The sequence below is a fragment of the Vibrio sp. T20 genome (assembly GCF_007858795.1).
In the GTDB taxonomy this organism is placed as follows: Bacteria; Pseudomonadota; Gammaproteobacteria; order Enterobacterales; family Vibrionaceae; genus Vibrio; species Vibrio satsumensis.
Genome location: NZ_VFEB01000078.1, coordinates 1 through 115,343, shown reverse-complemented (window position 1 = coordinate 115,343; position 115,343 = coordinate 1). Strand labels below are relative to the sequence as shown.

General features: G+C 44.3%; 91 protein-coding genes, 1 tRNA gene and 1 riboswitch (1 of these 93 running past the window's edge). Of the genes, 34 read left to right on the top strand and 58 right to left on the bottom strand.

The window, feature by feature from the left end:
- Positions 1-1,066, top strand: partial view of a multifunctional CCA addition/repair protein gene (locus tag FTW16_RS06685; protein WP_146490506.1) — the 3' portion only. Its footprint begins 251 nt before the window's first position; 1,066 of the gene's 1,317 nt are visible here — the last part of the coding sequence; its start codon lies beyond the left edge, outside the window; it ends in the stop codon at positions 1,064-1,066.
- A gap of 88 nt (positions 1,067-1,154) precedes the next feature.
- On the opposite strand, the gene FTW16_RS06680 is transcribed toward FTW16_RS06685, so the two are convergent.
- Genes FTW16_RS06680 through folB form a run of 3 tightly spaced genes read right to left on the bottom strand, consistent with a single transcriptional unit; the run spans position 1,155 to position 2,812 of the window.
- Positions 1,155-1,958 (bottom strand): undecaprenyl-diphosphate phosphatase, encoded by an 804-nt coding sequence (locus FTW16_RS06680; protein ID WP_004735967.1) that lies wholly within the window; start codon positions 1,956-1,958, stop codon positions 1,155-1,157.
- A gap of 15 nt (positions 1,959-1,973) precedes the next feature.
- Positions 1,974-2,456 (bottom strand): 2-amino-4-hydroxy-6-hydroxymethyldihydropteridine diphosphokinase, encoded by a 483-nt coding sequence (gene folK / locus FTW16_RS06675; RefSeq protein ID WP_146490505.1) that lies wholly within the window; start codon positions 2,454-2,456, stop codon positions 1,974-1,976.
- The gene (gene folB, locus FTW16_RS06670) at positions 2,453-2,812 is read right to left on the bottom strand and encodes a dihydroneopterin aldolase (RefSeq protein ID WP_146490504.1); all 360 of its coding nucleotides are present in this window, start codon (positions 2,810-2,812) and stop codon (positions 2,453-2,455) included. The genes folK and folB overlap by 4 nt, the downstream gene beginning before the upstream one ends.
- Positions 2,813-2,950: 138 nt before the next feature.
- Here folB and plsY point away from each other — a divergent pair, with 138 nt between their 5' ends.
- Positions 2,951-3,547: a glycerol-3-phosphate 1-O-acyltransferase PlsY gene (plsY, locus tag FTW16_RS06665; RefSeq protein ID WP_061019074.1), complete on the top strand. Its 597-nt coding sequence runs from the start codon at positions 2,951-2,953 to the stop codon at positions 3,545-3,547.
- Between the two features lie 57 nt (positions 3,548-3,604).
- Here the strand turns inward: plsY and FTW16_RS06660 are convergent, their stop codons facing one another.
- Together FTW16_RS06660 and tsaD are read right to left on the bottom strand one after the other, a co-directional pair.
- On the bottom strand, positions 3,605-4,420 hold the full coding sequence (locus tag FTW16_RS06660) for an alpha/beta fold hydrolase (RefSeq protein ID WP_146490503.1): 816 nt from the start codon (positions 4,418-4,420) through the stop codon (positions 3,605-3,607).
- A 106-nt stretch (positions 4,421-4,526) separates the two neighbouring features.
- Positions 4,527-5,543, bottom strand: a complete 1,017-nt coding sequence (gene tsaD, locus FTW16_RS06655; protein ID WP_019826876.1) for a tRNA (adenosine(37)-N6)-threonylcarbamoyltransferase complex transferase subunit TsaD — start codon at positions 5,541-5,543, stop codon at positions 4,527-4,529.
- Positions 5,544-5,801: 258 nt separating this feature from the next.
- Here tsaD and rpsU point away from each other — a divergent pair, with 258 nt between their 5' ends.
- The 6 genes from rpsU to FTW16_RS06625 all read left to right on the top strand — a co-directional run bounded on the left by rpsU (position 5,802) and on the right by FTW16_RS06625 (position 12,013).
- On the top strand, positions 5,802-6,017 hold the full coding sequence (gene rpsU, locus FTW16_RS06650; protein WP_004396009.1) for a 30S ribosomal protein S21: 216 nt from the start codon (positions 5,802-5,804) through the stop codon (positions 6,015-6,017).
- A gap of 25 nt (positions 6,018-6,042) precedes the next feature.
- Positions 6,043-6,486 carry a GatB/YqeY domain-containing protein gene (locus tag FTW16_RS06645; protein ID WP_017069475.1) on the top strand — a complete coding sequence of 148 codons (444 nt, stop codon included), beginning with the start codon at positions 6,043-6,045 and terminating at the stop codon, positions 6,484-6,486.
- Between the two features lie 119 nt (positions 6,487-6,605).
- Entirely contained in the window at positions 6,606-8,357 is a 1,752-nt protein-coding gene (dnaG, locus tag FTW16_RS06640; protein WP_146490502.1) for a DNA primase, read from the top strand.
- 99 nt (positions 8,358-8,456) lie between these two features.
- Positions 8,457-10,301: an RNA polymerase sigma factor RpoD gene (gene rpoD / locus FTW16_RS06635; protein WP_017061407.1), complete on the top strand. Its 1,845-nt coding sequence runs from the start codon at positions 8,457-8,459 to the stop codon at positions 10,299-10,301.
- Positions 10,302-10,464: 163 nt separating this feature from the next.
- Positions 10,465-10,540, top strand: a tRNA-Ile gene (locus FTW16_RS06630).
- Between the two features lie 204 nt (positions 10,541-10,744).
- Positions 10,745-12,013, top strand: coding sequence for an O-acetylhomoserine aminocarboxypropyltransferase/cysteine synthase family protein (locus FTW16_RS06625; RefSeq protein WP_146490501.1), 1,269 nt, complete (start codon positions 10,745-10,747; stop codon positions 12,011-12,013).
- An 84-nt stretch (positions 12,014-12,097) separates the two neighbouring features.
- Here the strand turns inward: FTW16_RS06625 and glmS are convergent, their stop codons facing one another.
- Together glmS and FTW16_RS06615 are read right to left on the bottom strand one after the other, a co-directional pair.
- Positions 12,098-13,930, bottom strand: coding sequence for a glutamine--fructose-6-phosphate transaminase (isomerizing) (glmS, locus tag FTW16_RS06620; protein WP_146490500.1), 1,833 nt, complete (start codon positions 13,928-13,930; stop codon positions 12,098-12,100).
- Positions 13,931-14,036: 106 nt separating this feature from the next.
- The gene (locus tag FTW16_RS06615; RefSeq protein ID WP_146490499.1) at positions 14,037-14,807 is read right to left on the bottom strand and encodes a DeoR/GlpR family DNA-binding transcription regulator; all 771 of its coding nucleotides are present in this window, start codon (positions 14,805-14,807) and stop codon (positions 14,037-14,039) included.
- A 429-nt stretch (positions 14,808-15,236) separates the two neighbouring features.
- Between FTW16_RS06615 and pykF the strand changes: the two genes are divergently transcribed.
- Together pykF and FTW16_RS06605 are read left to right on the top strand one after the other, a co-directional pair.
- On the top strand, positions 15,237-16,649 hold the full coding sequence (gene pykF / locus FTW16_RS06610) for a pyruvate kinase PykF (protein WP_017061403.1): 1,413 nt from the start codon (positions 15,237-15,239) through the stop codon (positions 16,647-16,649).
- Positions 16,650-16,825: 176 nt separating this feature from the next.
- Entirely contained in the window at positions 16,826-17,497 is a 672-nt protein-coding gene (locus FTW16_RS06605) for a GntR family transcriptional regulator (RefSeq protein WP_019826885.1), read from the top strand.
- 581 nt (positions 17,498-18,078) lie between these two features.
- Here the strand turns inward: FTW16_RS06605 and FTW16_RS06595 are convergent.
- The 10 genes from FTW16_RS06595 to FTW16_RS06550 all read right to left on the bottom strand — a co-directional run bounded on the left by FTW16_RS06595 (position 18,079) and on the right by FTW16_RS06550 (position 33,053).
- Positions 18,079-19,962, bottom strand: a complete 1,884-nt coding sequence (locus FTW16_RS06595; protein WP_146490498.1) for a GGDEF domain-containing protein — start codon at positions 19,960-19,962, stop codon at positions 18,079-18,081.
- A gap of 113 nt (positions 19,963-20,075) precedes the next feature.
- Positions 20,076-20,570 carry an acetolactate synthase small subunit gene (gene ilvN / locus FTW16_RS06590; protein ID WP_008219984.1) on the bottom strand — a complete coding sequence of 165 codons (495 nt, stop codon included), beginning with the start codon at positions 20,568-20,570 and terminating at the stop codon, positions 20,076-20,078.
- 1 nt (position 20,571) lies between these two features.
- Positions 20,572-22,311 carry an acetolactate synthase 3 large subunit gene (locus FTW16_RS06585; protein ID WP_146490497.1) on the bottom strand — a complete coding sequence of 580 codons (1,740 nt, stop codon included), beginning with the start codon at positions 22,309-22,311 and terminating at the stop codon, positions 20,572-20,574.
- Positions 22,312-22,770: 459 nt separating this feature from the next.
- Positions 22,771-24,579, bottom strand: a complete 1,809-nt coding sequence (locus FTW16_RS06580; RefSeq protein ID WP_146490496.1) for an AMP-dependent synthetase/ligase — start codon at positions 24,577-24,579, stop codon at positions 22,771-22,773.
- Positions 24,580-24,780: 201 nt separating this feature from the next.
- The gene (gene leuO, locus FTW16_RS06575) at positions 24,781-25,740 is read right to left on the bottom strand and encodes a transcriptional regulator LeuO (protein ID WP_060983006.1); all 960 of its coding nucleotides are present in this window, start codon (positions 25,738-25,740) and stop codon (positions 24,781-24,783) included.
- A gap of 346 nt (positions 25,741-26,086) precedes the next feature.
- Positions 26,087-27,157 carry an MJ1255/VC2487 family glycosyltransferase gene (locus tag FTW16_RS06570; RefSeq protein WP_146490495.1) on the bottom strand — a complete coding sequence of 357 codons (1,071 nt, stop codon included), beginning with the start codon at positions 27,155-27,157 and terminating at the stop codon, positions 26,087-26,089.
- A 54-nt stretch (positions 27,158-27,211) separates the two neighbouring features.
- Positions 27,212-27,736, bottom strand: coding sequence for a phosphatase PAP2 family protein (locus FTW16_RS06565; RefSeq protein ID WP_146490494.1), 525 nt, complete (start codon positions 27,734-27,736; stop codon positions 27,212-27,214).
- A gap of 216 nt (positions 27,737-27,952) precedes the next feature.
- Positions 27,953-31,060, bottom strand: a complete 3,108-nt coding sequence (locus FTW16_RS06560) for an efflux RND transporter permease subunit (RefSeq protein WP_146490493.1) — start codon at positions 31,058-31,060, stop codon at positions 27,953-27,955.
- Positions 31,057-32,394, bottom strand: coding sequence for an efflux RND transporter periplasmic adaptor subunit (locus tag FTW16_RS06555; protein WP_146490492.1), 1,338 nt, complete (start codon positions 32,392-32,394; stop codon positions 31,057-31,059). Before FTW16_RS06555 ends, FTW16_RS06560 begins: the two co-directional genes overlap by 4 nt.
- On the bottom strand, positions 32,394-33,053 hold the full coding sequence (locus FTW16_RS06550; RefSeq protein ID WP_146490491.1) for a TetR/AcrR family transcriptional regulator: 660 nt from the start codon (positions 33,051-33,053) through the stop codon (positions 32,394-32,396). The genes FTW16_RS06555 and FTW16_RS06550 overlap by 1 nt, the downstream gene beginning before the upstream one ends.
- Before the next feature lie 568 nt (positions 33,054-33,621).
- Between FTW16_RS06550 and leuA the strand changes: the two genes are divergently transcribed.
- From leuA to FTW16_RS06525, 5 genes are all read left to right on the top strand, one after another.
- Positions 33,622-35,169, top strand: a complete 1,548-nt coding sequence (leuA, locus tag FTW16_RS06545) for a 2-isopropylmalate synthase (protein WP_060983000.1) — start codon at positions 33,622-33,624, stop codon at positions 35,167-35,169.
- 96 nt (positions 35,170-35,265) lie between these two features.
- Positions 35,266-36,357, top strand: a complete 1,092-nt coding sequence (gene leuB, locus FTW16_RS06540) for a 3-isopropylmalate dehydrogenase (protein ID WP_146490490.1) — start codon at positions 35,266-35,268, stop codon at positions 36,355-36,357.
- Between the two features lie 117 nt (positions 36,358-36,474).
- Positions 36,475-37,887: a 3-isopropylmalate dehydratase large subunit gene (gene leuC / locus FTW16_RS06535; RefSeq protein WP_146490489.1), complete on the top strand. Its 1,413-nt coding sequence runs from the start codon at positions 36,475-36,477 to the stop codon at positions 37,885-37,887.
- Between the two features lie 14 nt (positions 37,888-37,901).
- Complete coding sequence (leuD, locus tag FTW16_RS06530; RefSeq protein WP_017632198.1) at positions 37,902-38,504, top strand: 3-isopropylmalate dehydratase small subunit; 603 nt, start codon at positions 37,902-37,904, stop codon at positions 38,502-38,504.
- A gap of 183 nt (positions 38,505-38,687) precedes the next feature.
- Positions 38,688-39,470 carry a DUF547 domain-containing protein gene (locus FTW16_RS06525; RefSeq protein WP_146490488.1) on the top strand — a complete coding sequence of 261 codons (783 nt, stop codon included), beginning with the start codon at positions 38,688-38,690 and terminating at the stop codon, positions 39,468-39,470.
- A gap of 97 nt (positions 39,471-39,567) precedes the next feature.
- Here FTW16_RS06525 and FTW16_RS06520 read toward each other — a convergent pair whose 3' ends face one another.
- Together FTW16_RS06520 and djlA are read right to left on the bottom strand one after the other, a co-directional pair.
- The gene (locus FTW16_RS06520) at positions 39,568-40,113 is read right to left on the bottom strand and encodes a DUF924 family protein (RefSeq protein ID WP_146490487.1); all 546 of its coding nucleotides are present in this window, start codon (positions 40,111-40,113) and stop codon (positions 39,568-39,570) included.
- Positions 40,114-40,172: 59 nt separating this feature from the next.
- Positions 40,173-41,027 carry a co-chaperone DjlA gene (gene djlA / locus FTW16_RS06515; protein WP_146490486.1) on the bottom strand — a complete coding sequence of 285 codons (855 nt, stop codon included), beginning with the start codon at positions 41,025-41,027 and terminating at the stop codon, positions 40,173-40,175.
- A 149-nt stretch (positions 41,028-41,176) separates the two neighbouring features.
- Here djlA and lptD point away from each other — a divergent pair, with 149 nt between their 5' ends.
- From lptD to FTW16_RS06485, 6 genes are all read left to right on the top strand, one after another.
- A complete protein-coding gene (gene lptD / locus FTW16_RS06510) occupies positions 41,177-43,510 on the top strand; it encodes an LPS assembly protein LptD (protein ID WP_146490485.1) in 2,334 nt (777 codons plus the stop codon).
- Positions 43,511-43,553: 43 nt separating this feature from the next.
- Positions 43,554-44,849: a peptidylprolyl isomerase SurA gene (gene surA, locus FTW16_RS06505; protein ID WP_146490484.1), complete on the top strand. Its 1,296-nt coding sequence runs from the start codon at positions 43,554-43,556 to the stop codon at positions 44,847-44,849.
- Entirely contained in the window at positions 44,839-45,828 is a 990-nt protein-coding gene (gene pdxA / locus FTW16_RS06500) for a 4-hydroxythreonine-4-phosphate dehydrogenase PdxA (RefSeq protein ID WP_061019093.1), read from the top strand. The genes surA and pdxA overlap by 11 nt, the downstream gene beginning before the upstream one ends.
- Positions 45,825-46,640, top strand: coding sequence for a 16S rRNA (adenine(1518)-N(6)/adenine(1519)-N(6))-dimethyltransferase RsmA (gene rsmA / locus FTW16_RS06495; protein WP_017632191.1), 816 nt, complete (start codon positions 45,825-45,827; stop codon positions 46,638-46,640). The genes pdxA and rsmA overlap by 4 nt, the downstream gene beginning before the upstream one ends.
- A gap of 88 nt (positions 46,641-46,728) precedes the next feature.
- The gene (gene apaG / locus FTW16_RS06490) at positions 46,729-47,109 is read left to right on the top strand and encodes a Co2+/Mg2+ efflux protein ApaG (RefSeq protein WP_004735899.1); all 381 of its coding nucleotides are present in this window, start codon (positions 46,729-46,731) and stop codon (positions 47,107-47,109) included.
- A 29-nt stretch (positions 47,110-47,138) separates the two neighbouring features.
- The gene (locus FTW16_RS06485; RefSeq protein ID WP_146490483.1) at positions 47,139-47,942 is read left to right on the top strand and encodes a symmetrical bis(5'-nucleosyl)-tetraphosphatase; all 804 of its coding nucleotides are present in this window, start codon (positions 47,139-47,141) and stop codon (positions 47,940-47,942) included.
- Between the two features lie 78 nt (positions 47,943-48,020).
- On the opposite strand, the gene folA is transcribed toward FTW16_RS06485, so the two are convergent.
- From folA to rplU, 6 genes are all read right to left on the bottom strand, one after another.
- The gene (gene folA / locus FTW16_RS06480; RefSeq protein WP_146490482.1) at positions 48,021-48,500 is read right to left on the bottom strand and encodes a type 3 dihydrofolate reductase; all 480 of its coding nucleotides are present in this window, start codon (positions 48,498-48,500) and stop codon (positions 48,021-48,023) included.
- 39 nt (positions 48,501-48,539) lie between these two features.
- Complete coding sequence (locus FTW16_RS06475) at positions 48,540-49,013, bottom strand: threonine/serine exporter family protein (RefSeq protein ID WP_017062945.1); 474 nt, start codon at positions 49,011-49,013, stop codon at positions 48,540-48,542.
- The gene (locus tag FTW16_RS06470) at positions 49,013-49,780 is read right to left on the bottom strand and encodes a threonine/serine exporter family protein (RefSeq protein WP_146490481.1); all 768 of its coding nucleotides are present in this window, start codon (positions 49,778-49,780) and stop codon (positions 49,013-49,015) included. Before FTW16_RS06470 ends, FTW16_RS06475 begins: the two co-directional genes overlap by 1 nt.
- A 165-nt stretch (positions 49,781-49,945) precedes the next feature.
- Positions 49,946-51,118: an Obg family GTPase CgtA gene (gene cgtA, locus FTW16_RS06465; RefSeq protein WP_017061377.1), complete on the bottom strand. Its 1,173-nt coding sequence runs from the start codon at positions 51,116-51,118 to the stop codon at positions 49,946-49,948.
- Between the two features lie 305 nt (positions 51,119-51,423).
- Complete coding sequence (rpmA, locus tag FTW16_RS06460; RefSeq protein ID WP_004735905.1) at positions 51,424-51,681, bottom strand: 50S ribosomal protein L27; 258 nt, start codon at positions 51,679-51,681, stop codon at positions 51,424-51,426.
- Positions 51,682-51,700: 19 nt separating this feature from the next.
- A complete protein-coding gene (rplU, locus tag FTW16_RS06455) occupies positions 51,701-52,012 on the bottom strand; it encodes a 50S ribosomal protein L21 (protein ID WP_004740823.1) in 312 nt (103 codons plus the stop codon).
- A gap of 268 nt (positions 52,013-52,280) precedes the next feature.
- On the opposite strand from rplU, the gene ispB reads away from it, so the two are divergent.
- Positions 52,281-53,252, top strand: a complete 972-nt coding sequence (gene ispB, locus FTW16_RS06450; protein WP_146490480.1) for an octaprenyl diphosphate synthase — start codon at positions 52,281-52,283, stop codon at positions 53,250-53,252.
- A 95-nt stretch (positions 53,253-53,347) separates the two neighbouring features.
- On the opposite strand, the gene FTW16_RS06445 is transcribed toward ispB, so the two are convergent.
- Together FTW16_RS06445 and mdh are read right to left on the bottom strand one after the other, a co-directional pair.
- Positions 53,348-53,539, bottom strand: coding sequence for a hypothetical protein (locus FTW16_RS06445; protein ID WP_017061375.1), 192 nt, complete (start codon positions 53,537-53,539; stop codon positions 53,348-53,350).
- 125 nt (positions 53,540-53,664) lie between these two features.
- A complete protein-coding gene (gene mdh / locus FTW16_RS06440) occupies positions 53,665-54,600 on the bottom strand; it encodes a malate dehydrogenase (RefSeq protein ID WP_009847834.1) in 936 nt (311 codons plus the stop codon).
- A gap of 332 nt (positions 54,601-54,932) precedes the next feature.
- Between mdh and argR the strand changes: the two genes are divergently transcribed.
- The 4 genes from argR (at position 54,933) to FTW16_RS06420 (ending at position 60,094) form a co-directional block, all read left to right on the top strand.
- Entirely contained in the window at positions 54,933-55,403 is a 471-nt protein-coding gene (gene argR, locus FTW16_RS06435; RefSeq protein ID WP_004740827.1) for a transcriptional regulator ArgR, read from the top strand.
- Between the two features lie 342 nt (positions 55,404-55,745).
- Positions 55,746-56,714, top strand: a complete 969-nt coding sequence (locus FTW16_RS06430) for a TAXI family TRAP transporter solute-binding subunit (protein WP_017061374.1) — start codon at positions 55,746-55,748, stop codon at positions 56,712-56,714.
- Between the two features lie 255 nt (positions 56,715-56,969).
- A complete protein-coding gene (locus FTW16_RS06425; protein ID WP_146490479.1) occupies positions 56,970-59,549 on the top strand; it encodes a TRAP transporter permease in 2,580 nt (859 codons plus the stop codon).
- 107 nt (positions 59,550-59,656) lie between these two features.
- A complete protein-coding gene (locus tag FTW16_RS06420; RefSeq protein ID WP_010434405.1) occupies positions 59,657-60,094 on the top strand; it encodes a universal stress protein in 438 nt (145 codons plus the stop codon).
- An 85-nt stretch (positions 60,095-60,179) separates the two neighbouring features.
- Here FTW16_RS06420 and FTW16_RS06415 read toward each other — a convergent pair whose 3' ends face one another.
- Together FTW16_RS06415 and FTW16_RS06410 are read right to left on the bottom strand one after the other, a co-directional pair.
- On the bottom strand, positions 60,180-61,142 hold the full coding sequence (locus FTW16_RS06415) for a D-2-hydroxyacid dehydrogenase (RefSeq protein ID WP_146490478.1): 963 nt from the start codon (positions 61,140-61,142) through the stop codon (positions 60,180-60,182).
- Between the two features lie 34 nt (positions 61,143-61,176).
- Positions 61,177-61,911: a pseudouridine synthase gene (locus FTW16_RS06410; protein ID WP_146490477.1), complete on the bottom strand. Its 735-nt coding sequence runs from the start codon at positions 61,909-61,911 to the stop codon at positions 61,177-61,179.
- A 158-nt stretch (positions 61,912-62,069) separates the two neighbouring features.
- Here FTW16_RS06410 and FTW16_RS06405 point away from each other — a divergent pair, with 158 nt between their 5' ends.
- Positions 62,070-63,347 (top strand): NRAMP family divalent metal transporter, encoded by a 1,278-nt coding sequence (locus FTW16_RS06405; RefSeq protein ID WP_146490476.1) that lies wholly within the window; start codon positions 62,070-62,072, stop codon positions 63,345-63,347.
- 111 nt (positions 63,348-63,458) lie between these two features.
- On the opposite strand, the gene rapA is transcribed toward FTW16_RS06405, so the two are convergent.
- Positions 63,459-66,368 carry an RNA polymerase-associated protein RapA gene (gene rapA, locus FTW16_RS06400; RefSeq protein WP_146490475.1) on the bottom strand — a complete coding sequence of 970 codons (2,910 nt, stop codon included), beginning with the start codon at positions 66,366-66,368 and terminating at the stop codon, positions 63,459-63,461.
- A gap of 466 nt (positions 66,369-66,834) precedes the next feature.
- On the opposite strand from rapA, the gene FTW16_RS06395 reads away from it, so the two are divergent.
- Positions 66,835-68,214: a PhoH family protein gene (locus FTW16_RS06395; RefSeq protein WP_146490474.1), complete on the top strand. Its 1,380-nt coding sequence runs from the start codon at positions 66,835-66,837 to the stop codon at positions 68,212-68,214.
- A 120-nt stretch (positions 68,215-68,334) separates the two neighbouring features.
- On the opposite strand, the gene tldD is transcribed toward FTW16_RS06395, so the two are convergent.
- The 26 genes from tldD to FTW16_RS06265 form a co-directional block, all read right to left on the bottom strand.
- The gene (gene tldD, locus FTW16_RS06390; protein ID WP_017061366.1) at positions 68,335-69,780 is read right to left on the bottom strand and encodes a metalloprotease TldD; all 1,446 of its coding nucleotides are present in this window, start codon (positions 69,778-69,780) and stop codon (positions 68,335-68,337) included.
- Between the two features lie 19 nt (positions 69,781-69,799).
- Positions 69,800-70,612 (bottom strand): carbon-nitrogen hydrolase family protein, encoded by an 813-nt coding sequence (locus FTW16_RS06385; RefSeq protein ID WP_146490473.1) that lies wholly within the window; start codon positions 70,610-70,612, stop codon positions 69,800-69,802.
- 74 nt (positions 70,613-70,686) lie between these two features.
- A complete protein-coding gene (locus tag FTW16_RS06380; RefSeq protein WP_146490472.1) occupies positions 70,687-74,559 on the bottom strand; it encodes a YhdP family protein in 3,873 nt (1,290 codons plus the stop codon).
- 10 nt (positions 74,560-74,569) lie between these two features.
- Positions 74,570-76,039 carry a ribonuclease G gene (rng, locus tag FTW16_RS06375; protein WP_017061363.1) on the bottom strand — a complete coding sequence of 490 codons (1,470 nt, stop codon included), beginning with the start codon at positions 76,037-76,039 and terminating at the stop codon, positions 74,570-74,572.
- A 20-nt stretch (positions 76,040-76,059) separates the two neighbouring features.
- Positions 76,060-76,683 (bottom strand): Maf family protein, encoded by a 624-nt coding sequence (locus tag FTW16_RS06370; protein WP_017062955.1) that lies wholly within the window; start codon positions 76,681-76,683, stop codon positions 76,060-76,062.
- Positions 76,684-76,690: 7 nt separating this feature from the next.
- Positions 76,691-77,179, bottom strand: a complete 489-nt coding sequence (mreD, locus tag FTW16_RS06365; RefSeq protein WP_004735926.1) for a rod shape-determining protein MreD — start codon at positions 77,177-77,179, stop codon at positions 76,691-76,693.
- Entirely contained in the window at positions 77,169-78,056 is an 888-nt protein-coding gene (gene mreC / locus FTW16_RS06360; RefSeq protein WP_004735927.1) for a rod shape-determining protein MreC, read from the bottom strand. The genes mreD and mreC overlap by 11 nt, the downstream gene beginning before the upstream one ends.
- A 94-nt stretch (positions 78,057-78,150) precedes the next feature.
- Positions 78,151-79,194, bottom strand: a complete 1,044-nt coding sequence (locus FTW16_RS06355) for a rod shape-determining protein (RefSeq protein ID WP_017062957.1) — start codon at positions 79,192-79,194, stop codon at positions 78,151-78,153.
- A 150-nt stretch (positions 79,195-79,344) separates the two neighbouring features.
- Positions 79,345-83,655 carry a DUF6701 domain-containing protein gene (locus FTW16_RS06350; protein WP_261383418.1) on the bottom strand — a complete coding sequence of 1,437 codons (4,311 nt, stop codon included), beginning with the start codon at positions 83,653-83,655 and terminating at the stop codon, positions 79,345-79,347.
- 2 nt (positions 83,656-83,657) lie between these two features.
- Positions 83,658-84,086, bottom strand: coding sequence for an MSHA biogenesis protein MshP (locus FTW16_RS06345; RefSeq protein WP_123322484.1), 429 nt, complete (start codon positions 84,084-84,086; stop codon positions 83,658-83,660).
- The gene (locus FTW16_RS06340; RefSeq protein ID WP_060982979.1) at positions 84,076-84,816 is read right to left on the bottom strand and encodes a prepilin-type N-terminal cleavage/methylation domain-containing protein; all 741 of its coding nucleotides are present in this window, start codon (positions 84,814-84,816) and stop codon (positions 84,076-84,078) included. The genes FTW16_RS06345 and FTW16_RS06340 overlap by 11 nt, the downstream gene beginning before the upstream one ends.
- A complete protein-coding gene (locus FTW16_RS06335; RefSeq protein WP_132935985.1) occupies positions 84,816-85,385 on the bottom strand; it encodes a prepilin-type N-terminal cleavage/methylation domain-containing protein in 570 nt (189 codons plus the stop codon). The genes FTW16_RS06340 and FTW16_RS06335 overlap by 1 nt, the downstream gene beginning before the upstream one ends.
- The gene (locus tag FTW16_RS06330) at positions 85,382-85,873 is read right to left on the bottom strand and encodes a prepilin-type N-terminal cleavage/methylation domain-containing protein (RefSeq protein WP_060982977.1); all 492 of its coding nucleotides are present in this window, start codon (positions 85,871-85,873) and stop codon (positions 85,382-85,384) included. The genes FTW16_RS06335 and FTW16_RS06330 overlap by 4 nt, the downstream gene beginning before the upstream one ends.
- Before the next feature lie 151 nt (positions 85,874-86,024).
- Positions 86,025-86,498: a type II secretion system protein gene (locus FTW16_RS06325; RefSeq protein ID WP_146490471.1), complete on the bottom strand. Its 474-nt coding sequence runs from the start codon at positions 86,496-86,498 to the stop codon at positions 86,025-86,027.
- A gap of 35 nt (positions 86,499-86,533) precedes the next feature.
- The gene (locus FTW16_RS06320; RefSeq protein WP_146490470.1) at positions 86,534-87,109 is read right to left on the bottom strand and encodes a prepilin-type N-terminal cleavage/methylation domain-containing protein; all 576 of its coding nucleotides are present in this window, start codon (positions 87,107-87,109) and stop codon (positions 86,534-86,536) included.
- Between the two features lie 79 nt (positions 87,110-87,188).
- Positions 87,189-87,644 carry an MSHA biogenesis protein MshF gene (locus FTW16_RS06315; protein ID WP_146490469.1) on the bottom strand — a complete coding sequence of 152 codons (456 nt, stop codon included), beginning with the start codon at positions 87,642-87,644 and terminating at the stop codon, positions 87,189-87,191.
- A gap of 3 nt (positions 87,645-87,647) precedes the next feature.
- A complete protein-coding gene (locus FTW16_RS06310; protein WP_048657953.1) occupies positions 87,648-88,871 on the bottom strand; it encodes a type II secretion system F family protein in 1,224 nt (407 codons plus the stop codon).
- A gap of 12 nt (positions 88,872-88,883) precedes the next feature.
- Complete coding sequence (locus FTW16_RS06305; RefSeq protein WP_048657952.1) at positions 88,884-90,608, bottom strand: GspE/PulE family protein; 1,725 nt, start codon at positions 90,606-90,608, stop codon at positions 88,884-88,886.
- Entirely contained in the window at positions 90,598-91,758 is a 1,161-nt protein-coding gene (locus FTW16_RS06300; RefSeq protein ID WP_146490468.1) for a tetratricopeptide repeat protein, read from the bottom strand. Before FTW16_RS06300 ends, FTW16_RS06305 begins: the two co-directional genes overlap by 11 nt.
- A 2-nt stretch (positions 91,759-91,760) precedes the next feature.
- The gene (locus tag FTW16_RS06295) at positions 91,761-92,600 is read right to left on the bottom strand and encodes an ExeA family protein (protein ID WP_146490467.1); all 840 of its coding nucleotides are present in this window, start codon (positions 92,598-92,600) and stop codon (positions 91,761-91,763) included.
- Positions 92,601-92,652: 52 nt separating this feature from the next.
- The gene (gene mshL / locus FTW16_RS06290; RefSeq protein ID WP_146490466.1) at positions 92,653-94,323 is read right to left on the bottom strand and encodes a pilus (MSHA type) biogenesis protein MshL; all 1,671 of its coding nucleotides are present in this window, start codon (positions 94,321-94,323) and stop codon (positions 92,653-92,655) included.
- A gap of 15 nt (positions 94,324-94,338) precedes the next feature.
- Complete coding sequence (locus FTW16_RS06285) at positions 94,339-94,674, bottom strand: MSHA biogenesis protein MshK (RefSeq protein ID WP_146490465.1); 336 nt, start codon at positions 94,672-94,674, stop codon at positions 94,339-94,341.
- Positions 94,667-95,314 (bottom strand): type 4a pilus biogenesis protein PilO, encoded by a 648-nt coding sequence (gene pilO / locus FTW16_RS06280; RefSeq protein ID WP_146490464.1) that lies wholly within the window; start codon positions 95,312-95,314, stop codon positions 94,667-94,669. The genes FTW16_RS06285 and pilO overlap by 8 nt, the downstream gene beginning before the upstream one ends.
- Positions 95,314-96,756, bottom strand: coding sequence for an MSHA biogenesis protein MshI (locus FTW16_RS06275; RefSeq protein ID WP_146490463.1), 1,443 nt, complete (start codon positions 96,754-96,756; stop codon positions 95,314-95,316). The genes pilO and FTW16_RS06275 overlap by 1 nt, the downstream gene beginning before the upstream one ends.
- A 2-nt stretch (positions 96,757-96,758) precedes the next feature.
- Positions 96,759-98,774 (bottom strand): RNase E specificity factor CsrD, encoded by a 2,016-nt coding sequence (gene csrD / locus FTW16_RS06270; protein WP_146490462.1) that lies wholly within the window; start codon positions 98,772-98,774, stop codon positions 96,759-96,761.
- A 161-nt stretch (positions 98,775-98,935) separates the two neighbouring features.
- Positions 98,936-99,493, bottom strand: a complete 558-nt coding sequence (locus tag FTW16_RS06265; protein ID WP_017061342.1) for a single-stranded DNA-binding protein — start codon at positions 99,491-99,493, stop codon at positions 98,936-98,938.
- Positions 99,494-99,771: 278 nt separating this feature from the next.
- Between FTW16_RS06265 and FTW16_RS06260 the strand changes: the two genes are divergently transcribed.
- The 4 genes from FTW16_RS06260 to FTW16_RS06245 all read left to right on the top strand — a co-directional run bounded on the left by FTW16_RS06260 (position 99,772) and on the right by FTW16_RS06245 (position 106,290).
- Positions 99,772-100,419 carry a LuxR C-terminal-related transcriptional regulator gene (locus tag FTW16_RS06260; RefSeq protein WP_060982966.1) on the top strand — a complete coding sequence of 216 codons (648 nt, stop codon included), beginning with the start codon at positions 99,772-99,774 and terminating at the stop codon, positions 100,417-100,419.
- A 157-nt stretch (positions 100,420-100,576) separates the two neighbouring features.
- A complete protein-coding gene (galU, locus tag FTW16_RS06255) occupies positions 100,577-101,449 on the top strand; it encodes a UTP--glucose-1-phosphate uridylyltransferase GalU (RefSeq protein ID WP_061019114.1) in 873 nt (290 codons plus the stop codon).
- A gap of 150 nt (positions 101,450-101,599) precedes the next feature.
- On the top strand, positions 101,600-104,431 hold the full coding sequence (gene uvrA, locus FTW16_RS06250) for an excinuclease ABC subunit UvrA (RefSeq protein ID WP_146490461.1): 2,832 nt from the start codon (positions 101,600-101,602) through the stop codon (positions 104,429-104,431).
- Positions 104,432-104,526: 95 nt separating this feature from the next.
- Positions 104,527-106,290: a PglL family O-oligosaccharyltransferase gene (locus FTW16_RS06245; protein ID WP_146490460.1), complete on the top strand. Its 1,764-nt coding sequence runs from the start codon at positions 104,527-104,529 to the stop codon at positions 106,288-106,290.
- A 101-nt stretch (positions 106,291-106,391) separates the two neighbouring features.
- Here the strand turns inward: FTW16_RS06245 and FTW16_RS06240 are convergent, their stop codons facing one another.
- On the bottom strand, positions 106,392-107,531 hold the full coding sequence (locus FTW16_RS06240) for a pyridoxal-phosphate-dependent aminotransferase family protein (RefSeq protein WP_146490459.1): 1,140 nt from the start codon (positions 107,529-107,531) through the stop codon (positions 106,392-106,394).
- 176 nt (positions 107,532-107,707) lie between these two features.
- Positions 107,708-107,885: riboswitch (Lysine riboswitch) on the top strand.
- A gap of 108 nt (positions 107,886-107,993) precedes the next feature.
- Between FTW16_RS06240 and lysC the strand changes: the two genes are divergently transcribed.
- On the top strand, positions 107,994-109,361 hold the full coding sequence (lysC, locus tag FTW16_RS06235; RefSeq protein WP_146490458.1) for a lysine-sensitive aspartokinase 3: 1,368 nt from the start codon (positions 107,994-107,996) through the stop codon (positions 109,359-109,361).
- A gap of 114 nt (positions 109,362-109,475) precedes the next feature.
- Here the strand turns inward: lysC and metH are convergent, their stop codons facing one another.
- Positions 109,476-113,153 carry a methionine synthase gene (gene metH / locus FTW16_RS06230; RefSeq protein ID WP_146490457.1) on the bottom strand — a complete coding sequence of 1,226 codons (3,678 nt, stop codon included), beginning with the start codon at positions 113,151-113,153 and terminating at the stop codon, positions 109,476-109,478.
- 169 nt (positions 113,154-113,322) lie between these two features.
- On the opposite strand from metH, the gene FTW16_RS06225 reads away from it, so the two are divergent.
- The gene (locus FTW16_RS06225) at positions 113,323-114,603 is read left to right on the top strand and encodes a cation:proton antiporter (protein ID WP_136979351.1); all 1,281 of its coding nucleotides are present in this window, start codon (positions 113,323-113,325) and stop codon (positions 114,601-114,603) included.
- Positions 114,604-115,343 lie beyond the last annotated feature (740 nt).

Sequence of the window (115,343 nt, the reverse complement as noted above, 5' to 3'; positions counted from 1 at the left end):
AGAGCACGCACTGGCTCGTACGGAGAGAAAGTCAGGTTCGGGTTATACAGGTTTCGAGTGTTACTTTGCACCAGATGTGAGTTTGGAAGAAGACCTCATGCGTCGCGATCTGACTATCAACGCTATTGCTCAAGATGATGAAGGCCAACTTTATGATCCTTACCATGGCCAGAAAGATCTCTCCGATCGTATCTTAAGACACGTATCGGACGCTTTTGTTGAAGATCCTCTTCGCGTGCTACGTGTGGCTCGCTTCGCTGCCAAGCTTCACCATCTCAACTTTACAGTTGCCCCAGAAACCATGGTGATGATGGCAACAATCGTTGAATCAGGAGAACTGGCACACCTTACAGCCGAACGAGTTTGGCAAGAGTGGCACAAATCACTCAGTACACCACACCCAGAAGTGTTCCTTTCTGTATTGAAAGAGTGTGGTGCATTGGCAATCGTATTACCTGAGATTGACGCTCTATTTGGCGTCCCTCAACCTGAGAAATGGCATCCTGAAATCGACACAGGCATTCACACTCTGATGGTTGCTCAACAAGCTGCACTATTAAGCCCATCGTTACCGGTACGCTTTGCTGCTCAAGTGCATGACTTAGGTAAAGGCGTTACACCTGAAAGTGAATGGCCAAGCCACAAAATGCATTGCCACACAGGTTTGAAAATCATTAAGAAGCTATGTGAACGAGTGAGAGTACCCAACGAATTCAGAGATCTTGCTCTGTTAGTGTGCGAGCAGCATTCTAATATCCATCGTGCTAGTGAGCTCAAACCTACAACCTTCCTTAAGGTTCTCAACAAGTTCGATGTTTGGCGTAAACCAGAACGACTCAACGACATCTTGCTTTGCTGCCAAGCTGACCACGCAGGCCGTAGAGGGTTAGAAGATCAGCCTTACCCTCAAAAGGCTCGTTTTGAAGCGGCCTATCAAGCGGCGCTTCAAGTTGAAGTAAAAGCGATCATTGCTGATGGCTTTAAAGGTAAAGATATTCGAGAAGAGCAAGAGAAGCGCAGAGCGGTGGCTATTGAAGGATCTTTATCAGAACTCACTGATAGTTAGTCGTAAGCACGCATTAAAAAACCCGCAACTAAGCGGGTTTTTCCGTTTCAATCTGTAGGACGAAACATTTGTCTTCGTAAGTCGAGCGCTACTGCATCATCAAGAAAGCAAATAGACCAAAACCTAGAATCAGGCGGTAGATAACAAACGGTGTCATACCCATACGAGAGATAAGCTTCAAGAAGAAGTGGATACAGATATAAGCACTAATGAAAGAAACCACGATTCCCGTTAGCAAAGTGCCCACATGAATTGGGTCACCACTGGTCACTAACTTCAGACCCAAATAACCACCAGCTAGAGTGATGATTGGGATAGACATCAAGAAAGAGAATCGAGCTGCTGCTTCACGTGTAAAACCAAGATACAGCGCCGCGGTAATGGTTGCGCCAGAACGAGACGTGCCCGGAATGATCGCCATTGCTTGAGCAAGACCAATAAATAACGCCTTTTTCCAACCCGCTTGGTATTCGTCATCACGCAGGCTTGAGTTCTTATCCACCCACCATAACAACAGACCAAAGATAATCGTTGTCGTTGCGATCACCCACGCGCTACGCAGATAAAGCTCAACAATATCTTTCATCAACAGACCAAAGATACACGCAGGAATCGTCGCGAGAATGATCATCCACGCTAACTTCGCTTCCTTGCTGCGATCGCCTTTAAACACTGAACCAAAGAATGCGCTCAACAAAGAGACGACTTCTTTACGGAAATAGATCACTACTGCGGCCAAAGTACCGACATGGACAGCAACATCAAAAGCCAAACCCTGATCTTCCCAGCCTAAAACCGCTGATGGAAGAATCAAGTGTGCAGAACTGGAAATAGGTAAAAACTCAGTAAAGCCTTGCACCAACGCCAACATAAACGCTTCAAAATAACTCATTACTTACCTTAAAAATTATAGTTTTATATCTACGACAGAGAGCGAGTCTAATTGCTGCATCTTCTGCCATATTTCACTGACGGTTCTTCCGTCTTGCGGGATCACTCTCGCAGGACAAAGATCATAAAGCGGTTGTGTTACAAAAGGATATTTGTAGATATCACTGCGTGGTAATTCTGGTTCGCGCTCAGAAACCACCTCTCCAAACAGCACAATATCAAGATCGAGTTTTCGGTCTTGAAGTTTGTGCGCATCTTGAGAGCGACCCCATTTAAACTCAATTGTACGCAGCTGCTGTGAAAATTCAGTCAATGAGAGTGACGTGTCGAGCTCTATCACAAAGTTATAAAACGGATGGCTATTAAAACCCACGGGCTCACAGTGATAGATTTTAGAACATTTAAGGTTAGTCCCTAACGATTGAAGCTCTGTCCATGCCACCCTTGCATGCTTATCGCGGTCTATGTTCGTGCCAACGCCAACATAGGCTATTGTCATGCTTGACCTCGTTCGATGACTACGCCAACGGCTTTTGCTTGCGGCACTGCGCCCGGTTTAGCTAAACGGATTTTAATCCAAGGTACAGAGAATTGAGTCATGATCAATTCAGCGACTTCTTCTGCCACACGCTCCACCAATAGGAATCGGCCATTCGCAATATGGTCAAGCACGGCAGTACTCACTGTCGAGTAATCCAAAGCATCAACCACATCATCACTCTTACCTGCTGGGCGGTTGTCATGAGCCATTTCAATATCAAGCACAAGTTTTTGTTTAATCTCTTGTTCCCAATCGTAAACACCGATCGTTGTAATTACTTCTAGCTGTTCAATGAAAACTTTATCCAATGCCATGACTTGTCCTTTTAGAGGTCGGATACCCATATTGGGGAAAAAAACGTATTATTTGCGTAATTCGAGATATGATATCAATTACTCTTGGATTGAGCATTATTTTCCCATCGCTAGGCTTATAACCGTTTAAGGAAAGACATGACCCCATTGGCACTAATCATGATCATTGCAGCCTATTTGCTAGGTTCAATCTCTAGTGCGGTCTTGATATGCCGAGTCTTAAGACTTCCTGATCCAAGAACGGTAGGCTCCAATAACCCTGGAGCCACCAATGTACTGCGCGTTGGCGGCAAAGGCGCAGCTGCTGCTGTCCTCCTGTGTGACATGCTGAAAGGCACCATCCCTGTCTGGCTTGGCTACTACCTCAATATCGACTCGATCATTTTAGGTGTAGTGGCGATTGCTGCTTGTCTTGGCCATATGTACCCAATATTCTTCCACTTTAAAGGTGGTAAAGGCGTCGCAACTGCACTCGGCGCTATCGCCCCAATAGGATTCGATCTAACCGGTATGATCATGGCGACTTGGTTGATTGTGGCTTTTTTGTTTCGTTACTCTTCTTTAGCGGCACTGGTTACTGTGTTGCTCGCACCTTTCTACGCTTGGTTAGTCAAACCTCAATACACACTGCCTGTAGCCATGTTGTGTTGTTTGATTGTGCTACGTCACCATCAGAATATCCGTCGCCTACTCGATGGCAGTGAGCCAAAACTCGGACAAAAAAAATCGGCTTAACCTTATATATCCGTTTGAATATACAGGTTTAAGCCGATCATTTTAAGGGTAAGAAGGTTACAGCAGGTGCTTATCTAAAAACGTCTTCAGCATTGTGTTCACAAACTCTGGTTGCTCTAACGAACTAATATGACCAGCGCCAGGAATCACCACTAATTCACTGCCCGTAATGCAATCGTGCATTAAGTATGACTCAAGTACCGGACGTGGTTTATCTTCTTGTCCTACAGCAATCAAAACAGGCAGAGCAAAGTTCTCTACCGACTCAATCATATCTCGACGTCCAAACACCATTCGACCAATTCGAGCCACTTCTTCAGCGTTCTCGCCCTCAAGAGCAGATAACTGCTGAGTAAAACCTTCCACTAAAGTTGGCGTATTGGTTTGAGCATCATTGGCAAAGAACAGTGGGACAACCGCTTCAACAATCGGTTGAGGAACCATCTTAGTTTGAGAAATGGTGTCTAGCATGCTGAAGTATTTAGCGTGCGCAACTTCTGGCTCTAAACCAACAAAGGTATCCATAAGTACCAAAGACTTGATTCGTGCAGGCGCTAACTCCGCTAACTCAGTCCCCCACATACCGCCAACTGATAAGCCAACCACTGAGAATTCTTCGATCTCTAAATGATCAAGCAGAGCCAAAACGTGCTGAGCGTAATCTTTCAAGTTACGCGTCGAAGTGGGTGCAGCCTGAGACTCACCATGAGACCAAAGCTCTGGAACAATACAGCGATACTGAGTTTTTAATGCTTCGATCTGCGGCTTCCACATTGCACTATCCCAAAGGTAGCTGTGGCCGAGTACAACAACAGGGCCTTGACCTTCATCTAGGTACGCCATCGATTGATTGTCTACTGTGAACTTGTTCATCTTCTTCCCTAATCTCTATCAGCAATTATTTATCGACATACAGTCGGTAAGCTAGGATATAAAAACGGCCGCACAAGGCGACCGTTTATCGAAACACTATAGTCAATTACGCAATTGGCTCTAGCTGGTCAATAGGCCAACGCGGTGTGGCATGAACAGACAAATCAGCCGTTTCGCCATTCTTCAAGCGCTGCATGCCCGCATAAGCGATCATCGCACCGTTATCTGTACAGAATTCTGTGCGTGGGTAGTACACCTCACCACCGATTTTCTTAGCAAGAGCTTCAAGCTCAACACGCAGTTGTTTGTTGGCACTTACACCGCCAGCAATCACTATACGTTTCATACCCGTTTCAACCAAGGCGCGCTTACACTTGATTACTAAGGTTGCGCAAACGGCTTCTTGGAAGGCATAGGCGATATCAGCGCGAGTTTGGTCATCATTATCGTTATCACGAATGGTATTCGCTGCGAACGTCTTCAGACCAGAAAAGCTCATATCTAACCCCGGACGATCGGTCATTGGGCGCGGGAACTTAAAACGACCCGGAGTGCCTTTTTCCGCCAAACGAGATAGCAGTGGACCACCAGGGTAATCTAAGCCCATCAGTTTCGCGGTTTTATCAAACGCTTCACCCGCCGCATCATCAATCGATTCACCAAGGATTCGGTATTCACCAATACCTTTCACTTCTACCATCATGGTATGCCCGCCAGAAACCAGCAGAGCCACAAATGGGAATGGTGGTGGGTTATCTTCTAGCATTGGCGCAAGAAGGTGACCTTCCATATGGTGAACAGGCACAGCAGGCACGCCCCACGCATAAGCAATACTGCGACCAATCGTTGCACCAACCAGCAGTGCACCCACTAAACCAGGGCCAGCAGTGTAAGCCACACCATCAATGTCTTTCGACGTTAGGTTCGCTTCAGCTAATGCCGCTTTAATAAGAGGAATTGTTTTTTTCACGTGGTCACGCGACGCTAGCTCAGGCACCACACCACCGTAATCGGCGTGCAACTTTACTTGGCTATATAATTGATGAGAAAGCAGCCCTTGCTCATCATCATAAATCGCGATTCCTGTTTCATCACAAGAGGTTTCAATACCAATAATGCGCATAATTTTCTCGGCACGCTTTCGTCTAAAATGGGAAATTAGCGCAATATTACCCTGCCTAAGCTCTTCAAACAAATATTGTACAGACTATAATCGACAAAGTGCTTTACAAAGCCACTGTGATCGGATTAAAATTCCGCACCATTTTTGATCAAGCTGGTTAATGGCCAAACACGAATAGAGAGTTAGCTCGATGGGTAACTTCTCTGATTTGGTACTGAGTAGCCAGCGATAATGAATAACCCCTGAGGTGAAAGGCATATGCCAATAGTTAAAGTACGTGAAAACGAACCGTTCGACGTTGCACTACGTCGTTTCAAGCGCTCTTGTGAAAAAGCAGGTATCCTTTCTGAAGTTCGCCGTCGCGAGCACTACGAAAAGCCAACTACAGTTCGCAAACGCGCTAAAGCAGCAGCTCAAAAGCGTCACGCTAAGAAGCTAGCTCGCGAAAACGCACGTCGCGTTCGCCTGTACTAATAACTTAATCCATAAGGACTGAGTTATGGCTCTTATTGAACAACTCAAAGAAGAGCAAAAATTAGCGATGAAAGCCAAGGACAAACCGCGCCTTGGCACTATCCGCTTAGCTCTTTCAGCAATTAAGCAACGTGAAGTTGACGAACGGATCACTCTGAACGACGACGACATTCTTGCTGTATTAGTTAAAATGGTTAAGCAACGTCGCGATTCTGTTGCTCAATATGAATCGGCAAATCGTCAAGATCTTGCTGACGTGGAAAAAGCAGAAATTACGGTACTTGAAGGCTTTATGCCTCAACCGCTAACTGATGAAGAAGTTATTGCACTACTTGATAGCGCAATCGCCGAAGCTCAACCAGCGGGCATGCAAGACATGGGTAAAGTAATGGCTATCTTGAAACCACAAATTCAAGGGCGTGCAGATATGGGTAAAGTTAGTGGTTTAGTTCGTTCTAAACTCGCTTAATCCCAAATCAAATTGCAACAAGCCGTGCAATCCTTCGGAACGCACGGCTTGTTTGTATCTGTAACCTATTCAAACTATTATTATCCACACTCTCAGTTAGTGCATTTTTCTAAGGTTTTATGGCAGGACACATCCCGCGTAGTTTCATCGATGATCTCCTAGCGCGTCTCGACATTGTCGACATTGTGGACGCACGCGTGAAACTTAAGAAAAAAGGCAAAAACTATGGTGCTTGTTGCCCATTCCACAACGAAAAGACCCCTTCTTTTAGCGTAAGCCAAGAAAAACAGTTTTATCACTGCTTTGGTTGTGGCGTACACGGTAATGCTATCGACTTCATTATGGAGTTCGAACGTCTCGATTTTGTTGAAGCTATTGAAGAGCTTGCCTCTTTCTTAGGCCTCGATGTTCCTAGAGAGCAGCGCAGCGGCGAGATATCAACAGCACCAAGAGCCAACAGCGAACAAAAACGTAACCTCTACGATTTGATGGGCGGCATCAGTAATTTTTACCGCTCTCAATTGAAAATATCAGCCAACAAACCTGCGATTGATTACCTAAAGAATCGTGGTCTTTCGGGCGAAATCGTCCAGAAGTTTGGCATTGGTTATGTGGCCGATGAGTGGGACTTAGTTCGTAAGAACTTTGGCCAACAGAAAGAAGCACAAGACATGCTCGTGACTGGCGGCATGTTAATCGAGAACGATAAAGGTAACCGATACGACCGATTCCGTGGACGCGTAATGTTCCCGATTCGCGATCGGCGTGGCCGTGTGATTGGTTTTGGTGGTCGCGTATTAGAAGACGGCACACCAAAATATCTGAACTCACCAGAAACGCCTATCTTCCATAAAGGTAAAGAGCTTTACGGCCTTTATGAAGTGCTGCAAGCCTACCGTGAACCGCCGCAAATACTTGTGGTTGAAGGTTATATGGATGTCGTGGCACTTGCGCAATATGGTGTCGATTACTCAGTGGCATCACTGGGCACCTCGACAACTGGTGACCACATTCAAATGCTGTTCCGTCAAACCAGTACTGTGGTTTGTTGTTACGATGGTGACCGAGCAGGTAAAGAAGCGGCATGGCGCGCACTAGAAAATGCGCTTGAGTACCTGAAAACAGGTAACACGCTTAAGTTTCTATTCTTGCCAGACGGTGAAGACCCAGACAGCTATATTAGAGAGCATGGCAAAGCCGCTTTTGAACAGCTGGTCCACAATGCGACGCCACTGTCGACCTATTTGTTCGATAACCTGATTGAAATACACAAGTTAAACTTGGGAACAACCGAAGGGAAATCAGCACTGCGTGCACACGCCAGCGCCTTGATTAATAAAATCCCTGACAGTTACTTCCAAGAATTGCTCGAAAAACTGCTCGATGAGCGAACTGGATTTGATAACCAATTGAGACGTGCGCGTGTTCATACACAGAACCCGACACCTCAACCACATAAAGAGCTGAAGCGCACTCCAATGCGTGAAGTTATCGCTTTGCTTATCCAAAATCCGAGCTATGCTGATATGGTACCGGATTTATCAAGTGTCAAAGGCTTACAGTTGCCCGGACTAAGTTTATTCGTCGAAGTACTTGATAAATGCCACGAGCATCCCCATATCAACACAGGCCAATTATTAGAGCATTGGCGACACAATAAACATGAGGCTCTTCTGTCTCGTCTCGCGAGCTGGGAAATCCCCCTCGACGAAGACAATCAAGAAGACATATTTTTAGACTCATTGGACAACATACTTGCCCAGTGCGTTGAAAAACAAATTGAAAACCTGCAGGCCAAAGCAAGAAGCGTCGGTTTATCAGCCGAAGAAAAAAGGGAGCTACTAGCTTTAATGCTAGATCTAAAAGCGTAACCCTGTTTGATTAGTCAGCATTTAATAAATTTGTTAACATAATTGGTTTGCATTTGAGAATGCAACGTCCTTCACCAGACCTGAAGTTGGATATCATCTATGGATCAAAATCCGCAGTCACAGCTAAAATTACTTGTTATTAAAGGCAAGGAACAAGGCTATCTGACCTACGCCGAAGTAAACGACCACCTACCTGCAGAAATCGTGGATTCTGAACAGGTAGAAGACATCATTCAAATGATCAACGACATGGGTATCAAGGTAGTTGAAACTGCACCTGATGCTGATGATCTAGCACTTAATGATGACGATGCCAATATAGATGAAGATGCAGCCGAAGCTGCAGCTGCTGCGCTTTCAAGCGTAGAAAGCGAAATTGGCCGTACTACTGACCCAGTTCGTATGTACATGCGTGAAATGGGTACGGTTGAACTACTGACTCGTGAAGGCGAAATCGACATTGCGAAACGTATTGAAGATGGTATCAATACAGTTCAACTATCGGTTGCTGAGTACCCAGGCACTATTCCATACATCTTGGAACAGTTTGACCGCGTACAAGCAGAAGAGATTCGCTTAACAGACCTAATCAATGGCTTTGTTGACCCAGACGACGATGGCACAGCTGCGCCAACTGCGACTCACATCGGTTCAGAACTTGCTGAAACTGATCTGGAAGACGAAGACAAAGAAGACGCTGAAGACGACGAGGAAGAGGAAGAAGAAGATACAGGTATCGATCCTGAGCTTGCTCTTGAGAAGTTCACAGCGCTTCGTACTAGCTACCAGAACCGTCAGCTAGCGATCAACGAGTACGGCCATGAAAGCCCGAAAGCAACGCTTGCAACGACAATGATGCAAGACGTATTCAAAGAGTTCCGTCTAACACCAAAACAGTTTGATTACCTAGTAAACGAACTGCGTAACTCTATGGATCGCGTACGTACTCAAGAACGCCTAATCATGCGTCAAACGGTTGAGTACGGCAAAATGCCGAAGAAATCTTTCATTGCTCTATTTACTGGTAACGAATCTAGCGAAGCATGGTTGGATGAAGTTCTTGCTTCAGACAAGCCATACGCAGAAAAGATCAAACGTAACGAGCACGACATCCGTCGCTCTATCCAAAAACTGGATATGATCGAACGTGAAACGTCTCTTACTGTTCAAAGCATCAAAGATATCAGCCGTCGTATGTCTATCGGTGAAGCGAAAGCTCGTCGTGCGAAGAAAGAGATGGTTGAAGCGAACTTACGTCTAGTAATCTCGATTGCTAAGAAGTACACAAACCGTGGTCTACAATTCCTGGATCTAATCCAAGAAGGTAACATCGGTCTGATGAAAGCGGTAGATAAGTTTGAATACCGTCGTGGTTATAAGTTCTCTACTTACGCTACTTGGTGGATCCGTCAAGCAATCACTCGTTCGATTGCCGACCAAGCTCGTACTATCCGTATTCCGGTTCACATGATCGAAACGATCAACAAACTAAACCGTATCTCTCGTCAAATGCTACAAGAGATGGGTCGTGAACCACTTCCGGAAGAACTGGCTGAACGCATGCAAATGCCTGAAGACAAGATCCGTAAAGTACTGAAAATCGCTAAAGAGCCAATATCAATGGAGACACCAATCGGTGACGACGAAGATTCGCACCTAGGTGATTTCATCGAGGATACAACGCTAGAACTACCTTTAGACTCTGCGACGGCAACAAGCCTACGCGGTGCAACTAAAGACGTTCTTGCTGGCCTAACACCTCGTGAAGCTAAAGTACTGCGTATGCGTTTCGGTATCGACATGAACACTGACCACACTCTTGAAGAAGTGGGCAAGCAGTTCGACGTAACTCGTGAACGTATCCGTCAGATCGAAGCAAAAGCACTGCGTAAACTTCGTCACCCAAGCCGCTCAGAAACTCTGCGTAGCTTCCTAGACGAGTAATCACACGCTTTAGTGTGGTTAGCTTTTAAGCATAAATAAGAAAAGGTGAGCGTTGGCTCACCTTTTTTTTATCTGTGTGATTTAAGTGGCTAAGATGTAAGCGGAATTGCCCCTTATAGTGTCTAGACACCACTGAATGCTTCCCCTATAATCTATGCCCTACGGCCCCTTAGCTCAGTGGTTAGAGCGCACGACTCATAATCGTTCGGTCCCCAGTTCAAATCTGGGAGGGGCCACCAAATTAGAAAAGCCAGAACAGTTCATGCTGCTCTGGCTTTTTGCTTTTCTAAATCTGTACAACTCACGCCCTGCACTTCCTAACCAATATCGAATCGTCCCGCATACAATTCCAATTGCCTCTCTGTGACTAAACATACTTTTCTTTTATAAAAAAATCGGCAATATGAGTGCACACAAATCATTCAATAGTTCAGGGAAGACTCATGAAAGACGAAACACTCTCGATTCACTTCGGTTACGACACTGATCCAACAACCAAATCGGTTGCCACACCTATTTATCAAACCGTCGCGTACGAATTCGATGACGCACAACACGGCGCCGATCTCTTCAACCTTGCGGTGCCAGGTAATATCTACACACGGATAATGAATCCAACCAATGACGTGTTAGAAAAACGCATGGCGGCCTTAGAAGGTGGGATTGCAGGCTTAGTCGTGAGTGCGGGCAGTGCTGCGATCAACTACGCGATTCAGACGTTGGCACAAATAGGTGACAACATTGTTTCAACGCCTCAACTTTACGGTGGTACTTACACTCTATTTGCTCACATGCTGCCAAACCAAGGAATTGAAGTTCGTTTTGCTAAAGACGACAAACCTGAAAGCTTAGCGGCACTGATCGATGAAAAAACTAAGGCGGTTTACTGTGAAAGTATTGGTAACCCAGCAGGTAATATTATCGACTTAGAGCGTGTTGCAGAACTTGCTCACGCACAAGGTGTGCCTGTAATTGTTGATAATACGGTGGCAACGCCTGTGCTGTGTAAACCTATCGATTTTGGTGCCGACATCGTGGTGCACTCACTAACCAAATACGTGGGTGGTCACGGTACAACGTTAGGTGGCGTGATTGTCGACTCAGGTAAATTCCCATGGGCACAGCACAAGGACCGCTTCCCTGTGTTTAATCAGCCAGAGCCTTCTTATCATGGCGTGGTTTATACCGAAGCCTTTGGTGAGGCTGCATTTATTGGTCGCGCTAGAACGGTTCCACTACGCAATACAGGTGCAGCACTGTCACCCATGAATGCTTTCATGTTGATGCAAGGTTTGGAGACGTTGTCGTTACGCATGGAGCGACACACAGAAAACGCATTGAAAGTAGCGGAGTACCTTCAGCAACATGAGAAAGTAAGTTGGGTGAGCTACGCTGGTTTACCAACGTCTGAGTTCTACCCGCTTGCTGAAAAATACATGCAGGGTAAACCATCGGCTATTCTGTCTTTTGGTTTGAAGGACGGTTATGAAGCAGGTGTCCGCTTCTACGACGCGCTACAAATCTTCAAGCGCTTGGTGAACATTGGTGATGCCAAGTCTCTGGCTTGTCACCCTGCTTCTACAACACACCGTCAATTAAGCGAAGCTGAACAGAAACAAGCCGGAGTATCACCAGAGATGATTCGCCTCTCAGTAGGTATTGAGCACATTGACGATATCTTGGCTGACCTAGAGCAAGCACTGAGCGCTTAGTGACGCTAAAGCTTTAAGTAACAGACATAAAGAAGCCCATCACTGGATGGGCTTCTTGTTATCTATATCTTAGCAAGTGCACGATTATTCAACGGTAACAGCTTTCGCTAGATTACGAGGTTGGTCAACGTCGGTACCTTTGATCAACGCAACATGGTAAGACAGCAGCTGCATTGGTACTGTGTAGTAGATAGATGCCGTTACTTCACTTACGTGAGGCATCTTGATAATCTTCATGTTCTCATCGCTTTCGAAACCAGCAGCTTCATCTGCAAATACATACAACAGGCCGCCACGAGCACGGACTTCTTCAACGTTTGATTTCAGCTTCTCTAGCAAGTCGTTACTTGGTGCAATAACGACAACTGGCATATCTGCATCTATAAGAGCCAAAGGACCGTGCTTAAGCTCACCAGCCGCGTATGCTTCTGCGTGGATGTAAGAGATCTCTTTCAGTTTAAGAGACGCTTCCATCGCGATTGGGTAGAACTCACCACGACCTAAAAACAGAGTATGGTGCTTATCAGCAAAGTCAGGTGCTAACGCTTCGATCTCTTTGTCAAACGCGAGTGCTTTCTCAATGTCAGCTGGCAAGTCGTGCAGTGCTTTTACGATTTCCGCTTCTTTCTCTTCATTGATACGACCTTGTAGGCGACCAATTGAAGTAACCATCATCAGCATTGCTGCTAGTTGAGTTGTGAACGCTTTCGTAGAAGCAACACCGATCTCCGTTCCTGCGCGAGTCATAAAAGCAAAGTCAGATTCACGAACCAGCGAAGAACCGGCAACGTTACAGATGGTCATTGCTGACATGTAGCCCTTCTCTTTTGCAAGACGAAGTGCAGCAAGCGTATCCGCAGTTTCACCAGACTGAGACAGAGTCACCAACAGGCTATTCGGGCGAACAACGAAGTCACGGTAACGGAACTCAGAGGCGATCTCTACGTCACAGCTTACGCCAGCTAGAGATTCAAACCAGTAGCGAGCTGCCATGCCTGAGTTATAAGAGGTACCACATGCGATGATCTGTACGTGTTCAACCTTGCTGAGGATCTCTTCCGCTTTAACACCGATTGCGTTAGTGATAACCGAAGTGTCAGAGATACGGCCTTCCATTGTGTTGATCAGCGCGGTTGGCTGTTCGAAGATCTCTTTCTGCATGAAGTGACGGTATTGACCTTTATCACCAGCATCATGTTCTGCGTTTGATTCTACGATTTCACGCTCTACACGCTCACCCGCTACATCAAATACCGTTACATCACGACGAGTAACCTCAGCAACATCACCTTCTTCTAGGTACATGAAGCGACGAGTTACACTTAGCAGTGCAAGTTGGTCTGATGCCAGGAAGTTCTCACCCACACCAAAACCAATAACGATAGGGCTACCAGAACGAGCCACAACGATACGGCTAGGATCTTTACGATCAACAACAACCGTGCCGTACGCGCCGTCTAATTGTTTTGCGGTTTTCTGTAGCGCTTCAACCAAAGAAGCTGAAGTGCGAAGTTCCCACTCAACTAAGTGAGCGATAACTTCTGTATCTGTTTGTGAAGTAAACACGTAGCCACGCTCTTGCAGCATAGCGCGCAGTGCTTCGTGGTTTTCGATAATGCCATTGTGCACAACGGCAATATCGCCAGACATGTGTGGGTGGGCGTTCGCTTCAGATGGCTCACCGTGTGTTGCCCAACGAGTGTGAGCGATACCTGTACCACCAATCACATGTTGCTCGTCTACCGCGTCAGCGAGCTCTTGTACTTTACCAAGGCGGCGGACACGAGTTAAGTTAGCTTCGGTATCAACTACAGCGACACCCGCTGAATCGTAGCCTCGGTATTCTAGGCGGCGAAGGCCTTCTACTAAAATTTCGGCTACATCACGCTGTGCTACTGCACCAACAATTCCACACATAGTTTTACTCCATCAATTTCGTTTATTCCTATTGGCAGCAAGCAAAGGCCATATCTTTATTAAGATCAATTATAGGAAGGTAAATGCATAATACTTAAATTTGTTTTTACGCTGGATCGGTCAGGATCACGCGAACATCATGTGATTCGATACTTGCTATGGATTCTTCGCCTAAGTCTGTATCTGTAATTAAGATGTCAATGTGTTCCCATGCCAGCTCTAAGTTCGGGATCTTTCGTCCCACCTTTTCCGACTCAACCATCACGATCACTTCTCGTGACACTTCAGCCATTACTTTGCTTAGGCCAACCAACTCATTAAACGTGGTTGTACCTCTATCAAGGTCGATACCATCGGCCCCGATGAATAGTTGGTCAAAATCGTAAGCGCGAAGCACCGACTCTGCGACTTTGCCTTGGAAAGAGTCCGAATGCGTATCCCAAGTGCCGCCAGTCATTAATAATGTAGGCTCGCTTTCAAGCTCATTAAGCGCATTAGCGACGTGCAATGAGTTGGTCATAACAACCAAGCCACGCTTGGCATTAAGCTGCTGAATTAGGGCACCTGTAGTACTGCCACTATCGATCACGATGCGGTTATGGTCGCGAATTAAATCTGCAGCGGCTTTTGCCAATGAAACCTTTCGAGTCGAAACTTGTTGACCCAGTTCTTCATTAACAACCTCTTTCGGTAACGAAATCGCACCACCATAACGGCGTAAAAGCTGACCGTTTTTCTCTAAAGACGCCAAGTCCTTTCTAATAGTGACCTCTGAGGTTTCGAACTTAGCGGATAATTCATCAACACTAACCTCCCCTTTTTCATTCACTAGGTTAGAAATTGCATGTCTTCTGAGCTGCGTGTTTCGTTTCGACATTTAAAAAAGACCATTAAGTTTCGATATGAAAGATATTATAGTTACAACGAAACTATTTAGTCCATTTATTTTGATCCAAAAAATTAATAAATAGCGATAAAACCTTGTCCTAAGACAATTGTTAAGCAGTGATATTGAACTCATTAGGTGGTAGAATCCGCACCCGAAAAGAAAAAAAATTACAAAACTGACTGTTATTTTTTTGCAACTTACCGCCTATATAGTGGGGTAAGTCACATAAAACCGATATTGAATCAAAATCTTTTGGTCATAAAATGACTAAAATTGATGAAAGACTTACAACTCTGAAGGACATATTGGAAGTCCCGCGCTTTTACACAACAGGCACAAAATGTTGATGTAGCGGACCAATCTTCAGAACTTAAATAAATTTCAAATTGTAACAATACTTACCGGAGAGTACCTTCCATGAAAAAGACCAAAATCGTATGTACGATTGGCCCTAAAACTGAATCTGTAGAGAAGCTAACTGAACTAGTAGATGCTGGCATGAACGTTATGCGTCTTAACTTCTCTCACGGTGATTTCGCAGAGCACGGCACTCGTATCGCGAACTTCCGTAAAGTAATGGAAAACAAAGGTGAGCAACTTGCTATCCTTCTAGATACTAAAGGTCCAGAAATCCGTACTATCAAGCTTGAAGATGGTAACGACGTAGATCTAGTAGCTGGTCAAGAGTTCACTTTCACAACTGACGCAACAGTTGTTGGTAACAAAGACGTAGTAGCAGTAACTTACCTAGGTTTCGCTAAAGACCTAACAGCGGGTAACACTATCCTTGTTGATGACGGCCTAATCGAAATGGAAGTTATCGCAACAACAGAAACTGAAGTTAAGTGTAAAGTTCTTAACAACGGTGCTCTAGGCGAAAACAAAGGTGTTAACCTTCCTGGCGTTTCTGTTCAACTTCCAGCTCTTTCTGAGAAAGACAAAGCTGACCTTAAGTTTGGTTGTGAACAAGGCGTTGATTTCGTTGCTGCTTCTTTCATCCGTAAAGAAGAAGACGTTAAAGAAATCCGTGAGCTTCTAAACGCTAACGGCGGCGAGAACATCCACATCATTTCTAAGATTGAAAACCAAGAAGGTGTAGATAACTTCGATTCAATCCTTGAAGCTTCTGACGGCATCATGGTTGCTCGTGGTGACCTAGGTGTTGAAATCCCAGCTGAAGAAGTAATCTTCGCTCAGAAGATGATGATCGAGAAGTGTAACCGTGCACGTAAGATGGTTATCACTGCAACTCAAATGCTTGACTCTATGATCAGCAACCCACGTCCAACTCGTGCAGAAGCGGGTGACGTTGCGAACGCAATCATGGATGGTACTGATGCTGTAATGCTTTCTGGTGAAACTGCTAAAGGTAAGTACCCAGTTGAAGCTGTTACTATCATGGCTCAAATCGCGAACCGTACTGATTCAGCTCTTAAAGCCGAGCTAGGTTCTCGTCTAGACAGCCCACGTCTACGCATCACTGAAGCAGTATGTAAAGGCGCTGTAGACACTGCAGAGAAGCTAGCTGCTCCTCTAATCGTTGTTGCAACTGAAGGCGGTAAGTCTGCACGTTCAGTACGTAAGTACTTCCCAACTGCAAACATCCTTGCTCTAACAACTAACGAAAAGACAGCTGCACAGCTAGTTCTTACTAAAGGTGTTAAGCCAGTTCTTGTTGACTCTATCGAGAACACAGACGCGTTCTACATCAACGGTAAAGAAATCGCTCTACAATCTGGCCTAGGTAACAAAGGCGACATCGTAGTTATGGTTTCTGGTGCTCTAGTAGCTTCTGGTACTACAAACACGGCATCTGTTCACGTTCTATAAGAATGAACCGATTCGCATAAAATATAAAAGAGGGCTTCGGCCCTCTTTTTTTATGAAACAAAATCTTGCCTAACTTTTCAGTACGCTGTATTATCATTCACAATAGAACTACGTACTGTTAACTTCCAATTGGCTCTTTCTAAGAGACGGATTAGCAGACTAGAAATCATATATAGATGAGGTTTGTAATGTCTAGTCCTACGCTCACTGACAAAGTATCAAAGATGATTCGCCAAGATATTCTTAATGGTGAGTTAACCCCAGGCCAAAAGCTCGTTGTTGCTGATCTAAAAGCACGCTACAACGTTGGCGCATCCCCTATTCGTGAAGCCTTGGTACAATTATCTTGGAGCAAATACGTAAAGCTTGAGCCACAAAAAGGCTGCTGGGTATCTCCTGTATCAAAGAAAGAACTGAATGACCTCTACGAAAGCCTTCGTGTTGTCTCTTCTGTTCTGCTTAAAAAAGCGATTTCAGCGGGTGATGAGAGCTGGGAACTAGATGTATTAACGTCTTACCATAAACTGTCGCGAGTGCAGTACGTATCTGAAGAGTTTGATTGTGTTGAGTGGGAAGAGCGCCATCAGCAGTTCCATGTTGCGTTACTTGAAGGCGCTGATTCAGAGAACATGTTTAAGTTCTTTGATGACCTAATTAACCAAGTGAAACGTTACCGCTTCCTCGCTATGTCTGCAGAAAGCGCATCTGATGATCTGTTCAATATTGATGAGCACGAAATGATCATGAAGCTAGTACTCTCTAAGAATGTAGAACAAGCGACAGAACTGCTTGATCAACACTTACTAGGTTCAATGAAACGAATTGAAGAAGTTATCGAAGCGGCATAATGCCAAGATAGATTCTCACCAAATAAAAACGGAGCCCAACGGCTCCGTTTTTTTTCCAGTACCACGACTGAACTACCACCCAAAAAACTCTTTGTGATGAGTATTGAGCAGCACAACCATAGGTAAAAAATACAATGCACTAAGCTGAAAGCCAAGAATGGCTAATGTGCCTATGGTTAACCTCACTAAAAAATCGACAAACATACCACGCCTCTTTTAACCAGACTGTATGATCCCCAAACTCTTGCTCCAGCTAACCTAATTCTACTGCTGCCTTTCAAGTTATTGATAAGGCTAGCTAACCAGCTGAATTAAGTTAACGGTGTCATCCTTTTACATCTGGTAAACACTCTATTTATTATATCGTTTCACACGATGTAATCTGAAGTAAAGTAGTTTACTTATTGTTCATTTTAGCTCAAATTTTCACCAGCATTAGACTTTAGTCTAACTGTATAGATTTTGTGACATAGGTCATTCAAAAGTGAGATTCCTAATAAAAAGAGGGGAAAGGCAAAATGAGTCGGGGAGCCGCTTGAAGAAGTTAAGCAAATAGAAAAGAGGACTAGGTAGAAGCGAACCTAAGCGACATCATCGTAGCTAGGACACATAGAGACCGTATTACGGCCAGACGATTTAGATTCGTAAAGTGCAACATCAGCACACTTATATGAACGAGTGCTGTTACTGGTTAAATCCGTAAAGCCAACACTCACCGTTACCTTAGTTCCAGCTGCTAGCTCAATCTCGATTCGTAATCGTTCCAATACGCGTTTTGCTTCCGGCAGTGAGGTGTGTGGCATCAAGAGTGCAAACTCTTCTCCTCCGACACGTGCAACAAAGTCAGTTCCACGAAGGCTATCTTGCAGAAGCTTAGCAACACTTGCAATCACACGGTCGCCTTCATCGTGGCCAAGTTCGTCATTGATTCGCTTAAAGTTATCGATATCGACTAAGGCTAAGCACGTAGTCGCTTCATTAGGATAACGCTCAACCAAGCGAGAATAGTAAGCCAACTGCTCTTCGAACTTTCGTCGGTTCCAGAGATTACTCAAAGAGTCGCGTTCACTTAAGATCCTCAAACGCACCTCAAGCTCCTTCCTTACGGAAATATCAACCAACGAAGTGATGTAGTAGCTGACTTTGCCCGAACTGTTTTTGACCACATGAACTCGCATGATCGCAGTAAAAGGAATACGTAACTTGTTCTTACACTGAACTTCCCCTTCCCATACTTCTTCTTGTTCTAAATGGCTCCAGATGGTCGAACTTGAGAGCACTTGGTCGGTATTCTCAAGCAACAACTGCAATGCATTCTGGCCAATAACTTGTTTTTTACTGTACCCAGTCATGTTCTCAAATTCGTTGTTGATCATCATTGTGCGGTGTTGCTTGTCAGAGATCATCACTGCCGACATGCCATTCAATGCGGCGCGTGCCAATTTACTCTCTAGACTTCGGCGTCGATAGTGCGTCACAATGTAAGCAAACGGGAAAGCGAAAATCAGCACCGTAATCAAAACAATGATCTCTTCATAGGCCAGATCATTCAGATCACGCTCAGCCCGATCCATCAATTGCTTGTGATTAAGTTGAATCAGTAAATGAACCTTTTGACTGTTCGCGAGCATAACCGTGTTAAAGGCAAACAAATTACCATCTTCAAAAACGTACCCTACCTGATCATTGGAGATCGCATCCCATGTCTTCGGCGCGATATTTTTCAGGTTGTAGCCTTTTCTTTCAGGAATAGAGTCTCCGAACAACTTACCGCTGTTGTTACTCGCGATGAAGTAGCCCGCGTCATTGAGAACTTCTGCTCGAAGATCGTTATCAGGTGAAAAGCTCAGACGCGACGATAAGCCCCATACATCGAGATTGATGACAAGGTAGCCTACTCTTTCGTCTGGGGTTTCTACGGGGGTAAAAACACGGATTACCGGCGAATACGGGAAGGTGACTTCACCATGCTCCGTTTCAAGCTCAATACCCCAACCGCCAATCTGTTCGGCTTCTAGTTTTTGAGCGTATTGGAAGTAGTTAGAATCTGACCTATCTTGCAGGTGTTGAGGTAGCGTCACCCTACCGGTATCAGAGGAATAATTAACCCGCACCAGTTCTTTACCTGTGATATCTAACAGATGGATTTGTGTATACCACTTCTGATTCACAAGAACAGATTGCCAGACCTCTTCAAGTAGACCTTTGGTTTGGTCTGAAGGAGAAGAAGCAAAGTTAACCAAACTCTGGCTATGACTTAGTAGCTCCATTACCGAGACTAACTGAGTCTTAAGAAGATCATAATCTCGCTTGGCATACACTAACTGATGGACGGCTTGCTTAGCCGAGTAGTCAAAGCTCTGCTGTTGTACTTCTTTGTAGCGCTGTAAATAATACAGGCATACTGCAGAAGACAATATGATAGAGATAATCAGCAATGTAATTATTGATTTTTTATTTCGCATTGCTAACTCAGATGAATGGAAGTGCAGCGCAGGATTATAGCACTCTAAAAAATTAACAAAATAAAAGCCGCTTAAAAAAGCGGCTTTTAAGTTATTTTTTAAAGACTTATCGCCTAGGCTTTCAACGCACGTTCGCCTCGTGCGATGCCAACAACACCACTTCGAGCTACTTCAAGCACTTCCGTCACTTCAGACAATGCCTGAATGAAGGCATCAAGCTTCTCACTAGTGCCGGCCATTTGAACCGTATATTGAGAAGCCGTTACATCAACGATTTGGCCACGGAAGATATCAGCCGTACGCTTCACTTCTGCACGAGCAAAGCCGCTCGCGCGTACTTTTACCATCAACAGCTCACGCTCGATATGCTCAAGCTCAGACACTTCTTGTACCTTAAGTACATCGATTAGTTTATGTAGCTGTTTCTGGATCTGCTCAAGCTGCATTTCGCTTGAGTTAGTGGTTACGTTCAGACGAGACAGCGTCGGATCATCGGTTGGAGATACGTTCAAAGACTCGATGTTGTAGCCACGCTGAGAAAACAAGCCAACCACACGAGAAAGTGCACCAGGTTGGTTTTCCATTAATAGTGAAATGATGTGTCTCATATTATGTTCTCTCCGTTTTGCTTAGCCACATGTTATCCATACCCTCGCCCTTGATCTGCATTGGGTATACGTGCTCGGTGTCATCCACACTGATATCGACAAATACCAAACGGTCTTTCATCGCCAGTGCTTTTTCCAAACCTGATTCCAGTTCATCCGGAGATGAAATACGCATACCAACGTGGCCGTAAGCCTCGGCGATAGCAGCAAAATCAGGAACAGAGTCCATATATGAGTTAGAGTGACGGCCTTGATAAACAATGTCTTGCCACTGTTTTACCATGCCTAAGAAACGGTTGTTAAGGTTAATAATCTTAACTGGGATATTATATTGCAGCGCAGTCGACAGCTCTTGGATGTTCATCTGAATACTGCCATCACCCGTTACCACAACCACTTCTTCGTCTGGCTTAGCAAACTTAACCCCCATTCCAGCAGGCAGACCAAAGCCCATCGTGCCTAAGCCACCAGAGTTAATCCAACGGCGTGGCTTGTTGAATGGGTAGTACAATGCTGCAAACATTTGGTGCTGACCTACATCCGAAGCAACGTAAGCATCACCATTAGTTACTTTATGAAGTGTTTCAATAACTTGTTGTGGTTTGATGCACTCTGAAGATTTTTCATAAGCTAGGCAATCACGATCTTGCCACTGCTTGATTTCACTCCACCAGCACTCTAGAGCTTGCGCATCGTTAGTGCCGCCCTGCTCAATCAGCAGGTTAACCATGCTTTCTAGTACTTTTTCCGCAGAACCTACGATAGGCAGATCCACTTTCACGTTTTTAGAGATCGACGATGGGTCGATATCAATATGCATGATCTTTGCGTTCGGGCAATACTTATCCAGGTTATTGGTCGTACGGTCATCAAAGCGTACACCGACACCAAAGATAAGATCAGCATTATGCATCGCCATATTAGCCTCATACAAACCATGCATACCTAGCATACCCAAAGAGTTCTTATGAGTGCCAGGGAAAGCGCCAAGCCCCATTAGGGTACTTACTACGGGTAAATTCAGTGCTTCAGCTAATTTGATTAGCTGTTTATCTGCCTCAGAAATAACCGCACCACCACCGACGTAAAGTACTGGCTTCTTCGCTTCAAGAAGGGCTTTTAGCGCCTTTTTAATCTGACCTTTATGACCCGTAACCGTTGGGTTGTACGAACGCATTTTGATCGTTTCTGGGTATTCATAAGGAAGCTTGATTTGTGGGTTTAAGATGTCTTTGGGCAGATCAATAACCACAGGACCGGGACGTCCTGTCGTTGAAATATAGAATGCTTTTTTAACGACTTCAGGGATATCTTCCGCTTTCTTAACTAAGAAGCTGTGTTTAACGATCGGGCGTGATACACCCACGATGTCACACTCTTGGAAGGCATCGTTACCAATAAGGTTATTTGGTACGTTACCAGAAATAACAATCATTGGGATTGAGTCCATGTAGGCTGTTGCAATACCAGTAACGGTATTGGTCGCACCTGGACCAGAACACACAAGTACTACACCCGGTTTACCGGTAGAACGAGTATAGCCATCTGCCATGTGGGTAGCGGCTTGTTCGTGTCGTACTAATACGTGTTTAATTTCAGCAGTTTTAGCATGCAGCGCATCGTAGATATCAAGTACAGAACCACCCGGGTAACCAAAGATTTGTTCTACACCCTCTTCAATCAGAGACTGCACCACCATCTCAGCGCCGGATAACATTGCTGTTTCAGGTTTTGTTGTCATATTGCTCTCCTCACCAGTTTCCAATCATATTTGGTGAACATGTTGGGCTGGTTTTTCATAGTCTAGGGCTTATTCGTAGCCTAATTCGAAATACTTCCACTTTTTCGGCTATGGCTGTCTGTCGTGATAACAACAAACAGTAATACGAAACAACTTTAACGCTTTATTATCATCTGGTCTAACACCTGTTATTCGGCCACTGTGCCAAAAAACCAACTATTAGCTCAAAGCATTAAATAAAACCCACCCAAGACCTAAATGATAGATTTAAAAACTGGTTACCAGACAAAAAAAAGCACTTAATATTTCGAAAGATCGCTATTTTTCGATTAACAGCGAGCTTTCTGGCGTGCGTTTTCGCACATTGTGCGTGTCATTAGATACAAAAAATCCCCCTAAAAATGCAATCACATCCGTAGGGGGATTTTTAAACAACTGAAAATTTATCTAAGCAGAAAACTACTTATCTTTTGGCTTTTCATTGTACATTTCTTCGATTTCGTCTTGATACTTATCGTTGATAACTTTACGACGCAATTTTTGAGTTGGTGTCAGCTCACCATCATCCATAGAAAATGCTTTTGGTAGCAGTTTGAATTTCTTCACTTGCTCAAACTTAGCCAGTTCTTGCTGTAGGTCATTCACACGCTTTTCTAGCATCTCGACGATTTGGTGATGCTTAACAAGCTCAACGCGATCGTGATACTTGATATTAAGCTCTTTGGCATACTCTTCTAGTGAGTCATAACAAGGAACAATCAGCGCAGAAACGAATTTGCGCGTATCAGCGATAACTGCAATCTGTTCGATAAAGTGATCTTTACCAATCGCGCCTTCCACCACTTGCGGTGCAATGTACTTACCACCAGAGGTTTTCATCAGCTCTTTGATACGATCGGTAATGAACAGGTTACCATTTTCATCAAAATGACCCGCATCACCAGTTTTCAAGAAACCGTGCTCATCGAATGTCTTAGCTGTCTCTTCTGGCATCTTGTAATAGCCACGCATCACCATTGGACCACGAACAAGAATCTCGTCCTTCGCACCAATTTTTACTTCTGCGCCCGGCATCGACATACCAATCGAATCAGGGTTAAAACAGCGGTCATCCCAACAAGATACTGTTGCTGTGGTTTCTGTCATGCCGTAACCAAGTTTTACGTTGATACCGATAGCATGGAAGAAACGACCAATCGTCTCATCAAGCTTTGCGCCACCACATGGCATAAAGTTGATGTTGCCACCTAGTAGAGCGCGCAGTTTAGATAGCACAAGCTTATCGGCTAGTGCATGGCTCTTTTTCAGAATTAACGATGGAGTACGACCTTCCTGGTGACAAACTGAAAGCTTTGCTCCCATGTTCACCGCCCAAGTAAATAGCACTTTACGAATAAATGGCGCTTTAGATACCTTCTCGTGAATCGCAGAGAAGATCTTCTCATAGAAACGTGGAACCGCACACATTACTGTTGGTTTCACATCGCTTAACGCATCACGCACTTGCATCGTGTCTTGCAGGTAGCAGTTGGTTGCGCCTTTATAGAGAACGTAGAACGTCCAAGCACGCTCAAATACGTGTGACAGAGGTAGGAAACACAGTGAGACATCGTCTTTGCTTAGGCTAAGGCGCTCATCGTGGCCTTCTAACTGGTAGCCAATATTGGTGTAATCAAGCATTACGCCTTTTGGCTGACCTGTGGTACCAGAGGTATAGATAAGAGTCAGTAAGTCGTCCATGCTTGCATCAGCAAGACGCATGTCAAGTTCAGCTTGTTGTGCTTCAACGCCACGCGCCATGAAGTCAGTCCACGATACTGCAAAGTTGTGGCCTTGAAGGTCAATGTCATCAGACATAGCAACAACCACTTCTAACTGTTCGCACTCTTCAAACAGGCTAACAGCCGCATCGAATTGAACCTGTTCGCCAACGAATAAGATCTTCACATCTGCGTTTTGGATGATGTAAGAAGACTGTGCTGCTGTGTTCGTCGGATAAATCGGCACAGTCACAAGACGCGCTTGTAAAGATGCAAAATCTGCCACTGTCCATTGAGGCATATTATTCGAATAGATACCGATCTTATCCTGAACTCTCAGTCCTTGAGCCAACAGTGCTAATGAAAGCGTATCGATTTGTTGTCCAAACTGTTCCCAGCTAATGCCTTGCCATACATTGTCTACTTTGTGCTTCAAAGCTGTACGGTTGCCGCCTTGGGCAATTTGGTCACGAAGTCTTTTTACGATATGAAAATCTAAATTGGCCATCTCTTTACCTTTGGCTTACACCTGTAAGCTTTTTTGAGCGCACAAGTGTACCTCTGATCATGGAAAAGGCAACTGATGAAGCTCAAAGTTATAAGTAATAGTACGTCTCACGCTAAGTTTTCTATCAACAAAAATAGCAGGTACAAAAAAGCCCCAAGCCAGACTCCTAGCTTAGGGCTTATAAAACATAGGGATTAGTGTCTAGTTAAGTGCCACGACTTCACCACAGATCATCATTAACTGATCTCGTAACCAAATGTGTCCTTTGTCCTTTTCACTTGATTCGTGCCAGCTTAGGAAGCCAGAAATAGCCGCATTATCGAATGGGAAATCTAGAATCTGAAGCTGCTCTTTATTTGCTGCATGCTCTACCATCCAACGAGGAGCAATCGTTACTAGTTCAGATTGACCAACAACGTAAAGAACGTTGCTCAAGCTCGTACCTTCATAGAAAGGCGTGCAATCTAGGTCACGGTAAGCTTGCTCAGAGAAGCTACGTTGACCATGGATGCGAGACAGTTTTGCGTGTTTTTCGTTAAGCAGCTCTGCCGCAGAAACTTCACCGTTGATGCGTGGGTGAGAAGCAGAAGCAACCACAACTAATTCATCTTGGAAGATTTCAGTGCTTGAGAAGCCTTGCTCATCAAAACGAGCGTAATCAATAACGAAGTCGATTTCTTGGTAGCGCATGCGCTCTGAAAGTTGACGATCGAATTCAGCATCCATGTGCAGTTTAACGCTAGGTGCTTGGTCATTGATTGTCGACATAATCTTAGGAGCAAAACGCATGTCACAAGGGCTGCAAATCGCAAGTTTGAACAGGCGAGAAGACGACTCTGGAGAGAACACAGAACTTGGTAGTTCGTTGCGTACTAACTGTAGCGCTTGGCGGATTGGACCAAACAACTGACGAGCACGTTGAGTCGGTTGAATACCACGACCTTGACGCATGAATAGTTCGTCGTTAAACATCACTTTTAGACGAGCAACAGCGTTACTTACAGCAGGCTGAGACATACCCAGATTGTGAGCTGCACGTGTAATGTTTTGTTCTTGCATAACTGCATCAAATACAGTCAAAAGATTTAAGTCAACTCCACGAAGTGTGCTTTCCATTCTGTAGCTTGCAATTGCACTCATTGCGTCTTTTTTCTCTAACATTCAAGTTGCCTCTTGTCGGTTCGACAGCGTTAAATTGGTAATGGTATGGGAATAGATAACCACTAATTCTTATATTTATCAGACCGATACTTTTCGGATTACCATTACTATTAACCAATACATCTCGAGCTACCAACAAGATTGATAAAGAATAATTTTATTTTATCTTAATGATTAAATAACACCTAAAAATCAGAAACTTATAGAGTTATAAAAAAACATAAAATGCTTCACTTATGAGTTTCATTTCGACTTATTTAGCTGTTCTATCGTTTGGTTACAATTGTTACAACTTATTGAACCTATGAATTGGTTGGCCCGTCCATTCAGAAATAACACTTATGAGTTAGGTGAGCGATGCATAACTTGGAAAATCTACCTTGCCCCAAAGTTGCTTTCTTAAGTCGTCTTGATTAGACCAATTCCCCGCTAATAGCCATTCAACGAGTGCACTTGCCACGTCAGGGTAAGTGACCACTTCAGCCTGTTTTTCACTGAGCCAAGTACGCAAGATAGCCGCATCTAAAAAGGTCATGGTTTGAGCTAATCCAAGAGCCTCTAGCGTCGCCACATTGCTCTGTTGTTCGAACTGTCCTTCGAGTGGTTTGAGAAGCAATTTTTTCCCCAAGGTTAGGGCTTCAGATGGCAATTCAAAGCCGCCATTGGCTACCACACCTGAGCACTGGTTTAGGTCGAATTGAAAGCCTGCATGACTGAGTGGTTTAAACTCAATATTTTCGACTCGGCTATGCTCAATGACATTCGGGTGGTAGCAAACAAAATTATGGGAAATGAACTTCATCAGCAGCTCTGAGATCGACTCAATCTCCTCAAACGGCAAATAGACCAACGTAAAATCTGGTGCTGTTTTGGTTTGTTCATTACCAACCAGCGTGTGAACAATAGGTGTATGAACAATAGGTGGTAAAATCGGCTGTTCAAAGTGATACCAATGCAAACCAATAGAGTGCTCGGTTGGAGCGAAATGTTGAATCACTGAATGTTCAATCCAGTTGCCCCCTTCTTTGGGTACATCATAACGAAACGCATTCTGGTGGCTTATCCCAATGCATGGCACACCTTGCCGCTTAGCCGCCCATGCAGTCACAGGCTCAAAGTCATTAATCACTAAGTCATAAGGCGTAAGATCGATCTGGTTAATCTCACGGAGAAATCGCCAGATGTTATTCTTGATGAATGTTTTGCCGTATTTAACCTGCCCCTGCTCGCTGTAAAAAGTTAAGCCGCTGCGAGTCTGATAGTTGCCAAACGCTTCCATCGAAAAGTATTTACTCGCTTCTCGACCTGAGAATAGAAAATCGACATCGATATTTTGCTGACGAAAAGCCACAGCCATTGCTCTCGCTCTCGCGATGTGACCATTCCCCGTACCTTGTACACCATATAAAATTTTCATGCATGTTCCTTTGAATTTACCACTTTAGCTCGGCAGTGATTGCCAACAAAATGATTACAGGATGAAACTGATAGCAAGGCTAGTACAAGCGATGCCCAAGGCTGCACCAATCAGTACGTCCGTTAAAAAGTGCACACCGAGCAGGATTCGAGAGCCTGCAATCGCAGTTGCCCACACCAAGCTAAAGAGGTACAAGCTCGGATAGAAATGTCCAATTAGGGTCGCCATAACAAAAGCCGCAGCGGAATGCCCTGAAGGCAGGCTGTATTTATCGGATGGCACAATATGAGAGTGAAGCAGTGAAGAGAATTCAGCTGGTCTACGGCGCTTGAGGGTATTTTTGGCCAGCCAGTAGATAGGCAGTTCGATAGCAAAAGCGGTTAAGCCCACCAAAAGAAAATCTCGACCTGTGTTGCTATCAGCCAGCAGTGCAACCAAAGCAATCAAAACATAAAGGTGTCCATCTCCAGTATGAGACACCGCTTTACTCAAGGTTGCATGTTGCCCGCTGTAACGGTTCTTTAAACAGAAAACAGAAAATGCCACATCCCAGCGGACAATAGGTTCGATGGTACGCATACGTTCTCCTTAACAATCCTTATTCAGTTAAGGCTCAAGTTATTCCCCTGAAATGACAGTTAAGTGACGTTTTTAATGAACTAAAATGAATTTTGAAGCAAATGACTCAACTAAATTGTGCATCCCAAGCTTGAGTGTGATCACACAGATACAAATAAAGCGACTCAAGGTCGCTTTATTGTTTGTTATTTCTTTAAAAACGAATAAACGAAGACTCTATAACGAGAGTGGCTCGTGCTTTTTCACCAAACCGAAATCCGCCAATATCGCGTAGGCCGCTGGGATCATAAACAGCACCAGTAAGGTCGAGGCAAATATGCCGAACACAATCGAAATAACCAATGGCTGGATAACCTGAGCCTGCAAGCTAGTTTCTGTTAGTAGCGGTAACAAACCAGCGGCTGTCGTCATTGAGGTCAAAAATACCGCACGGAAACGCTCGCGACTGGCTTTCACCACTGAGTCATGCACGCTATCTCCCTCATCGACATGGTGACGAATATACTGCACCAACAAGATAGAATCGTTGACCACAATCCCGGCAAGCGACACAAAGCCCATCATGCTAGGCATACTTAAAGAGTGGCCAAGTATCCAGTGACCAACAACCACTCCAATAAAGGCGAGTGGAATGGCTAACATCACGACCACAGGCTCTAAGTAGCTTCTGAACTGATAGCTAAGGATCGCAAACACGCCGAATAAGCCGAGTAAGAATCCTTTGCCCATCGAGGCGCCAGTCTTAGCTGCATCTTTAGCTTCCCCTTCGAAATCAAAGCGTAAACCTGGGTACTTCTGAACAAGCTTGGCTGCTTCATCTTTTTGGAACTGAGCCAAAATCGCGGATGAGCTCGCTTTCTTATTGTCAATATCACCAAAGATGCTGATGGTTCTCAGCCCATCAATGCGCTGGATTCGCACGTAATTACGTTGGAAATCTAATGTCGCCAATGTTGCTAGCGGGATCTGACTGCCATCTGCGGTAATGATTGGGAAGTTAGCCAGCTGCTGTATGTCGCCCGCTTGCTCTTTATCAAGACGAACCTCAATCGAGATATTCTCAACACCGATTTGAATCTCATCCGCCGTTTGCCCAAAGAAAGCCGCTCGTAACTGAGATGCAATCATCTGCCCATTCACATTGTAGGTTTCGGCTCCAGGGCGCAGCTTCACTAAGATCTCTTCCTTACCCATGCGCATGTCATCAAGCACACCGTGTACGCCATCAAACTGATTGAGGTATTCCTGAATATCCAAAGAGGCCGATTTCAATGCACTCAGGTCATCATGCTTAGCACGAATCTCAATAGCACGACCGCCCGGGCCCATAGTGGGTTGCTTGAACACCAATGAAATAGGATCCGCTAAATCGCCAATATCTTCACGCCACGCATCAATGAAGTCATCGATAACCGTATTACGGCTCTCTGCTCCACGTAAGTCTAAGCGAACTGTGGCTAAATGTGGGCCAGATTCATTAGCATCGGCGTTAGCATTGAATTGGCTGGTGATGTGCTCGACCAGTGTATTGCCTTCCTCAACCTCTTCACTCCATTGCTTGTTCAAACGCTCAGCCGACGCGACAATTTTGTCGACGACTTTTTCGGTTTGAGACAATGATGCGCCCGGGGGAAGAATAATACGCGCCTCGGCAATATCGCCATCCAACTCAGGAAAGGGCTGGAATTTGACAACGCCACCAGCGATCAAGGAGATGGATAACAACAGCAGAGTTATCACACCGCCCATAAAGGCATAACGGAACGTCACGACCTTCTCGACCATGTTCATCAAGGTTGTATTGCGGAAGTTCTCAAACTTCTCTAACAACACGACTTTGAAGCGCAGTGCAGGCTTGTCATTTTTTTCTTTATGTAATGAATGAGATAAGTGATTAGGTAGAATCAGGAAGGCTTCAATCAAGCTCAACGACAGCACCAAAATCAAGACTTGAGGAACGGCCTTAAGCACCGCGCCCATTTCCCCATCAAGGAATAGTAAGCTACCGAAAATACACACAGTGGTTAAGAAAGAAGATAACACCCCGGGGAGCACTTTCTTAACGCCGTTGTACACCGCATCATCAACATTTTGCCCCCTATCTAAATGGGAGGCTATCGATTCGGCAATCACGATGGCATCATCCATCATAATACCGATTGCCATCAATAAGCCGACTAGCGACATAATGTTGATCGACAAACCAAGATTGGCCATTAAGAACAAACCACCAAGGAAGGCTACCGGCAACCCAGCAGCCACCCAGAATGAATATCGCAAGCTGAAGAACAACCACATGGTGGCAAAAACCAACACAATACCTTGCCAGCCGTTGCGCACCATCATGGTGAGACGATCCCAAAGCACAGAAGAGAGATCGTTGGTCATTTGTAACGTCACACCATCAGGGGCAATCGCACTCTGATCTTCAACAAATCGTGTCACGTTCTCTTTGATTCGTAGCGCATCATCTTCTTTGTTTTTGCTGATCTTCAATAGCGCAGAAGGCTTACCATCAAACAGTACCTTCTGTTCATCAAGCTCAAAGCGGTCGGTTATTTTGGCTATGTCCCTTAAGCGAATCACCGAACCATTAGGCGCAGATCCAACCACGATACTTTCCAGTTCAACAGGCGTAATTCGCCTCTCGTCAAAACGAATCAAAAAGTTCTTGTCTGGTGTTTCAACGTTACCGCTCGGAAGCTTTACATTTTGACGACCTATCTGATCGGCGATATCACCGACGCTCAAACCCAGCTGACGAATGGCTTGGGTATCCAGTTCTACTCGATATTGATGATCTGAGAAGCCGCTGACCTCGACCAAAGATACACCGTAATCGAGCTTCATAGTGCGCTTAAGCTCTTCCGCGTAGGCCTTAAGTTCCGGCCACGACGTTTCGGCTGTGATGGCGATATCAACAACTGGTTCATTCCAATCTAGCTCTTGAACAACAGGTGATTCAATCTCGGTTGGGAAGTCATTGATCGAGTTAATCTGAGTTTGCACGTCCACCAGCATTCGGCCGATGTCCGCTTTCTCATTTAACTTGAGAATTAAACGAGCGCTGCCTTCGATCGCTTCACACTGAGTCTCTTCAATGTTAGCTAACCCGTCTACTGCATCTTCCATTCGCACACATAAGCTCTCTTCCACTTCTTGTGGTGAAGCGCCGGGATAAACAATCGCAGCCATAATGTAAGGCGGGTCATAAGCGGGAAAGGTTTCACGTTTGATGGTTGATAGTGAACTTATACCTAAGATCAACAGCCCAAGCATCAGCAAGTTTGCTGCTGTTGGGTGCCGAGAGAAAAACTTGATCATGACGCACTCTCCTGAGTATTTGATTCAAGCTCAGCCTCTTCAGAGTTCGACTCTTTCAGTAACATGCCTTCAATTGCTGGCAGAACATCATTGAGCACCAGTTTATCTCCAGTTTGTAGCTCGCCACTCACAACCACTTGATTGTCTCTGCGATAAAGCACTTCAACATTGACCACTTGCAAACGCTGATTGTCATCCATCAGATAAACCTTATCACCATGCAGTGCTCGCTCTGGAACCACCCAACTCAGATTCGCTACACCCTCAATCTCAGCTTTGACAAACATGCCGTTGACCAAAGGCGTTGCGCTGTCTGGTTGCAATTGTGAGTAATCTTGAGCGATCTCGAGAATAATCCCCGCCGTCGCTTGGTTTTCATCAACTGTTTCGCTGATTCTTGCCACCTTCGCAGGCCAGCTAAGGTTCAGGTTGCCGCTATTAAGTTGAATGCTTGCTTTGATTGGCGCTTCATAAGGATTAGGGATTCCTGCTGCATCGCGAGGGAACTGGTTAAAACTGGAGGCTAAAGTTTGCATATCGTGAATAGAAAGTTGTGCCTCCACTTCCATGACATTAATCCCGTGAGCAATAAACATCTCTTGCTGAAGATTAACCACTTGATTTTGTTCAATATCAACCTGAGCTATTCGCATAGCTCTTGGCAAGGTTATGGTGGTCTTATCGAGAGAGCGTTGTGCTTCTTTCACTTTAGATACGTTGACCTTAATCACCGCTTGCGCGACGCGTTTTTCATCTGGCATTAAAGCAATTTGGTTCGCGATATCCAACACTAGCTTCTGTTGAGACAATGCGCTTTGTTGTTGCAGGTCGACATCAGACTGAGAAGTTAGCCCTTTCTTACGCAGATCCTGTTTACGTTGTAGCTCTTTGTTGCTGATCACTAAGCGATTCTTTTCGATCTTAAGAGTCTGATTAAGGTTGTCTTCTTCTTGATTCAATTTCGCTAATGAGGTTTGGCTTGATTTTAGATCCGCCTCTGCTTGTATCAGTTTCAATTCGTAATCCAATGGATCAACCTTGAGCACAACCGTTCCTGCTGGGATCACCTGCCCTTTTTCAAGATCCGGGTGTCGATACACTATTTGTCCTGTCACCTCAGCAATCGCTTTCCATTCGACTTTCGGCACCACTTTGCCAAAACCAACCGCTAACGGCGCTATCAGTTGTTGCTCTAGGCTTACTGTATCAACTAAGCGGGCTCTATCACCTGCAGGTTTGGTTGGCAGATCCGGCTTCAAGTTAATCGCGGCGACAAGGCCAATCACACCAACCGCAAGTGCTGGAAAGAAGAGTAGTTTTTTATTTATTTTCATTATCTTTGGTCCTGCACAGAAGAAGGGCTAGGCGTATTTATAAAGCCTTCTGTCATCAATTTAATGTTGTGTTCGATTAAGCGGTTAAGAAATTCTTCATTAATCTCAATACCATGGATTGCTAATAGAGGAGGCGGCGCAATGAATGGAAATACCATCAAGCTTATATACGACACGCGACAGAGTTTAGGATCCATATCTTTTCTTAAAACGCCTTGTGCCACCAGTTTTTCAAAAATGACATCTTGAGCAGGTTTGGTTACATCAAGAAAGACCTTCTCTAGCAACTCTCTCTGCACCTCTGAAGGCGGCATATTCATCACTTGAGCTATCAAGCGAGGAAACTTGGGCACCTTGACCATCTCTTTGTAGTAAGTCCGCATTAAATCAAGAAAGTTCTCATGGCTGCTTTCTTCAACCAACCTTTGCATCTGCAATTGCATCGGTCGTAACGTTTCACGCAGCATCGCCTCAAACAGCCCGGCCTTACTACCAAAGTAATAACGGATCATCGCAATGTTCACACCCGCACGATCAGCAATTAAACGTGTCGAGACCTTATCGTATGGCTGAACGACAAACAGATCACGAGCATGCTCAATCAATAACTGTCGAACATCTAAGTTCTTTTGAGGTCGCCCTGCTTTTCGTGCCGTCATGGCAAAAATCCATCTCTATAATTAATCATATGATTAATTATAGAGATAAACAGGCGTAACAGTAGAAGATTAATTACTCACTATTTAATCAAATGATTAATTAATTTGGTCACGCTTGTGATTTTTTTGGTGAATCGTTCCATCAAAAAGATTTACTACAAAGTTTTAACCTACACATAAGCCAAACGATAAACTAACCCCCCAATACAAAACCGCCAATCAGATGATTCAGCCAACAAAACAACACAAAACAGCACAAACCAAACCAAAACGTCGCCAATGCACGCTGATATTGGATTTTCTTGTTTGACGCTCAGAATAAATTCCGGTAAATATGGTGTTAACAGTTTATTTACGGATATTTGTGTAATGATTTTTTCTTCTTCTCGACTGCTGAAACTTCTCCTTATCGTGAACCAATCGCGCGGGTAAGTTGTGGGTCAAGAACTACACAAATATTAAAACCCGCGCTGAGCGGGTTTTTTTGTAACTGGCACTTTTAAAAGAACATCATTCTTAATAATAATTTGGATAGCAATCGATTCATTATCGATATAAGGAAGCACCCATGAACGATCAAGTGATAATTTTTGACACGACCTTACGTGATGGCGAGCAAGCGTTGGCAGCAAGCCTTACGGTAAAAGAGAAATTACAGATCGCTTATGCACTTGAACGACTGGGTGTAGATGTTATTGAAGCCGGTTTCCCAGTGTCATCACCAGGCGATTTCGAATCTGTACAAACCATCGCGAAGAATATTAAAGATAGCCGAATCTGTGCACTTTCTCGCGCAGTTGCGAAAGACATCGACGCAGCGGCAGAAGCGTTAAAAGTCGCTGAGCAGTTCCGTATTCATACCTTTATTTCGACATCGACGGTTCACGTTCAAGACAAATTACGTCGCAGCTACGACGATGTTGTCGAGATGGCAGTAAAAGCTGTAAAGCATGCGCGTAACTATACCGATGATGTTGAGTTCTCTTGTGAAGATGCAGGTCGTACACCTATCGACAACCTATGTCGTATGGTTGAAGCTGCTATCAACGCTGGCGCAAAAACCATCAACATTCCAGATACTGTAGGCTACACAGTACCAAATGAATTCGGTGGCATTATCCAAACGCTATTTGATCGCGTACCAAACATCGATCAAGCGATCATCTCTGTTCACTGCCACGATGATTTAGGTATGTCGGTTGCCAACTCAATTGCTGCGGTTCAAGCGGGTGCTCGACAAATTGAAGGCACAATCAATGGTATTGGTGAGCGTGCGGGTAACTGTTCTTTAGAAGAAATCGCAATGATCATCAAAACTCGTCAAGAGCTATTAGGTGTTCATACTGGTTTGGATCACAAAGAGATTCACCGTACCAGTAAGTTGGTTAGCCAGCTTTGCCACATGCCAATTCAAGACAACAAAGCAATCGTTGGTGCTAACGCATTCAGCCACTCTTCAGGTATCCACCAAGATGGCATGCTTAAGAACAAGAACACTTACGAGATCATGACGCCTGAGTCTATTGGCTTGAAGAACAAAGCATTGAACCTAACAAGCCGCAGCGGTCGTGCAGCCGTTAAGAGCCACATGGATGCTATGGGTTACAAAGACAACGAGTACAGCCTAGATTCATTGTACGAAGACTTCTTGAAGCTAGCCGACCGTAAAGGCCAAGTGTTCGATTACGACCTTGAAGCACTAATGCACTTTGCGAACCTACGCGACGAAGATGACTTCTATAAACTTAACTACCTAAGCGTGCAATCTGGTAGTGTTATGTCTACCACCAGCATCAAGCTTCAATGTGGCGATGAAGAGAAATGCGAAGCGGCTGTTGGTAACGGCCCTGTTGATGCTTTATACCAATGTATCTACCGCTTAACGGGTTACGAGATTGCCTTGGATAAATTCGACCTTACCGCGAAAGGTGAAGGCGAAGATGGCCTAGGCCAAGCTGATATTATTGCTAACTATAAAGGCCGTAAATACCACGGTACGGGCGTTTCAACGGATATCGTTGAGGCCTCTGGTCAGGCGCTACTGCACGTTATTAATAGCATTCAACGCGCAGACACCATTGCTGAAATGAAACAGCAAAGAATCGCGACAGTTTAAACACCCAATAACAGAGCCCTAGAGCCGATGTTATTGGCTTTAGGGACAAAATTTAAAACGAGCGAACAGCTCAGTAACAAGAATTAAAGGATTAACATGACTGATAAATCATACAAGATTGCCGTACTACCTGGTGATGGCATTGGCCCAGAAGTAATGCAGCAAGCACATAAAGTGTTAGACGCGATCGAAAAGAAACACGCAATTAGCTTTTCTCGCGAAGAGTATGATGTTGGTGGTATCGCAATTGATAACCACGGCTGTCCACTTCCAGAAGCGACAGTAACAGGCTGTGAAGAATCTGACGCAGTACTATTTGGCTCGGTTGGCGGCCCTAAGTGGGAACACCTTCCACCAAACGATCAACCAGAGCGTGGTGCTCTACTTCCCCTGCGTAAACACTTCCAATTGTTCTGTAACCTACGTCCTGCACAAATCCATAAAGGTCTAGAGTCTTTCTCTCCTTTGCGTGCTGACATTTCAGGTAATGGTTTCGACATCGTTGTTGTTCGTGAGCTAACAGGCGGCATCTACTTCGGCCAACCTAAAGGTCGTGAAGGCGAAGGCGCAACTGAAAAAGCCTTTGATACTGAGATTTACCACCGTTACGAAATCGAACGCATTGCAAAGATTGCTTTTGAATCTGCACGTCTACGTAACAAAAACGTTTACTCAATCGATAAAGCGAACGTTCTACAGAGCTCTATCTTATGGCGTGAAGTGGTTGAAGAAATCTCGAAAGATTACCCAGATGTCACGCTAAACCACATGTACATCGACAACGCGACCATGCAGCTAATCAAAGATCCATCTCAGTTTGACGTAATGCTATGTTCAAACATCTTCGGTGACATCATCTCTGATGAGTGTGCAATGATCACCGGCTCTATGGGTATGCTTCCTTCTGCAAGCTTGAACGAAAGTAACTTCGGCCTATACGAACCTGCAGGTGGCAGCGCGCCAGATATCGCAGGCAAGAACATCGCGAACCCAGTAGCGCAAATTCTTTCTGCTGCGCTAATGCTTCGTTACAGCCTAGGCGAAGAAGCAGCAGCACAAGACATCGAAGCAGCGGTGTCTAAAGCACTTTCTGCAGGCGAGCTAACAGCAGACCTTGCAGGTAACAACCAAGCGCTTACTACCTCTGAAATGGGTGACAAGATCGCAGAGTACATCTTAGCTTCATAGGCTAAATGCTCCGATTAAAAGCAAGTACATAAGAATAATATCAAGCCAAGTCAGCTTAAACCGCATGACTTGGCTCGAAACAAACACTGGGACTGATGCTCCCAAGGAAGAACAGCTATGTCGACAAACCAGCAAGCAAAAACCTTATACGAAAAAGTTTACGACGCACACGTTGCAGTTGCAGCGAAAGGCGAAACGCCAATTCTTTATATCGACCGTCACCTAGTCCATGAAGTAACGTCACCTCAAGCATTTGATGGCCTGCGTGAAAAAGGCCGTAAAGTTCGCCAAGTCGGCAAAACTTTCGCGACCATGGATCACAACGTATCAACCCAAACCAAAGACATTAACGCTTCTGGTGAGATGGCTCGCATCCAAATGGAAACGCTATCGAAGAACTGTGAAGAGTTTGGTGTAACGCTTTACGACCTAAACCACAAATACCAAGGCATTGTGCACGTAATGGGCCCTGAGCTAGGTATTACCCTGCCAGGCATGACTATCGTATGTGGTGACTCACACACAGCAACACACGGTGCATTTGGTTCATTAGCATTCGGTATCGGTACTTCTGAGGTTGAGCACGTTCTAGCCACTCAAACTCTAAAACAAGCTCGCGCTAAAACGATGAAGATCGAAGTAAAAGGTAAGGTAGCACCGGGCATAACTGCAAAAGATATCGTGCTAGCGATCATCGGTAAAACAACAGCGGCTGGCGGTACTGGCTACGTTGTTGAATTCTGTGGTGAGGCAATTACTGACCTTACGATGGAAGGTCGTATGACGGTATGTAACATGGCAATCGAGCTTGGTGCTAAAGCCGGTCTAATTGCTCCAGATGCGACAACCTACGAGTACATCAAAGGTCGTAAGTTCTCTCCACAAGGCGAAGACTTAGAAGCAGCAATCCAATACTGGGATACCTTAAAAACCGATGCTGACGCAGAGTTCGATGCGGTTGTGACGCTAGAAGCAGCAGACATCAAACCACAAGTAACTTGGGGCACAAACCCAGGTCAAGTTATCTCGGTAGACACGCCAATCCCAGCACCAGAAAGCTTCGCAGATCCTGTTGAAAAAGCATCGGCGGAAAAAGCACTGGCTTACATGGGCCTTGAAGCTGGTAAATCTTTATCTGAATACAACGTTGATAAAGTGTTTGTGGGTTCTTGTACTAATTCTCGTATCGAAGACATGCGTGCAGCAGCAGCGGTAGCGAAAGGTCGCCAAGTTGCAAAACATGTGCAAGCGCTTATTGTTCCGGGTTCTGAGCAAGTAAAAGCTCAAGCTGAAGCTGAAGGCTTAGATGTAATCTTCAAAGAAGCAGGCTTCGAATGGCGCCTACCGGGTTGCTCTATGTGTCTTGCAATGAACAACGACCGTCTAGGTCCACAAGAGCGCTGTGCTTCTACATCCAACCGTAACTTTGAAGGTCGCCAAGGCCGTGATGGTCGAACGCACCTAGTTAGCCCAGCAATGGCTGCAGCTGCAGCGATCGCTGGTCACTTTGTCGATATTCGTGAACTTTAATTAGAGGATTTAACATGTCAGGTTTTCAACAACACACCGGATTAGTCGTTCCTCTAGATACGGCCAACATCGATACTGATGCGATCATCCCAAAGCAGTTCCTACAAAAAGTGAACCGCATTGGTTTTGGTAAACACTTGTTCCACGATTGGCGCTTTCTCGACGACGCTGGTCAACAGCCAAACCCTGAGTTTGTGATGAACGAGGCTCGCTACCAAGGCGCTTCGATTCTACTGGCTCGTGAGAATTTTGGTTGTGGTTCATCTCGTGAGCACGCACCTTGGGCACTTGCTGATTACGGTATCCAAGTGATGATTGCGCCAAGCTTTGCAGACATCTTCTACGGTAACTCGATCAATAACCAAATGGTTCCAGTTCGATTGACTGAGCAAGAAGTGGATGAAATCTTCCAATTCGTCGAAGCAAATGAAGGTGCTGAAGTTACCGTTGATCTAGAAGCAATGAAAGTCAGCGCAAATGGCAAACAGTACTCATTTGAAATTGATGAGTTCCGTCGTCATTGCCTACTGAACGGTTTAGACAACATCGGCCTAACACTGCAGCACGCTGATAAGATTTCTGCGTATGAAGAAAAGATTCCAAGCTTCCTAAAATAAAGAAGCCTTGAAATAGAAAAACAGTTTCAAAAATCGAAAAGGTTGGCTCAATGCCAACCTTTTTTATTTGGTTGAGCTTTAGTTTAATGCGTCTATTAAACTCTGATGTGTAATTTTACTGAATAGCCATGAAAGAAATTAGTAAAGCGTAAGGTCTTAGTAGTCAGTCATCAGGAGAATGCCATGAAACAACTACTCGTTATTATCAGCCTACTTTTTTCAACCTTAGTTTGGTCTGCGCCTAAATCCGATCTTTGGCCGTACTGGAATCAAAGCAATGAAACCAATCTAGAACAAGTATCTCACCAAGATTGGCAGCAATTTCTCGATAACTACCTAGTTAAACAAGGGCAAAATACCCTAGTTCGCTATAAAGCAGTGAACACTGCCGATAAAAAAAAGCTCAAGCAATACATCAAGCAACTCGAACAAGTTAATCCGCTCGACTATTCAAAAGCAGAGCAGTATGCCTATTGGGTTAACCTATACAACGCCGTGACTGTCGATTTGATTCTTGATGCCTACCCGATAAAATCCATCACTAAACTTGGCGGACTATTTAGTTTCGGGCCGTGGGGAGATGATGTAGTAGTCGTAAACGGTAAGTCACTGACACTCAACGATATTGAACATCGAATCCTAAGACCGATTTGGCAAGATCCACGCACGCATTATGCAGTTAACTGTGCCAGCCTAAGTTGCCCTAACTTGCAGCCTGATGCTTTTACCTCTGACAATACTGAAACCTTGCTAGAGCAAGCTGCTCATGAGTTTGTAAACAGTGACAAAGGCGTACTGGTTACAAATAATAAGCTCCAGCTATCATCGATTTATGAATGGTTTGCCGTGGATTTTGGTACAGAGAAACAACTCATTCAACACTTAGACCAATATCGAACAGAAGCAGTCGCCAATACTCAAAATATCAGTTATGACTATGACTGGTCGCTCAACCAAGCTAACTAGCTCTAACGCTAAACTTCATAACTAAAGCAAAACAAAAAAGAGGCTAGGGTTTTATCAACCACTAGCCTCTTTTCATCTATTTCACTGAATTCTAAAACTAGAAACTTGAACCTGGCTGCTGCAAGAATTCAACCTCTTCAGGAGTCGAAGTTCGTCCTAACACTTCATTTCGGTGCGGATAGCGACCAAATCGCTCAATGATAATCTTGTGCTTAAACTCAAAATCCAAATTATGTTCTAATCCCGTTTGAGAAAAGAGCTCCACGGCTTGTTCATGGACCAACAAAGACTCACTGTGCATATAAGGCATATACAGGAAACTTTTTTGTTGCTCGTTAAGTTGGTGGTCAAAACCACCCGCTACCGCCTCTTGCGCTAGAGCCAACGCCATCGGATCAGCCGAAAAAGCTGCCGGACTGTTTCTACCAATATTTCGAGAAAACTGATCAAGCACGATAATCTCTGCCAATCGCCCTTGTGCGTTTTGTCGCCATTCAAACAGCTCACCTTGAGTCGCAGTTTTGTGCAGTTCAGAAAATCGAGACTCTATCAAAGAGTCAATCTCGGCGCCGCCAGTAAACCAATCTTTAGGCGTCAACTCATCGAACCAAAACTCTAGAACATCCTGATACGTTACCGTCATATAATTCCCTTTAATAAAAAAGCGAGTCATTTAATGTCATGACTCGCTTTAGTGTTCGATTACTTAAAACCTTTAACTTTTTTTATCAGGTCATAAGCATTTTGAATCTCTTGCGATTTCTCTTTCGCAACATTCATCATCTCTGGAGGCAAGCCCTTCGCCATCAGTTTATCTGGGTGGTGCTCATTCATCAGCTTACGATAAGCTTTCTTGACCTCTTTACCGTCGGCACTCTCACTCACACCTAGTACCTTAAAAGCATCGCCAAGCTGATTCTGCTGTGAAGCCTGTTGCCAACCTGATGATTGCCCATGGCCTTGATGACTACCAAAGCTTCCGCCTTGCTGTTGGAAACGGAATGCAGCTTCTTGCATCTGCAAGCGGCGTTCTAATTGCTCTGCAGAAAACCCTAGACCTTGAGCTATCTTATGCAAGACCTGACGCTCACTTGGATGCAAGCTCCCATCAGCAAATGCAGCAGATACTTGCAACTCAAGAAAGAACTGTAGAAGATCAAAACGACCACCCGATGAGATTTTCACTCGCTCAAGTACGTCGCTCAGCGGGAAGTCACTCTCTTTACCGTCACGAAAAGCATCTTGCGCCGCTTTACGTTGCTCTCCATGTAGGTTCATGCGCTCCATCATGGTAGAAGCAAGCTGAATCTCTTCTGGTGTTACTTGCCCCTTCGCTTTAGCAACATGTCCCATAACCGCAAAAGCGGATTTAAAAAACTCACTCTGTCTTTCTGCTTGACTTGGCCCTCGACCAAAACCAGAGCTATTGAATCCAGATTGGTTCAATCGGCGAGCTTTATCGAATTGATGTCCTAAAAACAGACCAAAAACTAAACCGAGCGGCCCTCCAAATAAAAAGCCAAAAAACGCGCCCAAAATTTTGCCAAATATTTGCATTATGTGTTCTCTATCTATGAATTTTATCTGAGTAATGCTGTCTGATGATGCTGAATGCTAATATTTCCTTTATCATAAGGAAAATGCTTTATTAATTGGATTGATACTAGATCAACCCTTCATCTAGTGACACAGGATAGTTCAACTTCATGCAATCTTTTTCCCGCACCTTGTTAGCCGCGTCTATAAGTACGGCGTTATACGTGTCGACAACTCAAGCTGAAACAATCACCAATAGTAGTGTGCAGGAAATGCCCTCTATAGATCAATGCTTGATCGAACCCGCTGCAGAAAACGAGACACAGCTACCCGCACACGTTGAGTCAGATCGCTTAGAAGCTATCAATGGTGACAAGGCTATATATTCAGGTGACGTAAGAGTTACGCAAGGGAACAAGACCATCCTTGCTGATAACGTAACCCTACACCAACAAGAAAATATCGTTGTAGCTGAAGGCAACGTAAACTTTAGTGACGGTCAAATCAAGTCAGTATCAGATAGAGCAACCAACAATCTGACTACCGATGAGATGACGTTAGAAAATACCGATTACGAATTTCTTTGCGAACCAGGTCGCGGAGATGCTGTTTATATCGCAAAAACAGGTAAAGCGGTTTATGAGATTGAAGATGGCTCGATTACCTCTTGCCCGATTGGTGACAACGCTTGGCGTCTAAGAGCATCGAGTATCGATGTCGACCAAGACGAAGAGCAAGCGACCTTTTATAACCCACGCTTTGAAATCCAGAGCGTTCCAGTTTTCTATCTGCCTTATCTAACTGTCCCTATTGGCGATACACGTAAAACAGGTTTCCTGTACCCAACCGTGTCATACGGTTCAAGTGATGGCTTTGAAGCTGAAATCCCTGTTTATTGGAACTTAGCACCAAACTACGACTTAGAAACCACTTTTAAGTACATGCAAGAGCGTGGCACACAACTTAACAGTAAATTCCGTTACTTGAGCGACTTTGGCTCAGGTAGTATCGAGTCTGAGTATTTACCGGATGACAAAAAATACTCAGAAAAAGGCGACCGTTGGGGAGCTCAACTTCAGCACTCAGGGATATTCCAGCAATCGTGGTTGTTTGAAGTCGACTACTCAAAAGTCAGCGACATTGATTACTTTACCGATCTAAGTTCTGGTATTGGTAATCGTGAAGATGGCCAACTACTTCAGGAAGGCCGAGCGACATACCGTTCCCAAAACTGGGATGCATCGGTACTTGTTCGAGATTTCCAAGTTCTGACTACAAGTAATAACCTACCTTACCGCCTAATGCCACAGCTAGAGTACAATTACTATGCTCCTGAGGTGATGGAGTACTTAGACTTCGACATGATAAGTCATGTCTCAATATTTGATACCGACGCTGCAGGCAAGCCATCGGCGAACCGTATTCACGTGGAACCCGGTATTACCATCCCAGTAGGGAATACTTGGGGTACTTGGACCACAGAAGCTCGACTACTTGGTACTTACTATCAACAAGATCTTGATGGCGTTGATACAGGTGCGGGTTCTGATTATGAAGGCTTAGAAGAATCGGTAAGCCGAGTTATTCCAGAGTTTAGAAGCCACGCAGGTATCGTCCTAGAACGCGACACCACTATTGTTGGCAACTATACTCAAACACTCGAACCGCAAGTCCAGTATCTTTACGTGCCAGAAGAAGATCAAAGCGATATTGGTCTTTATGATACTACGCTGTTACAAACCGATTATTACGGTCTATTTAGAAGCCGTAAATACAGTGGTGTAGACCGTATCGCAGCTGCAAACCAAGTCAGTTATGGGGCTTCATCTCGTTTCTTTGATGACGAATACAAAGAAAGACTAAATATATCATTTGGTCAAATATTCTATTTTGATAAAGATACAAAACAAACCCTGAGCAGTGAAGGATCTAATGATAAAACTAATTATTCTTCTTGGGCTATCGAAATGGACTTCAACTACGATGACTATCTGTTCTACCATGGTGGCGTGCAATACGACATTGACTCATCTTCGATGCAATTAGCCAATAGTACACTTGAATACCGCTTTGCTGGTGGTTACATACAAACCAACTATCGCTACGTTACAGAAGAATACATAAATGAAACTGTAGATTTTGACGTATCATCAATAACAAGAGATGGTATATCTCAAGCAGGTTTACTCGGTGCCTACCAAATTTCGCCAAAGTGGAATACCAGTGCTCAATATTTCTATGACTTAACCACACAAGAAGATCTAGAGTGGTTAGCTCGTTTAAACTACAGATCGGATTGTTGGTACATCGGCTTTACTTATAGTAACCGTTTGACAAATAACATTAGTAATCCAAATACTACGCCTGAATATGAAAATAACTTCAGCGTTAACTTCGGTATTGTAGGCTTTGGTACCAACATTGGTTCTGACTCTGGAGCAGTTGGGGATAGCAGCTCCGACAACTCGCTAAGCTACGGTCGCCCATTCTTCTTAAACAACTAATTTTCTTTACTGATAAGACATCAGTAAATTTAAAGGATTACACATGACATTGTGGAAACGCACATTAATTGCCATTGCAGCAGCTTGTACTTTATCAACAAGCTATGCAGCGCCGATCGAGCTAGACAGCGTAAAAGTTATCGTTAACGAAGGCGTTATCTTACAAAGTGACATCGATGCTTCTATGAAGACGCTGCGTGCAAACGCTAAAAAAAGCGGTCAAACACTGCCATCACAAGACGTGCTCAACGAGCAAGTGCTTGAAAAACTGATCATCGATACTATTCAAACTCAAGAAGCGGAACGTATCGGTGTTCGTATTGATGATGCTCGACTTGATCAAGCTATTGAAGGTATCGCCAAAGACAACAACCAAACGGTAGAACAACTTACCGCATCGGTTGCTGAAGAAGGCCTTAGCTACAATGCATTTCGAGAGCAAGTAAGAAAAGAAATTGCGGCAAGTGAGGCTCGCAATGCTCTAGTTCGCCGTCGTATTAACATCCTTCCTGCAGAGGTCGATAACCTAGCGGATATCTTAGCGCAAGAGACTAACGCAACCGTTCAATACAAGATTGGACACATTCAGCTTCGCTTCAATGATGACCAAACCAAAGAAGAGCTAGAAGCCCAAGCTAAAGAACTTGTCGAAGAACTGAACTCAGGCAAAGATTTTAGCACCATGGCATATACTTACTCTAAAGGTCCTAAAGCACTACAAGGTGGTGATTGGGGGTGGATGCGCAAAGAAGAGATGCCGACCATCTTTGCTGATCAAATCAAAATGCAAAATAAAGGCAGCATCATAGGTCCTTTCCGAAGCGGCGTTGGTTTCCATATTCTAAAAATTGAAGATGTGAAAGGCTTAGAAACCGTAGCGGTAACGGAAGTTAATGCTCGTCATATCCTGATTAAGCCAACGGTCATCTTGAGTGATGACGGTGCCAAAGAGCAACTTGAAGAAATCACTCGTCGTGTCAACGCAGGTGAAGCGAGCTTTGGCGACCTTGCTCAACAATACAGCCAAGACCCAGGTTCTGCAGTACAAGACGGTGAGCTAGGTTACCAAACGCCAGATTTGTATGTACCAGAGTTCAAACACCAAGTAGAAACACTACCCGAAGGTAAGATCAGTGCGCCATTCAAAACCGTGCACGGTTGGCACATTGTTGAAGTACTAGACCGTCGCGAAGTAGACCGTACTGATTCAGCTTTGAAAAATAAAGCTTACCAAATTCTATTTAACCGTAAATTCAATGAAGAAGCTGGTGCTTGGCTACAAGAAGTGAGAGCAAGTGCCTTTGTGGAAATGGTTGAGGACGACCAAGATGACAACTAAACGTATTGTCATAACTGCAGGAGAGCCCGCGGGGATAGGTCCAGATCTGACTCTGGCTCTATCTCAAGAAAGCTGGCCTCATCAACTTGTAGTCTGTGCCGATAAGACACTGCTAGCTGAACGAGCTAAAGTGCTTGGTATCGAAGTGGATCTGCTAGATTACGACGCAAACGCGGCTAAGCAACCTCAACGTGCTGGCACACTAGTAGTGAAACACATTCCACTTGCTGAAATGGCAATTGCGGGCCAACTCAACGAGGCTAATGGCCATTACGTATTAAATACTTTAGAAACCGCAGCAATTGGCTGTATGAATGATGAATTTGATGCTATTGTCACCGGCCCTGTTCACAAGGGTGTAATTAACCGAGCTGGCGTTGCTTTTAGTGGCCATACCGAGTTCTTTGCAGAGAAGTCCAATACACCACTGGTAGTGATGATGTTGGCAACTGAAGGGCTGCGTGTTGCTCTCGTAACAACGCACATCCCACTAGCTTATGTATCTCAAGCAGTGACCGAAGACAGATTAGAGCAAATTATTGCTATTCTGAATAAAGACTTGGTTGAAAAATTTGCTATTGAGAAACCAACTATCTACGTGTGTGGCTTGAATCCACATGCTGGTGAAGATGGTTGCTTAGGGCGTGAAGAAATAGAAACCATCACCCCGACGCTAGAAAAAATTCGCCAAAAAGATGGCATCAATTTAGTTGGCCCATTGCCAGCAGACACCATCTTTAATGAAAAATATTTGCAAGATGCAGATGCTGTTTTAGGTATGTATCACGACCAAGTACTCCCGGTATTGAAATACAAAGGGTTTGGTCGCTCAGTGAACATCACGCTTGGCTTACCGTTTATTCGCACATCAGTCGACCACGGTACCGCCTTAGACTTGGCAGGGAAAGGCCAAGCCGATACAGGGAGCTTTAGAACAGCGCTCACGCACGCCATTGAATTAGTAGAGAAAAAGCAATGAGAAATGATGTCCACTTAGGACACAAAGCGCGTAAACGTTTTGGTCAAAACTTCCTTAACGATCCATACATTATTGATGGCATCGTATCGAGCATTAACCCACTACCAGGTCAAAATCTAGTAGAGATCGGCCCTGGTCTAGGCGCTATTACTGAGCCTGTGGGTAAGCTTGTCGATAAATTTACCGTTATCGAATTGGATAGAGACCTTGCAGAGCGTCTTCGTAACCATCCGGATTTGGCTGATAAGCTAACAATCCGCGAAGGCGATGCGATGAAGTTCGACTTCCAAGAGCTCGTTAAGCCAAACAATAAGCTACGCATCTTTGGTAACTTGCCATATAACATCTCTACACCATTGATGTTCCACCTTTTTGAATTCCATAAAGACGTGCAAGACATGCACTTTATGCTTCAAAAAGAAGTGGTTAACCGTTTAGCTGCTGGTCCTGGCAGCAAAGCTTACGGTCGTCTTACTGTAATGGCTCAATACTACTGCAAAGTAACACCAGTACTGGAAGTGCCACCAACGGCTTTCGTTCCGCCACCGAAAGTAGACTCAGCAGTTGTACGCTTGCAGCCATACGAAGTGTTACCTTACCCAGCAAAAGATCTAAAATGGTTAGATCGTGTTTGTCGTGAAGGCTTTAACCAACGTCGTAAAACCGTTCGTAACTGCTACAAGAGCTTAATTGATAAGGAAGTACTTGAAGAACTTGGTATCAACCCAAGTATGCGTCCTGAAAACTTAACGCTCGAGCAGTTTGTCGACATGGCAAACTGGCTGCACGACAGTCACAACGCTGATAAATAAATAAAAAAGGCTCCTACACTTCGGTTAGGAGCCTTTTTTATGTAATACTTTAATTACATTAAGTATACCAACAACAAAAGGTGCGAATATGGATATATCTACGCCTTGTATCAAATGCCAGGTTCACTCTAAATACATAGAGGAGCAATCTGAGCCAACGAAGAACCGTTACGTCTTCGCCTACATCATAACCATCAAAAACCTAAGTAAAACAACGGTGCAGCTGATGTCTCGCCGCTGGTTAATTACCGACTCTAACGGCAAGCAGCTCACCATTGAAGGTGATGGCGTGGTTGGGCAACAACCCGTGATTGAAGCCAACGACGAATACACCTACACAAGTGGCACTGTCATCGAAACCCCTGTTGGCGTTATGCAAGGTCACTATGTGATGACCGATAACAAGGGCATTGATTTTATTACCGAAGTTGACCCATTCAGACTCGCAATCCCTAATATTCTTAATTAGCCGTACATCCGTATCTACAGGAAATTATTGTGTCGAATTATATTGTCGGAGACATCCAAGGGTGCTTCGACGAACTTCAATTACTGCTTGAAGTTATTAACTTTGATAAACACCAAGATACCTTATGGGTAGCTGGAGACCTAGTCGCTCGAGGCCCAAAATCATTGGAAACTCTACGCTTTATTCGTAGCCTTGGTGACGCAGCTAAGGTTGTATTAGGCAACCACGACTTACACCTTCTGGCGGTGTCCTTAGGGCTATTTCCAGCGAAACCAAAAGATAAGACTCAAGCGATTCTTGATGCTGAAGATCGTGAATTACTACTCGAATGGTTAAGGCAACAACCTTTGCTTCAGGAACACCCGGAGTTCGTGATGTGCCATGCGGGTATCTCACCGCAATGGAGCATAGAAACAGCACGTATCGAAAATCGAGAGATAGTATCCTTGCTGAAGTCAGACAGATGGCAATGGCTTATCGAAAACATGTACAGCAACACGCCTGATTTATGGCATCAGGATTTACATGATATTGAGCGCTATCGCTATGCAATCAATAGCCTAACAAGAATGCGCTTCTGTTTTGAAGATGGTCGACTCGACATGGCATGTAAGCTACCACCCAATGAAATTACCGATGAACCATTAGTACCGTGGTTTGACCTTCCACAACGCATAAAGCTCGATAAAACCGTTGTTTTTGGACACTGGGCTGCACTTGAAGGCTATAACGGAAAAGACGTGATTGGACTTGATACTGGCTGCGTTTGGGGAGGAGACTTAACCGCACTTCGCTGGGAAGACAAACAGTTTTTTACTCAAAAAGCGCTATAGAAACAGAGATACGAACGCTTGCGCTGCTGGGTACAGTAACGCAAGCATTTTTCAAAGCCTAACTCTTAATAACCACAGTTAACGCTCGAGAATCACAAACTCCATATTGTGTTTGTTTTTCTCATCCGCTTGATAAGTATCATTAAAGCTTTGTTTCCAACCCTCTCCCCAGTCTGGGAATTGAGTGTCGCCATCAACATCAAAATCGATATAGGTCAGGTACAACTTGTCTGCTTTAGGTAGGCAGCTTTCATAGATTGAACCACCACCGATGATCATCACCTCTTCAACATCACTAACGAGATCCAGAGCTTTTTCAATAGAAGTAACCGTTGTCACCCCTTCGATCTCTAAGCTCTCATCACGGCTAATCACAACGTTTAATCGGCCAGGTAAAGGACGACCGATCGAATCATAGGTTTTACGCCCCATGACTACAGGCTTACCCATAGTTGAGCGCTTGAACCATGCAAAATCCGCAGGCAAGTGCCAAGGCATCTGGTTGTCTTTACCTATTACACGGTTATTGGCCATTGCTGCAATCATACTGATGATCATAAATCGAAAGTCCTGTCCTTAACTGAGAGAGATTTGATGCTAGACGATAGGTCTGCGTCGGTAGAATAACAGCCCGGGTACAGCTAAGCCAACCGCTAGTCCAGCGATAATGAACATTGATTTCAAAAAGTTCTCCATCAACATTGCCAGTAACTCGGGAGTGTAGCCAGCTCTGTTAATCTCTACCATAGCAATCATTGCCTTGAAGGCAAACACGCCTGGGACCATAGGAATCAAGGCAGCAACCGTAAATACTTTAGGATGCGCTAACAGTTTATGTGACCAATGAACCCCTATCATACCAACTACCGTCGCGGCGAAAAATGTCGCCCATTCGATTGGAATACCAAAGTGCATCATCAGGTAACGGCTACCGTGACCAATAGAGCCTCCTAATGCACAATAAATTAACGCGCGCTGTGGGACGTTAAACACCAATGCGAATCCAACCGCAGGAATCGCGGCGAAAAACATATCATTGAGCAAACCTAAAAACAGTTCGAAAATACTCATTAGCTCGCCCATCCCCAAACATCAGATAAACTCATCGCTGCAACAATACCCAAGCTCGTTGCCAGAGTTAATAAGCTGGCCATGGTAAAGCGCGCTAACCCCATATTAATGTGGCCTTTGAGCATATCAGCAACAGAGTTAATCAGAGGAAAGCCTGGTACTAGCATCAATACTGATGAAGCCATCACGATCGTGGGTTGACCGCCAATATTGTAAAGTACTGCTTGAGCAGAGATGGTAGTGGTAACGAATGCGGTGATCGCAAAATTTAATAAAGGATTGAAATGACGATGGCCAACTTCTTGTCTGACGATCATGCCACAGGCTGAAGCAATAAAAGTCATCATGAATACCTGCCAATCTCCGCCCGCAAGACGGCTAAAAGAGGCGCACGATAACCCTATCATCACAACCACTAGCCAACGGTTGTAGCGTTCAGGGCTGATGTTTTGAATCTTTTTATATGCTAATTCATAATCGAGAATTCCCTTCTCCATCATGATGCAAATTCGCTGAATGTCAGTGATCACTTGCATGTTAATGCCACGATCAGCACAGCTTCGTGTGGTGGTAATACAGTGATCATTCATCACGGTAGTGACAACGAGCGCATTGGCTGACAGTGCGACTTCAACCTCATTCACCCCACAAGCAATGCCGATACGGCGCATAATATCGCCGACCAGTGTACTTTCAGCTCCGTGTGCCAGTAACATTTGTCCTGATTGAGCGACAAGTCTTGAGATCGCTCTTTGCTTTAGTGCCATGATTTCCTTCCCATAGGCGTTAAATTTCTAGAAATAAATTCTGCATTAAAATCCGACTGTACATAATGATTTAGATACAAAAAAACCGCAATTTTCATTGCGGTTTAATAAAACTATCAGTGTACTTGTAAGAAGCGACCGATGCGTTATGAGAAACTAAGAGGATTAGTCACGAACATAGATAACATGACCGTCATCTTCTTCGTCATCCCAATCGTCCCAGTCATCGTCATCTTCAGTGACGACATTCTTACCGCTCATCGCATCTTTATGGTAGTCATCCCACATAAAGTCTACTTTTTCTTCTTCTTCAACTTCTACAACTTCACGAGGTAGGTTTTCCATAAACTCACCTAGTTTGAAGCAAAGATCTTTGGTGCCGATTTTGTTCACAGCAGAGATCTTGAAGTACTCGCCTTCCCAACCCAAAGCATCGATGATTTCTTGAATCTTTTCGTCTGCTTCGTCTTCAGGCATTAGGTCAACTTTGTTGAACACTAACCAACGAGGTTTCTGTGAAACTTTTTCACTGTATTGCTCAAGCTCATCAATGATCGTTAGTGCATTCTGAATAGGATCAGACTGATCGATCGGCATAATATCGATCATATGCAGAAGAACACGACAACGCTCAAGGTGCTTAAGGAAACGAATACCAAGGCCTGCGCCATCAGCTGCGCCTTCAATTAGACCAGGGATATCGGCAACGACGAAGCTCTTTTCAGGAACGACACTTACCACGCCCAAGCTTGGGATCAAGGTAGTGAACGGGTAATCAGCCACTTTTGGTTTCGCAGCAGATACTGAACGAATAAAAGTAGATTTACCTGCGTTTGGTAGGCCAAGCATACCAACGTCAGCTAATAGAAGAAGCTCTAAACGCAGTTCGCGAACTTCACCTTTAGTACCCATTGTCTTTTGACGAGGTGCACGGTTAACAGACGATTTAAAACGCGTGTTACCAAGACCGTGCCAACCACCTTTACCAACCATTACTTTCTTACCGTGCTCAGCAACTTCAGCAACGATTTCGTTGGTATGGATATCAACCGCACGAGTACCTACAGGTACTTTCAGTGTAATGTCTTTACCACGTTTACCAGTACAGTTACCACCGCGACCGTTCTCACCACGCTCTGCGTTGTAAAAGCGTTGGAAACGATAATCGATCAGTGTGTTCAAGTTCTCATCCGCTTGGATGTAAACATCACCACCGTCACCGCCGTCACCGCCGTCAGGGCCACCTTTAGCGACGAATTTTTCGCGCCAAAAGCTAACTGTACCATTACCGCCATCACCGGCTTCTATTTTTACTACCGCTTCATCAACGAATTTCATTTTTTAACTCCGCACTTACGTTGCGTTACCACTCATCAAGGAGTGATATAAATTCTAGCAGATCCGTGTTTAGATCGATCACCTAAGATCTAGGCCGACCTGCAACCAAGGAACAAATAAGGAGAGGTTCTTTGCTTTCTTTTTCTTAAAAAACAAATGGTTTCTTAAAAACCAAACTGCTTATTAAAAAGTAAAGCCAGAGCGTCTGCTTTTTTATTCTTGCTATAAATAAAAAACCCTGCCGAATCGGCAGGGCTTTTGAATTCAGCTTGAAAGCTAATAAAATAATCTAGTTAAAGATTAAATTACTCAGCTTCGATGCTTACAAACTTACGGTTTTTAGGACCTTTAACAGCAAATTTCACTTTACCTTCAGTAAGAGCGAAAAGAGTGTGGTCTTTACCGATGCCAACGTTTGTGCCAGCGTGGAACTTAGTACCACGTTGACGAACGATGATGTTACCTGCAAGAACAGATTCACCACCAAAACGCTTAACACCAAGACGTTTGCTTTCTGAATCGCGGCCGTTATTAGTAGAACCGCCAGCTTTTTTATGTGCCATTGTTAAACTCTCCTAATACTTAAGCGTTAATGCCAGTGATTTTCACTTCAGTGAACCACTGACGGTGACCAGCTTGCTTACGCGAGTGCTTACGACGACGGAACTTAACGATTTTTACTTTATCGCCACGACCGTGTTGTACTACTTCAGCAGTAACCTTGCCACCTTCAACAAGAGGTGCACCAACAGCGATTTCTTCGCCGTTAGCAACAAGAAGAACTTTATCAAATTCTACAGTTGCACCAGTTTCAACGTCTAATTTCTCTAAACGAAGTGTTTGACCTTCGCTTACTCGGTGTTGTTTGCCACCAGATTGGAAAACAGCGTACATATTTTACTCCGCTTTTTCCGCACAGCCTATGGTTGTTAATTGTACAACTCGGGTGTGCGCTAAACTAATCAATAGGGCGCAGATTCTACGGGAATCATGGCGCTATGACAAGCCATATTTTTAAAAAATTGGCGAAAACCTGTTCGCCAAAGAAAAGTGCGGCAATCATGCCCTTTAGCGATGTATTAATCAACGTTTTTTAGTGTATTATTCAACAATTAAATACAACGTATAAGCCTTACAGGGTCTAACTTCAGCCGGATGAACAATGGATTTTAAAGCTATCCAAACGCTTACTGCCAATGATATGGCAAAAGTGAATGAAACAATTCAAGCCCAACTTAATTCTGACGTAAGTTTAATCAACCAGCTTGGTTTTTATATCGTTAGCGGCGGTGGCAAACGCCTACGCCCTTTGCTTGCTCTTTTATCTGCTCGTGCACTTGGTTATCAAGGTGAAGCTCACATCACCTCAGCAGCCTTTATCGAGTTTATTCACACCGCTACCCTGCTCCATGATGATGTTGTCGACGAATCAGACATGAGACGCGGTAAAGCGACAGCCAATGCCGCTTTTGGTAATGCAGCTAGCGTTTTGGTGGGCGACTTTATTTATACTCGCTCATTCCAAATGATGACAACGCTAGGATCCTTAAAGATCCTTGAGTTGATGAGCGAAGCGGTAAACGTAATTGCCGAGGGTGAAGTTCAACAATTAATGAACTGCAACAACCCAGACACCACAGAAGAAAGCTATATGCAGGTGATCTACTCTAAGACCGCTCGCCTGTTTGAAGCTGCAACGCAAATCGGTGCCATTCTTAGCGAATCATCACCAGAAATCGAAACAGCAATGCAGAACTACGGTAAGTACTTAGGCACCGCATTCCAACTAATTGATGATGTGATGGATTACACAGCTGACGGTAAAGAGATGGGTAAGAACGTTGGTGACGATCTTGCCGAAGGCAAACCAACGCTGCCTCTACTTTACGCAATGCACAATGGTTCTTCTGAACAAGCAAGCATGATTCGTGAAGCGATTGAAAAAGCGAATGGGATGGAACGTCTCGACGATATTATGGCTGTGATGAAAGAGACAGGCTCTTTAGAGTACACAACAAATAAAGCCTATGAAGAAGCCGATAAAGCGATTGCTGAGCTTTCTGTACTTCCTGACTCTGAATATAAGCAAGCGCTAACAACGCTCGCACACTTGGCAGTTAAACGCAGTAAGTAAGCTCGTTGATAGACAACTAGCTTCTATATAAATAATAAAAAAGAGCCTCAGGGCTCTTTTTTAGTTTTGAACAAATATTTATAAAAGATCCAAGTTCAATATCGGCTCGCTTCTAATGATAGTGGCAATTGTGCTTCAATCTCTTCAAGCTCTTCCATTGGCACTGCGTATTGCTCATGCCCATTGTAAGTCTCTACTAAGGCATACTGCTCTTGCTCATCAATAACCAATACTTTTCCTAGGTGCCCCAAATATTCGACATTCATACCCTTCTGAACAGTAGCCATAAAATTTACCCTCAACTTGGTTGTAGAGGAAAATACGAGTAGCTTGAATTCTAGGATCAAAAAAGCCGATCATAATGACCGGCTCTTATTAATTAACTTTTAGGCTGAGTTAAATAGCGTCTCGCTTATTTAGCGAATTCAACACCAATCTCAATGTCGCCATTTAGTGTTTCAAGCATGCTATCTAAAGCGTTACGTTCGAAGTCGCTCAGCTCACCGTAGCTAAGGATCGCTTCAGCGCCCTCTTTGCCAAGTTTAACTGGTTGTGCGAAGAATGGTGCGTGCTCGCCTTCACCTTCAACGTATGCGCATTCAATCACATTCTCTTCGCCTTGAAGTGCTTTAACTAGTGCAAGACCGAAACGACAAGCCGCTTGACCCATAGACAGTGTCGCACTACCGCCGCCAGCTTTAGCTTCTACTACTTCCGTACCTGCATTTTGGATGCGAGTCGTTAGCGCTGCGATTTCTTCATCAGTGAACTCTACGCCTTCAACTTGAGAAAGCAGAGGAAGGATAGTTACGCCTGAGTGACCGCCGATAACAGGAACACGGATGTCGCCTGGATCTTTATCTTTTAGTTCAGCAACGAACGTTTCAGAACGAATCACATCAAGAGTCGTAATACCAAATAGACGACGCTTGTCGTAAACGCCCGCTTTTTTCAGTACTTCAGCCGCGATTGGCACTGTCGTGTTTACTGGGTTAGTGATGATACCAACACAAGCAGTAGGACAAGTAACTGCGATTTTCTCTGCAAGAGACTTAACAATGCCAGCGTTCACATTGAAAAGATCCGCACGATCCATACCAGGCTTACGAGCAACACCTGCAGAAATAAGTACAACATCCGCACCTTCTAGTGCTGGTGTTGGATCTTCACCTGCGTAACCTTTGATCGAAACAGGCGTTGGGATATGGCTAAGATCGGCAGCAACACCCGGTGTTACCGGTGCGATATCGTAAAGTGCAAGATCTGAACCAGCAGGTAGGCGGTTCTTAAGTAGTAGGGCTAGGGCTTGACCGATGCCACCAGCGGCACCAATAACAGCTACTTTCATTGTTATTCTCCTTGAGAGCTTTCTCTTATAAATTCTTTGTAGGGTAATTCTTGAGCTAAATCTAAGTTAAAAAACTATATTAATCACAAAGTGATTACAATCAATTAACGCTAGCTTTGCGACTTCGCGCAAGTCAATAAAACCGTGCTACACAGCGAGTTCGCATTATGGCGATAATCAACTGAAATAACAAAATAAGTCGTCGCAAATAACACATTATTCTATTAAATATTTACAGTGATATAACTAACAAATTACTGGGATATTTTGGCTAAAATTGAATATGTATGCGAGAATATGCAAACATCTTTGTTAATGAATAAGAATGACATATGCGCAATACAGAAAAGCAAGACAACTTAGTTCGTGCATTTAAAGCCTTACTAAAAGAAGAACGTTTTGGCTCACAAGGCGAAATTGTAGATGCCCTAAAACACGAAGGTTTTGAAAGCATCAACCAGTCTAAAGTCTCGCGTATGTTAACCAAGTTTGGTGCCGTTCGAACTCGTAACGCAAAAATGGAGATGGTTTACTGTCTTCCTGCTGAACTTGGTGTTCCGACAGTTTCTAGCTCTTTACGAGAATTAGTACTAGATATTGACCACAACAATGCATTAGTTGTGATACACACTGGCCCTGGTGCAGCTCAGCTTATTGCTCGCTTATTAGACTCACTAGGTAAGTCGGAAGGCATATTGGGTGTGGTCGCGGGTGATGACACTATCTTTATTACTCCAACGTTATCGGTTACCACTAAGCAACTGTTTGATTCTGTGTGCGAACTGTTTGAATACGCAGGATAATTGATCACAGTTTCATAACTATCAGCCTTACTAATGGATCACGAGCATCTATTCGCTTCGTGATCCAAATCACATCCTAGAATATCCATGCTCCCCTCCCGAAATTACACTAAATCATTGATTTTAAAAAACTCAGTAGCAAATTAAACACGAGATCTAGACATCATTTGTTAGATTTTTTAGCTATATCTTTTAACATTCGAGTAATTTTCTGCCAATTTTTGATATTATTCAGCCACTTTTTCATCACATGGATTGAAAAAGGTGCCGTTTCCAAATAGGAAACTCCAGAAACGACTACACTTGTTTCAGGGTTAATAATGAATAAAGGAAGGGAAATTCATGGCATTTACCAAACTTATTAAAGTTGGTGCTATTGCAGCTGCTGTAATGGGCGCTGGCGCTGTTAACGCTCAAGAGTTCATCACAATTGGTACTGGTTCAGTGACGGGTGTTTACTATCCGACTGGTGGTGCAATTTGTAAACTAGTGAACAAGGGCCGCAAAGACCACAACATTCGTTGTTCTGTAGAGTCTACTGGTGGTTCAATCTACAACGTTAACACCATCCGTGCTGGTGAACTAGATTTCGGTGTTGTTCAATCGGACTGGCAATACCACGGCTACAACGGTACAAGTAAGTTCAAAGATCAGGGCGAATACAAGAAACTTCGCGCTATGTTCTCTCTACATACAGAACCGTTCAACATCATCGCTCGTACCGATGCTGGCATCAACAATGTTTCTGACCTAGCTGGTAAGCGCGTAAACATTGGTAATCCAGGCTCTGGTGACCGTGCAACGATGGGTGTTGTAATGGACGCTATGGGTTGGACGAACGACAGCTTCAAGCTTGCTTCTGAACTTAAAGGTTCTGAGCGTTCACAAGCACTTTGTGATAACAAGATTGATGCATTCATCTACATGGTTGGTCACCCGAACGGATCAATCAAAGAAGCAACAACGTCTTGTGATGCAAAACTGGTTTCAGCAACAGGTCCCCAGATCGACAAGATCGTAGCTGAAAACCCATACTACGCTTACAGCACAGTTCCTGCTGGCATGTACCGTGGTACTGACGCTGACGTAAACAGCTTCGGTGTTGCAGCAACAATGGTAACAACTTCAGACGTTTCTGAAGAAGTTGCATACAACGTTGCTAAGGCAGTATTTGAAAACTTTGACACTTTCAAACGTCTACATCCAGCATTTGCTAACCTGAAAAAAGAAGACATGGTTAAAGCGGGTATCTCTATCCCTCTTCACCCAGGCGCAGCAAAATACTACAAAGAAGTGGGCCTTCTAAAGTAATTCTACTTTAAGCCTACTACACCAATAAGGAGGCTAGCCCTCCTTATTGGCTTTTCACGTTTTATAAAAATAACTTAAGTGAAAAGAGCAACCCTTTAAGTTTCTCCAATTTGGAGGACTTACCTTCGTATCAAGCCTAAGACAAAGACGAACAAAGAACGCATTTCCCTATCCATTCACTACACTAGATAGGAAATAAATAACGTTTGGTTGTTCGTAAGAAAAGGCAGACCATCAATAATAAGGATAAAGTACATGACGCAGACAACATCACCGTCTCCAGATGTGCAAGAAATGGTGGCACAATCAGATACTGGTGCGCGTAGCCCTCGTGGTATCCAAGGCCGTATTTTATGGTTTGTGCCTCTATGTTGGTCACTGTTCCAACTTTGGTATGCATCTCCGCTGCCGTTCATTTTTAACTTCGCAATTTTAAACGACACTGAAGCTCGAGCAATTCACCTTACGTTTGCTATTTTCTTAGCCTTTACCGCTTATCCAGCTATGAAAAACTCGCCTCGGGATCGCATTCCTGCAGTCGACTGGATATTGGCGCTAGTAGGTAGTTTTTCAGCTTCTTATATCTATATTTTCTACACTGAACTTGCCGGTCGCTCGGGTGCACCAACAACATTCGATATTGTTGCGGCCGTATTCGGTATGGTTCTACTGCTTGAAGCAACACGACGCGCTTTAGGTCCACCTCTTATGGTTGTGGCGGCAGTATTCCTACTTTACACCTTTGGTGGCCCTCACATGCCAGACGTTATTGCCCACAAAGGTGCGAGCCTGAACAAGGCAATGTCGCACCTGTGGTTAACAACAGAAGGTGTATTCGGTGTAGCTCTTGGCGTATCAACGTCATTCGTATTCTTGTTTGTACTGTTTGGTGCAATGCTAGAACGTGCTGGTGCTGGTGCTTACTTCATCAAAGTTGCATTCTCTCTGCTTGGTCACATGAAGGGCGGCCCAGCGAAAGCAGCCGTTGTAGCGTCTGGTTTATCTGGTCTGGTATCAGGCTCTTCGATTGCAAACGTTGTTACCACAGGTACCTTTACTATCCCGCTAATGAAGCGCGTTGGCTTCCCGGGCACAAAAGCTGGTGCAGTAGAAGTAGCAGCTTCAACCAACGGTCAGCTAACGCCACCTATCATGGGTGCTGCGGCATTCCTGATGGTTGAATATGTGGGCATCTCGTATGTAGAAGTAATCAAGGCGGCGCTACTTCCAGCTCTGATCTCTTATATTGCTCTGATTTACATTGTTCACCTAGAAGCATGTAAAGCAGGTATGACTGGCCTACCTCGTCGCCACACACCAACTATCGTACAAAGCCTACTCTCTTTCACTGGAACCATTTTAGGTCTATGTGTTATCAGTGCTGCGGTTTACTACGGTGTCGGTTGGACGAAAGATGTCTTTGGCGATGCTGCAACACCAATCGTAACTGTGGCGCTATTGATCGCTTATGTTGCTCTGGTTCGCGTATCAGCAAAATACGCAGCTGAAGGCGGCATGGAGATCGATGCAGACCTGAAAGAAGTTCCAGATCCAGGTCCAACGATTAAATCTGGTTTGCACTTCCTACTGCCTATCGTAGTGCTAGTTTGGTGTTTAACGGTTGAACGTTTCTCCCCAGGTCTGTCTGCCTTCTGGGCAACCGTATTCATGATCTTCATTTTGATCACTCAGCGTCCTTTAATGACTCTGATGAACAAATCAGACGATCTTGCAGAGCAAACCAAAGCTGGCTTCGTTGATCTAGCTGAGAGCTTGGTTTCAGGCGCACGTAACATGATAGGTATCGGTGTAGCAACAGCAGCTGCAGGTACGGTTGTTGGCGTGGTGACTCTAACGGGTATCGGTCTTGTAATGACGGATTTCGTTGAGTTTATCTCAGGCGGTAGCATCATCCTTATGCTGCTATTTACTGCAGTAATCAGCTTGATCTTAGGTATGGGCTTGCCAACAACGGCGAACTACATCGTTGTTTCAACACTGATGGCGCCGGTAATTGTTACCTTAGGTGCAGCGCACGGCTTGATCATTCCACTGATTGCGGTTCACTTATTCGTGTTCTACTTCGGTATTCTTGCGGATGACACACCTCCGGTAGGTCTGGCAGCATTTGCGGCAGCCGCGATTGCGAAATCCGATCCAATTCGTACGGGTATTCAAGGCTTTACCTACGATATCCGGACCGCAATCTTACCGTTCATGTTCATATTCAATACCCAACTACTGTTGATGGGCATTGATTCTTGGTGGCACTTAGCTCTAACGATTTTCTCTTCTATTACTGCGGTACTTATCTTTGCTGCAGCGACACAAGGTTGGTGGTTCACTAAGAACAAGTGGTGGGAAACCATACTGCTTATCGTTCTGACCTTCTCTTTCTTCCGCCCTGGTTTCTGGTGGGACATGATTTATCCAGAGAAAGTTCTTTCGCCAGGAGTTGAGATCGCTCAAATCACAGAAAATTTATCTGTGGGACAATCACTTGAATTGAGAGTAGGTGGCGAAAACTTAGAAGGTAACTATTCTGAGAAAACAGTCCGCCTTCCATTTGAAGATTCTGCGACAACAAGTGAAGACCGCATTGCTTCAATGGGCCTAATGCTGACACAAACTGACGACAAGATGATTGTTGATATGGTTGAGTTTGGTAGCCCTGCAGAAGCCGCTGGCATTGACTTTGATTGGGAAATTAAATCCGTTATCCAAGATGCAGATCGACCAATGAAAGAGTGGGTATTCTTACCTGCCCTACTGATTTTAATTGGTTTAGCAATGAACCAAAGAAGGCGTGCTCGTAAGGATGAGATTAGCGCGTAATGGATAGAGCCAAGTAGTGCTCTACTCTATTTGGCTTTTTTACTACATGGAAAAGATAATTACAGCGTTTGGTATGTACTAGACGCTGCTCAAAAAGAGACGAATACATGTATAGACAAATCCTTGTTCCCGTTGATCTTAACGACAAAGGCTTTTCTGATAAAGCCGTCGAGCTAGCGGTGTGGCACGCGAAACACAGCAATGCTGAAATCCACATTCTGAACGTACTACCGGGCATTCACATGTCGATGGTTGCGTCTTACTTCCCAAAAGATGCGGCGAACCAAATGAAGCTTGATGTTAAAAATCAGCTGAAAGAGTTTGCTGATAAGCACATTGACGATGAAGTGGTGTATAAGGTTCACGTTGCCGAAGGCAAGACCTACACAACGATTCTAGATTACGCAGAAAAACTGGGGGCTGACCTTATTGTGATGCCTAGCCATAAACGTTCGAAAATCGACAAAGTGGTACTTGGTTCTGTTGCGAGCAAAGTGGTACAGAACTCACCAATCAATGTATTGGTAGTTAAGCCGCAAGGCTAAATCACTTAATCGACACAACGATCTAAAAAGGTTGGCCTAAAAGCCAGCCTTTTTTGTTTTTAACTCACGCCGTTTAACTAACCATTTAGCTGACTAAATTTTGCGGATGACCTGCGACAAAGCCATCTATGTTATCGATTAAGATATCAGACAGTTTTTGAATGGAACTGTCACTGCCCCATGCGACGTGAGGTGTTAACAGTAAATTGGGTAAATGACTGTTAGCTAATAGTGGGTTTGAGTTGTCTGCTGGCTCTTGTGTAAATACATCCATACCTGCGCCGGCAATCTCATTACTTTTCAAAGCTTCAACCAAGGCTTGTTCATCGACCAATCCACCACGGCCAGCATTAATTAACACCGCACTTGGTTTCATCATTGCTAGCTCACGCTCTGAAATCAGGTTTCGGGTCGCATCAGTCAATGGACAATGCAGGCTGATCGCATCCGCTTGCTTTAAAACAGTTTCAAAAGGCAAATAGCCTTCTCGACAACAGTCTGCCCCTTTACGCTCAGCAAAGATGACGTTTATACCAATAGCTTTTGCCAGAATCGCGGTCGCTTGCCCTAAACTTCCACTACCGATCAAACCTAATGTGCTGCCTGCAATATCTTGGATCGGATGTGTAAAGAAACAAAACTGCTTATCCTTTTGCCACTCTCCCGCTTCAATATCTTGATGATAGCCGACAAGGTTTCTCTTTAACGTAAACAACATTGCAATCACATGCTCAGGCACTGATTGAGTCGCGTAGCCCTGTACGTTAGCCACCGCGATATTGTTACCCTTGCAATAGTCGACATCGACATTGTTGACGCCAGTCGCTGACACAGCGATCAACTTGAGTTGTTGTGCTTGACCTAAATTATCAGCGTTAAGCACAACCTTATTGGTGATAACAACATCCGCTCTCGCAATACGCTCTGCAACTAGCTCTGGAGCAGTAAAATCATACTCCATCCACTGATGTTCAAAGCTGAGAGGTTTTAAATGAATTTGAGGTGGGATGGTGGCTCTGTCGAGAAAAACCACTTTCAACTTCGACATTGTACGTCCTTGAATTGGTATTGGTGGCACCATTCTAAGCTTTTAGCTTACCGTAGTCTGGAAGCTCTGGCGCAATTTCAAAGTGCTGTTCGATTTGCGGAGATGCTTGAGGATAAAACTCGCATGGAACAAAAGCTTTGAATAACTGATCATTAGCCGGATGATAAAAACTCAGTTCACACGCGTGCAGAGCTAACCTATCGCTATAGTTAAACGCATCTGGCGTTGCATAAAACTCGTCGCCCACAATTGGGTTCCCTATTTCCATACAATGCACACGTAACTGATGAGAGCGGCCAGTAATCGGCAGTAACTTCAACAAGGTGGTTTGAGTCTCTTGTTGCTCCACCACATAACGAGTCTGTGATGGTTTACCGTCCTCGAAACACACTTTCTGCTTCGGGCGATTCGTCCAATCGCAAAGAAGAGGAAGGTCAATCAATCCCTCTTTCTTTTCAACTGAACCCCATACCCGTGCGTAATAGAGTTTGTGAGTCAGTCGATATTGAAATTGCTTCTTCAGATGTCGCTCTGCTGGTTTATGTTTAGCGAGCAGCATCAAGCCCGATGTCGACATGTCCAATCGATGCACGACTTGAATCTCCGGAAATTCGACAACTAACCGACTCCACATACTATCGTAATGTTCTGGCAATCTTCCCGGCACTGAAAGTAGGCCAGCAGGCTTGTTCACCACAAGAATATCGTCATCTTGATAGACAATATCAATCCACGGTTCACGTGGTGGTGTGTACTGTTCTAACGCCATTGAAGCCTCTTAATTACTAGTGAATAAATAATTTGCGGTTGATTTGTTTATTATTAAATACAATTTCCAATATTTTTGTACATAAAAGTTGACGACTTTACGAAACATGGTATTGATAGAGTAACGGAAAATAAGAAGTCAGCATCAAAGGAAAAATGATGGAAAGTACGGTTAAAACCACCAACACAAAAACACCAGCCTCAGCTCCCCTATCAAGCTTAATCAAGTCCCTTGGCCCAGGTATTATGATGGCCGCAGCGGCTGTAGGTGGATCTCACTTAGTCGCCTCAACCAAGGCTGGGGCGATTTATGGTTGGCAGCTTGCCGCACTTATTATCCTGGTAAACATATTTAAGTACCCATTCTTCAGAGCTGGTATCCAATATACTCTTGGCACAGGGCAAAGTTTGGTGGAAGGATACTCTAACCTTGGCCGACCTTACCTTGTTACCTTTTCGATACTGAGTGCCATTTCCGCCGTGGTAAATACTGCAGCACTACTGTTATTTAGTGCAAGCCTACTTAGCTACTTTGTTCCTTTCGAATTAGCCACCAGCACATTGTGCATGATCGTTTTAGCGACCTGTTTGATCATTCTTTTTGCTGGCCATTATCGCGCGCTCGATACACTATCTAAAGCGATCATGGCGATCCTTACCATCACAACCTTAGCTGCCGTTGCGATTGCTATTGGCTCTCCCGTTGAACCGGATGCTGCTTTTGTTCCACCATCACCTTGGTCATTAGCTGCTATTGGCTTTATCGTGGTGACCATGGGTTGGATGCCTGCGCCTATCGAGATTTCAAGCATCACCTCTATGTGGCTAAAAAGCCAAAAAGAGAAACAGGAAGTCACTGCTCAATCTGCCTTATTCGATTTCAACGTCGGCTACATTGGAACTGCACTGCTTGCTTTGGTATTTGTCGCTTTGGGTGCTCTAGTGCTTCACGGTTCAGGCGTGGAACTGTCTCGCTCTGGTGTTGGCTTTACTCACCAGCTAGTTAGTATTTATGCTTCTACGATTGGTGAATGGTCTCGTCCACTGATTGCGATCGTCGCTTTCTTCTGTATCTTTGGCAGTACCATTACCGTTATCGATGGCTACTCACGTGTGCTTGCTGAATCACAGCGTCTGTTACTCAACAAAGAATCGAGCCCACGCATGCTGCAAGGTTGGATCATCATTGTCTCTATCTCGGCCCTAGCGATTGTGATGTTCTTTAGCGCTGCATTGATGCCAATGCTTGATTTTGCAATGGTACTCGCCTTTGCGACTACGCCATTCTTCGCACTACTTAACTTCATCTTAGTAAACAAGGCTAAACTTCCAGAAGCACTAGCAATTGGCAGCAAGCTAAAATGGTTGTCTGTCGCGGGTCTTGTTTACCTATTTGGTTTCTTAGCAGTATTTGTTTGGTGGAAGTGGTTGATGTAATTCCTCAGCCGATACATCTTTCAACAACCAATACAGCTTTCAAACGCTAGATAAAAATAAGGCCTTCATGATGAAGGCCTTATTTCGTTGAAGCGTTTAACTAGTGCAAAACTAGTTGTGAGAAACCACAATCAAGCGTAATGAATCTAGCTGAACCTGAGCTTTGCTGATGTAACCGGTTAGTTCATTGATTTGAGCTTCGATTACCTCTAGCTCTTCATCACGAATGTTAGGGTTCACGGCTTTAAGTGCTTGTAGACGCTCTAATTCACCGTTTAGATTAGTCTGCATGTCTCGTTGAGCTTGTTGACGCACTTCTTCCACTTTAGGAAGTACGTGCGTCTCACCCGCTTCGATTAGCTTGTGAATCTCACCTTGTACCGAGTTAACTAGCTTGCTCGCTAAGTGACGGTTTACAGGGCTTAATTGACGGTTAAAGCTGTCGAACTCGACCTGAGCTGATAAGTCATTACCACGGCCATCCATCATTAAACGAATTGGCGTCTTAGGTAAGAACTGGCTGATACCGCTGCGTTTCGGCGCTTGCGCATCGACAAGGTAAACCAACTCAAGCAGGATAGTACCCACAGGCAGCGCTTTGTTTTTCAGTAGCGATACCGCTGATGCACCAACACCCTCGCTCAGTAGCAGATCAATACCGCCCTGAATCATTGGGTGTTCCCAGCTAATAAAGTTCATGTCTTCACGAGAAAGCGCAGTATCACGATCAAACGTGATAGTTGCGCCTTCGTATGGTAAGCCTGGGTAGCTTGGCACCATCATGTGCTCAGATGGCGTTACAACCAGTGCATTTTCACCCTTGTCATCTTGGTTCAAACCAATCGTATCGAACAGGCTCAGTGCGAAAGTCACTAGATTAGTATCACCGTCAGTCGACGCGATCTTTTCTGCAATTTCATGCGCTTTATCGCCGCCGTTTGAATGCATTTCTAATAGGCGATCTCGGCCTTTTTCTAGATCTGATTTAAGGCTTTGGTTTAGCTTGGCAGACTCCTCAATCACTTCATCAAGTTGCTCGGTGTTACCAGAAGCTAGCATCTCGATAAGAACATCTGAGTACTTGTCGTAAACTGTGCGACCTGTAGGGCACGTCTCTGCAAATGCGTTCAGACCTTCATCGAACCAACGCGCTAGAATCGCCTGTGATGTACCTTTTAGATAAGGAATATGAATGTCGATATCACGCAGCTGACCAATACGATCCAAACGACCAATACGTTGCTCAAGCAAGTCTGGGTTGAATGGTAGATCAAACATCACTAATTGGTTAGCGAACTGGAAGTTACGACCTTCAGAGCCGATTTCACTACAAATAAGAACCTGAGCGCCGCCCTCTTCTTGAGCAAAGTAAGCCGCAGCTTTATCACGCTCTAGAATCGACATGCCTTCGTGGAATACCGTTGCACGTACACCTTCACGCTCACGCAGTGCTTGCTCTAATTGAAGTGCAGTACTTGCACGAGAAGCGATCACTAGGATCTTTTCGCTGCGCTTGTCTTGAATCTTTTCAATCAACCAGTTAACGCGTGAATCGAACTGCCACCAGCTTGAGTCTTCACCTTCAAACTCTTGGAAGATCTCTTCTGGGTACAGCATCTTCATCGCACGAGCTTCTGGTGCCATCTTGCCGCCGATCATGCCCGATACACGCATCGAGGTTGTGTACTGCGTTGGAATGTCCATCGGCAGTAGGTTTACATTACGCTTAGGGAAGCCTTTGATGGCAGCACGCGTGTTTCTAAATAGAACACGACCTGTACCGTGGCGATCCATAAGGTTATCAATCAATTCTTGGCGAGCTAGCGCTTGCTCTTCTTCGCTGCTATCGCCTTCGATGACGCGGAATAGAGGCTCAACATCTTGCTCAGACAGAAGCTCTGTAATCTGGTTCTTCGCGCTATTTTCAAGCTTCACGCCAGAAAACAGTGCCGTTACTGCATCAGCAACAGGCGCGTATTGGTCTTCTTCTTCAACGAATGCTTCGTAATCGTAGAAGCGGTCAGGATCAAGCAGACGCAGACGCGCAAAGTGACTCTCACGACCCAACTGTTCAGGGGTTGCTGTCAGCAGCAAGACGCCAGAGGTGTTTTCAGCTAAGCCTTCAACCACTTGGTATTCACGGCTTGGCTTATCTTGGCTCCACTCAAGGTGGTGTGCTTCATCGACAACCAACAGATCCCACTCACCTTCAAGAGCTTGCTCGTAGCGCTTGCGGCTCTTACGTAGGAAGTCCAAAGAACACAAAACGTATTGCTGGGTATCAAATGGGTTGTCTGATTCAGCAAACGCTTCGATACAACGCTCTTCGTCAAAGATAGAGAAGTGCAGATTGAAACGACGCATCATCTCTACTAACCATTGATGTTGTAGCGTTTCAGGAACCACAATAAGAATACGTTCAGCACGGCCAGACAGCACCTGTTGGTGGATGATCATGCCCGCTTCGATGGTTTTACCTAGGCCAACTTCATCGGCCAGTAAAACACGCGGAGCGTGACGACGCCCCACTTCATGAGCGATGTATAGCTGATGAGGGATTAAGCCAGCACGCATACCACACAAGCCACGCATAGGGCTCTTGTGTTGTTGGTACTGGTTGCTCAGCGCGCGGTAACGCAACACAAAGTTGTCCATACGGTCGATTTGACCCGCGTACAGTTTATCTTGTGGCTTGTTAAATCGGATCTGGTTGCTTAAGAAGATTTCACGCAGAGTGACTTCTGTTTCTTGGGTATCTTCGCGAGTACCTAAGTAGGTTAGCAGCCCTTTGTCTTCGATAACTTCTTCGACAGACAGAGACCAACCTTCTTGGCATTCGATGACATCGCCTACATTAAACGTTACTCGGGTTACGGGAGCATCAGTACGTGCATAAACACGGTTTTCTTCTGACGCTGCAAACATTAGTGTCACTGTGCGAGCATCCATTGCTACAACGGTACCTAAACCTAAATCGCTCTCCGTATCGCTTATCCAGCGTTGCCCCAAAGCAAATGTCATGAATCGACTACCTCAATCTTATAGTTGGAATTTGGTCTTTTTAACTGCAGTTTCAAACAAGAACGTTCTCGCTCCTGAACTAAAAATATAGCCAAAAATGCCTAGTTTGCAGCCACTTTTTAAGTGCGCTCTCAATAATAAATATCTCGAGAAAATGGTGCAGAAAAAGGTCGCTAATCTTACTCGATGCTGTGATTTAGGTCACGCCTAAAGGAGATGATTTCGTGCTTTTTTTCTGTTTTCGCCAGTGCAATCAAACTGTCAAAAATTCATGGTTAATCTATAGGTAGCAGATTGCCGCTCTCAAACGAATACGCCATATTCACTCATCACAATATGGCGCTGTTCCTCTAGATGAAGTTTAGGTGAGTAGTTGACTATCACCAGAATCAGATACTAATCTTTATATGAGCTTTATCTACGTTCAATCGATGCAAAGCAAGCCGTACTACGGCAAGGAGATGCTATGGGCGAGACCAACCGGAAGCTATTTGTTTTAGACACCAATATCCTACTTCACGAACCCTTCGCTATATTTTCTTTCCAAGAGCACGATGTCGTTATCCCCATGACAGTGCTAGAAGAACTCGACAGAATTAAAGACAGTAAAAGAGACGTTGCTCGAGATGCGAGAATTGCGATTCGAACGCTCGAAGACCTGTTCAGGGAAGCCACACCAGATCAAATATCGGAAGGCATCCCTTTTTCTAAAGACATAAACGCATCTGGCAGTATTTCAATACTCGCTGATTACGAACTTCAAGAAAGCATCAAAGCCTTCGCCGATGACAAGGCAGGCGATAACCGAATCCTCAACGCCGTCCTCTATCTTCAAAATAAACGCGCGCCGCGCGAAGTGGTTCTTATTACCAAAGACATCAACATGCGTTTGCGAGCCAAAGGAGCCGGTGTCCGTTTTGTTGAGGACTATCAAACCGACCAACTGATTGATGATATCCAATACCTCACCAAAGGCTTCCAACAACTGGAAGGCGCATTTTGGGATTGTATCGATAATGTCGAGAGCAGAAGTTTAGGCGGAAAGACGCTGCACACCTTAGCAAGAACGCCGTTCGAGCCCACTTTCCTCAATCAATATGTGATTGACGAGGAGAGTGACTTTGCGGCTCGAGTCGAAGAAATTGAGCCGGAAAGCATTACCCTGAGAGACCTCAGCCGCGAAAGACTGATGAATCGCAGGGCATGGGACATCACACCAAAGAACGTCTATCAAGGCATGGCGATTGATGCCTTACTTGATCCCGATATTGATTTGGTGATTTTAACTGGTGCTGCGGGGAGCGGGAAAACCTTGCTTGCCATGGCAGCCGCTCTTGAACAAACCATTGAGCGCAAACATTTCGATAAGATCATCGTAACCCGAAACACACCGGACATCGGTGAATCCATTGGTTTCCTTCCCGGAACCGAGGAAGAGAAAATGTTACCTTGGTTAGCTGCAGTGACCGATACACTCGAGGCGCTGCACAAGAATGATCACTGTACCGAAGGGTCGATGAAATACATCTGCGATAAAGCCAATATCCAGTTCAAATCCATCAACTTCATGCGTGGCCGCTCGATCCAGAATGCGTTTGTACTTCTGGATGAGTGTCAGAACCTCACCGCGTCTCAAATCAAAACCATCATCACCCGTTGTGGTGAAGGTACCAAGATCGTCTGTTCAGGAAACCTGGCTCAGATAGATTCTTCCTACTTAACCCCTGTGACGTCAGGCCTCACCTACATGGTCGAGCGTTTTAAAAACTTCGAAGGCAGTGCCAATATCCACCTTAATGGTGTGGTACGTAGCCGACTGGCAGAGTTTGCTGAAGAGAACATGTAGACAGTTATGTTTGTTCACTGAATCAGTAACCTAAAAACAAAAAAGCGCCTCACATTGGAGGCGCTTTCAATCTATTTTATGACGAGAGTTTTTGAAGCTAACTCGTGCTGCTAACCTAAATTACTCAGTACCACCAACCGTTAGAGAGTCTAGTTTCAATGTTGGCTGACCAACACCTACAGGTACGCTTTGACCAGCCTTACCACATACACCAACACCGCGGTCGATGCTTAGGTCGTTACCAACCATAGATACTTGCTGCATTGCCTCGATACCAGAACCTATTAGCGTTGCGCCCTTCACTGGATGAGTGATCTTACCGTTTTCAATCATGTACGCTTCAGAAGCTGAAAATACAAACTTACCTGAAGTAATATCAACCTGGCCGCCACCGAAGTTCGGTGCGTAGATACCTTTCTCAACCGTCGCGATGATCTCTTCCGGCGTGTGTTCGCCCGGTAGCATGTATGTATTCGTCATACGTGGCATTGGAAGGTGCGCGTATGACTCACGACGACCATTACCTGTCGGTGCTACACCCATTAGACGAGCGTTCAACTTATCTTGCATGTAACCCTTTAGGATTCCGTTTTCGATTAGCGTATTGTACTGACCGTTAACACCTTCATCATCGACGTTCAATGAACCGCGTAGATCCGTTAATGTGCCGTCATCGACAATCGTACATAGGCTTGAAGTTACTTGCTCACCAACTTTGCCAGAGAATACTGACGACTCTTTACGGTTGAAATCACCTTCTAAACCATGGCCTACCGCTTCATGCAGCAAAACGCCCGGCCAGCCAGAACCAAGAACTACAGGCATTGCACCAGCAGGCGCAGCCACCGCTTCAAGGTTAACTAATGCTTGGCGAATCGCTTCATCCGCAAACTGATAAGCTACTTGAGTGCCTTTGTCATCACTTAAGAAGAAGTCATAACCAAAACGGCCACCACCACCAGCGCTACCACGCTCACGACGATCACCCTTCTGTGCCAGTACGCTAATAGATAGACGAACCAGCGGACGAATATCGCCAGCGTAAGTTCCATCAGTCGCAGCAACCAACATCTGCTCATGCACACCACTTAGGCTCACCGATACTTCCGTCACCATAGGTTCTTTAGTGCGAATGTAAGCATCTAATGATTTGAGTAATTCTGTTTTCTGCTGTTTTTCCCAGCTCGCTAGCGGGTTAACTGCATCATAGTAAGCTTGATTAGAGTTGCGTTTGAACGCTTGAACCTTGCCGTTTTGACCTTGTTTAGCGATACCGCGAGCCGCAATTGCGCTCTGCTTAAGACCATCCAATTGAATTTGGTCAGAGTAAGCAAAACCGGTCTTTTCGCCAGATACGGCACGAACGCCAACACCGCAATCGATATTGAAAGAGCCGTCTTTAATAATGCTGTCTTCTAGCACCAAAGATTCGTGCCAGCTTGACTGAAAGTAGATATCAGCATAATCAATTTGGCGGGTAGCAATGCTCGCCAATGTATCTGCGATATTTTGCTCCGTAAGCCCTGTCGGGTTCAGTAGCGCTTCTTCAATTTGATTAATGCTCATAGATGGCTCTTGTTTGTAATTAAAATTGATTGGTGAATCGAGAGTGTTGCGTGATTGGCATATTTTGCCTAATTGACTCGCAACTGGATATGTCTATCTCAACCACCATACTTTTAGGGTCTTGGTCTAACTGTGCGACTACTCGTCCCCAGGGATCAACCACCATAGAGTGTCCCCATGTCTCTCTTTGGCAAGGGTGCTTACCACCTTGCCCCACCGCGACAATCCACGATTGTGTTTCAATGGCGCGGCATCTTAACAGTGCTTCCCAGTGCGCTTGACCGGTTACAGCGGTGAACGCTGCAGGTACAACCATGATTTGTGCACCTTGCTTACGTAACTCTGAATACAAGTGAGGAAAGCGCACATCATAACAAATACTCAAACCTAAGCGACCAAAAGGCGTTTCCGTTGTCACAACTCGGTCACCTGGTGTGAAAATATCCGACTCTCGATAACACTTATGCGCATCGGCGACATCCACATCAAACATATGCAGCTTATCGTAATGAGCGACTAAACCACCAAAATCATCAATCACCAAGGTTGTGGTAGTCACACCTTTAGCTGTGCTTATCGGCATACTACCAATAACGATCCAAATTCGGTGAAGCTTTGCTAGCTCAGAAATTTTCTTTTGCAAAGGTCCATCATTTAAAGGCTCAGCATAGTGGTGATAGTCAGCTTTACTGCCAAAAACTAATGCGTTTTCAGGGCAAACGACCCACTTAGCGCCTAGCTCTTTGCACTTAACTATCTCTTGAGCGAGATAATCGAGATTGCTTTCAGGATCAGGGCCTGAAGTCATTTGAATCAATCCAACACAATCCATGTGTACCGCTTCTCCATTTATTATGATTCAGAATTTTAATTTTAGTCGTATATTAACCCACTAGTGTCTAACAACTATTCAGCCAATTTTCGGAGTTTCTCTGGAAGCTGGAATTCACCAGAGCTACGAGAAAGCTCACTCACCGTTGGTGAATCCAGAGGGCCTTTCACCGAATAGTTAACCTGAGTAAAGACCTCAACAACCGGTGAAATAACCGTGGTTACCGCCAATACGTACAGCGCCGTTTGAGGAGTTACCGCAAAGGCCGTTAATACTGGAATACCTGAGGTAATATCTGGGGTAAAGTTCACCTCAGCATCAACCTGTCGTGTGTTGAGGTTAGCGATACCTTTGATCTTCATTTCACCAGCCACCGCATCCATATTGAGGTCGTTAGTCAGGAAGATACCATTTTGAATCTCACCCGTTCCTGTGATGCTGTTGAATGCCATGCCTTTATCAAACACATCTGAGAAATCGAGCTGCATCTTACGGATGATCGAATCTAGGCTAAACAGACCAAGCAAGCGAGCCGCACCGCTCACATCCGAGATAATACCTTTACCAAACTTGGTTTTAACGTTGCCATCAAGGGTGTCCATTTTGATCCCCCAAGGCGAACCATCCCAGTTCAGTTGACCTTCTAGCGCGAATGGCGCTTTTTGAATCCCAGAAGTAATGCCGAAGCGCTCCATTAACTCACTGTTGTTTTCACCCTCAACGTCAACGGCTAGCGATGAATGACTCTTGTCACCTTGCAATTCCCACCAGCCGCTAACATCTGCTTTGTTACCACCGCTTCGAACCTGAATCTTGTTCCACTCAATACGATCTGCGTTCCTAGTCATTTCAACATCGACCTTGCCAACCTTATAGCCTTGCAGCCAAAAATCGTTCAGGGTCAGCTTCAGGTTCGGCATCACATCGTGGATCTTCCTATCTAGCTCAGAGATCAATGGCGCTTCTTGTGCTTTACGTTGCAGCAGTTGTTCTTGATTTTTCTTGTCGCTCCATTCAGGAACGAACAGATGTAGACGATCCAGTGAAACGGTCAAATCGTAAGGTGGCAGGTAATTAATATCCCCTTCGAGCTCTTGGCTAGAGACTTCCATTTGCCACGCTTGCTTGTTCTTGCGGGCGCTAAAATCGACATCATTCCAAGATATCCCCCCCAAGATCAGCTCTTTACTCTCAAAGGTAATACGGCTTGGTGCTGGAATGGTTGGCGTGTTCATTTGGCTAAGCACAGCATTAGATGGCTGCACTGGTTCCATTACAACCGATAACCAATCATCAGCATTGAATTTGTCAGTACGAATCAACGCATGATGACCAACAACAGGACTAATTTTGTAGCCACCACGGCCCAGAACTAAATTAGTCGCCGTTAACTCAGGAACGTCACCTGTAATATCAATCTCAGCTTGGTACTTAGTGTTCGGCAATTGCAGACGCGTGGTAATCGCTTCTTGATTGCCCGATGCTTGTAGCCTTGCCGCCCCACTTTCTAGTGATTTTTTCGCCAGTGGATACGGGTAATCGCTCGCCAGATATTTAAGATCAGACTGTAAATCAAGTTGGTAAGTAAATCCGATATCATTAAGTTGGATATCAATCTGGCTCTGCCATTGCGCATGGCCTGACAAGCGACTTAACCACTGCTCACCAATGTAAGGTTCTAGAGGCTTAACATCCCAATCACCTAACACATCGATATCAACAGCATAGCCAGGGCCATCATTCTGACCTTTAAAGTCGAGTGATATACCTTGCTTAAGTAAATCAGCGGCGAGGCCATTTGCCGTCACTACATCATTATCAAACTCGATACGGCCCGTGGTGTTCTCAAGCACCATTGGCGGCGCTTCAATCTCAACATGGTTGCCACTAAGGTCAGCATAACCCCATGCTCTTGCTTCTTTTTCAGAATCAAACGGGATATTGAGCTGGAACTCGGAAGAGACATCACCACTCACTTGAAGTGCGGTTAACGCTGCGCCCACTGAGTCAACCAGTGGCGAAGCCGTCATATAATCACGCACAGCATTGCCAGACGCCGTTGCCTTCGCTTCAATCTCAATATGGCCGCCTTCCCCTAGATAAGGAATACGTCCAGTGATCCGGTCGGCTGTCACATCCATCAGCTGTGCTGAGCGAGAATCTAGATGCATTGCATCATTTTCAAATAACAGATCAAGCTGAAGGTCAGTAATCAGTGGCCACGCGGTGTCGAAACTGAATTTAGCGTCTTCTAATCCGACCCAAACTTGGAAAATACCATCATGGTTGGTGTATGGATATTGAGATAAATCACCATGCCACAACAGTTTTACGGTATCCGCTTTACCCGCTTGAATCGCAGTAGAAAGGTAGTCTGTCAGATCTTGCCCAAGAGCCAGCGTAGGTAAATAACGCCATGTTTCACCGACATTGTAAGCGTCCGCTTCACCGTAGAAAGATAAGAATGGGCTCGCATCCTTTGGGAAGTCCAAACGGAATGCGCCTAGTACTTGTAAATCTGGCGTTGCTGCCGTGATTTTATCCGACCACAGTTTCCAGCCACTCTCATCTTGTTGCCAAACAATATCAACCTGACCCTGTTTGATATTCAGAGGCGCTTGAAAAACATCGCCATAAGGAAACACATCGTCAATAACGTGAAGGCTGGCTTTCGCTTCCGAAGCCGAACCAAACACACTACCTGATACTTGACTAAAGCCGGGGACTAACTCCCACTGCTCAATCGCCAGCTCAGAAAAACTGGCAGAGTAACGCAGGCTCTCAATGTCTGCCCCCATAGATACGCGAATATCAGAGACAGAACCACCCGGCGCCAATACGTTGATCATTTTGGTTGATTGTTCAGAGTCAGGCAGCAGCTTGATCAACGGCGTAATTGTCTCAATGTTTAATTCAGAGACATTGAGCTCCCAGGGACCTTGGTTCCACTTGAACGCAATGTCGAGTTCAGGCCAAGGTGTATCGTCTGTTCTAAGGTTTAGTGAGTGGCCATTTACTTGCCAACCATCATCAATAGGAGACAACTTAAAGATACCTGACTCAAGCATCAGGTCATGCTTGCCATCTTCGTTCCAAGTCAATTCCGAAGGCAGAACTTCAACATAAGCGCTCACAGGTTTGCTATTACGCAGTGTTAGCCAGCTATTCAAGCTCACAGTGCCCGTCTCAATACCGGATTCCGCCTGCATATAACGAGTTAACCAAGGCTTTACTGAAATCCTGTCCGCACTGACATAAAACTCGCCCGTCATATCCGTTAACGAGCCGCCATCAACAAAGTTAGCGCTCACTGACAATGAGTTTAGATTGGCATCTTTGATACTTACCACGCCTTCCGCAAGATGATGCTTACCAGAGTTTTGCCATTTCAGAGTTTCGATATCAAGCTGACGTTCTTCATCAGAGATAGTGCGATACAAAAGAGAGGAATCTTTAGCGGTCACATCCACCAAAGTTTTCAGCAGTAAATTATCGAGCTCTTGTATCACTCGCTTGGAAGAACCGGGATCTTTAGGTTCGTCTTTGCCATTTTGTCCGGCAAACAGATCAATAGAGCGGATATCAAGATACATTTTATTCATGACCAAATCGGCCACAACCGGACGCATCTGTACGACCGATTGAATCAAGTCAAACTCGACTTCAACACGCTCGACAGAAAAGGTCACATCTTCTGCATTAGGAAGGCTGGCTTTAACGCCTTGCAGAGCAATAGAGGGGTGAGTGTTACGCCAAAAACCGCCCACGTCTTGAATCGAAAAATCAAAACCGGAATGTTGGTTTACCCAAAGCTCAATTTCAGATTGATACTTATTTAAATTGGGTAAGGCTACACGCAGTGTAGTTACGGCAATGGCTAGCGTTACTAAGAAAGTAACCACTAACCATAAACATGCACGTAGAATCAGAGTAACGCTTGAGCTCACAAAATTTCCATTACATCATAACAACATCAAACTGCTCTTGTATGTACAGAGGCTCAGCCTGGATTTTAACTTGCTTACCAATAAACACTTCAAGCTCAGCAAGCGCATGAGATTCATCGCCCTCTAACGCCTCAGCCACGGCAGCTGCCGCATAGACCACAAATTTATCGGCGTCGTACGCACGATTCACTCGCGTGATCTCCCGAAGAATTTCATAACAAACGGTTTCAACTGTCTTCACACTGCCGCGACCTTCACAAGCAGGACAGCTAGAACACAGGATATGCTCGATACTTTCACGAGTACGTTTACGAGTCATCTCAACCAAACCAAGCTGCGTGAAGCCATTAATATTGGTTTTTACACGGTCTTTGTCGAGCGCAGCCTCTAAAGAAGTTAGTACTCGCTTACGATGTTCCTCAGACAACATATCAATAAAGTCGATAATGATAATGCCACCTAAGTTACGCAAACGCAGCTGGCGAGCAATCGCCTGAGTTGCTTCTACGTTGGTGTTGAAAATCGTCTCTTCTAAATTACGGCGACCAACAAACGCGCCAGTGTTGATATCAACCGTGGTCATCGCTTCAGTTTGGTCGATAATCAGATACCCACCAGACTTTAATTCAACTTTACGATCCAATGAACGCTGAATTTCGTTCTCGGTATCGTACATATCAAAGATAGGCTTATCACCTTCATACAGCTCAAGCTTGTCTGTTAGCTCTGGCACGTATTCAGAGGTAAACTCTTTTAGGTTTTCATATTCTAGGCGAGAATCGACCTGAATCTTGCTCAGCTCAGTACCGACAAAATCACGCAAGATACGTTGACTTAAGCAAAGCTCACCATACAAGCGAGTACGCGCTTTGTGCTTACCACGACGCTCTAATACTTTTAGCCACAGTCGCTTTAAGAAGGCGGCATCTTGTGCCAACTCATTTGAGTCTGCACCTTCTGCTGCGGTACGGATGATGAAGCCACCGTGTTCGTCACAGTAACGAGACACAACTTTTTTAAGACGGTTGCGTTCAGACTCGCTGTCGATACGTTGAGATACACCAACATGACTTGCGCCCGGCATAAATACCAGATAACGAGACGGTAGAGTGATATCAGTCGTTAAGCGGGCACCTTTAGTACCAAGAGGGTCTTTGACCACTTGCACCACAATGTCTTGCCCTTGGCGAACAAGTTCTGAAATGTCACGAACTTGAAACTGCTTCTTTTCATTTTCAGCAACACATTCAGTGTGTGGAACAATATCAGAGGCGTGTAAAAAAGCTGCTTTCTCAAGGCCTATATCGACAAAAGCCGCCTGCATTCCAGGAAGAACACGGCTTACACGTCCTTTATAGATATTTCCTACGATACCGCGTCGAGCATCTCGTTCGACATGGATCTCTTGAAGAGCCCCCCCCTCAATCATGGCCACACGAGTTTCACTCGGGGTCACGTTCAGCAACAATTCAGCACTCATGGTGCACCTCAGATTAGTAATTATAAGAATTCTTGCAGTAGCTGATCCGTTTCAAATAAAGGTAAGCCGACAACGGCATAATAACTACCTTCGATTCGGGTAACGAAGCGTCCGCCCAAACCTTGGATCCCATAGCTACCGGCTTTATCGCATGGCTCCCCTGTTTGCCAGTATTGTTCTATTTCTTTTTCACTGAGGGGTTTAAACCATACGTCGGTAATAATGATTTCTGTTCTTTGTTTTTCTTCTGAAACCACAGAAACCGCCGTCATCACTTGGTGACGTTCATTCGCTAACTGAGTAAGCATACGCTTAGAGTCAGCAAAATCGGTGGGCTTCTCAAGCACTTGCCCTTGGCTAACGACGACTGTGTCAGAACCAAGAACGACTATATCAGAGCCATTATCTACAGTATCAGAACTAGGAACGACATGCTGCCTTTCAGAAGGGTTATCTTTTAATAAAGACAATGCCGCTAAGGCTTTATCTAAAGATAGTCGCTTAACATATTCTTCGGCGGTTTCTTGAGCGTGTTTACACTCTTCAACATCGGTTACAAGGACAGAGAACTCATAACCGAGTTGCGATAGTAATTCTTTACGGCGTGGTGAACCGGATGCCAAAACTAAATGTTTCTTTTCCATCGTCACGCTACCTCACATGCCAATGACGACGCACGCGTCTCATTAATAAAAACATCCAAGGCCAAAGTATACAGTTTATCAATGCGCTCCATAGCGATAATGGGTTGAAAACGACATCTTGGATCAAATATTCACCGAAGAAGATCAATACCTCAAACAACACCGTTAACGCAGCAATGATCATCGCTTGCTGCCATAGCGCCATGTTACGAATAACGAGGAAGTTCATCGCAATAATGTACATCACTATCGCCATCATCATACCTCGAATGCCTAGAGTAGAACCGATCAAAAGGTCCCACAATAAGCCTAGAATCAAAGCACTACCTACGTTAACACGATGCGGCAGAGCCAAAACCCAGTAACACGTAACCAGCAGCAACCAAGATGGTCTAAATAGATCTAAGCTACCAGGCCAAGGGATCGTTTGCAGAATAAGTGCTACTAAAAATGAGCAGCCAATTACGACCTTGCTTCTCAAAACACTATTGGCCATCTTCACCCTCTAACAATGCTTGTTCTATGCTGGATTGATCCGCTTGCATCTGTTTATTTTCATCAGGCCATACAAGCAACAAGTATCTGAGCTTATCGAACTCAACCACAGGCTCTGCTTTGATAACGGCGAACTCTCGTTTTGGATCGTAATCAACGGCAGTAACATAGGCGACTGGATAACCTTCTGGATAGACTCCACCAAGACCCGATGTCACCAACAGATCTTCTTCCTGTATATCGGTACTGGTTGGAATGTGCTCTAGCTGGATTTCATCAATCATGCCATTGCCAGAAGCAATCACACGGATGTCATTACGGATAACCTGGACGGGAATCGCATTGTTTGCATCCGTTAGCAGCAAGACTCGGCTATTATGAGCAGCAACAAAAGTCACTTGGCCAACAATACCTTTCTCGTTGATCACCGGCTGACCTTCATACACTCCATCAATCTGACCTTTGTCGATCACGACTTGATGACGATATGGTGAAGTATCTACCGCCATAACTTCTGTAACGACTTTCTTCTCATCACGGATAAACGGAGATCCTAACAGCTTACGAAGGCGCTTGTTTTCTTCTTGATATTGCTCAAGCAGAATCAGCTCGCTCTTCAGTCGCAAGACTTCTCGTTTAATATTATGATTTGATTCGATCAGCCCTTTACGAGTGCTAAAACGGTCGTATACACCGTCAAACATCGTACGAGGAAGGTTAGCTGCATATTGAATTGGGGCAACCATGCTGTTTAATAGATAGCGAACATTTGAGAAAGCATCTAAACGACTATCAGCCAGCATAAGGCTGGCTGATAAAATTACAGCAAAAAACAGGCGCAATTGTAGAGAGGGACCTCTACCAAAAATTGGCTTCATTCTATATTTGGTCCTAGAGCTACATTTGATCCTATAGACAAGGTCCTAGGCTCTTTACATAAAACTAGGTAAGAAAAGAGCCTAACACTAGATATTATTCTTCGCTGAACAGATCGCCGCCGTGCATGTCGATCATCTCTAGAGCTTTACCACCACCTAGAGCAACACACGTTAATGGCTCTTCTGCAACAACAACAGGGATACCTGTTTCTTCTGTTAGCAGACGATCAAGGTCTTTAAGCAGTGCACCACCACCTGTTAGTACCATACCATTTTCTGAGATATCAGAAGCTAGCTCTGGTGGACACTGTTCTAGCGCAACCATTACTGCAGATACGATGCCAGATAGAGGTTCTTGAAGTGCTTCAAGGATTTCATTTGAGTTTAGGCTAAAGCTACGAGGTACACCTTCAGCAAGGTTACGACCACGCACTTCGATCTCTTCTACTTCATCGCCAGGGTAAGCTGAACCGATTTCGTGTTTGATCTTCTCTGCTGTCGCTTCACCGATCAAGCTGCCGTAGTTACGACGAACGTAGTTGATGATCGCTTCATCAAAACGGTCACCGCCGATACGAACAGAAGACGAGTAAACCACACCATTTAGCGAGATAACCGCAACTTCAGTAGTACCACCACCGATATCAACAACCATTGAACCTGTTGGTTCAGAGACACGTAGGCCAGCACCAATCGCTGCAGCCATTGGTTCATCGATTAGATAAACTTCACGAGCACCAGCACCTAGTGCTGATTCACGGATAGCACGACGCTCTACTTGCGTAGAACCACAAGGAACACAAACCAAAACGCGAGGGCTTGGTTTAAGCACACTGTTGTCATGCACTTGTTTAATGAAGTGCTGAAGCATTTTTTCCGTTACGTAAAAGTCGGCGATTACACCGTCTTTCATTGGACGGATCGCTGAGATATTACCAGGCGTACGACCAAGCATTTGCTTAGCAGCGTGACCAACAGCAGCGACACTCTTTGCAGAACCCGCACGATCTTGGCGAATAGCTACAACTGAAGGCTCATCAAGAACAATGCCTTGGCCTTTTACATAAATAAGGGTATTGGCTGTACCTAAATCAATCGATAGGTCGTTTGAAAACATGCCACGAAGTTTTTTAAACATATTCTTCGCTCATCCTGCAAGAATTAGAAGACAAAAATTGCACTAAATGTACCAATGCCTTGCTGTTACGGCAAGGCATTGAAGTACAAACATGGACTGAAACCCGCAATTTCTTACAGATTCCTAACTTAAGGGGCAAAAATTATATTATTACTGACCTGTTAAGCCACTTTCACCTCGGTAGATCACACGATCGTTACCACGATAGATACCAAATGTGACAACCGTGGAGGGATCTTCGTCCCCCAAGTGTCGCCAGTTGTAACGCAGCCATGGCTGGTCTTGATCGCTACCAGAACATAATATGTCATTTTCGCCCGTCTTCTTGCTTGGCTCCGAGTCATCCATTCTTAGCCACAAACGAACCTGTTCTCGTGGTGCATCCGTACCAGTCGGCGTATTTTGAACCGCAGTTACTTCTTCTTCACCATCATTTACATCTCCACTGCCACTAAGTGAAACTAATGTGGTTTTCACATCATTAATGGTCCAAATGACTTGCTTACAAACATTTGAACCATTGAAAGTACTGCGATCATCATCCTCGTTCACAACAAACTCACTGCCATCCCAAAACTCAGCACGAAGTGGAATCGTCAGAGTAGTACCTGAGTTGCCACCAATATCATCGAGTACCATTCGGCCATAGCGGGCCGGAGGTTGGACTGGGAATGCTGCCGAATCGGTCACAGGGTCAGAGTCCGTAAATGACACAGGATCTACTCCTGTCACTGTTAAACCAAAATTAGTGGCTATTGAGCTAGCATCACTGGTATTGAAAGGGCCATCTTTGCGGCTAACATCATCTGAATCCGTAACTCGTTGCAGCTCAGCTGCATTGTCATTCAGTAACCAATGTTTACGATCAGCAGGCCAAGATCCGGCATCCGTATCTAACAAGAAGCCGTTATCTATGTTGCTATCATCTAGAACACCAAACTTTGCTTGCAAGTTTTCATTAAAGAAGCGGTAGTTATTGAGCGCATTATCCGTATCACTTTCACCAGATGCCATTGGATATACTTGGTGAATTGTAGAATCATAAGGTTGACTTAAGTATGCGATATCATTTTGATTGGCGACATTCCATTCCGGAGTACCTTGAACAAAGAATTTAGGATAAAAGCGACCTATCGATTTACTGCCAGAGAAGCCACCTAAAATTGAGCCGTAGAAACTCCCAGTTTCTGTCGCAATGAAGTTAAAGCTACCCGCTTCTGAGTATTTCAGACTCTCGAACTTATAACCTTTATTAGCCTGGTCATTCGACGCAATTTGTTTAGTTAGCTGAGCTACAGGGGTTAAATCACCCAACTCAGCGTCAGGGTAATCCGCAATTAGAGGGGTATCTAAAGTCGTTGTAACTTTTACGCTTGCTGTCGACTTAAAGTAATTGTTCGTCAACAAGTTATCGTCAGTACAAACTGCAGATGAATTTGTATGCTTTATTGGGCGAGCATAAACATCGAATGACTCTCCCGCACTACTGAAACTGTCTGAGTCTTTATCGTTACTGTTTCCGTCCGAACTCTTATTCGTACAAATTGCAAATTTCCACGGGCGAGAGTAAACAGAGAAACCCCCTTCAACATCGTAACTCCCATCTTCGGGGCAGCCAGCAAAACCAGTACAATCAAAACTATTGTCTTTTAAAGTGACGTTGAAAAGCCCTGATTCAGAGATAGTTAAGTCAGTTGAGGCGCTACCTTTTTTGAACTCTGGTAAGTAAGTCAGCGAGCCATCAGAACCACTCCAAGAACTATCAAGCTTGTGAGTAATGGTAATTTCATCCCCAGCCTCACCTGTATAGTTTTCAGCAACAACAATTGAATCACCAGAATCACACGCTAAAACTTTAGTTACTGTCGGTGTAGCCTGCCCCGCAATAACGTCAAGACGATTCGTTGGAATATTGCCATCCACTAAAGAGAATTTAAATGGTACGAACTTGAACTGACTTTCTACCTCTTTGCCAGAATCATCCACTAATGTCGCCTTTAGCTTATAACCTGTATCAAAGTCAATATTGGCAGTATCTTTAGCGACAACTTTTAAAGTTAATTCACCATCATTATTAGAAACATAATTAGGGTAAGTACCTGAGCCTTGTATGACAGAAACATCAAACTCCTCAGGGCTTGGCGTGATATCTATAGTCACCCCTAGACTTTCTGCCACACCATTATTCGAAGTGTTAATCGTAAATTGAGGGGAGTCGTCGCCACACATCAAGGCTAGATCCGTCGCAGGGGAAATATCTATATCATAATCATCGACAGGCACAATACAGCTGGTCTCAGCATGAATTAAAGAGCTTGATGACATATTGACTGATTTAGCAGAAACAGCACCATACACTCTTGCTGTACCGCTCATGTCAACATTCTGTTCGCTGTATAACAGACCTACAAACGTGGTTTTATTTGCAGAGCCACTGCTATTTAAACTGACAAAACTGGAACCACTTTGTAATACGTTGACCCTAAAGTGTGTATCTCCAGCTAGAATGGGCTTATCCCCGCTCCAATTAACAATTGGAACACCGATATAGCTACCGTTGTTTACAGATAAGCTTTTAGTAAAGACGGTCACCGTATCGCCACTCTTGACGCGTAATTCCCCCGTGCCATTGATATTAAGTGTGCCAATTTTATATTTACCAGACTCTATTTCGACCACAGCACCAGTACCAATTGAGATGCTGTCATATTCGTAGATCTTCACACCACCAACAGTGATAGGTAAGGAAGTGACATTGTGGGTATAAGGGATATCTAACGAGTTGCCTAAATTATCTGGTACATCTTCTAATGCTTCTTTATCAATAAGTAAATCATCTAAGCCGAAGCATTGCTGGCCTTCACAAGCGACACCCGTTCTATCATTGGTATTCGAATTTAAAAAGCCTACATAACGATTCCCGCCATCTCTCAGCGCCCCTACTATTTGGGGAGAACCATTGATTTCCAAACTCCCATTGGAGCCTTTCCATGTTTGTACAGGACTTTTATTATTAAAACCTTCACAAATCCCGATGTCATTAGGCCTGTCAAACATGAAGAAACCAACGCCTTCTTTTACGTGACCACGCTCTTTATCTTTATCCATGTCCTCTTCAACTACGAAGTAGACTTTGTTTTTAGTGACATCGCAACGACGCAACCAACCGCCATTATTACCGTCACGAGAGTTCTTGTTAGCAACTAGAATCGGTGGAGCATCAAAACCCGCAAATGCTATATCGGTATATTCTAAACATCCCTGCTCAATAGGAGAGATGACCTTCTCATTAAGTTCGGTCGTTTTGAGAGTCTGCCCATCTCCTAACCAAAAACGTGCACCTTGAATAAACCCGTTACCCTCACCAGCAACGAAACCCACGGTCTCTTTCTGAGTAAGGTTATTGTTATTCGTCACCTCTGACTTCTCTAGTGACAAGAAAAATCTATCTTTTTTGACCTCTCTAGCCATACCAGTAAACCACTTAGAACTGTTTCTTTTGGTTTGAGGTTGAACAAGAACCCCCGGAGTATTGGAGAAGTTGGAAGGTAAGCCATAATCCTGATAGTTAATCGTAACTTTGTTGCCTCGTTCACTTTGAATATATGAAGCGGCAACCTTAGTTTCAATCGATCCTGCGACTATCTTCGCCTTGTTACCTAGGGTGATAACTCCAGGTTCAATAACAAAGTAATCAATATTATGCATTGGGGCATCATTTACAAAATTAACGTGATTCGCTGCATTTCGATGAGGGGCAACCTCTTGAACAATGGTGGCAGTTAGTCTTGTAGTAGCAGTAACGGAAGCTGTTGAAGGTAATTCAGTTTGATTAAGAGACAGCTTAGATAGACCTGCATCGATAGTAGGCATAACGAAGACTAATGGCTTTGGCTTAGCCGAATCATAAGTGTTATCAAAAATAATCGTACAAGTACGTTGGCCATTTTGAGACGTAGTACACTCTGTATCAGTTAGAGTACCAAACTCAAACTGAGGGTTTAAGTTCACAGGGGGTGGCTGCGGAGGGGATATGCCGTCACTACAACTGACGTTAGTAATATCGTCATCATCATAGACCGGAGATAAGCTACCATTTTTCAAAGATTCGTACTTAGTTTCAATAAGGCTAGCACCTAATCCATTATCAATATCTCGTCGATAGTATTTAACTTCATCATTAGAAGCATCATTAGTAATTGTTACTTCATACAGGCGATCATCAATGAGATTTTGCTCATTGAAAATATATGATGGATCCGACCTTTTATGGTTTGTATACCAAATGACATGCCCATGGCTACCTTGTTTTAAATAAAAATCTTGATAGTCATCATCACCTTCTACCTGGAATGAAATGGTAAAATCCTCATTCCCCTTCAAGTTAGAACATTGATTTGCGTAAATATTTCCTACAAAAAACAAACAAAAGAAGATAGCTACATACCTAAACAAGTTCATACTTACTCCCTCACCCAAACTTCTTGGATACGCTGTACTTGGTTGATACCCGAACCACAGATAGCTGTTGATTCTATTTTAAAAAATCCAACGCCATCTAAAACGCCGATTTGTCGACAAGTTAATTGATCGACAGTGCAGATGGTCGACATACCACTACTCACTTGATTGGCATTTAAGTTGCTACACACAGTGCTCACACTCGTTGAAACCGCAGGCGACACCGTTAATGGATAAACTTGAGTGAGTGCCCACTCATTCGCTGAATGTGCTAATAGCCAAGCCTGTGTTCCAAGCTGTTTACGCGTCAATGTATCGTGATTTGACCACTGAACTTGTACTAAAGAAGTCGCAAGGAAGCCCATCACCACAATAACAAATACTGCGACGACCAAAACACTGCCTTGTTGAGATGATTTTCTATGGCGCATTGAGTACCTGCACATCTTGTTGGTAAACACTTACTTCACTGTTTTGCTCTAGTACAAGGTCGATGTGAATCACACCACCTCGCTGCAAGCTAGGTTCTTCATAACGGAAATTACTTTCAGCATAATTAATACTATCCGCAACGGTGACTCCATTGCGTTGAATTAGGCCTTGATTCTGAACGGTATCATTCACCAAACAGTAACTCACCGAAGCACTCTCATCGTAAATATAATGGCGTTGAGCAATAGACTGACTACTAAGATTAACAGAGGTCGCGGTAAACACATTATTCGTAGAGATCAAACCTGAGACTGAAATCCGTTTAGTTGAACCCGCTCCTAAGTCAGAGTAATTCGTTGGGTTAATAATTAGAAAGTCATCTGCATCAAGTATTGGGGAGTCCTGGCCGATAATAAAATGTAGCTCGTCTGTCGCTTCATCAAGGTGATAAAAGCCTGAGTACTTAATAGCATAAAAGGTGAGACATTTTTGAGCAAAAGCCGAAGCAGGCATAATACTCGAATCAAAACTGTTAGGAACCGCGTGGCTTATCTCTCGCGACATTTTCTCGACAACAAATTGCCCTTTCACTTGCACCTTTTGTCGGTCAATAGTCTCAACATACCCTTTCATGCCATATTCAACAAACCCAGCAATCGCTAACCCAATCACACCAACGACCACGATCGTTACAATCATTTCTATAAGAGTAAAACCACGTTGCTTCATTAGTAGTTCCCCTTGTAAGCGATCACGCTATAGCGGTTGTTACCACCAAAGATCTGTAATTCAACGCGCTTCATCGTACCAATAGCGTTGTCGTTAACACCGTCCATGTTTTGATCATAAAACACGGAAACCTCAACACGAAAATTGGCATAACTGTCTTCAATATTTTCATCTAGGATATTAGCGAGTGGGTACTTCGTTGATGAGACACACGTTGACTCCGTAGTGTCTGTGTACCAACAACCGATATAGTCATCGACATCATTAAAAGCTGCGGGCGTTGCCTCTGCCCCATCTACTCCGAGTTCATTAGGAGCAGAACAAGCAGTCGCATCTGCGTCCCCACAGCGCACCAGGCCACCATCAAAATCACTATGTTCATCAAAACCACGTGCCAATATTTGATTCATCAGACTCTGGCCTAACGCCACAGAACGGTTTTGATAATGTGGGTCAGCAGAGCTTGCAACTTGTGGCGCTAAAAAGCTAGTAATAGTGACCATCGCAATGCCCAATACGATAATCACCACAATGCTTTCAATTAGAGTAAAGCCACGTGAACGAATCATAGACACACTCCCTCACGCACATAACCTTGAGAATTAATGCAGACTTGGGCGCTATTGCTCGAAGTGGTTGAGTTAATCGTAATATTCACACCTGCACTTACCGAAGGGTTACCCAACAGGTCAAAGTCGATAACCGTATTCGCTGGAGAAAATGAAATATCTGATTCACGCACATAATCACTACGTGCATCGGCCTGTGTTTTTTGAGCGCTATTCGAAAGATTTAAGTTACACGCGGCCACAGAGCCTAAACAATCACTATTAATAGCAAGACGAAAGCTGTCATTAGCAGCGGAAACATTCGATTGCATTCGATTGACTTGGATTTGACGAATTACAGAAATGGCCTGCTCTTGCGCAGTAAAAGTGGAGTAGCTAGAGGTACCAACGAAGCGACTCGCGGCAAAAGTTGAAATAATACCGAGGATAATGATAACGATGATCAGCTCTACCAGAGTAAAGCCGTTGGGTGTGGGGCTGTTATCCATAATGGCCTCTAACTGTCTAGCGAATACTGATTATACAAGATAACGAAACTGACGATCTTATGTATATGAATAGTTTTCATATTTGTGTGCTTTGGATAAAAAAAAGGCCAGCAGGAGCTGGCCTAATATAAACACTGATACACAACTTGTTTTAGTTAGAACAAATTGTGTTTGCTCCCGTAGAAACTACGTTTGCAGTCGCTGGCGTATTCGCATTGGTAGCTTGGGTGTATACAACACAGTTAGTTGTGTAGTTTGGAATACCAAATGTTACTTGTGCTGGGTTTGAGTTATCTACAGTTCCAATGAATTCAAAATCATCACCAATTCCCTGAACGATATTTGTAATATCATCTTCAGTTGCATTTGGGTAACCGAAAGTAGTATTGATTGTTGAACCACCAGCGCTTAGAGCACCTGAAGTACTCTCGAAGCCTTCAATTGCAGCCTTGCCATAAATAATGCTCGCTGAACCTTGAATTGCGCCAGCTAAACCTTCAAGCGTTGCATCTTTCGCATCATCTTGCAGGTTTAGGAAACGTGGTGCCGCAGTTACAGCAAGAATACCAAGAATAACAATTACAACCACTAGTTCAATTAGGGTGAAACCGCCTTGTCTTTTCATAGTTAAGCTCTCTCTATGTTTAATTTTACGCAGACTTACTGCAAAGTTACGGTCACACGACCAGTTTTAATTTCGTAAACAAATTGGTGCTCGGTACTACCTTCTAATTGAATGTAAGTACACGTTGCATCACCTGAATTCGCTTGCGCTGAATATTTGTAATTTGAGTCGCTAGCAACATCTGAAACCGCACCTACTTTAGGTGGGTTCTGAAGTAGGTTTTCCATCAACTCAGAACATGTTTGGTCTGAAATATCTTGTGGCGCTGTACTAGAATCGCTATTCAGAGTCCACGGATAGCCATCACGAAAGTCGGTCTCGACGTTGTTACTGTTCTTTGATCTTGTTAACCAAAAATCAACACCATCATAATTTACAGTATTGTATGTTTCAACACCTATCTTCTCTGATGGCCTTGCTTCTGCTTCCCACTGCGCTCTCGCCGACAAAACTGCCGTCGCAAAACCACCAGCGACACCTTCAATACTTGATTTCTTGGCTTCATCTGTCACATCTAAGAAACGAGGTAAAGCAGCAACCGCCAATAAACCAACGACTACAATCACAATAACCAACTCGACTAGGGAGAAACCCTTTTGATTTTTAAGCATTTTCTACCTACTCATCTAATTGCTAACGCGCATTATACATTTGCACACGTATAAAACCATAAAAACAGTGTCAATATTTTCACAAAGCCAAAATATTGGCTTTCACACTAAATCTTTCATTTTTGAGTAATATATCTATTTGATACTTATCACTATAATGATAACGACAATGAAAATGTATGTTATCACTTTTGTCTTCAATACTTGGCGATCTTAGCCCTAAAATACTCTCTTGAGGGTATAATTCCTCAAGCCAATAATTACAGTCTCGCTCCGTACCTTGAATCGGCTTTATCCAGCCCGTTCGACTATAACTTTTGGAGTGCTCCGAATCATTGTTTTGCTCGGAGCCTGATAACAAATACTGCTGTTTGAACAAATTGGCTTGCTCTAAAATCCGCTTGCTCGCCACAATAAATGCCGTGTTAGTCGCTTCTTCTTCTACCGTTTTAAATGCCGAAAGCACACCGACAATAAGAAAAAGAATAACCACAGTCCAAATAACAAAACGTGAGCGTTGTAGGTTATTTAGCATTCCTTAACCTTTGATTGCATCCAGCATTCCCCACATCGGTAAGAAAATACCTAGCGCCAAAATCAACACCATACCTGCAACGATGGTTAACAAGATTGGTTCGATTCTGGCAGTTAAGGTTTTCAGATCGTAATCGACTTCACGATCATAAAAATCAGCCACCTCAAGCAAGAGTTCATCAATACGACCCGTCTCTTCACCTACTGAAATCATTTGTATCACCAACGGTGTGAAAATTTCGCTGTTAATCGCGGTCGATGAAACCGTACTACCCGCTTCAATAGCCGATTTCATGGCTTGAACTCGCAACTCTAGAAAACGGTTATCCAAGGCTTCGGCCGACAAAGCTAACGATTGGTTAAGTGGTACACCGGCTTTTAGCATCAAAGCAAAAGTACGTGAAAATCGTGACAATAATGCTCTATTGACCACTCCACCAATAACAGGCATTTTTAAGCGTAATCTATCCCACTTTTCCAAGCCTTTGTCTGTTTTAACCCAGGCTTTAAACGCAAAGATAAGGCCAAAGATCACACCAAGCATTAAGCCCCAGTAATTCACAAAGAATTCCGACATACCAATCAAGATACGAGTCGGCAGCGGCAGGTCGACACCAAAGCGCGCAAACATGCTAGAGAACTGTGGAATAACCTTTATGTTAAGAATGAACATTGCGATCAAAATAAAGCTGATCACGAACGTTGGATAACGCATAGCGGTCTTGATTCGCTTACGCGTCTCAACTTCCTGTTCGTAGTATCCAGCTAATTGAAGCAAAGCCTGATCTAAACGACCTGTGTTTTCACCAACGCCAATCATAGATACAAACAGCGGGCTAAACACCTTAGGGTGCATCTGCATTGATGCCGCTAACCCTCGACCATTAGTAAGCTCAGCAACCACTTCTTCGAGAGCAGCCTTCAACTGCTTATTTTCACAGTTTTGGGTAAGGCCTTTCATCGACCTTAAAAGTGGTACACCCGCTTTGGTTAGGCTGTATAACTGTCGGCAAAACAGAACCAACACCTCTAAAGGTACACTCGGAGAGAACAGGCTCGATACATCCATATCTAAGACTGAACCGCCACTTTTACCTAATTTGATAGAGGTTGGAATGATCCCCTTACTCATCAAACTTTCAGCAGCAAGATCTTCGTTATTCGCATCCAATTGACCACTCACTTGGCTACCATCAGAGCTGCGACCTACATAACGATACGTTGGCATATCCCTCTACCCCTACAAATAAATTGGGTCGGTGGCACCAGAAGCATCGCCTTCGCCAAGATGCATGATCTCATCGAGACTCACGACACCTTGCAGAGCTAGTTCCATCGCAGAAGCCAATAACGGTTTGTAATTTTCAGACTGTCGGGCTGTTTGAGCAAAACCAACCGCATCATTAGCTCTTAGCGCATCCATCATGTTTTGTTCTAGCTCCAACATTTCAAATACACCAATACGCCCACGGTAACCGGTTAAATTACAGTTCTGACAGCCACGACCTTTCATAAACGGCACACCCACTTGGTTAGGGAAGCGAACGCTCAGCCATTGCTTACGAGGTTCATCTAACTCATCCTCAACCTTACAATCGGTACACACTTTGCGAACCAATCGCTGTGCAACGACCGCTCGAACAGCGCTCGCTACCAGATAACCTGGTGCTCCCATATCCATCATGCGCAGTGCACTGTCTACCGCATCATTGGTATGGAGGGTGCTTAATACTAAGTGGCCTGTTAATGCAGCTCTTAGACCAATCTCAACCGTTTCGTGGTCACGCATCTCACCAATAAGAATGATATCGGGGTCCTGACGCAAGAAGGTTCTTAGGACTGTAGAAAAGTCGAGATTGATCTTAGGGTTTACCTGAACTTGGTTCACACGAGGAAGACGGTATTCCACCGGATCTTCCGCGGTAATGATCTTTTTACCCGGTTCGTTGAGTTCGCTTAATGCACCATACAAGGTTGTGGTTTTACCCGAACCTGTCGGCCCAGTAACCAAGATCATACCGTGCGGGCGACGCAGCTGTTGACGAAGACGAACCAACAGATCGCTCGGTATACCCGACGCTTCTAACTTACGTAAACCCGCTGATTGATTAAGAAGACGCATAACTACAGACTCGCCGTGCTGTACTGGCATGGTCGACATACGAATATCAACCGACTGACCTTTAGCACGGATATTAAAGCGACCATCTTGAGGAAGACGTTTCTCTGAGATATCGAGGTTTGCCATCAGCTTCAAGCGTAATACAAGTGCAGAAGCAATATTCACTTCGTTCAGCAGTGTTTCATGCAGCACGCCATCGATACGCTGACGAAGACGCAGTACGTTTGAGTCTGGCTCGATATGGATATCAGAAGCGCCGACTTGGATTGCATCTTCAAATAGCGAGTTAATTAGCTTTACTACTGTAACTTCGTCACTGTCTTCTTCAGCGATATCGAAATCAAAGGCATCATTAACTTGGTGTTCAGCGTGAAGCTGCTCAGCAAATGAGGCGATCTCTTTAGTTCTTCGGTAATAGCGATCGAAGCCATCAACCAATTGCCTCTCTGGAGCAACAACGAATTCAAGTGCGTAATCTCCTAACTGACCAAGCAAAGATTCTTGGGCAAACAGGTCGGCAGGGTCGCTCATTGCAACACGTAAAGTGTCACCTTGGCGTCCAATCACCAATGCACGAAGGCGACGAGCATGTACTTCCGGTAAAAGCTGTACCGCTTCGACATCGACAACAGCTCGGCTTAGATCAATAAGAGGAATCGCTAACTGCTGTGACAAGAAACTCAACATCTGTTGCTCTGACAAGAAGCCAAGTTCAATCAGTGCATCACCCAGCTTACGACCGGTGCTTTTCTGAGCAGCCAGTGCTTGCTCAACTTGAGTCTCCGTGATAATGCCCTCTTCGACAAGCAAATCACCAAGCCTTTTTCTTAATCTAATTTGCATCGCCGCTCTCCTCTAAAGCATTGAGTATTTTTAACCGGTCACGCACAAAGCTTTGTGATTGAGATGAGATACCTACTCTGGTTAATGCACCTTGGTATGACGCTTTAGCTGCTACGAAATCGAGCTGACGTTCTTGCTGGATCGCTAAACCTAACCACCAGCGAGCATTATCTGAATCAATCTCAACCAACTTTTGGTAACTTTCCAAGGCCACTTCTTCTTGCTGAGACTTTTGACTCAATGCTGCACGCATAGCTAGATAATCTTGCGTAGGGTTCGGCGGTAAATGTATTAATGGACTTAAAGCCGCTTCTGCTTGGTTTGCTTTAACCAAAAGCTTAGATAGGCCCAAGCGTAGCTTTTCGCTGTTAATATTAAGCTTAATCCCTGACTGAAACAGCTCGTACGCTTTACGTGTATCCCCCTTACCAAAATAGAGAATCGCGAGTTTCTGACGAACATCTTCATTTCGTGGCGTATAACGTAGAGCTTCAGTATAGCCTTTCAGAGCACCAGTAAGGTCATTCGCATCAAGCGCTTTTTGAGCTCGCCCTTGTGCATTCACAGATAATTGCTCAGGCGTTAACTCGACCTGTTCGATCAACATTCCACTATTTTCTGAGCTACCAGAAGCTCCTAAGTCATTAGAGATAGAGGGCGAATCTGTTTTTGCCACACTAGCAACGTAAATCGGCTGAGGAATTTCAGTCTTAGTCGTTTGGGGCGTGCTTAGAGGTTTAGTTGATGCTTGCTGTTTTGTAGGTTGTGGGATAGACGCAGCAACCGAATTAGATACAACTGGCTTAGCTTGAGCGCTTTTTACCATCGCAGTGTTTTCTGTTGAAAAACTCGCAGAGTCTAGCTTCACCAGTTTCTTAGTTGGTGATGAGATAGGTTGAGCTACTTCCTGAAAATCATTGGAACTGTCAACGACAGAGACCTGAACCTGTACATCTCGAGTTGAGATTGAATGTTCGACAGCAGGACCTTGCGATATCGCCCAACCGCCCATTGCTAAACTCAGAGTAAAACCTGCTGCGACCCAAACCAATGGGGAACGTGTTTTTACTTTAGGTACAACTGCCGCTTCAATCGAAGTCGCTGATTTTTTCTTTGCCAATTCAGACAAGGCGTTGTTAATAACACTCATAATTAATTCCAACCCCACAGTATTGGCGTTTTAAATTTAGGCTTACATACATCGTATGTTTCATGCATAGCGGAAAACAGATGTTGGTTGTCGATACTTTTCTTATCTTCACTGAACGAAAGCAATAAAGCCTTATGGCAAAGTTGGTTGATCAATCTCGGAATACCTAGTGACGAACGACAGATCGCCTTCTTTTGGTTCAAACTGAATAACTCAGGATTACCACCAGATTTAGTGATCCGGTTATCAATATACGCCACCGTTTCATCGAGAGTCAGTGGCCTCAATGTTGAACTAAACGTGATTCTTTGACGAAACTGTCTGAGATGGTAAGCCTCTAGTCGAGTATCCAACTCAGGCTGCCCCAATAAAACAATCTGCAGCAGCTTTTTATCTTCTGTTTCAAGGTTACCAAACAGCCTTAATGTTTCGAGAGCTTCATCCGATAGAGCTTGAGCCTCATCAAGAATCGCTACCACTCTTAAACCCGAATTGTGCAATTCAATAAGCTTATGCTGAATGTTATCAACTAAGGTTGCTTCACTGTCGATAGTCAAACCGAGCTCTTTAGCAACAGCTTGGCGTAAGTCTGCACCTGAGAGCACAGGGTTTGGCAGGTAAATTAGAGCGGTACAATCATTTAGGTGATTGACTAGCATCCGGCAAACCATGGTTTTTCCAGTGCCTACCTCTCCGGTAACCTTAATCACACCCTCGCCCATTTCTAACGCCGATATTACCGTCTGAATCGCTTCAAAATGAGGCGCTAAACCATAAAAAAAATCGGTATTCGGCGTTAAGGTAAATGGCAGTTGTTCAAAACCAAAATGAGCTTGATACATAAGTAACCTAGCTTAGTTAGATACTGCCAATCTACATTGAAAAAACAAGTAACTACTCTTCATCATCTGGGAACCACTGTTGAAGCAGATCTCGAGAACGCTCTAACTCTGTTTGCCACGTGTTCACACCGACGATTGTCGGTTTAAGCAAGATCACAAGCTCAGTTTTTTGCGTCAACTGACTGGTATTACGGAATAAGTGGCCGAGGGCCGGAATATCACCAAGGAATGGAACTTTAGAGGTTACATCGCTGGTATTTGATTTCATCAAACCACCAATAACAACCACATCACCATCTTGAGCACGAATCACAGAGTCAGACTCACGAATAGAGCTTTTTGCCAAAGGAAGCGTCACGACCCCCGTTGTTGAACCCAAGTTAAGCTCTTTGACCTCTTCATCTACCTCAATGACTGCCGGGTGGACATGTAAGAACACACTGCCTTTATCATCAATCTGAGGTGTCACATCCAAAGATATACCCGAGAAGAACGGGGTTAGTTCAACCTCAGGAGCAACATTCGCGTTATCACCACTACCAACCGCACTTGATAAATCTGTTACGTAGTATTCATCGGTACCCACTTTAATAACCGCTTTCTGGTTATTCGCAGCTGTCACTCTAGGGCTAGATAGTACGTTCAAATCTCCCTGTGTATCCATGAAACTTAATACCGCTTCAAAGCTACTACCAGAAACAACAATATTAGATTGACCACCTAAAGCGGCACCAATTGGGTCCATCCCTGGCAACGTACCTGGGATTATCGTACCGGCTGCATCTTTAACAATAGAGCCCATGCCGATTGTGTAGTTAGTACCATTTGACGAGAACATCTTAGTCCAGTTGATACCCTGCTGGTAGCCATCACTCAAAGTCACTTCCATGATCTTCGCTTCCAAGATCACTTGACGTTGTAAGCGCTTCTGAGAAATGCCTAAGAACTCACGAACTTCACGGATTTCATCAGGATAAGCACGAACCGTAATCACACTGGCTTGCGGGGTAACGACGACGCTCTGTCCATCACCAGAACCAATTAAGTGGGCAACGGCCGTCTCAAGCTGTGGCCAAAAATCACTTTCAGAGGTCGTTTCAATCTCTGTACCACCGTTCGATGTAGAATTCGATGAGTTAGAAGAGTTGGATGAATTAGACGAGTTTGAATTGGAACTTGAAGAACTCGATGAGTTTGAATCAGAAGTCGTGATCGTTCCGGTTGTGATCGTCGTTAATGAGCGACCAGAACGTTTAACTTGTAAGTAATCGACAGGAATCGTTACTGTACGCAAACCTGCTGGGTAAACCTGAATGACTTTGCCACGCTTTTCTATATCGTAGCCATACATATCCTGAGCCACAGCTAACACTTCATCTAATGTCACATCGGTTAAATTAAAAGTGAGCTTTCCTGAAACACTTGGGTGAATAGCAGCGCTATACTCAGTACCTTTCACTAAGCTTGCAAAAAAGGTTCTCGCTTCAACACCTTTTGCCTGAATACGAAAACGTTTAACCGTTTCCATTCCCGGAGACATAGAGTCAGAACTAAGCTGAGGCATAAGGTCATCTTGTACCGACGAAGGAAGATCATGAAGCGCTCTGCTATTGGCTTCATTAATTGATTCGTTTAAAGATTCTTTAATCTCAACAGGATCTCTATGCCCCATCGAACAGCCGACCAAAGATGACACTAGGATTGCTACTACAAGTTTACGCATGTCTTCACTCTAACCTTAATTATTATTCTTAACATCTAAAGAGAACATCTCTAATTTCCACTGCTTAGAGCTTCTCTGCAGAGTGACGTATTCTGGAACGATGTTCTTAACTCGGTACCCTCTGATCGTTTCCCCTTGGCCGAGAATCTGACCATTCAGAATCACATAGCAAGGTGTATCTCCCTTGCATACAATGCTTTCTAAGGACGGTAAGCGATAACGAGTTGGCGCTTTCTTAGCTGACGTTGCTTTTTGTTGGGGTGAAAGCCAACCTAATGGTGCAGTGGGGTCTTGCTCAGCCCACACCGCGGAACTGCCAAACAGCAGAAACAACAAAAGAGTTCTAACCACCGATAAACTCCTGTCTAGTACCTAGCGTGTATACCTCAAACACCAGTCGAGCTTTAGGATATTCTTCTACTGAGTATTCAAATGTGCGCCAGTAGTAGCTAACAGGCAAAGATTCAAGCGCTTGAAGATAAGCTAAAATATCAAAGTAACTGCCCGTCAATTCCATTCTCACAGGGTGAAGAAAGTAGCCAGAATATTCACTGGTCTCTTTATTATTCGAAATCGCTTCCGGTTTTAACGACTCTAGCGACTCTAGCTTTAGACCATTACCGGCATTAAGAACACTCTCCAATAATTGCGACATTTGAGAAGGCGTAATCAACCCATCGACAATCTCTGAAAGTTGCAAAGAAAGGTCTTGGCTCTCTCGCATGAGTTTCTTGTATTCGAGGTTAATTTCTTTATCTGGGTCTTTATTTAACTTAGCTTGCAGAACAAGTAATTCACCCTGCTGCCTTTGATTCGATTGAGTCAAGCTCGTGGTCTTGGCATTTTTCGTTTGTAAGTCGAGATACGCGGGCTCAACCAATAAGGTGAATAACAGCATGGACAGGCCAACAAAACCACACACGAAAAGTAGCCATTTTTCTCTTTGGCTTAATGCAAGAAACTTATCGCTAAGCTGGTTCCACTGTTGCATTATTTACTCTCCCTGCGAGTACTTAATTCAAACGTCACCACGTCCTGGTCATTACGACCAATTTTAAGTTTTTCAAAAGCACGTCCGACTAAATTAAGCTCACTTTTAAACTGACCAATCCAGTTCGGAACGACATTTGCGTTACGAGCCAAACCACTAAGATCTAAAGTATCGTGGGTCATGTAGATGTGCGAAAGAGAGATGTCATTTCGGCCTAATTTAGCTAAGGAATTCATGACGCCAGAATACCCGACTTGTTGTGATTCGTCGTATTGTCCGACCGCCTTCAAAGCCTCTTTTTTAGCCTCAGTCTCACGTTTGAGACGCGCAACAGCAGCCACTTTCTCTGGAGACGGTTTATGCTGAGTTAACTTACTATTCAATTGGTTAACTTGATTGTTAAGTTGATTGGAGCCTTGTTGCAGGGCTGTTAATTCTTTATCTAGATTAGAAACTTGATACTGCATCGCGAAGTAACCACCAAGCAATAAAACACAAACTAGTCCCCAACTCGCAACAACATTGGTAAGCGTAAAATATTCTTTTTTAGGTTTAAGATGTTCAGGATAAAGGTTGACATTAAAAGTATCTTTTTCAGCTGCGAGTTTAACCAACAAACTCTCTGAATTATCACGCTCACCTTCTACCAACAATGAAACTGTCGAGCTCAATGTACTATTTAAAGCGCTTTGTAATTCAGCCTCATCTTCCTCATCACAGCAGATTTTCAGCTGGTGAAGTTGAGTGCCTTTAATTTGCGAAGAAAGGTAATCTATCGAACGTTGGAGTTCTAAAGCAAGGCCATCCAACTGCAGAGCACTTGATGCTACGCCAGTTAAAGGTGGAACAACACTTCGAATCGTTCTTTGAAAACAAACGGTATTTTCAACAAACGCACCCAACTTAAAGTGTGAATTTGAGCTGCGCTGTAAAAGGATGAAATTAGACAACTCGCCAGCACTGTAACCCCAGATTTCATCTTCAGGAGCTACTCCAACTAATTCGATCTGAACCGAGTTGGCAATATTTAGAAGCTTATCTAACAGCTTTTTAGGCAAGACATACACTTGCAGCTTGTTCGAAGTCGGAAGCGCGACCGCACTCGCCGTGATCTCAGTCACTCTTTCAGAGACGAGATCTTTGAGTAAAAATGGCAACGCAACCGACCATTCACTCTCTGGAATGTCCGGTTTATCAAGTTGATAAGTCTGGTAGTAGTTAGCACAGACAACCAACTGGAGACGATTACTGGTAAACGCCTCACTGCTAAGCGATTTTTTTAGCGCACTCTCCCAGCCCCCATTAACCACGGGAATGCTGGTTACTTGAGGTTCTTGTTCTGTCGATGAAATATAAATGGCATCATTGCCCAGCAGGACAACTTGCGAGCTACCTTTATTATTCGTTGGCTTTATCTTGTCTAAAATCGCTTTAAAATTCATACTTAACTACTACTCTTACGCCATCGATTTCTTCGTCCAACTTTTACAACAGATTCCGCTTTTGCAGCCTTTTCAACGTGATTAGGCAAAGGGATAATTTGTTGTTCTTCGTCGAAATATCTCCCTTGATAGCCGTTAATGCCTAACTCTATCAAGGTATTCTTTTCTTGTTTTGTCTCGACTCCAACAGCAATAACTTGAGTTGAAGAATCACCGCATGCCCCAATTAAGCTTCGAACAAACAGCTGATTCTCATGCCTTTGGTCAATTTTCTTTATTAAGCTTCGATGAAGCTTAATGTAATTAACCTTCAAGTCCTTTATATAGTGAGTACTAACAATCGTTCGCCCCGCTTGACCAACCACAACTTTACACCCTAAACCTCGCAGCATCTTTGCCACCGGTCTCATATAATCAAGATGAGCAATCAAGTGTCCTTCCGGAAACTCAAAAGCAAGCTGAGAGCGGTGCTGAGCAGAGAGCTGTAACAACTCACTCCTAAACCACTTAAAATGCTGTTTATTAGCAAATGGGGTAACATTCAGATTCACTGAATAATTGATAGATTGAGTTGATTCTTTAAGCGAACGCAACAAAACCTTCAAAACAGATTGATCCATTTGAGCTTGATAACCCACTTGCTCTACTGCAGGCATAAATCGAGACGATTTCAATAAACCCTTGTCAGGGTCCTGAATTCTAGTAAATATTTCTCTATGTAATTCATTAGCTTGACCAGATTCCGGCATAAGATAACACCGCTGAGCAAAGATTACTAAATTTTCAGGAAGCAGAGCTTTATCAAGTAATGTTCTCCAACGAACACTGCCTCTATCCAACTCATTCTTATTCTGTTTCGGGTAACGGCTCCAGTTATTTATACGCTCCAGCTGGGCACTCTTTAATGCTGTTTCCGTTTCATCCATGATCTGACTGTGGCGCTCACCTTCGGTATACATAGTCACACCGATATGACACCAGTTATCCGATTCCAAGGGCTCTGGCGGGGTTAATTTATCTAACTGCCTTAGACACTGAGCTGCCAAAGTCGCAATATCTTTTGCACCCTGGTGAGGGATAAATACAGCAAAGTCCGCTTCGTAATAGCGAGAGAAAATGACATCGGGATAACGCTGAACGATATTCGATAAGACTTCACCCACTTCAATAATAAAGCCGTCAGTAGTTTGCTTGTCGTTAGCATCACGAACTTGTTCCCATTCGTCGATACGTATCAGTAACACACCACCTCGAGCACCACTTTCATGCAGTACCGATTCCAGTTTATTATCAAATAAAACTCGGTTTGCCGTGCCCGTGAGTTTATCTAGGAAGGTATGGGTACGAATAAAGGTATCAAAGCGACTTCGCTCTTGACGAGCGTCTTGCAACTCTTCAATCAATACATCTAAGGCTTCACTTGCAGTATAAGGCCATTCACGCTCATCCCCCTTTGCGTGAGGTTCAACCTGCCCAGCAAGGATCATTCTTCCTCGCTCTTCTAAGATCTCAGAACCCATGAGTTGCTCTTTCAACCAACGAACACCGCGAGCCAGACAGAACAAGACCAATGCGACAGCCAAAGTAATTGACCACATCGCTTCCATTGAGTAGTTGTAGCCAATATAAGGAGGAAGCGCTTTAAATTCGATTCGGTAACCTTCATTACGCTCTAAAATAAAGCTTTTTTCATAAAGACGATTGGGATCTATCTGTGGGGAGGTATCTTTGAAACGATAAACGATACCGGTCTTGTTCGAGAGTTTCATCTCAACAATATTGCTCGCTTGCAACATCTTAGGCATCCAGCGCTGCATTGAATACGCGGCGTCTGGATCTTCCATCTCTTTATCTACAACCTCGACAATACCAACCAAATAGTGATCTAAATACTCCTGCCCAATGCGTTTAAAGGAGAGAGTGCCACCAATAAAAAGGATGAACATTGCACTGATAACTATCACGGTGACAAATGCGACCAATCGGGTGCTCAATTTTAGTGTCGGGGTATATCTCATGAATAACGAAATCCTTTTCAACTCACATTATACCGTATTGCTACTTATACTATAAATTGACGTTGTAAATAAAGCGTTAAGAATTGTAGGTAACAAAAAGCCGCGATAAACGCGGCTTTTTCCAATTTAATACTATCTTTATAATATATTAAAAACAGAGCTTAAAATGGGATGTCATCATCAAAATCCATTGGCGGCTCATTATATTGAGGTTGAGCCTGCTGAGGAGCTTGTTGAGGTGCTTTCGGCTGCTGTTGAGCTGGAGCACTGTATTGTTGTTGCTGTTGTTGTGGCTGCTGTGGCTGACCCCAACCACCTTGCTGTTGGTTGTTACCCATGCCACCTTGAGCAGGAGCACCGCCTTGAGCACGGCCGCCAAGCATTTGCATCACACCATTGAAGCCTTGAACAACCACTTCAGTTGTGTAGCGATCTTGACCGCTTTGATCTTGCCATTTACGCGTTTGAAGTTGACCTTCAATGTAAACTTGAGAACCTTTACGTAGGTACTCACCAGCAACTTCCGCAAGCTTGCCAAACAGAGCAACACGGTGCCATTCTGTTTTTTCGCGCTGCTCGCCAGTTGCTTTATCACGCCATGACTCTGACGTTGCAATGGTAATGTTCGCTACTGCGCCGCCATTTGGCATGTAACGAATTTCAGGGTCATTACCTAGGTTACCCACTAATATAACTTTGTTAACTCCACGGCTAGCCATGATTTGCTCCGTCTAAATTCATAGTCTCAGAAAATTTTTAGCGCACAAGAATAGCACGCTTTTCTGCTGTGATAAATCGCTTCCTATTCTCACTCCACTACAAAGAATAAAAACGTAACAAATCATGATATTCAGAGCGATGTTGCTTTTTTCTCCACTTACAAACCACTCATTTACTTCGCAGATTGATATTCAACGCAAGTCATAAACAAGGTACTAGAGAAGCGAAAGCGTGCATGACAACGTGAAATCTCATGTTATTAGAACACGGAGTTTCAATGAGAAAGTCTCGATATGCTCGCACTTTACACTTTATGTGCATCGATCCAAGCGACACCTACCTACACGTAAAAGAGATAGAAAAGCACTTATCTATTATCCTTTATAAGATGACACCGGACGATTTAATGCTTGTTGATAGAAAACAGAGTAACCGAATCTTGCTCGTCGATTACAGAGAGGTACCACAACTACTGATTATTTGCCCTAACCTGACTGTTATGTGGAAAAATCACGAAATCATTTTATTCAATGTACCCCAGCAACTTCCAACCTCAGAGCTGCTTACCTATGGGGTACTAAAAGGACTCTTTTACAACACTGAACAAAAGGACAAGATTGCTCGTGGTCTTCAAGAAGTCATTGATGGCGATAACTGGCTGCCAAGGAAGGTAACCAATCAACTGTTGTTTTATTATCGTAATATGGTCAATACCAACACGACACCAACCAATGTTGATTTAACCATTCGTGAGATCCAAGTGATTCGCTGCCTTCAATCAGGGTCATCAAACACACAAATCGCCGATGACTTGTTTATTAGTGAGTTCACGGTTAAATCTCACCTTTATCAAATATTCCGGAAGTTGGCAGTCAAAAATAGGGTTCAAGCCATTGCTTGGGCAAACCAGAACCTACTTGCATAATCGATCCGCCTCTTAGTCTGACGATAATTTTGAGGGAAGCTCTAGTAAACCATGGCTATTGTTGCTGAATTTTCGACATAACTTGTGCTAGAGTTGCCCTCAGAAATATCAACCACTCAGGTTGAATCAATAATTATTATAGATAAAGGGTCTTATCATGATCAAAAAGTGCCTTTTCCCGGCTGCTGGCTACGGTACACGTTTTTTACCAGCTACTAAGTCAATGCCGAAAGAAATGATGCCTGTAGTAAACAAACCTCTGATTGAATACGGTGTAGAGGAAGCTATCGAAGCTGGTATGGATGGAATGTGTATCGTCACTGGTCGTGGTAAGCATTCATTGATGGACCACTTTGATAAGAACTACGAGCTTGAGCACCAAATTAGCGGCACCAACAAAGAAGACCTTCTAATTAATATCCGTGAAACGATTGAAGCGGCAAACTTCACCTACATTCGCCAACGTGAGATGAAAGGTTTAGGTCACGCTATCTTAACGGGTCGCGAACTCGTTGGTGATGAACCGTTCGCTGTTGTACTTGCCGATGACCTTTGTGTTAACGAGCAACAAGGTGTATTAGCTCAAATGGTTGCTCTGTACAAACAGTTCCGCTGTTCTATCGTTGCAGTTCAAGAAGTACCAGAAGAAGAGACACACAAGTACGGTGTTATCTCTGGCGAAATGATTAAAGACGATCTTTTCCGTGTTGATGACATGGTAGAGAAGCCAGAACAAGGTACTGCTCCAAGCAACCTAGCGATCATTGGTCGTTATATTCTGACTCCGGATATCTTTGAACTTATCGAACAGACTGAACCAGGTAAAGGCGGCGAGATCCAGATTACCGATGCATTGCTAAAACAAGCAAAAGCGGGCTGTGTATTAGCTTACAAATTTAAAGGCCAACGTTTTGACTGTGGTAGTGTTGAAGGTTATATCGAAGCAACAAACTACTGCTTTGAAAACCTATACAAAAAAGACCAAAAGCAAATCGAGTTAGGTAAACACTCGACCAAGAAAGAAGCATAACGCCCGGTTAATAACTAGCGTTTCGAATTGTAAAAGGGTGACTCTGTGAGTCGCCCTTTTTTGTTTTACTGTTTTTTTATCCAGTAAAACTTTGCACGAATCTCACTCTATGTAATACTTTAGCCACTTAAAATTACATGGTCTATTGAGATGGATAAAATAGAAATCAGAGGCGCTCGTACGCATAACCTCAAAGACGTCAACCTAACCATACCTCGTGATAAGCTGACGGTTATCACAGGATTATCAGGTTCAGGAAAGTCGTCACTTGCGTTTGATACTCTCTACGCAGAAGGTCAACGTCGTTATGTTGAGTCTTTGTCGGCTTACGCTCGTCAATTTCTATCTCTTATGGAAAAGCCTGATGTCGACCACATTGAAGGCTTGTCTCCTGCGATCTCAATAGAACAAAAATCGACGTCACATAACCCTCGTTCAACCGTCGGTACTATTACTGAAGTCTATGACTACCTTAGATTACTGTACGCGCGAGTTGGCGAACCTCGCTGTCCAGATCACAATATCCCCCTCGCGGCGCAAACTATCAGCCAAATGGTCGATAAAGTATTAGAACGGCCTGAAGGCTCAAAGATGATGTTAATGGCACCGATCGTCAAAGAGCGCAAAGGCGAACATGTTAAAACACTGGAAAACTTAGCTGCGCAAGGCTTTATCCGTGCGCGCATTGATGGTGAAACCTGTGACCTATCCGATCCACCAGCACTTGAACTTCATAAAAAGCACACCATTGAAGTCGTGGTAGACAGATTTAAGGTTCGTCCTGATCTTCAACAGCGTTTAGCCGAGTCATTCGAGACCACATTAGAGCTATCTGGTGGTATTGCTGTCGTCGGTTGGATGGACGAAACAGATCAAGAAGAAATCGTATTTTCTGCTAACTTCGCTTGTCCAAAGTGTGGCTACAGCATGCAAGAGCTTGAGCCTCGCCTATTCTCTTTCAATAATCCAGCAGGGGCATGCGGTACTTGTGATGGCCTTGGGGTTCAGCAGTATTTTGATCCAAGCCGAGTGATTTTAGATGAGAACCTCAGCATAGCTGAAGGTGCAATCAAAGGTTGGGATCAAAAGAACTACTACTATTTCCAGATGCTAACGTCGTTGTCAGAGCATTATGGTTTTGATCTATATGCGCCATTTAATTCTCTACCTAAAAAGACTCAAGAGATCATTCTAAAAGGATCAGGTCGTACTGAAGTAGAATTCAAGTACATCAATGACCGAGGTGACATTCGAGTTAAGCGTCATCCATTCGAGGGAATTTTAAATACCTTAGAGCGCCGTTATCGTGATACTGAATCTAGCGCGGTGCGTGAAGATCTCGCCAAGTACATTTCAACCAAGTCTTGTTCAAGCTGTGATGGCACTCGCTTAAGATTAGAAGCTCGAAATGTTTTCATTGGTGATACAACACTGCCGGAAATCGTTGAACTGAGCATTGCTGACGCACTACAATTTTTCCAAGAATTGAAGTTAGACGGTCAGCGTGGGCAGATCGCAGATAAAGTGATGAAAGAGATCAATGATCGTCTACATTTCTTAGTCAACGTAGGTTTGAACTACCTTAACCTATCACGCAGTGCTGAAACGCTGTCTGGTGGTGAGGCGCAACGTATTCGCTTGGCGAGTCAAATCGGTGCCGGTTTAGTTGGCGTTATGTATGTACTGGATGAGCCATCAATTGGACTCCATCAGCGCGATAATGAACGTCTACTGCAAACCTTAATTCACCTCAGGGACTTAGGTAATACCGTGCTAGTCGTGGAGCATGACGAAGATGCAATTCGTTGTGCTGACCATGTTATCGATATCGGTCCAGGGGCGGGGGTGCATGGTGGACACGTGGTAGCAGAAGGCACCATGCAAGACATCATCGACAACCCGAACTCTTTGACAGGCCAATACTTGAGCGGTGCTAAAGAAATTGCAGTGCCAGAAAAGAGAACACCTATCGATAAGAAAAAGGTCGTAGAGATTGTAGGCGCAACGGGGAACAACCTAAAGAATGTCACTGCGACGATTCCTGTAGGCTTATTCAGTTGTATTACGGGGGTATCAGGTTCGGGGAAATCCACGCTGATCAATGACACCTTCTTCAAAGTCGCCCACACTCAATTAAACGGGGCCACGACTGCAGTTCCTGCACAACACAAAAAGATTAAAGGATTAGAACATTTTGATAAGGTGATCGACATAGATCAAAGCCCTATCGGTCGTACACCAAGATCAAACCCTGCAACTTATACAGGGATTTTTACTCCTATTCGTGAACTATTCGCGGGCACACAAGAGTCACGTTCTCGTGGTTATAAACCAGGTCGATTCAGCTTTAACGTTCGTGGTGGCCGTTGTGAGGCTTGTCAGGGCGATGGCGTAATCAAAGTAGAGATGCACTTCTTGCCGGATGTGTATGTACCTTGCGATGTGTGTAAAGGCAAGCGCTATAACCGTGAGACTCTAGAGGTTCGCTATAAGGGCAAAACCATAGACGAAGTTCTTGAGATGACCGTAGAAGATGCACGCGAGTTCTTCAATCCAGTACCTGTTATCGCTCGTAAGCTACAAACACTCATGGACGTGGGTCTATCTTACATTCGCTTGGGGCAAGCAGCGACAACCTTGTCTGGTGGTGAAGCCCAGCGTGTTAAATTGGCGCGAGAGCTATCGAAACGAGACACAGGAAAAACCTTATACATTCTCGATGAGCCAACAACAGGTCTTCATTTCCACGATATCCAGCAGTTGTTAACGGTACTACATAGGTTGCGTGATCACGGTAATACGGTTGTCGTGATTGAGCACAACTTAGATGTCGTTAAAACAGCAGACTGGATCCTAGATCTTGGCCCAGAAGGCGGACAAGGTGGTGGCGAGATTGTTGCAGAAGGTACACCTGAAGATGTGGCGTTAGTCGAAGGTTCACACACTGCTCGCTTCCTTAAGCCTATGTTAAATTTGAAGTAGGTGTAAAATAGCGCCCTGCGAGCAGACAGAAAAATGTTAAAGTAACAGAGCTTGTTTCAGAAGGAACAAGCTCTGTTTTATAAGGTTAGGGATTTATGGCAACAATACACACTAGCGGCACCCAGCTAGAAAATCAGGTCACTCAGCTACCACTCAACAAAGCATTTCTGGCTTCTTTAGCTGTTGTATTCTTGTTAGCCATGCATTTTTTCATGCCTAATCCTGGAGGCTCGGGGCTTGCGTTATCATTTAACCCAACAACTTGGCTGGCGCTAAGCTTCACGCTAGCAATTGGCTTTTACCAACTCGCTACCAACCGAGTACTTAAGTATTCAAAATTAACGATTGGCTTGTTGATAAGCTGTATCATACTCACGCTACCCATTTTATACAGCAATGCCGCACCTCAAGGAGCATCAGGACGCTTGCTTGGATTGTGGGCAGGCTTTGCATTATTTGTCGTGCTGCAACAATTTAAGTTCAGCAATAAACACAAGCAGCGCATGTTGTGGTTCATTGTGCTTGCTGTTGTTATACAAGCACTATTTGGCTATATGCAATATTTCTTACTAGAGCCTGGCAACCTATTTGGTTACAACACTGCTGCAAACCGACCATATGGGATATTCCAACAACCGAATGTAATGGCCAGCTTTTTAGCTACGGGTTTTGTGCTGTCCGCTTACCTTTTGGCAAGACAGCCCGCTAAATATAATCACAAAATTAGCGAGTCATTCTTACTATACCTAACCCCAACCTTAACCGTACCATTGCTGATCATCATCGCATCACGTACCGGATGGTTAGCGGCACTCATCGGCTTTGTGTGTATTCTTCCTTACCTATATAAATTTTCGACCAAGAAACGCTTCTATGGATGGTGCGCATCAGTTGTTGTAGGTATTGTGGTTGCGTTTACTGTCATAAACCTTAGCGCTACAGATAGCATAGCGAGTAAGAAAGCGAACCTAGAAAGCCCTCGCGCTTACACCTTCCCTCAAACACTAGACATGTTGGTAGAAAAACCATTTACTGGTTACGGCTACGGGAAATTTGAATCAGAGTACACCCTTTATACCGCTCGTCAGCACCAACTCAATTCAAACTATCATCCGGGGCTTCCAGCAATGGATCACCCCCACAATGAGTTTCTGTTTTGGGGGGTAGAAGGGGGAATTGTACCAATCATCGGGATCTTGATTGCTGCAATATTGGTTATGTCACGTATAGCAAGTTCTGCAAAGGGAACGCGTCTAGCCCTGCTCGCTTTATTCATCCCAATTCTTTTGCACTCTCAGCTTGAGTATCCTTTTTATCACTCGGCGATTCACTGGATAACATTCATTATATTGATTTACTGGGTCGATCAGCGCTCTTCCCGACATTATCAACAGCCGTTCAGTATCATCAGCAAGACCCTGTTTAGAGTGTCGAGCTTAGTAATACCTATCTTAGTCAGTTTTTATATGTTGAGCGCCCTGCATACCAACTATGTACTGACTAAGTTTGAACTTTCTAAGCCGAAGAACCCAGACATTCTTAAGCAGGTAACGAACCCTGTGGTGTGGAAAGATCGCTACGATTGGGATATATACAGCACCTACCTAAACATTGGTCTTTATAAAGGTGACCCTAGCCTTATTCAGCCCTACGTTGATTGGTCACTAGAGATCATAAAGAGTAAACCAAGACCAGCGTTCTACAGTAACCTGATCCTTGCTTACCAAGGTTTAGGGGAAGAAAGCAAAGCGGAACAAATCCGTAGTGAAGCAAAGTTTTTATTTCCAGACAGAGACTTTTCACAGGTTCAATACAAGAAAATATCTCAAGCAGAAAACAATGTCTCATCGGCAGAGTAGCCAAGGACTAAAGAGATGTAACTATTGCATCTTATTTTTAGAACAAACACAAAAAAGCGCACGAGGATCGTGCGCTTTTCTTTGAAACGAGTCTAGTTCGATTATTTAAGTACATCTTGCAGCGCTTTAAGACACAGCGCGACATTCTCTTTGCGAGCACCGTAGCCCATCAAGCCGATACGCCATGCCTTACCAGCCAAAGAACCAAGCCCAGCACCAATCTCAAGGTTATACTCTTCTAAAAGCTGCGTTCTGATCTTAGCCTCATCAATGCCTTCAGGGAAATAAAGTGCGTTCAGCTGCGGCAAGCGGCTCTCTTCATCGACCACAAACCTTAACCCTAATGCTTCTACACCTTCTTTAAGCTCTTGGTGCATAGCATGATGACGAGACCACGCATTATCTAGGCCTTCATTTTTCAATAGAACGAGAGACTCGTGCAGTGCATAAAGGCTATTTACGGGTGCGGTATGGTGGTAGCTGCGCTTACCTTCACCGCTCCAGTAACCTAATACTAGGCTTTGATCTAAGAACCAACTTTGCACTGGCGCTTGGCGGGCTTTCATTTTATCAACGGCACGCTGAGAGAAAGTCACCGGAGATAGACCCGGCACACAAGACAAACACTTTTGACTTCCAGAATAAACCGCATCAAGCTGCCACTCATCAACCAGCAATGGCACACCACCTAGTGATGTCACTGCGTCAACAATCGTTAACGCATCAAACTGACGAGCGATAGCTGAGATAGCTTGAGCATCAGATAGCGCTCCGGTTGATGTCTCTGCATGAACAAAAGCCACAGCAACAGCATCGGGATTGTCTGTCAATGCTTGCTCGACCTTTTCAACTGAGACGGGCTTGCCCCACTCGTCGTCAACAAGGATGGCTTCGCCACCACAACGCACCACGTTTTCTCGCATACGCTCACCGAAGACACCGTTACGACAAACGATCACCTTTTCACCAGGCTCAATCAAGTTAACAAAACAGGTCTCCATACCCGCACTTCCCGGAGCAGAAACGGCAATCGTAAATTCGTTTTCCGTCTGAAAAGCGTATTTAAGAAGCTGTTTAAGCTCATCCATCATCGCAATAAACAGTGGATCTAGATGACCTATGGTTGGGCGACTCAAAGCCTGCAGCACTTGAGGCGAGATATCAGAAGGACCCGGTCCCATTAACGTTCGGTGTGGTGGATAAAAGCTATCGATAGCAGTAGTGAGTGTTAAATTAGACATGTACATCCCTTACGTTAATGTTGTGAACAATCCACCCTAAAGCAAATTGATTACCTCAGCAATTAGCCATAAGTATTGAGGTCAAACCACTGTCACATAATTGTTAAAATTATTTTTCAATTATCTCAAGTTACCAATTGACATTGTTACCGCAAACACGTTCAATGAAATGGCTATCTAGCAGAAGAGGAGCACTGCCCAGGCAGATGTTTTGTGGAACCGCATTTCCAATACAAAACATTTATGGGGAGCAGTGCCGAGATAATAAAAGGATGCAGGACCTTTATTATCGGTTGAGCGGGCTGAATCCCGTCAACTGTCGCCATTTCTATATGGTGAAGAGCTTCTGGGGTTACTATTCTAATAATTCCTCTCTTTTTGCTCTAAAACTCTCTTCGAAAAACATCGGACGTTGGATTACCCAACAGTAATTTTATTTTAGGAAGTCGTGGGAGATATATCGTGAGTGCATCTAATGTAGCTGGTTCTTTTAATGTCGCTAAGTTTGGCGGAACAAGTGTTGCCAACTTTGAAGCCATGAGCCGCTGTGCTGCCATTATTGAAAACAACTCAAATACGAAATTAGTCGTGAGTAGTGCATGTTCTGGTGTGACCAATTTGCTGGTTGAACTGGCGAATGGTGTTCAAGACAAAGCTCGTCGTCAGAAACTAATGACGCAATTAACGGACATTCATAATGCGATTCTTGACCAACTCGCAGACCCAATCAGCATCGAAAAAGAAGTTCACAGCATTCTTGATGACATTGCGAGCGCAGCAGAAGCCGCATCATTTCAAGCAAGTACTAAGCTGACTGATCACCTTGTAGCATGTGGCGAGTTGATGTCGACACACATCCTTGCTCAAATCCTTCGCGAGCGCGGAACACCTGCGGTTCGTTTCGATATCAGAGAAGTGATGCGCACCAATGATGATTTCGGAAAAGCAGAACCACAGCTAGAAGAGATTGCTGCTTTGGCAAAAGAGAAATTGATTCCACTGTGCCAACAACAAGTTGTCGTTACCCAAGGCTTTATCGGTGCTGATAGCGAAGGTAACACCACGACCCTAGGCCGCGGTGGCAGTGATTATTCAGCGGCACTGATTGCCGAGTCGGTACAAGCGATTGGCTTAGAGATCTGGACGGATGTTCCGGGTATCTATACTACCGATCCACGTATTGCTCCTAAGGCCTCTCCTATCCCAGAGATCAGCTTCAGCGAAGCATCGGAAATGGCAAACTTTGGCGCGAAGATCTTACACCCATCGACTCTAGTCCCGGCACTACGCCACCAAATTCCGGTATTTGTCGGCTCATCAAAAGCACCAGAGCTCGGTGGCACATGGATTCGTCAACAAGTTGAAAGCTCCCCTCTGTTCAGAGCGCTTGCCCTACGCTGCAACCAAACCATGGTTACGCTACGCAGCGCCAATATGTTCCATGCTTATGGCTTCCTCGCAAAAGTGTTCGAGATCCTCGCTAAGCATAAGATCTCTGTCGATCTTATCACTACCTCAGAGATCAGTGTCTCACTCACTCTCGATCAAACAGATACATCAGGTGGTGCTCCTCAGTTGCCAGAAGCCGCTCGCATTGAGCTTGAGGATCTGTGTTCTGTAGATATTGAACACGATCTATGCCTTGTTGCTCTTATTGGTAACAACATGAGTGAAAGCAAAGGCTATGCAAAGCAGGTCTTCGGCACTCTAGAAGATTTCAACCTACGTATGATTTGTTACGGAGCAAGCCCACACAACCTATGTTTCTTATTAGATGAACCTGTATCTAAACTGGCAATTCAAAAACTGCATCAAGAGCTATTTGAATAAGAAAGCGTTTAATAGGTTGGTTTGAATTAACCAAATCACAAATACAAAAAGGGTTGCTATTAAGCAACCCTTTCTCTTTTTACTTTACGAATCAAAGCCCGTCATAGATTCAAACTAGTTAATGTTTGGACCTAACCACTTCTCAGCTTCTAACATATCCCATCCTTTACGATCGGCATAGCTATCCACTTGATCCTGTTGAATCTGTGCAATAGCAAAGTATCGAGCATCAGGGTGTGAGAAGTACATACCAGACACAGAAGCACCAGGCCACATCGCATAGCTCGACGTTAAGGACATATCAATCGCTTTCTCAACATTCATTAACTCCCACAACGTACCTTTCTCGGTATGCTCTGGGCAAGCAGGGTAACCTGGAGCAGGGCGAATACCTTGGTATTTCTCACGAATCAAATCATCGTTCGATAAGTCTTCATCTGGCGAGTAACCCCAAATATCCTTTCTCACTTCTTTATGCAGGTACTCCGCGAACGCTTCAGCCAATCGATCAGCAACCGCTTGAATCATGATTGCATTGTAATCATCGCCTTTCGCTTTGTATTCATCAGCCAGCTCACGCTCACCAATACCACCCGTTACCGCAAAGCCACCAATCCAGTCCGCTTTACCACTTTCTTTTGGAGCAATGTAATCTGACAGGCAATAGTTAAAGCCTTTTGGTTTCTCTGTCTGTTGACGAAGGTTGTGTAGAACCTTTAGGACTTCGGTGCGAGATTCATCGGTATACACCTCAATATCATCACCAACACTGTTCGCTGGGAACATGGCACACATACCGCGAGCTTCAAGTAGTTTATCTTTCTCCACACGGTCTAACAGATCGTTAGCGTCTTTGAATAAACGTTGCGCTTCTTCGCCCACTTCTTCATGCTCAAGAATCGCAGGGTACTTACCAACTAAAGACCACGTCATGAAGAATGGCGTCCAATCGATGTACTGACGCAAAGTAGCCACATCAAAATCTTTGAAAATGTGCACTCCCGGCTTAGCCGGTGCCGGTGGTGTATAAGCATCCCAATCAATAGCCACTTTATTAGCACGAGCTTTTTCAAGTGTCACAGGCTTAGTGCGAGGCTTCTTACGATTATGTTGATCACGAACGCGATCATAATCGATATCCAACTTCTCAACGAAAGCAGGTTTCAATTCATCAGAAAGCAGTGACGTACATACACCCACAGCACGAGAGGCGTTGTTTACATAAACCACTGGCTCTGAGTAATTCTGTTCAATCTTAACAGCAGTGTGAGCTTTAGATGTGGTTGCACCACCAATCAAAAGAGGAAGCTTAAAGCCTTGTCTTTCCATCTCTTTGGCAACGTGCACCATTTCATCAAGAGATGGTGTGATCAAACCAGATAAGCCGATAATGTCGACGTTCTCTTCTTTCGCGACCTTAAGAATCTTTTCACAAGAAACCATCACACCTAAGTCGATAATTTCGTAGTTATTACACTGCAAAACCACACCAACGATATTCTTACCGATATCGTGTACGTCGCCTTTAACGGTCGCTAACAGAATCTTACCGTTAGTCGCACCCACTTCTTTGGATGCATTGATGAACGGTTCTAAGTGCGCAACAGCCTGCTTCATTACACGCGCAGACTTAACTACCTGTGGTAAGAACATCTTACCTTCACCAAATAGGTCACCAACAACGTTCATGCCGTCCATTAGAGGACCTTCAATCACCTCAATAGGACGAGAGGCATTAACACGAGCTTCTTCAGTGTCTTCAACTATAAAGTCTGTAATACCTTTAACCAAAGAGTGCTCTAAGCGCTTCTCTACAGGCCAAGTACGCCATTCTAGAGCTGACTTATCTTCAACTTTACCTACTGCTCGCTCTAGGTACTCAGTTGCCATATCAAGCAAACGTTCCGTCGAATCATCACGGCGGTTTAGTACTACATCTTCAACAGCATCACGCAGGTCTTCAGGAACATTATCGTAAATCTCCAGTTGACCAGCATTTACAATGCCCATATCCATACCATTTTTAAAACAGTGATATAGGAATACTGCGTGGATTGCCTCACGGACGTAGTTATTGCCGCGGAATGAGAACGACACGTTAGATACGCCACCAGAGATCATCGCATGAGGGAGATCGCGTTTGATGTCTCCCACTGCTTCAATGAAATCAACCGCATAGTTGTTATGTTCATCAATACCAGTAGCTACTGCAAAAATGTTCGGATCAAAAATAATGTCTTCAGGAGGGAAGCCAACTTCATCCACAAGAATGTTGTAGGCATTGGTACAGATCTCAACTTTACGCTCTCGAGTATCAGCCTGACCAACTTCATCAAAAGCCATCACAATAACGGCAGCACCATAGCGACGAACTAACTTGGCTTGCTCGACAAATTTCTCTTTGCCTTCTTTTAGAGAGATAGAGTTGACTATACCTTTACCCTGAATACATTTCAGGCCAGCTTCGATAACTTCCCATTTTGAAGAATCGACCATTACTGGTACTTTTGAAATTTCTGGTTCAGAGGCACATAAATTAAGGAATTTAACCATACACGCTTCAGCGTCTAGCATCCCTTCATCCATGTTGATATCGATAATTTGAGCACCGTTCTCAACTTGCTCTCGAGCAACACTCAAGGCTTCGTCGTAAAGCTCTTCTTTAATCAGGCGCTTAAAGCGAGCTGAGCCCGTCACATTGGTACGCTCACCCACATTCACGAATAAAGATTCTTTAGCAATCGTCAGAGGCTCTAGCCCCGAAAGGCGACAAGAAACCGGTAAGTCTGGCAATTGACGCGGCGTTACACCTTCAACAGCCTCAGCCATTTGGCGGATATGCTCTGGAGTAGTACCACAACAACCACCAATTAGGTTCAAGAAACCACTTTCAGCCCATTCTTTAACGTGTTCGGCCATATCTTCAGGAGAAAGGTCATACTCACCAAATGCGTTAGGTAACCCCGCGTTAGGGTGAGCCGAAACATTGCATTCTGAGATGCGAGACATCTCACCAACATACTCACGCAGTTCGTCAGGGCCTAGAGCACAATTCAGTCCAAATGAGATAGGTTTAACATGACGAAGGGCATTATAGAATGCTTCTGTTGTCTGCCCTGAAAGCGTACGACCTGATGCATCAGTGATGGTACCGGAGATCATCACTGGAAGAGTAATACCCACTTCTTCAAAAACAGATTCAACGGCAAAAGCACACGCTTTCGCGTTCAACGTATCGAAGATAGTCTCGATAAGAATAAGATCTGAGCCACCCTTAATAAGCGCACGGGTCGATTCAGAATAGGCTTCAACCAATTCGTCAAAGCTAACATTACGGTACCCTGGATCATTTACATCAGGCGAGATAGAACAAGTTCGGTTGGTTGGGCCTAACACACCCGCAACAAAGCGAGGCTTTTCTGGAGTCTTTGCTGTCCACTCATCAGCCGCTTCACGAGCAAGCTTGGCAGCAGCAAAATTAATTTCGTCACTAAGGCTTTCCATATCATAGTCGGCCATAGCGATAGTTGTAGCGTTAAAGGTATTGGTTTCGAGGATGTCTGCCCCAGCTTCCAAGTATTCTGAATGGATATCTTTGATAAGCTTAGGCTGCGTAAGAACTAAAAGGTCATTGTTGCCTTTTAAGTCACTGTGCCAATCAGCAAAGCGTTCACCACGATAGTCTTGCTCTTCCAATTTATAATCCTGAATCATGGTACCCATACCACCATCAATCAGTAAAATTCGTTGCTTCAACAGAGCGTCAATCTTTTGCCTTACATTACTTCCCACGGTACAACCTCATTCCTTTAATTATCCCTCCATCCTATCACACATTAAAAAGGAGTCTAGACGTCTAAAAAAGGAAATTGATTACCGACTCATGACAAAAAAATGTTTGCTATTTGAGCATGAGACAACGAAAATTCATATTCATACTTTGTTACATGTTGGAATCCCAATGTCGGTCTATTACACCTTATGCTTCTTGTCCGCTGCAGCCATGCTTATTGCTTTCGTGAATACAAAAATTGGTAAAATGCAGACAACCATCGCCATCACAGCTGGCTCAATGATGTTATCTCTATTGATTATCATTGCGGGACAAAACAATTGGTTCCAACTGGCTGACATCGCCTCAGAAACCGTTGCCAGTATCAACTTTGAAGATTTCCTACTTAAGGGAATATTGGGGTTCTTACTCTTTGCCGGTGGTTTAGGGATTAAGTTACCAAACCTAAAAGACCAAAAGTGGGAAATAACTGTACTCGCGTTAGGTGCTACGCTGTTTTCAACCTTCTTTATCGGTTTTGTACTGTACGGGTTCTGTCAGGTCATCGGCATTCAATTTGATCTGATTTACTGCCTACTCTTTGGCTCGTTAATCTCTCCAACCGATCCAATTGCCGTTTTAGCAATAGTAAAGAAGCTCGATGCGCCCAGAAGAATCTCTACTCAAATCGAAGGAGAATCTCTATTCAACGATGGTTTTGGCTTAGTGATCTTCGTAACCCTATTTACTATCGCATTCGGCACAGAAGCGCCAACCGTCGGTAGTGTGACCATGCTATTCGTTCAAGAGGCAATTGGCGGCATCGTCTACGGTTTTGTTTTAGGTCTTGTATTCCATTACCTAATCAGCAATACCGATGACCACTCGATGGAGTTGCTATTAACCATCGGCATCCCAACTGCTGGTTATGCGTTTGCTGAAGTTCTACATGTATCAGGTCCATTAGCGATGGTGGTATCAGGTATCATGATTGGTAACTGGACTCGCTTTATCGGATTCTCAAAAGAGAGTGAAGATCACCTAGATCATTTCTGGGAATTGATAGATGAATTCTTAAACGGCGTATTATTCTTGTTAATTGGTATGTCGATGCTGCTATTCAAATTCCACCAAGAAGACTGGATCTTAATGGCGTTCGCAGTCCCCCTTGTATTGAGTGCTCGCTACTTAAGTGTTTTCTTGTCTTACATTGGATTTAAACGTTTTAGAACTTACAACCCGTGGTCGATTAAGATTCTAACTTGGGGTGGTTTACGCGGTGGTTTAGCACTAGCCATGGCACTTTCAATCCCTTCAGGTATCTGGGTAATTGAAGACAAGGCAATAGATGTTAAAGAGATAATCCTTGTCATGACATATGCTGTTGTTGTGTTCTCTATTCTGATTCAAGGCTCAACAATCACTCCTATGATAGAGAAAGCAAAACAAGCAGAGAAAGAGCTAGATTAACATCTAGATGATCAACCGAGGCCGTCTACTTTAGGTGGCCTTTTTTATACGTAATGAAAGTCAAACTCACCAATTCCCTCGCTGAAGAGTATACGTGGAACATAGAGCTTATATCGATATTTGATACTGCTAGTATTTGAGTAAACAAAAACCTTAATGTGGAGGAGGATTAAGTTTGGCCAGAACTCTTTCAGGAGCTCAAGTCATACAGAGAACTCGTTATTCTGCGCCCTCGCTAGTCTACCCAATAAACCACTTCCAAGATTATATAAGTATCAATCGAACGGCTTCACCTTGCACCTTGAAACACAAATAACGGGACTCAATGTCTCGCTAGAATAGCGTTAGTTATTAACTAGCAGAATTACAGAGCAAAATGAGTGTTGAGTAGATAGAGATAGCTAAAGGAGTACTTGGTGCTTCCCGCGTTACCTCTAATAAAGGCTCTAGCATTCCTGCAGGGACGCTCAGTCTAGAGTCTTAAATATAGCAGGGTTCGAATGAGCCAGCACTCCGAGATTCGACCGAACTGACGAGCCAAGGAGACGTCTAGTTCCCCCAAGCCCTAGCCTTTTTACTGAGGCTTTGTGTATAGCAGGAGTAGAGGTTTACCCCCAAACACACGCTGTTTTGGTAAGTCGGAGAATCCGCTGCTCCGCTAATAGCGTATATTTGATTCAGAAAATAAAAAGGCTCTAGCATTTCTGCTAGAGCCTTAAATATGGCAGGGGTGGAGAGAT

Coding starts and splice junctions, on each gene's coding strand:
- FTW16_RS06680 (WP_004735967.1), bottom strand. CDS start 1,958: ATGAGTTATTTTGAAGCGTTTATGTTGGCGTTGGTGCAAGGCTTTACT.
- folK (WP_146490505.1), bottom strand. CDS start 2,456: ATGACAATAGCCTATGTTGGCGTTGGCACGAACATAGACCGCGATAAG.
- folB (WP_146490504.1), bottom strand. CDS start 2,812: ATGGCATTGGATAAAGTTTTCATTGAACAGCTAGAAGTAATTACAACG.
- plsY (WP_061019074.1), top strand. CDS start 2,951: ATGACCCCATTGGCACTAATCATGATCATTGCAGCCTATTTGCTAGGT.
- FTW16_RS06660 (WP_146490503.1), bottom strand. CDS start 4,420: ATGAACAAGTTCACAGTAGACAATCAATCGATGGCGTACCTAGATGAA.
- tsaD (WP_019826876.1), bottom strand. CDS start 5,543: ATGCGCATTATTGGTATTGAAACCTCTTGTGATGAAACAGGAATCGCG.
- rpsU (WP_004396009.1), top strand. CDS start 5,802: ATGCCAATAGTTAAAGTACGTGAAAACGAACCGTTCGACGTTGCACTA.
- FTW16_RS06645 (WP_017069475.1), top strand. CDS start 6,043: ATGGCTCTTATTGAACAACTCAAAGAAGAGCAAAAATTAGCGATGAAA.
- dnaG (WP_146490502.1), top strand. CDS start 6,606: ATGGCAGGACACATCCCGCGTAGTTTCATCGATGATCTCCTAGCGCGT.
- rpoD (WP_017061407.1), top strand. CDS start 8,457: ATGGATCAAAATCCGCAGTCACAGCTAAAATTACTTGTTATTAAAGGC.
- FTW16_RS06625 (WP_146490501.1), top strand. CDS start 10,745: ATGAAAGACGAAACACTCTCGATTCACTTCGGTTACGACACTGATCCA.
- glmS (WP_146490500.1), bottom strand. CDS start 13,930: ATGTGTGGAATTGTTGGTGCAGTAGCACAGCGTGATGTAGCCGAAATT.
- FTW16_RS06615 (WP_146490499.1), bottom strand. CDS start 14,807: ATGTCGAAACGAAACACGCAGCTCAGAAGACATGCAATTTCTAACCTA.
- pykF (WP_017061403.1), top strand. CDS start 15,237: ATGAAAAAGACCAAAATCGTATGTACGATTGGCCCTAAAACTGAATCT.
- FTW16_RS06605 (WP_019826885.1), top strand. CDS start 16,826: ATGAGGTTTGTAATGTCTAGTCCTACGCTCACTGACAAAGTATCAAAG.
- FTW16_RS06595 (WP_146490498.1), bottom strand. CDS start 19,962: ATGCGAAATAAAAAATCAATAATTACATTGCTGATTATCTCTATCATA.
- ilvN (WP_008219984.1), bottom strand. CDS start 20,570: ATGAGACACATCATTTCACTATTAATGGAAAACCAACCTGGTGCACTT.
- FTW16_RS06585 (WP_146490497.1), bottom strand. CDS start 22,311: ATGACAACAAAACCTGAAACAGCAATGTTATCCGGCGCTGAGATGGTG.
- FTW16_RS06580 (WP_146490496.1), bottom strand. CDS start 24,579: ATGGCCAATTTAGATTTTCATATCGTAAAAAGACTTCGTGACCAAATT.
- leuO (WP_060983006.1), bottom strand. CDS start 25,740: ATGTTAGAGAAAAAAGACGCAATGAGTGCAATTGCAAGCTACAGAATG.
- FTW16_RS06570 (WP_146490495.1), bottom strand. CDS start 27,157: ATGAAAATTTTATATGGTGTACAAGGTACGGGGAATGGTCACATCGCG.
- FTW16_RS06565 (WP_146490494.1), bottom strand. CDS start 27,736: ATGCGTACCATCGAACCTATTGTCCGCTGGGATGTGGCATTTTCTGTT.
- FTW16_RS06560 (WP_146490493.1), bottom strand. CDS start 31,060: ATGATCAAGTTTTTCTCTCGGCACCCAACAGCAGCAAACTTGCTGATG.
- FTW16_RS06555 (WP_146490492.1), bottom strand. CDS start 32,394: ATGAAAATAAATAAAAAACTACTCTTCTTTCCAGCACTTGCGGTTGGT.
- FTW16_RS06550 (WP_146490491.1), bottom strand. CDS start 33,053: ATGACGGCACGAAAAGCAGGGCGACCTCAAAAGAACTTAGATGTTCGA.
- leuA (WP_060983000.1), top strand. CDS start 33,622: ATGAACGATCAAGTGATAATTTTTGACACGACCTTACGTGATGGCGAG.
- leuB (WP_146490490.1), top strand. CDS start 35,266: ATGACTGATAAATCATACAAGATTGCCGTACTACCTGGTGATGGCATT.
- leuC (WP_146490489.1), top strand. CDS start 36,475: ATGTCGACAAACCAGCAAGCAAAAACCTTATACGAAAAAGTTTACGAC.
- leuD (WP_017632198.1), top strand. CDS start 37,902: ATGTCAGGTTTTCAACAACACACCGGATTAGTCGTTCCTCTAGATACG.
- FTW16_RS06525 (WP_146490488.1), top strand. CDS start 38,688: ATGAAACAACTACTCGTTATTATCAGCCTACTTTTTTCAACCTTAGTT.
- FTW16_RS06520 (WP_146490487.1), bottom strand. CDS start 40,113: ATGACGGTAACGTATCAGGATGTTCTAGAGTTTTGGTTCGATGAGTTG.
- djlA (WP_146490486.1), bottom strand. CDS start 41,027: ATGCAAATATTTGGCAAAATTTTGGGCGCGTTTTTTGGCTTTTTATTT.
- lptD (WP_146490485.1), top strand. CDS start 41,177: ATGCAATCTTTTTCCCGCACCTTGTTAGCCGCGTCTATAAGTACGGCG.
- surA (WP_146490484.1), top strand. CDS start 43,554: ATGACATTGTGGAAACGCACATTAATTGCCATTGCAGCAGCTTGTACT.
- pdxA (WP_061019093.1), top strand. CDS start 44,839: ATGACAACTAAACGTATTGTCATAACTGCAGGAGAGCCCGCGGGGATA.
- rsmA (WP_017632191.1), top strand. CDS start 45,825: ATGAGAAATGATGTCCACTTAGGACACAAAGCGCGTAAACGTTTTGGT.
- apaG (WP_004735899.1), top strand. CDS start 46,729: ATGGATATATCTACGCCTTGTATCAAATGCCAGGTTCACTCTAAATAC.
- folA (WP_146490482.1), bottom strand. CDS start 48,500: ATGATCATCAGTATGATTGCAGCAATGGCCAATAACCGTGTAATAGGT.
- FTW16_RS06475 (WP_017062945.1), bottom strand. CDS start 49,013: ATGAGTATTTTCGAACTGTTTTTAGGTTTGCTCAATGATATGTTTTTC.
- FTW16_RS06470 (WP_146490481.1), bottom strand. CDS start 49,780: ATGGCACTAAAGCAAAGAGCGATCTCAAGACTTGTCGCTCAATCAGGA.
- cgtA (WP_017061377.1), bottom strand. CDS start 51,118: ATGAAATTCGTTGATGAAGCGGTAGTAAAAATAGAAGCCGGTGATGGC.
- rpmA (WP_004735905.1), bottom strand. CDS start 51,681: ATGGCACATAAAAAAGCTGGCGGTTCTACTAATAACGGCCGCGATTCA.
- rplU (WP_004740823.1), bottom strand. CDS start 52,012: ATGTACGCTGTTTTCCAATCTGGTGGCAAACAACACCGAGTAAGCGAA.
- ispB (WP_146490480.1), top strand. CDS start 52,281: ATGGATTTTAAAGCTATCCAAACGCTTACTGCCAATGATATGGCAAAA.
- FTW16_RS06445 (WP_017061375.1), bottom strand. CDS start 53,539: ATGGCTACTGTTCAGAAGGGTATGAATGTCGAATATTTGGGGCACCTA.
- mdh (WP_009847834.1), bottom strand. CDS start 54,600: ATGAAAGTAGCTGTTATTGGTGCCGCTGGTGGCATCGGTCAAGCCCTA.
- argR (WP_004740827.1), top strand. CDS start 54,933: ATGCGCAATACAGAAAAGCAAGACAACTTAGTTCGTGCATTTAAAGCC.
- FTW16_RS06430 (WP_017061374.1), top strand. CDS start 55,746: ATGGCATTTACCAAACTTATTAAAGTTGGTGCTATTGCAGCTGCTGTA.
- FTW16_RS06425 (WP_146490479.1), top strand. CDS start 56,970: ATGACGCAGACAACATCACCGTCTCCAGATGTGCAAGAAATGGTGGCA.
- FTW16_RS06420 (WP_010434405.1), top strand. CDS start 59,657: ATGTATAGACAAATCCTTGTTCCCGTTGATCTTAACGACAAAGGCTTT.
- FTW16_RS06415 (WP_146490478.1), bottom strand. CDS start 61,142: ATGTCGAAGTTGAAAGTGGTTTTTCTCGACAGAGCCACCATCCCACCT.
- FTW16_RS06410 (WP_146490477.1), bottom strand. CDS start 61,911: ATGGCGTTAGAACAGTACACACCACCACGTGAACCGTGGATTGATATT.
- FTW16_RS06405 (WP_146490476.1), top strand. CDS start 62,070: ATGGAAAGTACGGTTAAAACCACCAACACAAAAACACCAGCCTCAGCT.
- rapA (WP_146490475.1), bottom strand. CDS start 66,368: ATGACATTTGCTTTGGGGCAACGCTGGATAAGCGATACGGAGAGCGAT.
- FTW16_RS06395 (WP_146490474.1), top strand. CDS start 66,835: ATGGGCGAGACCAACCGGAAGCTATTTGTTTTAGACACCAATATCCTA.
- tldD (WP_017061366.1), bottom strand. CDS start 69,780: ATGAGCATTAATCAAATTGAAGAAGCGCTACTGAACCCGACAGGGCTT.
- FTW16_RS06385 (WP_146490473.1), bottom strand. CDS start 70,612: ATGGATTGTGTTGGATTGATTCAAATGACTTCAGGCCCTGATCCTGAA.
- rng (WP_017061363.1), bottom strand. CDS start 76,039: ATGAGTGCTGAATTGTTGCTGAACGTGACCCCGAGTGAAACTCGTGTG.
- FTW16_RS06370 (WP_017062955.1), bottom strand. CDS start 76,683: ATGGAAAAGAAACATTTAGTTTTGGCATCCGGTTCACCACGCCGTAAA.
- mreD (WP_004735926.1), bottom strand. CDS start 77,179: ATGGCCAATAGTGTTTTGAGAAGCAAGGTCGTAATTGGCTGCTCATTT.
- mreC (WP_004735927.1), bottom strand. CDS start 78,056: ATGAAGCCAATTTTTGGTAGAGGTCCCTCTCTACAATTGCGCCTGTTT.
- FTW16_RS06355 (WP_017062957.1), bottom strand. CDS start 79,194: ATGTTTAAAAAACTTCGTGGCATGTTTTCAAACGACCTATCGATTGAT.
- FTW16_RS06350 (WP_261383418.1), bottom strand. CDS start 83,655: ATGAACTTGTTTAGGTATGTAGCTATCTTCTTTTGTTTGTTTTTTGTA.
- FTW16_RS06345 (WP_123322484.1), bottom strand. CDS start 84,086: ATGCGCCATAGAAAATCATCTCAACAAGGCAGTGTTTTGGTCGTCGCA.
- FTW16_RS06340 (WP_060982979.1), bottom strand. CDS start 84,816: ATGAAGCAACGTGGTTTTACTCTTATAGAAATGATTGTAACGATCGTG.
- FTW16_RS06335 (WP_132935985.1), bottom strand. CDS start 85,385: ATGATTCGTTCACGTGGCTTTACTCTAATTGAAAGCATTGTGGTGATT.
- FTW16_RS06330 (WP_060982977.1), bottom strand. CDS start 85,873: ATGGATAACAGCCCCACACCCAACGGCTTTACTCTGGTAGAGCTGATC.
- FTW16_RS06325 (WP_146490471.1), bottom strand. CDS start 86,498: ATGAAAAGACAAGGCGGTTTCACCCTAATTGAACTAGTGGTTGTAATT.
- FTW16_RS06320 (WP_146490470.1), bottom strand. CDS start 87,109: ATGCTTAAAAATCAAAAGGGTTTCTCCCTAGTCGAGTTGGTTATTGTG.
- FTW16_RS06315 (WP_146490469.1), bottom strand. CDS start 87,644: ATGCTAAATAACCTACAACGCTCACGTTTTGTTATTTGGACTGTGGTT.
- FTW16_RS06310 (WP_048657953.1), bottom strand. CDS start 88,871: ATGCCAACGTATCGTTATGTAGGTCGCAGCTCTGATGGTAGCCAAGTG.
- FTW16_RS06305 (WP_048657952.1), bottom strand. CDS start 90,608: ATGCAAATTAGATTAAGAAAAAGGCTTGGTGATTTGCTTGTCGAAGAG.
- FTW16_RS06300 (WP_146490468.1), bottom strand. CDS start 91,758: ATGAGTGTTATTAACAACGCCTTGTCTGAATTGGCAAAGAAAAAATCA.
- FTW16_RS06295 (WP_146490467.1), bottom strand. CDS start 92,600: ATGTATCAAGCTCATTTTGGTTTTGAACAACTGCCATTTACCTTAACG.
- mshL (WP_146490466.1), bottom strand. CDS start 94,323: ATGCGTAAACTTGTAGTAGCAATCCTAGTGTCATCTTTGGTCGGCTGT.
- pilO (WP_146490464.1), bottom strand. CDS start 95,314: ATGCAACAGTGGAACCAGCTTAGCGATAAGTTTCTTGCATTAAGCCAA.
- FTW16_RS06275 (WP_146490463.1), bottom strand. CDS start 96,756: ATGAATTTTAAAGCGATTTTAGACAAGATAAAGCCAACGAATAATAAA.
- csrD (WP_146490462.1), bottom strand. CDS start 98,774: ATGAGATATACCCCGACACTAAAATTGAGCACCCGATTGGTCGCATTT.
- FTW16_RS06265 (WP_017061342.1), bottom strand. CDS start 99,493: ATGGCTAGCCGTGGAGTTAACAAAGTTATATTAGTGGGTAACCTAGGT.
- FTW16_RS06260 (WP_060982966.1), top strand. CDS start 99,772: ATGAGAAAGTCTCGATATGCTCGCACTTTACACTTTATGTGCATCGAT.
- galU (WP_061019114.1), top strand. CDS start 100,577: ATGATCAAAAAGTGCCTTTTCCCGGCTGCTGGCTACGGTACACGTTTT.
- uvrA (WP_146490461.1), top strand. CDS start 101,600: ATGGATAAAATAGAAATCAGAGGCGCTCGTACGCATAACCTCAAAGAC.
- FTW16_RS06245 (WP_146490460.1), top strand. CDS start 104,527: ATGGCAACAATACACACTAGCGGCACCCAGCTAGAAAATCAGGTCACT.
- FTW16_RS06240 (WP_146490459.1), bottom strand. CDS start 107,531: ATGTCTAATTTAACACTCACTACTGCTATCGATAGCTTTTATCCACCA.
- FTW16_RS06225 (WP_136979351.1), top strand. CDS start 113,323: ATGTCGGTCTATTACACCTTATGCTTCTTGTCCGCTGCAGCCATGCTT.